103 protein-coding genes and 2 pseudogenes (1 of these 105 cut by a window edge) are annotated in these 113,128 nt (G+C 72.7%); 55 read left to right on the forward strand and 50 right to left on the reverse strand.

The genetic code is table 11. The annotated features are described in order from the left end of the window. Both HNR57_RS32250 and HNR57_RS32255 read left to right on the forward strand, forming a co-directional pair. Positions 1 to 684 (forward strand): cytochrome c oxidase subunit I (locus HNR57_RS32250; protein ID WP_184565689.1); only part of this gene is annotated, 684 nt, incomplete at its 5' end. Beyond that, positions 681 to 1,031 carry a hypothetical protein gene (locus HNR57_RS32255; protein ID WP_184565691.1) on the forward strand — a complete coding sequence of 117 codons (351 nt, stop codon included), beginning with the start codon at positions 681 to 683 and terminating at the stop codon, positions 1,029 to 1,031. The genes HNR57_RS32250 and HNR57_RS32255, both read left to right, overlap by 4 nt. Positions 1,032 to 1,123: 92 nt before the next feature. Here HNR57_RS32255 and HNR57_RS32260 read toward each other — a convergent pair whose 3' ends face one another. Continuing rightward, positions 1,124 to 1,732 carry a DUF2867 domain-containing protein gene (locus HNR57_RS32260; RefSeq protein ID WP_184565693.1) on the reverse strand — a complete coding sequence of 203 codons (609 nt, stop codon included), beginning with the start codon at positions 1,730 to 1,732 and terminating at the stop codon, positions 1,124 to 1,126. 96 nt (positions 1,733 to 1,828) lie between these two features. On the opposite strand from HNR57_RS32260, the gene HNR57_RS32265 reads away from it, so the two are divergent. Further along, the gene (locus tag HNR57_RS32265; RefSeq protein ID WP_184565695.1) at positions 1,829 to 2,389 is read left to right on the forward strand and encodes a TetR/AcrR family transcriptional regulator; all 561 of its coding nucleotides are present in this window, start codon (positions 1,829 to 1,831) and stop codon (positions 2,387 to 2,389) included. Between the two features lie 204 nt (positions 2,390 to 2,593). Here HNR57_RS32265 and HNR57_RS32270 read toward each other — a convergent pair whose 3' ends face one another. After that, on the reverse strand, positions 2,594 to 3,253 hold the full coding sequence (locus HNR57_RS32270) for a TetR/AcrR family transcriptional regulator (protein ID WP_184565697.1): 660 nt from the start codon (positions 3,251 to 3,253) through the stop codon (positions 2,594 to 2,596). A 195-nt stretch (positions 3,254 to 3,448) separates the two neighbouring features. Between HNR57_RS32270 and HNR57_RS32275 the strand changes: the two genes are divergently transcribed. Continuing rightward, entirely contained in the window at positions 3,449 to 4,705 is a 1,257-nt protein-coding gene (locus HNR57_RS32275; RefSeq protein WP_184565699.1) for a YncE family protein, read from the forward strand. Here the strand turns inward: HNR57_RS32275 and HNR57_RS32280 are convergent. Next, the gene (locus HNR57_RS32280; RefSeq protein WP_184565701.1) at positions 4,698 to 6,557 is read right to left on the reverse strand and encodes a cellulase family glycosylhydrolase; all 1,860 of its coding nucleotides are present in this window, start codon (positions 6,555 to 6,557) and stop codon (positions 4,698 to 4,700) included. The two genes, HNR57_RS32275 and HNR57_RS32280, sit on opposite strands and share 8 nt — an antisense overlap. 82 nt (positions 6,558 to 6,639) lie before the next feature. Further along, positions 6,640 to 8,616: an elongation factor G gene (locus HNR57_RS32285; RefSeq protein WP_184565703.1), complete on the reverse strand. Its 1,977-nt coding sequence runs from the start codon at positions 8,614 to 8,616 to the stop codon at positions 6,640 to 6,642. 193 nt (positions 8,617 to 8,809) lie between these two features. Here HNR57_RS32285 and HNR57_RS32290 point away from each other — a divergent pair, with 193 nt between their 5' ends. From HNR57_RS32290 to HNR57_RS32315, 6 genes are all read left to right on the forward strand, one after another. Continuing rightward, the gene (locus HNR57_RS32290; protein ID WP_184565705.1) at positions 8,810 to 9,916 is read left to right on the forward strand and encodes an XdhC family protein; all 1,107 of its coding nucleotides are present in this window, start codon (positions 8,810 to 8,812) and stop codon (positions 9,914 to 9,916) included. Positions 9,917 to 10,003: 87 nt separating this feature from the next. Further along, entirely contained in the window at positions 10,004 to 10,336 is a 333-nt protein-coding gene (locus HNR57_RS32295) for a putative quinol monooxygenase (RefSeq protein ID WP_184565708.1), read from the forward strand. A gap of 132 nt (positions 10,337 to 10,468) precedes the next feature. Further along, positions 10,469 to 11,476 carry an NADP-dependent oxidoreductase gene (locus HNR57_RS32300; protein WP_184565710.1) on the forward strand — a complete coding sequence of 336 codons (1,008 nt, stop codon included), beginning with the start codon at positions 10,469 to 10,471 and terminating at the stop codon, positions 11,474 to 11,476. A 26-nt stretch (positions 11,477 to 11,502) separates the two neighbouring features. Then, the gene (locus HNR57_RS32305; RefSeq protein ID WP_184565711.1) at positions 11,503 to 12,555 is read left to right on the forward strand and encodes an alcohol dehydrogenase catalytic domain-containing protein; all 1,053 of its coding nucleotides are present in this window, start codon (positions 11,503 to 11,505) and stop codon (positions 12,553 to 12,555) included. A gap of 75 nt (positions 12,556 to 12,630) precedes the next feature. Next, a complete protein-coding gene (locus tag HNR57_RS32310; protein ID WP_184565713.1) occupies positions 12,631 to 13,221 on the forward strand; it encodes a carboxymuconolactone decarboxylase family protein in 591 nt (196 codons plus the stop codon). A 405-nt stretch (positions 13,222 to 13,626) separates the two neighbouring features. Beyond that, complete coding sequence (locus HNR57_RS32315) at positions 13,627 to 14,865, forward strand: right-handed parallel beta-helix repeat-containing protein (RefSeq protein ID WP_246555157.1); 1,239 nt, start codon at positions 13,627 to 13,629, stop codon at positions 14,863 to 14,865. 30 nt (positions 14,866 to 14,895) lie between these two features. Here HNR57_RS32315 and HNR57_RS32320 read toward each other — a convergent pair whose 3' ends face one another. From HNR57_RS32320 to HNR57_RS32330, 3 genes and pseudogenes are all read right to left on the reverse strand, one after another. Continuing rightward, the gene (locus tag HNR57_RS32320; protein WP_184565718.1) at positions 14,896 to 15,561 is read right to left on the reverse strand and encodes a TetR/AcrR family transcriptional regulator; all 666 of its coding nucleotides are present in this window, start codon (positions 15,559 to 15,561) and stop codon (positions 14,896 to 14,898) included. Between the two features lie 31 nt (positions 15,562 to 15,592). Then, positions 15,593 to 15,814, reverse strand: a pseudogene (locus tag HNR57_RS32325) (methyltransferase domain-containing protein); the annotation flags it as partial. Between the two features lie 57 nt (positions 15,815 to 15,871). Next, positions 15,872 to 16,381 (reverse strand): metallophosphoesterase family protein, encoded by a 510-nt coding sequence (locus HNR57_RS32330; protein ID WP_184565719.1) that lies wholly within the window; start codon positions 16,379 to 16,381, stop codon positions 15,872 to 15,874. 287 nt (positions 16,382 to 16,668) lie between these two features. Here HNR57_RS32330 and HNR57_RS32335 point away from each other — a divergent pair, with 287 nt between their 5' ends. Together HNR57_RS32335 and rfbC are read left to right on the forward strand one after the other, a co-directional pair. After that, a complete protein-coding gene (locus tag HNR57_RS32335) occupies positions 16,669 to 18,612 on the forward strand; it encodes a glycosyltransferase family 2 protein (RefSeq protein WP_184565721.1) in 1,944 nt (647 codons plus the stop codon). Positions 18,613 to 18,616: 4 nt separating this feature from the next. Continuing rightward, positions 18,617 to 19,222, forward strand: a complete 606-nt coding sequence (gene rfbC / locus HNR57_RS32340) for a dTDP-4-dehydrorhamnose 3,5-epimerase (RefSeq protein WP_184565723.1) — start codon at positions 18,617 to 18,619, stop codon at positions 19,220 to 19,222. A 118-nt stretch (positions 19,223 to 19,340) separates the two neighbouring features. On the opposite strand, the gene HNR57_RS32345 is transcribed toward rfbC, so the two are convergent. The 7 genes from HNR57_RS32345 to HNR57_RS32375 form a co-directional block, all read right to left on the reverse strand. After that, positions 19,341 to 20,144 carry a class I SAM-dependent methyltransferase gene (locus HNR57_RS32345; RefSeq protein WP_184565725.1) on the reverse strand — a complete coding sequence of 268 codons (804 nt, stop codon included), beginning with the start codon at positions 20,142 to 20,144 and terminating at the stop codon, positions 19,341 to 19,343. Continuing rightward, positions 20,131 to 21,018: a dTDP-4-dehydrorhamnose reductase gene (gene rfbD, locus HNR57_RS32350; protein ID WP_184565727.1), complete on the reverse strand. Its 888-nt coding sequence runs from the start codon at positions 21,016 to 21,018 to the stop codon at positions 20,131 to 20,133. Before rfbD ends, HNR57_RS32345 begins: the two co-directional genes overlap by 14 nt. Beyond that, the gene (gene rfbB, locus HNR57_RS32355) at positions 21,015 to 21,995 is read right to left on the reverse strand and encodes a dTDP-glucose 4,6-dehydratase (protein ID WP_184565729.1); all 981 of its coding nucleotides are present in this window, start codon (positions 21,993 to 21,995) and stop codon (positions 21,015 to 21,017) included. Before rfbB ends, rfbD begins: the two co-directional genes overlap by 4 nt. After that, entirely contained in the window at positions 21,992 to 23,059 is a 1,068-nt protein-coding gene (locus HNR57_RS32360; protein WP_184565731.1) for a glucose-1-phosphate thymidylyltransferase, read from the reverse strand. Before HNR57_RS32360 ends, rfbB begins: the two co-directional genes overlap by 4 nt. A gap of 104 nt (positions 23,060 to 23,163) precedes the next feature. Beyond that, a complete protein-coding gene (locus tag HNR57_RS32365; RefSeq protein WP_184566024.1) occupies positions 23,164 to 23,346 on the reverse strand; it encodes a hypothetical protein in 183 nt (60 codons plus the stop codon). Positions 23,347 to 23,535: 189 nt separating this feature from the next. After that, entirely contained in the window at positions 23,536 to 23,955 is a 420-nt protein-coding gene (locus HNR57_RS32370; RefSeq protein WP_184565733.1) for a CBS domain-containing protein, read from the reverse strand. 74 nt (positions 23,956 to 24,029) lie between these two features. Further along, positions 24,030 to 24,962, reverse strand: a complete 933-nt coding sequence (locus HNR57_RS32375) for a LysR family transcriptional regulator (RefSeq protein ID WP_184565735.1) — start codon at positions 24,960 to 24,962, stop codon at positions 24,030 to 24,032. Between the two features lie 155 nt (positions 24,963 to 25,117). Between HNR57_RS32375 and HNR57_RS32380 the strand changes: the two genes are divergently transcribed. Further along, a complete protein-coding gene (locus HNR57_RS32380) occupies positions 25,118 to 25,813 on the forward strand; it encodes a type 1 glutamine amidotransferase domain-containing protein (RefSeq protein ID WP_184565737.1) in 696 nt (231 codons plus the stop codon). Positions 25,814 to 25,856: 43 nt separating this feature from the next. On the opposite strand, the gene HNR57_RS32385 is transcribed toward HNR57_RS32380, so the two are convergent. Next, positions 25,857 to 28,304, reverse strand: a complete 2,448-nt coding sequence (locus tag HNR57_RS32385; protein WP_184565739.1) for a SpoIIE family protein phosphatase — start codon at positions 28,302 to 28,304, stop codon at positions 25,857 to 25,859. Positions 28,305 to 28,490: 186 nt separating this feature from the next. Between HNR57_RS32385 and lanKC the strand changes: the two genes are divergently transcribed. The 4 genes and pseudogenes from lanKC to HNR57_RS39875 form a co-directional block, all read left to right on the forward strand. Then, positions 28,491 to 31,085: a class III lanthionine synthetase LanKC gene (lanKC, locus tag HNR57_RS32390; RefSeq protein WP_184565741.1), complete on the forward strand. Its 2,595-nt coding sequence runs from the start codon at positions 28,491 to 28,493 to the stop codon at positions 31,083 to 31,085. Positions 31,086 to 31,169: 84 nt separating this feature from the next. After that, positions 31,170 to 31,286: a SapB/AmfS family lanthipeptide gene (locus tag HNR57_RS32395; RefSeq protein ID WP_031113019.1), complete on the forward strand. Its 117-nt coding sequence runs from the start codon at positions 31,170 to 31,172 to the stop codon at positions 31,284 to 31,286. Between the two features lie 82 nt (positions 31,287 to 31,368). Further along, positions 31,369 to 33,210 carry an ABC transporter ATP-binding protein gene (locus HNR57_RS32400; protein WP_246555159.1) on the forward strand — a complete coding sequence of 614 codons (1,842 nt, stop codon included), beginning with the start codon at positions 31,369 to 31,371 and terminating at the stop codon, positions 33,208 to 33,210. A 497-nt stretch (positions 33,211 to 33,707) separates the two neighbouring features. Next, positions 33,708 to 34,859 (forward strand): annotated as a pseudogene (locus HNR57_RS39875) (ATP-binding cassette domain-containing protein); the annotation flags it as partial. 243 nt (positions 34,860 to 35,102) lie between these two features. Here HNR57_RS39875 and HNR57_RS32410 read toward each other — a convergent pair. Then, on the reverse strand, positions 35,103 to 35,711 hold the full coding sequence (locus tag HNR57_RS32410) for a response regulator transcription factor (RefSeq protein ID WP_184565743.1): 609 nt from the start codon (positions 35,709 to 35,711) through the stop codon (positions 35,103 to 35,105). Between the two features lie 320 nt (positions 35,712 to 36,031). On the opposite strand from HNR57_RS32410, the gene HNR57_RS32415 reads away from it, so the two are divergent. Continuing rightward, complete coding sequence (locus HNR57_RS32415) at positions 36,032 to 38,188, forward strand: SpoIIE family protein phosphatase (RefSeq protein WP_184565999.1); 2,157 nt, start codon at positions 36,032 to 36,034, stop codon at positions 38,186 to 38,188. Between the two features lie 107 nt (positions 38,189 to 38,295). On the opposite strand, the gene HNR57_RS32420 is transcribed toward HNR57_RS32415, so the two are convergent. Continuing rightward, entirely contained in the window at positions 38,296 to 39,687 is a 1,392-nt protein-coding gene (locus HNR57_RS32420; protein WP_184565745.1) for a S1 family peptidase, read from the reverse strand. A 747-nt stretch (positions 39,688 to 40,434) separates the two neighbouring features. On the opposite strand from HNR57_RS32420, the gene HNR57_RS32425 reads away from it, so the two are divergent. The 10 genes from HNR57_RS32425 to HNR57_RS32470 all read left to right on the forward strand — a co-directional run bounded on the left by HNR57_RS32425 (position 40,435) and on the right by HNR57_RS32470 (position 50,191). Further along, positions 40,435 to 40,650 carry a hypothetical protein gene (locus HNR57_RS32425; protein ID WP_003994898.1) on the forward strand — a complete coding sequence of 72 codons (216 nt, stop codon included), beginning with the start codon at positions 40,435 to 40,437 and terminating at the stop codon, positions 40,648 to 40,650. Between the two features lie 116 nt (positions 40,651 to 40,766). Beyond that, positions 40,767 to 41,573, forward strand: coding sequence for a biotin/lipoyl-containing protein (locus HNR57_RS32430; protein WP_184565747.1), 807 nt, complete (start codon positions 40,767 to 40,769; stop codon positions 41,571 to 41,573). Next, the gene (locus HNR57_RS32435) at positions 41,570 to 43,795 is read left to right on the forward strand and encodes an NHLP family bacteriocin export ABC transporter peptidase/permease/ATPase subunit (protein ID WP_184565749.1); all 2,226 of its coding nucleotides are present in this window, start codon (positions 41,570 to 41,572) and stop codon (positions 43,793 to 43,795) included. Before HNR57_RS32430 ends, HNR57_RS32435 begins: the two co-directional genes overlap by 4 nt. A gap of 1 nt (position 43,796) precedes the next feature. Beyond that, on the forward strand, positions 43,797 to 46,622 hold the full coding sequence (locus HNR57_RS32440) for an NHLP bacteriocin export ABC transporter permease/ATPase subunit (RefSeq protein WP_184565751.1): 2,826 nt from the start codon (positions 43,797 to 43,799) through the stop codon (positions 46,620 to 46,622). 33 nt (positions 46,623 to 46,655) lie between these two features. Next, on the forward strand, positions 46,656 to 46,817 hold the full coding sequence (locus HNR57_RS32445) for a hypothetical protein (RefSeq protein WP_184566026.1): 162 nt from the start codon (positions 46,656 to 46,658) through the stop codon (positions 46,815 to 46,817). Between the two features lie 129 nt (positions 46,818 to 46,946). After that, positions 46,947 to 47,954 (forward strand): Ppx/GppA family phosphatase, encoded by a 1,008-nt coding sequence (locus tag HNR57_RS32450; RefSeq protein WP_184565753.1) that lies wholly within the window; start codon positions 46,947 to 46,949, stop codon positions 47,952 to 47,954. A 35-nt stretch (positions 47,955 to 47,989) separates the two neighbouring features. Further along, positions 47,990 to 48,190, forward strand: a complete 201-nt coding sequence (locus tag HNR57_RS32455) for a hypothetical protein (RefSeq protein WP_184565755.1) — start codon at positions 47,990 to 47,992, stop codon at positions 48,188 to 48,190. Positions 48,191 to 48,318: 128 nt separating this feature from the next. After that, complete coding sequence (locus HNR57_RS32460; protein WP_184565757.1) at positions 48,319 to 49,326, forward strand: iron-containing redox enzyme family protein; 1,008 nt, start codon at positions 48,319 to 48,321, stop codon at positions 49,324 to 49,326. 21 nt (positions 49,327 to 49,347) lie between these two features. Beyond that, positions 49,348 to 50,004, forward strand: coding sequence for a HemK2/MTQ2 family protein methyltransferase (locus tag HNR57_RS32465; RefSeq protein WP_313675378.1), 657 nt, complete (start codon positions 49,348 to 49,350; stop codon positions 50,002 to 50,004). Then, a complete protein-coding gene (locus HNR57_RS32470; protein WP_010040530.1) occupies positions 49,985 to 50,191 on the forward strand; it encodes a CDGSH iron-sulfur domain-containing protein in 207 nt (68 codons plus the stop codon). Before HNR57_RS32465 ends, HNR57_RS32470 begins: the two co-directional genes overlap by 20 nt. A 166-nt stretch (positions 50,192 to 50,357) precedes the next feature. On the opposite strand, the gene HNR57_RS32475 is transcribed toward HNR57_RS32470, so the two are convergent. Next, the gene (locus HNR57_RS32475) at positions 50,358 to 50,792 is read right to left on the reverse strand and encodes a protease inhibitor (protein WP_184565759.1); all 435 of its coding nucleotides are present in this window, start codon (positions 50,790 to 50,792) and stop codon (positions 50,358 to 50,360) included. 326 nt (positions 50,793 to 51,118) lie between these two features. Here HNR57_RS32475 and abmR point away from each other — a divergent pair, with 326 nt between their 5' ends. Both abmR and HNR57_RS32485 read left to right on the forward strand, forming a co-directional pair. Beyond that, positions 51,119 to 51,673 (forward strand): ATP-binding transcription factor AbmR, encoded by a 555-nt coding sequence (abmR, locus tag HNR57_RS32480; protein ID WP_184565761.1) that lies wholly within the window; start codon positions 51,119 to 51,121, stop codon positions 51,671 to 51,673. 108 nt (positions 51,674 to 51,781) lie between these two features. Then, positions 51,782 to 52,951, forward strand: coding sequence for a lactate 2-monooxygenase (locus HNR57_RS32485; protein WP_184565763.1), 1,170 nt, complete (start codon positions 51,782 to 51,784; stop codon positions 52,949 to 52,951). A 60-nt stretch (positions 52,952 to 53,011) separates the two neighbouring features. Here HNR57_RS32485 and HNR57_RS32490 read toward each other — a convergent pair whose 3' ends face one another. The 3 genes from HNR57_RS32490 to HNR57_RS32500 all read right to left on the reverse strand — a co-directional run bounded on the left by HNR57_RS32490 (position 53,012) and on the right by HNR57_RS32500 (position 55,591). Beyond that, positions 53,012 to 54,637 carry an RICIN domain-containing protein gene (locus HNR57_RS32490; RefSeq protein ID WP_184565765.1) on the reverse strand — a complete coding sequence of 542 codons (1,626 nt, stop codon included), beginning with the start codon at positions 54,635 to 54,637 and terminating at the stop codon, positions 53,012 to 53,014. Positions 54,638 to 54,964: 327 nt separating this feature from the next. Beyond that, positions 54,965 to 55,342: a hypothetical protein gene (locus tag HNR57_RS32495; protein WP_031110699.1), complete on the reverse strand. Its 378-nt coding sequence runs from the start codon at positions 55,340 to 55,342 to the stop codon at positions 54,965 to 54,967. 3 nt (positions 55,343 to 55,345) lie between these two features. Further along, entirely contained in the window at positions 55,346 to 55,591 is a 246-nt protein-coding gene (locus tag HNR57_RS32500; RefSeq protein WP_062930854.1) for a hypothetical protein, read from the reverse strand. Positions 55,592 to 55,765: 174 nt separating this feature from the next. Here HNR57_RS32500 and HNR57_RS32505 point away from each other — a divergent pair, with 174 nt between their 5' ends. Then, positions 55,766 to 56,695 carry a sigma-70 family RNA polymerase sigma factor gene (locus HNR57_RS32505; protein ID WP_184565767.1) on the forward strand — a complete coding sequence of 310 codons (930 nt, stop codon included), beginning with the start codon at positions 55,766 to 55,768 and terminating at the stop codon, positions 56,693 to 56,695. Further along, the gene (gene qcrB, locus HNR57_RS32510) at positions 56,692 to 58,176 is read left to right on the forward strand and encodes a cytochrome bc1 complex cytochrome b subunit (RefSeq protein ID WP_184565769.1); all 1,485 of its coding nucleotides are present in this window, start codon (positions 56,692 to 56,694) and stop codon (positions 58,174 to 58,176) included. Before HNR57_RS32505 ends, qcrB begins: the two co-directional genes overlap by 4 nt. Here the strand turns inward: qcrB and HNR57_RS32515 are convergent. The 3 genes from HNR57_RS32515 to HNR57_RS32525 form a co-directional block, all read right to left on the reverse strand. Continuing rightward, complete coding sequence (locus HNR57_RS32515) at positions 58,167 to 58,958, reverse strand: alpha/beta fold hydrolase (protein ID WP_184565771.1); 792 nt, start codon at positions 58,956 to 58,958, stop codon at positions 58,167 to 58,169. The genes qcrB and HNR57_RS32515 overlap by 10 nt on opposite strands. Positions 58,959 to 59,032: 74 nt before the next feature. Then, positions 59,033 to 61,276 (reverse strand): glycoside hydrolase family 9 protein, encoded by a 2,244-nt coding sequence (locus tag HNR57_RS32520; RefSeq protein ID WP_184565773.1) that lies wholly within the window; start codon positions 61,274 to 61,276, stop codon positions 59,033 to 59,035. Between the two features lie 146 nt (positions 61,277 to 61,422). Further along, on the reverse strand, positions 61,423 to 64,512 hold the full coding sequence (locus HNR57_RS32525) for a glycoside hydrolase family 2 TIM barrel-domain containing protein (RefSeq protein WP_184565775.1): 3,090 nt from the start codon (positions 64,510 to 64,512) through the stop codon (positions 61,423 to 61,425). 255 nt (positions 64,513 to 64,767) lie between these two features. Here HNR57_RS32525 and HNR57_RS32530 point away from each other — a divergent pair, with 255 nt between their 5' ends. Together HNR57_RS32530 and HNR57_RS32535 are read left to right on the forward strand one after the other, a co-directional pair. Continuing rightward, entirely contained in the window at positions 64,768 to 67,155 is a 2,388-nt protein-coding gene (locus HNR57_RS32530; protein ID WP_184565777.1) for a SpoIIE family protein phosphatase, read from the forward strand. A 119-nt stretch (positions 67,156 to 67,274) separates the two neighbouring features. After that, a complete protein-coding gene (locus tag HNR57_RS32535) occupies positions 67,275 to 68,534 on the forward strand; it encodes an arsenic transporter (protein WP_184566003.1) in 1,260 nt (419 codons plus the stop codon). Positions 68,535 to 68,546: 12 nt separating this feature from the next. Here the strand turns inward: HNR57_RS32535 and HNR57_RS32540 are convergent, their stop codons facing one another. After that, positions 68,547 to 70,841 carry a ricin-type beta-trefoil lectin domain protein gene (locus tag HNR57_RS32540; RefSeq protein WP_246555162.1) on the reverse strand — a complete coding sequence of 765 codons (2,295 nt, stop codon included), beginning with the start codon at positions 70,839 to 70,841 and terminating at the stop codon, positions 68,547 to 68,549. 374 nt (positions 70,842 to 71,215) lie between these two features. Next, positions 71,216 to 72,163, reverse strand: coding sequence for a helix-turn-helix domain-containing protein (locus HNR57_RS32545; protein WP_184565781.1), 948 nt, complete (start codon positions 72,161 to 72,163; stop codon positions 71,216 to 71,218). A 63-nt stretch (positions 72,164 to 72,226) separates the two neighbouring features. Between HNR57_RS32545 and HNR57_RS32550 the strand changes: the two genes are divergently transcribed. Further along, a complete protein-coding gene (locus HNR57_RS32550) occupies positions 72,227 to 73,072 on the forward strand; it encodes a phytanoyl-CoA dioxygenase family protein (protein ID WP_184565783.1) in 846 nt (281 codons plus the stop codon). Positions 73,073 to 73,088: 16 nt separating this feature from the next. Here the strand turns inward: HNR57_RS32550 and HNR57_RS32555 are convergent, their stop codons facing one another. The 3 genes from HNR57_RS32555 to HNR57_RS32565 all read right to left on the reverse strand — a co-directional run bounded on the left by HNR57_RS32555 (position 73,089) and on the right by HNR57_RS32565 (position 75,177). Beyond that, positions 73,089 to 74,057, reverse strand: a complete 969-nt coding sequence (locus HNR57_RS32555) for an aldo/keto reductase (RefSeq protein ID WP_184565785.1) — start codon at positions 74,055 to 74,057, stop codon at positions 73,089 to 73,091. Between the two features lie 98 nt (positions 74,058 to 74,155). Then, complete coding sequence (locus HNR57_RS32560; protein WP_184565787.1) at positions 74,156 to 74,692, reverse strand: flavoprotein; 537 nt, start codon at positions 74,690 to 74,692, stop codon at positions 74,156 to 74,158. 26 nt (positions 74,693 to 74,718) lie between these two features. Continuing rightward, a complete protein-coding gene (locus HNR57_RS32565; RefSeq protein ID WP_184565789.1) occupies positions 74,719 to 75,177 on the reverse strand; it encodes a nuclear transport factor 2 family protein in 459 nt (152 codons plus the stop codon). A 91-nt stretch (positions 75,178 to 75,268) separates the two neighbouring features. On the opposite strand from HNR57_RS32565, the gene HNR57_RS32570 reads away from it, so the two are divergent. Beyond that, entirely contained in the window at positions 75,269 to 75,820 is a 552-nt protein-coding gene (locus HNR57_RS32570; RefSeq protein WP_184565791.1) for a TetR/AcrR family transcriptional regulator, read from the forward strand. Positions 75,821 to 75,829: 9 nt separating this feature from the next. On the opposite strand, the gene HNR57_RS32575 is transcribed toward HNR57_RS32570, so the two are convergent. Continuing rightward, positions 75,830 to 76,027 (reverse strand): ferredoxin, encoded by a 198-nt coding sequence (locus tag HNR57_RS32575; RefSeq protein WP_184565793.1) that lies wholly within the window; start codon positions 76,025 to 76,027, stop codon positions 75,830 to 75,832. Between the two features lie 13 nt (positions 76,028 to 76,040). Further along, positions 76,041 to 77,237 (reverse strand): cytochrome P450, encoded by a 1,197-nt coding sequence (locus HNR57_RS32580; protein ID WP_184565795.1) that lies wholly within the window; start codon positions 77,235 to 77,237, stop codon positions 76,041 to 76,043. A 350-nt stretch (positions 77,238 to 77,587) separates the two neighbouring features. Here HNR57_RS32580 and HNR57_RS32585 point away from each other — a divergent pair, with 350 nt between their 5' ends. Both HNR57_RS32585 and HNR57_RS32590 read left to right on the forward strand, forming a co-directional pair. After that, positions 77,588 to 78,220 (forward strand): LysE family transporter, encoded by a 633-nt coding sequence (locus tag HNR57_RS32585; protein WP_184565797.1) that lies wholly within the window; start codon positions 77,588 to 77,590, stop codon positions 78,218 to 78,220. A 107-nt stretch (positions 78,221 to 78,327) separates the two neighbouring features. Further along, on the forward strand, positions 78,328 to 78,777 hold the full coding sequence (locus HNR57_RS32590; protein WP_184565799.1) for a nitroreductase family deazaflavin-dependent oxidoreductase: 450 nt from the start codon (positions 78,328 to 78,330) through the stop codon (positions 78,775 to 78,777). Positions 78,778 to 78,863: 86 nt separating this feature from the next. Here the strand turns inward: HNR57_RS32590 and HNR57_RS32595 are convergent, their stop codons facing one another. Next, positions 78,864 to 79,784, reverse strand: a complete 921-nt coding sequence (locus HNR57_RS32595) for a cation diffusion facilitator family transporter (RefSeq protein ID WP_184566005.1) — start codon at positions 79,782 to 79,784, stop codon at positions 78,864 to 78,866. Between the two features lie 139 nt (positions 79,785 to 79,923). Between HNR57_RS32595 and HNR57_RS32600 the strand changes: the two genes are divergently transcribed. The 3 genes from HNR57_RS32600 (at position 79,924) to HNR57_RS40410 (ending at position 81,488) form a co-directional block, all read left to right on the forward strand. After that, positions 79,924 to 80,949, forward strand: coding sequence for a glutathione S-transferase family protein (locus HNR57_RS32600; protein WP_184565801.1), 1,026 nt, complete (start codon positions 79,924 to 79,926; stop codon positions 80,947 to 80,949). A 35-nt stretch (positions 80,950 to 80,984) separates the two neighbouring features. Further along, positions 80,985 to 81,281, forward strand: coding sequence for a DUF4235 domain-containing protein (locus HNR57_RS32605; RefSeq protein WP_184565803.1), 297 nt, complete (start codon positions 80,985 to 80,987; stop codon positions 81,279 to 81,281). Between the two features lie 81 nt (positions 81,282 to 81,362). Next, entirely contained in the window at positions 81,363 to 81,488 is a 126-nt protein-coding gene (locus HNR57_RS40410) for a hypothetical protein (protein WP_281403929.1), read from the forward strand. 243 nt (positions 81,489 to 81,731) lie between these two features. On the opposite strand, the gene HNR57_RS32610 is transcribed toward HNR57_RS40410, so the two are convergent. The 8 genes from HNR57_RS32610 to HNR57_RS32645 all read right to left on the reverse strand — a co-directional run bounded on the left by HNR57_RS32610 (position 81,732) and on the right by HNR57_RS32645 (position 88,344). Next, positions 81,732 to 82,124: a VOC family protein gene (locus HNR57_RS32610; RefSeq protein ID WP_175436367.1), complete on the reverse strand. Its 393-nt coding sequence runs from the start codon at positions 82,122 to 82,124 to the stop codon at positions 81,732 to 81,734. Positions 82,125 to 82,203: 79 nt separating this feature from the next. Continuing rightward, positions 82,204 to 82,668: a pyridoxamine 5'-phosphate oxidase family protein gene (locus tag HNR57_RS32615; protein WP_184565805.1), complete on the reverse strand. Its 465-nt coding sequence runs from the start codon at positions 82,666 to 82,668 to the stop codon at positions 82,204 to 82,206. A gap of 119 nt (positions 82,669 to 82,787) precedes the next feature. Further along, entirely contained in the window at positions 82,788 to 84,038 is a 1,251-nt protein-coding gene (locus HNR57_RS32620; RefSeq protein ID WP_184565807.1) for a cytochrome P450, read from the reverse strand. Continuing rightward, positions 84,035 to 84,637, reverse strand: coding sequence for a GTP-binding protein (locus HNR57_RS32625; RefSeq protein ID WP_184565809.1), 603 nt, complete (start codon positions 84,635 to 84,637; stop codon positions 84,035 to 84,037). The genes HNR57_RS32620 and HNR57_RS32625 overlap by 4 nt, the downstream gene beginning before the upstream one ends. Next, positions 84,618 to 84,989: a DUF742 domain-containing protein gene (locus tag HNR57_RS32630; protein ID WP_033308582.1), complete on the reverse strand. Its 372-nt coding sequence runs from the start codon at positions 84,987 to 84,989 to the stop codon at positions 84,618 to 84,620. Before HNR57_RS32630 ends, HNR57_RS32625 begins: the two co-directional genes overlap by 20 nt. Then, entirely contained in the window at positions 84,986 to 85,396 is a 411-nt protein-coding gene (locus HNR57_RS32635; RefSeq protein ID WP_003994857.1) for a roadblock/LC7 domain-containing protein, read from the reverse strand. The genes HNR57_RS32630 and HNR57_RS32635 overlap by 4 nt, the downstream gene beginning before the upstream one ends. A 5-nt stretch (positions 85,397 to 85,401) precedes the next feature. After that, positions 85,402 to 87,135, reverse strand: coding sequence for a sensor histidine kinase (locus tag HNR57_RS32640; protein WP_184565811.1), 1,734 nt, complete (start codon positions 87,133 to 87,135; stop codon positions 85,402 to 85,404). Between the two features lie 264 nt (positions 87,136 to 87,399). Next, positions 87,400 to 88,344: a GlxA family transcriptional regulator gene (locus HNR57_RS32645; RefSeq protein ID WP_184565813.1), complete on the reverse strand. Its 945-nt coding sequence runs from the start codon at positions 88,342 to 88,344 to the stop codon at positions 87,400 to 87,402. A gap of 71 nt (positions 88,345 to 88,415) precedes the next feature. On the opposite strand from HNR57_RS32645, the gene HNR57_RS32650 reads away from it, so the two are divergent. After that, complete coding sequence (locus HNR57_RS32650) at positions 88,416 to 89,366, forward strand: NADP-dependent oxidoreductase (protein WP_184565815.1); 951 nt, start codon at positions 88,416 to 88,418, stop codon at positions 89,364 to 89,366. 536 nt (positions 89,367 to 89,902) lie between these two features. Here the strand turns inward: HNR57_RS32650 and HNR57_RS32655 are convergent. Then, positions 89,903 to 91,009 carry an NAD(P)-dependent alcohol dehydrogenase gene (locus HNR57_RS32655; protein ID WP_184565817.1) on the reverse strand — a complete coding sequence of 369 codons (1,107 nt, stop codon included), beginning with the start codon at positions 91,007 to 91,009 and terminating at the stop codon, positions 89,903 to 89,905. A gap of 22 nt (positions 91,010 to 91,031) precedes the next feature. Further along, entirely contained in the window at positions 91,032 to 92,486 is a 1,455-nt protein-coding gene (locus HNR57_RS32660) for an aldehyde dehydrogenase family protein (RefSeq protein WP_184565818.1), read from the reverse strand. Positions 92,487 to 92,589: 103 nt separating this feature from the next. Between HNR57_RS32660 and HNR57_RS32665 the strand changes: the two genes are divergently transcribed. The 4 genes from HNR57_RS32665 to HNR57_RS32680 all read left to right on the forward strand — a co-directional run bounded on the left by HNR57_RS32665 (position 92,590) and on the right by HNR57_RS32680 (position 95,124). Continuing rightward, positions 92,590 to 93,027 (forward strand): MarR family winged helix-turn-helix transcriptional regulator, encoded by a 438-nt coding sequence (locus HNR57_RS32665; protein ID WP_184565820.1) that lies wholly within the window; start codon positions 92,590 to 92,592, stop codon positions 93,025 to 93,027. Between the two features lie 163 nt (positions 93,028 to 93,190). Continuing rightward, positions 93,191 to 93,595 (forward strand): anti-sigma factor antagonist, encoded by a 405-nt coding sequence (locus HNR57_RS32670; RefSeq protein ID WP_184565822.1) that lies wholly within the window; start codon positions 93,191 to 93,193, stop codon positions 93,593 to 93,595. A gap of 105 nt (positions 93,596 to 93,700) precedes the next feature. Beyond that, positions 93,701 to 94,363, forward strand: coding sequence for a DUF4230 domain-containing protein (locus HNR57_RS32675; protein WP_184565824.1), 663 nt, complete (start codon positions 93,701 to 93,703; stop codon positions 94,361 to 94,363). 215 nt (positions 94,364 to 94,578) lie between these two features. Beyond that, entirely contained in the window at positions 94,579 to 95,124 is a 546-nt protein-coding gene (locus HNR57_RS32680) for a VanZ family protein (protein WP_184565826.1), read from the forward strand. 28 nt (positions 95,125 to 95,152) lie between these two features. Here HNR57_RS32680 and HNR57_RS32685 read toward each other — a convergent pair whose 3' ends face one another. Both HNR57_RS32685 and HNR57_RS32690 read right to left on the reverse strand, forming a co-directional pair. Beyond that, entirely contained in the window at positions 95,153 to 95,389 is a 237-nt protein-coding gene (locus HNR57_RS32685; protein ID WP_184565828.1) for a hypothetical protein, read from the reverse strand. A gap of 37 nt (positions 95,390 to 95,426) precedes the next feature. Further along, positions 95,427 to 96,236, reverse strand: a complete 810-nt coding sequence (locus HNR57_RS32690) for an SDR family oxidoreductase (RefSeq protein WP_184565830.1) — start codon at positions 96,234 to 96,236, stop codon at positions 95,427 to 95,429. A 123-nt stretch (positions 96,237 to 96,359) separates the two neighbouring features. Between HNR57_RS32690 and HNR57_RS32695 the strand changes: the two genes are divergently transcribed. From HNR57_RS32695 to HNR57_RS32710, 4 genes are all read left to right on the forward strand, one after another. After that, positions 96,360 to 97,400: a PHP domain-containing protein gene (locus HNR57_RS32695; protein ID WP_184565832.1), complete on the forward strand. Its 1,041-nt coding sequence runs from the start codon at positions 96,360 to 96,362 to the stop codon at positions 97,398 to 97,400. A gap of 39 nt (positions 97,401 to 97,439) precedes the next feature. Next, a complete protein-coding gene (locus tag HNR57_RS32700; RefSeq protein WP_184565834.1) occupies positions 97,440 to 98,105 on the forward strand; it encodes an HAD family hydrolase in 666 nt (221 codons plus the stop codon). 166 nt (positions 98,106 to 98,271) lie between these two features. Then, positions 98,272 to 99,453 carry an FUSC family protein gene (locus HNR57_RS32705; protein WP_376772313.1) on the forward strand — a complete coding sequence of 394 codons (1,182 nt, stop codon included), beginning with the start codon at positions 98,272 to 98,274 and terminating at the stop codon, positions 99,451 to 99,453. 94 nt (positions 99,454 to 99,547) lie between these two features. Then, on the forward strand, positions 99,548 to 100,576 hold the full coding sequence (locus HNR57_RS32710) for an SDR family oxidoreductase (protein WP_184565836.1): 1,029 nt from the start codon (positions 99,548 to 99,550) through the stop codon (positions 100,574 to 100,576). A gap of 100 nt (positions 100,577 to 100,676) precedes the next feature. On the opposite strand, the gene HNR57_RS32715 is transcribed toward HNR57_RS32710, so the two are convergent. The 4 genes from HNR57_RS32715 to HNR57_RS32730 form a co-directional block, all read right to left on the reverse strand. Further along, on the reverse strand, positions 100,677 to 100,952 hold the full coding sequence (locus tag HNR57_RS32715; RefSeq protein ID WP_184565838.1) for a hypothetical protein: 276 nt from the start codon (positions 100,950 to 100,952) through the stop codon (positions 100,677 to 100,679). A 61-nt stretch (positions 100,953 to 101,013) separates the two neighbouring features. After that, positions 101,014 to 102,303, reverse strand: coding sequence for an ROK family transcriptional regulator (locus tag HNR57_RS32720; protein WP_184565840.1), 1,290 nt, complete (start codon positions 102,301 to 102,303; stop codon positions 101,014 to 101,016). Positions 102,304 to 102,396: 93 nt separating this feature from the next. Beyond that, entirely contained in the window at positions 102,397 to 103,371 is a 975-nt protein-coding gene (locus HNR57_RS32725; protein ID WP_184565842.1) for a phosphotransferase family protein, read from the reverse strand. A 28-nt stretch (positions 103,372 to 103,399) separates the two neighbouring features. Beyond that, the gene (locus HNR57_RS32730; protein WP_184565851.1) at positions 103,400 to 106,585 is read right to left on the reverse strand and encodes a cytochrome P450; all 3,186 of its coding nucleotides are present in this window, start codon (positions 106,583 to 106,585) and stop codon (positions 103,400 to 103,402) included. A 152-nt stretch (positions 106,586 to 106,737) separates the two neighbouring features. On the opposite strand from HNR57_RS32730, the gene HNR57_RS32735 reads away from it, so the two are divergent. The 5 genes from HNR57_RS32735 (at position 106,738) to HNR57_RS32755 (ending at position 111,780) form a co-directional block, all read left to right on the forward strand. Then, complete coding sequence (locus HNR57_RS32735; RefSeq protein WP_184565853.1) at positions 106,738 to 107,385, forward strand: PAS domain S-box protein; 648 nt, start codon at positions 106,738 to 106,740, stop codon at positions 107,383 to 107,385. A gap of 102 nt (positions 107,386 to 107,487) precedes the next feature. Further along, positions 107,488 to 107,982 (forward strand): FBP domain-containing protein, encoded by a 495-nt coding sequence (locus HNR57_RS32740; RefSeq protein ID WP_184565855.1) that lies wholly within the window; start codon positions 107,488 to 107,490, stop codon positions 107,980 to 107,982. A gap of 111 nt (positions 107,983 to 108,093) precedes the next feature. After that, on the forward strand, positions 108,094 to 109,347 hold the full coding sequence (locus HNR57_RS32745) for an FUSC family protein (protein ID WP_184565858.1): 1,254 nt from the start codon (positions 108,094 to 108,096) through the stop codon (positions 109,345 to 109,347). A 45-nt stretch (positions 109,348 to 109,392) separates the two neighbouring features. Next, positions 109,393 to 110,499 carry a hypothetical protein gene (locus HNR57_RS32750; RefSeq protein WP_184565860.1) on the forward strand — a complete coding sequence of 369 codons (1,107 nt, stop codon included), beginning with the start codon at positions 109,393 to 109,395 and terminating at the stop codon, positions 110,497 to 110,499. A 90-nt stretch (positions 110,500 to 110,589) separates the two neighbouring features. After that, positions 110,590 to 111,780: a lactonase family protein gene (locus tag HNR57_RS32755; RefSeq protein ID WP_184565862.1), complete on the forward strand. Its 1,191-nt coding sequence runs from the start codon at positions 110,590 to 110,592 to the stop codon at positions 111,778 to 111,780. Here the strand turns inward: HNR57_RS32755 and HNR57_RS32760 are convergent. After that, a complete protein-coding gene (locus HNR57_RS32760) occupies positions 111,748 to 112,476 on the reverse strand; it encodes a DUF2470 domain-containing protein (protein ID WP_184565864.1) in 729 nt (242 codons plus the stop codon). The genes HNR57_RS32755 and HNR57_RS32760 overlap by 33 nt on opposite strands. A gap of 85 nt (positions 112,477 to 112,561) precedes the next feature. Further along, positions 112,562 to 113,128 carry the 3' portion of a TetR/AcrR family transcriptional regulator gene (locus tag HNR57_RS32765; RefSeq protein ID WP_184565866.1) on the reverse strand. It continues 42 nt past the right edge of the window, so 567 of the gene's 609 nt are visible here — the last part of the coding sequence; its start codon lies off the right edge, out of view; it ends in the stop codon at positions 112,562 to 112,564.

The raw sequence follows: 113,128 nt of genomic DNA on the forward strand, positions 1-113,128 counted from the left end.
GCGGTCCCCACCGGGGTGAAGTTCTTCAACTGGATCGGCACGATGTGGAAGGGCTCGCTGTCCTTCGAGACACCGATGCTCTGGGCCACGGGCTTTCTGATCACGTTCGTGTTCGGCGGACTGACGGGTGTGCTGCTGGCCTCGCCGCCGATCGACTTCCACGTCTCCGACTCGTACTTCGTGGTGGCCCACTTCCACTACGTCATCTTCGGGACGGTCGTGTTCGCGATGTTCGCCGGCTTCCACTTCTGGTGGCCCAAGTTCACCGGCAGGATGCTGGACGAGCGCCTCGGCAAGATCACCTTCTGGACACTGTTCATCGGCTTCCACGGCACCTTCCTGGTCCAGCACTGGCTCGGCGCCGGGGGCATGCAGCGGCGGATCCCGGACTATCTGGCGGTGGAGGGCCTGACCACGCTCAACACGGTGTCGAGCGTCTTCTCGTTCCTGCTCGGCATGTCGATGCTGCCGTTCTTCTACAACGTGTGGAAGACGGCGAAGTACGGCGAGAGAGTCACGGTCGACGACCCGTGGGGCTACGGCCGCTCCCTGGAGTGGGCGACCTCCTGCCCGCCGCCGCGGCACAACTTCATAGCCCTGCCGCGGATCCGCAGCGAGTCCCCGGCGTTCGACCTGCACCACGACGCCATCGCAGCGGCGGAGCGGGAGTTGACGCTCCGATGACCGCCATGGAAGGGCTCCCCGTGGACCTGCGGGCGTTCCACAACGAGGTCGAGGGCCATCTACTGGCCGCCGCCGCACGCGAGGAGTCCCAGAACGCCGCTGCTCGCTTCGCCGCCGGGCTCGACTGGCTGCCTGAGGCGCAACGGGCGGAGATGGAACGGCAGTTCGCGGCGGAGCATCTGGCCCTGGCCCGGGCGTCGTGGCAGCGCACGGTCCGGCGCGGGGAGGAACTGCGGAGCGAGTACGAGAAGGTGTACCGCGCGCTCCGCGCACGGCTGCTGGCCGGACTGCTGCTGACGGTCGCGCTGCTGGTGGCGGTGGACCTCGTGGTGCTGGTGTCGGTCTGAGCGGTTCCGGTGCCCCTCTTGCTTTCGCCCGAGCCCCCGCCGTTAGAGGAGCAGGGGCTCGGGTGGAGCCTGGGTCACAGGGAGGGTAGGCGTCAGCGTGCCGTTCGGCGCGCCGTGTTCTCCCCCCACTCCCGGCCGATCGACCGCATCAGGGCCGGGTACACCCCCAGGTACCGGAAAGGTCTGATGCCGAGCATGTACAGGGAGCCGAGGCGGCCGTTGGGCTTCACCAGGACGGCCATCTGGCCGCGGTAGCCGCCGTTCCCGTCCGAGACCCAGCCGATGTGCATCACCCCGTGCATGGTCTTGTTGGCGTACTCGGCGGCCCACTCGTCGTGTGTCTGGAAGACCGATGTGAAGGGCGCCGAGCTGAGGTCGGGCCCCTGCGGCCCTTCGCGCAGGTCGTCCGGCAGCCGTTCGCGCAGGCTCGCCACCCGGCCGCCGACTCCCGAGTCCGGCTTGTCCCAGCCGAGCAGCGCGCCGAGCTTCCAGCGCACCGCGAAGAGGAAGCGACCCACGCGGTTGCCGCCGTCCGGACCGCCCTCGCCACCCGCCATCTGCTGGACCAGGTGGTGCAGGTCGTCCGGGCCGCCCGGCGTGGGCAGCGCCCACAGATCCTCGAGCTGGAAGTCGCCGGCGATCTCGTGTATCCGCCAGGGGCGGGACGTGTGGTCGGTCGAGGGAAGGCGCAGATCGCTCATGGCGGATCCTTGTCTATACGGTGGCGTATAGATCGAGCATAGACCCATCTATACGGCTCCGTATACTTGGCCGGGACATGTGAGGGGAGACACAGCATGGGCGCGATCCGTACGCCACGGGACAAGTGGATCGAGGAGGGGCTGCGGGCGCTCGCCGCCGGCGGCCCCGAGGCTGTCCGGGTCGAGGTCCTCGCCCAGGCGCTCGGCGTCAGCAAAGGCGGTTTCTACGGCTACTTCCGCAACCGTGCCGGCCTGCTGGAGGAGATGCTCGACACCTGGGAGCGAGCGGTCACCGAGGAGGTCATCGAGCGGATCGAGCGCGACGGGGGCGACGCCCGCGAACGGCTCGGGCGGCTCTTCGACTTCGTGGGATCGAGCGAGACCCGCGTGACCAGCGCCGGGGTCGAGCTCGCCATCCGCGACTGGGCCCGGCGCGACGAAGAGGTCGCGCGTTGCCTCCGCCGGGCCGACAACCGGCGCATGGACTATCTGCGCGAGCTCTACGGGGCCTTCTGTCCCGACGAGGGCGATGTCGAGGCCCGCTGCCTGATCACCTTCTCGCTGCGCATCGGCGACCACCTCATCGCAGCGGACAACGGCCCGCGCAGCCGCACGGAAGTCCTCGCCGCGGTCAGGAAGCGCTTGTTGAGCCAATAGCCGGTCAGAACCTGGTCGAGAGGGGCACCTCGGTACCTGGCTCAGGCGCCGCCGTCCGGCCCCTGGTCCGCGGTGCCGGTCTCACGGCGGTGGCCGTGAGTTGCTCCGGGGAGCGCCGACGCAGGTCCCGCCCGGCAGGGACCGGGACCGGTCAGGGGCCGTGCGGCGTGCGGCAGGACGCTCCCCCGCACTTGGCGACTGCCGTCACCCTTCCGGCTTCCACCCCGGCGGCCACAAGATCCCCAGCAACTGCCGGACCAGTTCGTCGACGACCTCGTCGAGGGTCGCGTCGACCCAGCCGGCGCTCCAGTCGTGCAGCAGGCCGTTGACGCTGCCGATGAAACCCGTCGCGGCGAGGCGGTAGTCGCGGGGTGCGGCCTCTCCGCGTGCGGCGGCCGCGTCGGCCTCGGCGCAGATGAGGTCGACCCAGCCGGCCCGCCGGGCGAGCCGCTGCTCCTCCAGGCGGGGGCTGACGCCGATGATCTCGACGAAGGTGATGCGGATCCGGCGCGGGTCGGCGGCGACGTTCCTGGCGTAGGCGCGGAAGATGGCGGTGGCGCGTTCGACGAGCGGCAGGTCCGTGGCGCCCGCGGCCGCCTCCAGCACGGCCGCTTCGGCCCAGCCGTTGACCTGGAGGTGCAGCGCGGCGAGCACGTCCTCCAGGGTGCGGAACTCCTCGTAGAACTGGCGGGTGGAGAGCCCGGCCGTCTCGCTGAGGGCCGCGACCGTGGTGGAGCGGAAGCCGGGGGTGTCGCCGAACAGCTGGAGCGCGGCGTCGAGGAACCGCCGGCGCCGCTCGGCCTGGCGCTCCTGCGCGGTCTTGCCGCCGTAGCGGCCGGTCGGCGCTCTGAGTCTGCCCGGCACCGGCTCTCCCCTCGTCGGTCGAACACCGATTTTGTCGTGTACGCGGTCTTGTGGAGAAGGCCGCCTCTTCCTTACTTTGCAGTAAGTTGACTCTGAAAGCACGTGTGTTCAGATTCCAGCGCGCCCCACTTTGGCATGTCCCACTCACCGTGCTCACCCCCCAGCAGAGACCCCCCAGCAGAGAGGGGAGCAGCCATGCCCGTCTTCCGACGCCGGCACCTGTGCTCCGTAGCCGCAGCCCTCGCCCTGACCGTCACCGCCCCCGCGACCGCCGCCACCGCGGCCGCCCCGGGCTCCTCCGCCGCGCTGCGCGAGGTGCTGTTCGTGGGCAACAACTGGGACGGCACCGCCGACGTCATCCGGTCCACCGGTGACTTCGCGAAGATCGGCCGGATCAACGTCATCCCCGACAAGGACGAGCGGATGGCGGCGATCAACGCCGACCCGATCAAGTGGATCTACTTCATGGCGATCCGCAACAGCGTCGGCGAGGGCCACGACCAGTTCGTCGACGACATGTACTCGACGCCGGACGGAAAGTCGGTGGTCGTCTCCCGGCCGAGCTTCGCCGACGTCGTGTCGATCGACCTCGCCTCGGGGCGGATCAACTGGCGCTTCCCCGTGTCCGGTTACCGCTCCGACCACATGGCGGTCTCCCCCGACGGCAAGCGGGTGGCGGTGTCGGCGTCGACCTCGAACACCGTGCACGTCCTGGACATCGTCTCCGGCAAGGAACTGGGCAAGTTCGGCACCGGTGACAAGCCGCACGAGAACATCTTCACCCAGGACGGCAAGTACATCTACAACATGGCGATCGGCGACGTGAACACGCAGACCGACGCCCCGTGGCTGGACTGGACGAAGGGCGACCGGCGCGTCACGGTCGTCGACGCCACCACGTTCAAGCAGGTCAAGGTCATCGACATGCGCCCGCAGCTGGACGCGCTCGGCCTCAAGGACCACTCCGACGCGGTCCGCCCGGCCGTCTTCTCGCCGGACGAGTCGAAGCTGTACTTCCAGGTCTCCTTCTTCAACGGCTTCTTCGAGTACGACATCGCCGCCGACAAGATCACCCGTACCAAGACCCTGCCGAAGAACCCGGCCACGAGCGACGACCGCACGACCTTCGTCAACGACTCGCGCCACCACGGCATCTCGATGAGCCCGGACGGCAGGAAGCTGTGCGTCGCGGGCACGATGGACGACTACGCCACCGTCGTCGACCGCGCCACCCTCCAGGAGGGCCCGCTCGTCACCGCCTCCAAGCCCTACTGGGCCACGGTCAGCGGTGACGGCAAGTCCTGCGTGGTCTCCGAGAGCGGCACCGACCAGGTCACGGCCATCGACTTCGCCACCGGGAAGAAGTTCGTGTCCGTGCCGGTCGGTGACCACCCGCAGCGCGTCCGGCTCGGCCATGTGGCGGCCGACTGGACGAGCCCGTCCGCTAGTTGACCTCCTTCGCCGCCCAGGCCGCCAGTTCCGAGCGGGCCGCGGCGAGCAGGTCCGCCGAGGGAGCCGCCGCCCCGTTGGTCACCAGCGCGTAGTGCAGGACGCCCGAGTCCGGCGCGGTGAGCAGCAGGCGGCGGCTTCCCGTGCCGCCGGGCTCCGGGGCCACGCCGACCGGGGTCGAGGTGGTGTACGCCGGCGGGGCGTGGGCCGTGCCCAGGTCGGAGACGACCGTGGTGGACGCCGTCGGGAAGCTCGCCGGAAGGTGCAGTTCGGTGGGTGCCGGCCCGCCGTCCGAGCGCCACAGCAGCAGCCCGTACTGCCCTGACCCCACCAGCCGCTGCACGTTCGGCAGGGAGCCGGGCACCGGGTTCCAGGTCAGGGTCGTCGAGCCGTCCCGGGAGCGGTCCTCGTAGGTGAAGCCGACGGTCCGGCCGGCCGTGGCGCTCGGGTAGAGCCGGTCCAGCAGCCGCGCGTCCTGGCGCAGCACCGGCTTGCCCGCGTCGTCGAGGCGTACGGCGGAGAGGTCCTCGTCGTTCCAGGCGTCGCCGGTGGTGAGGACCTTGTCGGGGTTGCCGTTCATCAGCTCGCGGTGGCGGCCGTTGTAGATGTCCCACTGCCACTGGGAGCCGGAGAGCACGGGTCCCGAGGCCGCCGGGTCGGTCCACCAGTCGGCGCCCTTCAGGCGGGAGTCGAGGGCCTGGTACATCGCCTTGAGGACCGTCGGCGCCTTGTCGGAGACGTTGCCGGCCAAGGGGTGCCCGAACTCGCTGACCACGGCGGCCGTCCGCGCCGCGGCGGCCCGGTCGCGGACGGTGCGGAAGTCGCCCGCGTACTGGCCGTCGGCCGCCTTGCCCCACATGAAGACGCCGGAGATGGCCTTCTGGTCGTAGAAGTGGGTGTTGAAGACGTAACGCGGTCCGAGGGTGCCGGCGTCGAGCAGGCCACCCTCCTGCTTCTGGAAGTCGAGGTTGGCGTTCCAGAAGAGGTTCGGCTCCACGAAGGCGGGCTTGTCGCGCCAGCCGGCCGTGTCCATGCGCGTGCGGAACTTCTCGTAGAACGGCCAGAGCACGTCCTTCTCCCAGGCCCGGCTGGTCTGCCCGGAGTCGTGGACGCCCGCGTGCGGCTCGTTGTACGGGTCGAAGCCGGCGATGCCCTTGAACTGGTCCGCGCCCAGGTGCTGCCGCACGTACTCCATGGTCTTCTGGGCGGTGGCGAGGAAAGCGTCCTGCACGCCGTGCGCGTTGTGCCAGAAGTCGTACGTGGCGCGCTTCACGGCTTCGTTCTGGGTGATGTTCTGCCCCCAGAAGAGGCAGATCCCGCAGGACTCGTCCGGGTAGTTGCCGGCGTCCACCGCCCACTTGGGGGCGCCGTCGCCGGTGTACCAGCTGTCGGTGTCGAACAGGTGCCGGGAGTAGAGGTCCTGGTGGAAGTCGGGGTAGACGCGGATGCCGGCGTCGAGGAAGGCCTTCATCTGGTCGGTGGCGGCGGCCAGGTAGGCCGTGTCCACCTGGCCGCGCTCTGGCTCGGCGTAGGCCCAGGAGAGCAGGAAGCGGACGGTGTTGCCGCCGCCGAGGGCGCGCAGCGCGGTCGCCGACGTGCGGGCGTCGGCGACCGAGGCGAAGGGCAGGCCCTTGTTCTCCGCGAGCTTGGTCTCGCCGGAGACGTTGAAGCCGCGCAGCACGATCTCGCGGCCGTGGGCGTCGGTGAAGCGGCCGTCCCGCACGGTGACGGCCGGGTCGTCGAACCAGAGGGAGCCGGGAGGGGGCGCGGCGGCGGCCGGCGGGACGCCCGCCACCGACACCGAACCGAAGAGGACGATCAGGACGACCAGGAGACGCGCTCGGATAGTCGGCATGTCCACTACAGTCCGGCGATATCAGGACACCGTCAACACCCCTGACTCTGGAGTAAGTTCCCTCTCGGGCAACCCTCACACGTCAGCCACCGACCCTTCGTGTCACGTTCAACAAGTACTCCTTCCTGTTCAGCGGGTTGTGGTCGGTGCGCGGACGCTCGGGGATCGTGCCGTGCGTGACGGGCGCGTAGTGGGCGAAGGAGCTCTCCAGCTCGCCCTCGCCCCGGGTGAGCCCCGGCAGCCGCTGTCCGAGGGCGTGCACCCGGGCGGCCGGCACGGTGCCTTCGAGGACGCAGACGTCGTCCCGGTTCCGGGTCGTCTCGGGTACGGCCGCGAGCTGGGCGAGGACCGGCAGCAGGGCGCCGAGGGTGTCGGCGGGCGCCTCGACGCGGAAGCGGTGCATCGGCTCGTGGACCCGCGTCCCGGCCCGCCGCAACGCCTCGACCAGCACCAGCGGGGTCACGCCCCGGAAGTCGGCCCCGGTGCTCGACATGCTCTTGTCGAAGCCCTGGTGGGCATGGCTCTGGCGGGGCCAGTAGCCGCTGTGCGTCATGGTGATCACGCAGTCGGTGACCTGCCAGCCGTGCAGACCCTGGTCGAGGGTCTCGCGCACGGTGTCCTCCACGGCCTTGAAGAAGGCGTACGGCATCGCGCCGAGCTCCACCTCCAGCCGGAAGTCCACACCCGAGCCGACCGGCGCCGGATCGACGCGCAGACCGACCGTCGCGAGGAACGGGTTGGCGTCCTTCTTGATGAACTCCGCCGCCTGCCCCGAGCCGACGGGCCGCTCGACGCACAGCGGCGTCGTCTCGCGGAAGCCGACGTCGAGCCCGTACTCGTCGGCGAGGGTGGCCTGGATGACCTCCTTCTGGACCTCGCCGTAGAGGGAGACGGAGGTCTCCCGGCGGCGCTCGTCGTGGCGCAGGCCGATCAGCGGGTCCTGCTCGGCGAGCTGGGTGAGGGCGAGGTGGAGCGCCCCCCTGTGCACATCCGGGCCGGGGACGACGACCGTCTCCAGGGTCGGCGGGGCGAAGACGTGCTCGTACGCCTTGCGGGGTTCGCCGATCGCGTCGCCGATGCGGATGTCCGCCAGCCCGGTGAGGCGGGCGATCCGGCCGGCCGCGACGGAGTCCGCACGGGTGTCCGCGCCGTGCCCGAAGACGCTGATGCCGGTGACCCGGCCCTCGGCGCCGTCCCCTCCGAAGGGGACCCGATCGCGGGTGCGAAGGGTCCCGGAGAACATCCGGGCGTAGGCGACCTTCTCCCCCGCCGGGCCCCGGTCGACCTTGAACACGGTCGCGGAGACCGGCCCGTCCGCATCCCCGCCGGCCGTCGGCAGCAGCGTCTCGATGCCGGACAGGAGCGCCGCCACGCCCGCGCCCGTCGCGGCGGAACCGAAGTACACCGGGTGGACGAGCGCCTCCCGGGTCTGCGCGACGAGCGAGCCGTGCAGCAGGGTGTCCGTGACGGTGTTCTCGACGTACGCGGCCAGCAGGGCGTCGTCGTGCCCGGTCAGGACGTCGAGGGCGCCGGCCGCCGGTCCGGGAGAGGGGGTGAAGCGGGCCGCCCGGGTGCCGAGGCCGGCGGCGGTCCCCATCGGCACGATCGCGGGGGTCAGCCGGGCCGCGATCTCCCGCAGCACCGCCTCGTGGCGGGCCCCGCTCCGGTCGATCTTGTTGACGAAGAGCAGGGTCGGGATGCGCAGCCGCTGGAGCGTCCGCATCAGCACCCGTGTCTGCGCCTGCACCCCTTCGACGGCGGAGATCACGAGGACGACGCCGTCCAGCACGCCGAGGACCCGTTCCACCTCGGCGATGAAGTCCGGGTGACCGGGGGTGTCGATGAGGTTGACGGTCACGCCGTCGAGCGGGAACGAGACGACGGCGGACTTGATGGTGATGCCGCGCTGCCGCTCCAGGGCGAGGGTGTCGGTGCGGGTGTTCCCGTCGTCGACTCTGCCGATCTCGTCGATCACCCCGGCCGAATGGAGCAGCCGCTCGGTCAGGCTGGTCTTACCCGCGTCGACATGGGCGAGAATTCCAAGGTTGAGCATGTGCACGAAGCGTCATGTCCTTCGGAGAGAGGTCCGTTCCTGGCTGGGGGGACATGCACGCAGTGCGCATTCGGAACTCCTCCGGACTCGGTGACGCCGCTGACCTGTGCAGTGCACCAGACCGGCACGGGGCACCACAACGGAATTAACCGCTGCCGGGGGTACCCGGCGGGGGTGCGCGCAAGGAGAGGAGCGGCTCGTGCGTGACGTTCTCCCGGTGCTCGGCCGCTGGTACGCGGCCGGCGTCCCGTTCGGCCTCGCCACGGTCGTCGGGGTCAGCCGCAGCGCACCGCGCGACCCGGGCGCGGCGATGGCGGTGGGCCCGGACGAGCAGGTCGTGGGCAGCGTGTCCGGCGGGTGCGTCGAGGGCGCGGTGTTCGATCTGGCGCAGGAGGTCGCCGCGGGCGGCGAGGCCCGTCTGGAGACCTTCGGCTACAGCGACGAGGACGCCTTCGCGGTCGGCCTGACCTGCGGCGGCGAGATCACCGTCCTGGTGCGCGCGGTCACGCCCGAGCGGGATCCCGGCTTCGGCGCGGTCGCGGACGCGGTCGCCGCGGGCGAGCCCGTCACGGTGGCGACCGTGACCGACGGGCCGGCGCCGCGCGGGGCGGCCCTCGCCGTCTGGCCGGACCGGGCCCTCGGCACGCTCGGCGCGAGCGGCCTGGACGCGGCCGTGACCGCCGACGCCCGCGGCGAACTCGCACTCGGCGCCACCGGCCTGCGGCACTACGGGCCCGAGGGGCAGCGCCGCGAGGACTCCGTGAGCGTGTTCCTGCAGTCCTTCGCGCCGCCGCCCCGGATGCTGGTCTTCGGCGCGATCGACTACGCGGCGGCCGTGGCCCGCATCGGGGATTTCCTCGGCTACCGGGTCACCGTCTGCGACGCCCGCCCCGTCTTCGCCACTCCCCGGCGCTTCCCCGAGGGCGTCGAGGTGGTCGCGCAGTGGCCGCACCGCTACCTGCGCGAGACCGGCACGGACGAGCGCACGGTGATCTGCGTCCTGACGCACGACCCGAAGTTCGACGTGCCGCTGCTGACGGAGGCGCTGCGCCGCCCGGCCGCCTACATCGGGGCGATGGGCAGCCGCCGTACCCATGCCGAGCGGGCGGAACGGCTGGCCGAGGCCGGGCTGACGGAGTCCGAGCTGTCCCGGCTGCGCTCACCGGTCGGTCTCGACCTGGGGGCCCGTACGCCCGAGGAGGTGGCGGTGTCCGTCGCCGCCGAGATCGTGGCGCTGCGCTGGGGCGGCAGCGGCGCGCCGCTGTCCGCGACGGAGGGGGCGGTGCATCCGCACCGGTCCTCCTGATCATCAGCGCCGCTCCCGGTCACGCCGCCATCGATCCGGGTCCGTACGATCGTGTCGCCCCATCAGCACATCAGCGAAGGGAATCCCATGATCTTCATCACCGCCAAGTTCCGGGTCCGCCCCGAGCACGCCGACCGCTGGCCCGAGATCTCCGCCGACTTCACCCGGGCGACGCGCGCCGAGCCCGGCTGCCTGTGGTTCGACTGGTCGCGCAGCGTGGACGATCCGTCGGAGTACGTCCTGGTCGAGGCCTTCCGCGACGACGCGGCCGGAGCGGCGCACGTGCAGTCCGCGCATTTCAAGGCCGCGCAGCAGACGCTGCCCCCGCATCTGGCCGAGACACCGCGCATCGTGAACGCGAACGTCCCGCAGGACGACTGGTCGCTCCTCGGCGAGATGGCGGTGCCGGGACAGGAGTAGCCCTCGGCCCAGGGCCGCCCACCGGCATGAGCGGTAAGTCGTAGCCGACCAGCTCTTGCCTCGGACGGCGGGCACCCGTACGCTCACGGCCGTACCGACTGGACGGTATGCAGCCGAGGAGAGTCGCCGCATATGAGCACGATCAACCACCAGATACGCCTGGCCGCACGTCCCGTGGGAGAGCCGCGTCCCACCGACTGGCAGCACGCCGAGGAGCCGGCCGGGCAGCCGGGCGACGGGGAGTTCCTGGTCCAGGTGCTCTGCCTGTCGATCGACCCGGCGATGCGCGGATGGATGAACGCGGGCAGGTCCTACATCCGCCCGGTGGAGATCGGCGAGGTGATGCGCGCCGGCGCCGTGGGCAGGGTGGTCGCCTCCCGGCACTCCGGGTTCGCGGTCGGCGACCATGTGTCGGGCACGTTCGGCGTGCAGGAGTACTGCGTGTCGGACGGGCGCGGCGTGACCAAGGTCGACCCCGCGGCGGCCCCCTTGCCGACCTATCTCGGCACGCTCGGCATGTCGGGGCTGACGGCCTACTTCGGTCTGATCGAGGTCGGGCGTCCCGAGCCGGGGCAGACCGTCGTGGTCTCCGGAGCGGCCGGGGCCGTCGGCAGCGTCGTCGGGCAGATCGCCAAGATCCTCGGCTGCCGGGTCATCGGCATCGCCGGCGGCGAGGCCAAGTGCCGGATGGTGGTGGACGAGTTCGGGTTCGACGCCGCGATCGACTACCAGAACGAGGACGTCCGCAAGGCGCTGCGCGAGCACGCCCCCGACGGCGTCGACGTGTACTTCGACAACGTCGGCGGCGACGTTCTGGACGCCGTGCTGCTGCGGCTGGCGCGCGGCGCCCGCGTCGTCGTCTGCGGCGCGATCTCCCAGTACAACAGCACCAAGCCGCAAGGCCCCGCCAACTACCTGTCCCTGCTGGTGAACCGCGCCTCCATGACGGGCATCGTGGTGTTCGACTACGCCGACCGGTACGCGGAGGGCATCGCGCAGATGGCCACGTGGCGGGCCGAGGGCCGGCTGAAGTCCCTGGAGGACGTGGTGTCCGGCTCGGTCGCGGAGTTCCCCGAGACCCTGATGCGCCTGTTCCGCGGTGACAACCACGGCAAGCTGGTGCTGAAGATCGCGGACTGACGGGTCCGAGGAGAGGGAGAGATCCGATGAAGGCACTGACTTACCACGGCCGTCACGACATCCGCTACGGGGAGGTCCCCGACCCGGCCGTCACCGGCCCCGCCGACGCGGTGGTGCGGGTGACCGCGGCCGGGATCTGCGGCAGCGACCTGCACATCTACAGCGGCAACGGGTTCAGCCCGGAACTGGGCTACACACCGGGACACGAGTGCGTCGGCGTGGTCGTCGACACCGGGGGCCAGGTCACCCGGTTCAAGCCCGGCGACCGGGTCCTGGTGCCCGCCTCCGTCGGCTGCGCGCAGTGCGGACAGTGTGCGGCCGGGTTCACCGCCCGCTGCGAGCGCGCCAAGTCGAGCACGGAGCTCTGCTACGGAGTGAGCCCGAAGCTCCCGGGCAGCCAGGCGCAACTCCTGGCCGTGCCCTGCGCCGACGTCAATCTGGTGCACGTGCCCGAGGACATCTCCGACGACGCCGCAGTCGTCCTGACGGACAACGCTCCCACCGCCTGGTACGGCTGCCGCCGTGCCCGCATCCAGCCCGGTGAGACCGTCCTGGTCATCGGCCTCGGCCCGGTCGGCCTCATGGCCGCCCAGTCCGCCTTCGCGATGGGCGCGGCCCGGGTGCTGGGTGTGGATCTGGTCGCGGAGCGCCGCGCCTTCGCCGCGGGTCTGGGCGTCGAGCCGGTCGAGGGCGACGACGCGCGGGCGGCCATCCGGGACATGACCGCCGGCCGTGGGCCGGACGCCGTGGTGGAGGCCGTGGGCTCCGACGCCACCATCGAACTCGCCCTCAAGGCCGTCCGGCAGGCGGGCCGGGTCAGCGTCATCGGGGTCAGCCAGAACAAGGCCTTCCCTTTCCACATGTACCTGGCGCAGGTCAAGGAACTGGAGTTCGCCATCGGGCTGTGCTCGGTGCACTACGAACTCCCTCCTCTGATCGCCCTCACCCGTGCCGGCCGGCTCCAGCCCGAGGTCGTCGTCTCCCACCGCTTCGCCCTCTCCGAAGGCCCGGCCGCGTACGAACTGTTCGCGAGCCGCTCCGACGGCGTCCGCAAGATCCTTCTCGACCCGGCCGGCTGACCGCTCCCGGCCACTCGCCTGCCCGGCGTTCAGCCGGTCTCCTGGGGTGAGCACCCCCGGAGACAGGAGGCCGCCATGTCACAGCGCCACGAAGCCGCCCGACCGGCCCGTCCGCGGCTGACGCCGCTCCCCGAGGCACAGTGGGAGGCGCGGACCCGGGAACTGCTGACCATCGCTCCGCGCGACCCCGGGGGCGGGGTCCCGAACATCTTCACCACGCTCGTCCGCCATCCCGATCTCTACGAGCAGTTCCTGCCGTTCGGCGGCCAGTTGCTCGTCGGCGGCCGACTGCCGGGCGAGCTGCGCGAGTTACTGATCCTGCGCACGGCGTGGAACACCGGCGCACGGTACGAATGGGGCCGGCACCTTCCCCTGGCGAGGGCCGAGGGCGTCACGGACGCGGACATCGACCGCGTCGGCGAAGGACCGGAGGCACCCGGCTGGACGGGCCTGCAGAGGCACTTGATCCGGGCGGCGGACGAACTGAACCGCGATGCCACGGTGTCCGACACCACCTGGGAGGGTCTGGCCGAGCACTTCGGCGAAGCCGAACTGATCGAGATCGTCATGCTGGTGGGGCAGTACCACATGGTGGCCTTCTTCCTGAAGGCCACCGGCGTGGAACTGGAGCCCGGTTTCGACGCCACCGGCTTCGCGGAGTCGTAAAGAAACCACGGGCGAGGGACGCCCCGGAGCCACCGAACCTCACCTGACCGGCCGCGAGGTGCTCGTGGCCGGTGCGGGCACGGCATGGGAGGCCGCGGAGGCCGCCGCGTGCCCGCTCTCCGGCCGCGCCTGCGCCCCTACGTCCGCGAGTACCGCTTCGGGCCCGCTCGTCCGCGCGTGCCCCCGTGCCGGCGCCATCCCCATTCGGCCAACTCCTGGTTCGCCGATGGACACGGGCCGGTCTGAATGGAACGCTCCCTCCAGACCGCGGGCTGCGCCCGGAAGGCGCGCCCTCGGACGCGCCGACGCCGTTTCCCGTACGAGCCGCGCATCGCTCACCAGCACGAAGTCCTCGCAGAAGCCGAGTCCTGGTACGCCCGGATGCCTCGCCGAGAGGGGTTCCCCATGAAACGCACAGCCGTCACGGCCGCGATCGCCGCAGTCCTCCTCGCCACCGCCGCGCCTCCCGTCGCCCATGCCGCCGCGCCCGTGGACTCCGGTCCTGCGGAGTTCACCGTGGACACCACGTCCGACGCGGTCGACGCCGACGGCGCGGACGGCCGGTGCCGCACCGCCTCGGGTGGGTGCAGCCTGCGTGCCGCGGTGATGGCCGCCAACGCCCGGCCGGGCAGTACGATCACGGTGCCTCCCGGCCACTACCGGCTGACGATCCCGCCCGACCCGCGGCTGATCATCGGCGACAACCCCGACCCCACCACGGGCGACCTGAACGTCGCCGCCCCCACCACGATCAAGGGGGCGGGCGCACGGACCACCGTCATCGACGCCAACCGCCTGGACCGGGCCTTCCGCATGCAGGCGGACTCCCGGCTGTCCGATCTGACGATCACCGGCGGGGTGGCCAGGCAACGCGAACTGCCCATCACCGACACCGGTGGTGGCGCGATCGCCAACGGACACCACATGACGCTGCGCCGGGTCACCGTGAGCGGGAACTCCGCCGGTTACGGCGGCGGCATCTTCAATGTCCCGGACTCCCACCTCGACCTGATCGAGAGCACCGTCAGCGGGAACGCCGCGGGAGAGGCCGGCGGCATCAGGTTCGACGACACCGGCACCGTGACCAACTCGACGATCGCGGACAACCGGGTGACGAACCCCGGCGACCGCCCCGGGAGCCTCGCCGGTTACGGCGGAGGCATCGACATCCGCGGCACCGGGCTCGTGAAGATCCTCAACTCGACCATCACCGGCAACCGTTCCAGCGATGGCGGAGGCGGGATCAATATCGCCCCCGCCTATCTCGACAGTCTGCCCGCACCGATCCCCGACCTCGTCGATCTGCCCCTCGGGCGCATGACGCTGCGCAACTCCGTCATCGCGGACAACACCGTCGACGGGGCGCCCGCCGACTGCAAGAAGGCCTTCGCCACCATCACGTCGCAGGGCCACAACCTCGACGGCGACGGCAGCTGCCGGCTGACCGCCGCGGGCGATCTGCCCAGCCGCACCCCCGTGACCGGACCGCTGGCGAACAACGGCGGCCCCACCGACACGGTCGCGCTGCTGCCCGGCAGCCCCGGCCTGGACGCGGCCGACGACTGCCCGGCCACCGACCAGCGTGGCGTCACGCGTCCCCAGGGCGCCGGCTGCGACATCGGCTCCTACGAGGCCGTGTCATGACCCCGCGCCACGCGCGATCGGGGCAGGACCTCAGGACGCGGGCCTGGGCGTGATCCCGGCGGAGGTGCCGTCCCCGCGATGGGCGGCCCGCACGGTAACGCCGTGGTGGGCGGCCAGCGCCAGCAGGGCCACGCGCAGCGGTTCGGTCTCCAGGACGGCGTCCGGCTCGAACCAACGGGCCACCGCGGTTCCGCTCGTCATCCTCAGCGTGAAACGCGCCAGCTCGTCCGCCTGGTCGGGGCGGTCACGCAGGGCGAAGACGGAGCTGATGGAATCCCGGGACCAGGCCACCAGCGCGTCACGGTAGTGCCGCACCTCGGCCACGGCCGCCGCACTGGCGTCCTTCTGCACCATGCCCAGCCCCAACAGCAGCTTCACACCTCGCGGGTGATGCCGGAAGGCGCCCGCGAGGTTCGTGAGGAAGGTGTCCAGGCGCTGCGCGACATCGGCGCCCGGGACCTCGGCCGGGGGCAGGGCGGCCAGCAGTGCGGTTCTGGCGCGCTCCAGCACCGCGACGTAGATCCCGTCCTTGCTGCGGAAGTGCCAGTAGATCGAACTCACCGGCAGACCGCACGCGTTGGAGATCATCGAGATGGACGTGGCGGCGTAGCCGTGGCGCGACATCAACTCGCCGGCGGTGTCCAGTATCGCGTCACGGGACCGCGCGCCACGGTCCAGGGCCGGTGCCTGCGTCATGGGGCCGACTCTAAGGGAGAAGCCGCGAGCCGTCGCCGTCCTCGACCACCAGCCACACGCCGGGGCGCAGCGCCTGGACCATGGTGCGCAGCGCGGCATCACGCTCGGCCACGTACACCAGGAGGAGACGGGCGTGGACCAGGTCGAAGGGCCCGGCCGGGGGTGCGTCGCGGCCGACGTCGTGGCGGAGCACCTCGACTCCCCCGGCCAGCGCGTCGAAGCGCGTTCCGGCCTCGGCCTGCCGGTTGTCCAGGAGGTACCCCTCGTCCTGACCCGTGCGGCGATCCTGTCACGGGCCCGGCCGGCAGGTTCAGCGCGGTGCGCGGGGCGGCAGCCGGTGCAGTTCCACGTCCGTGAGCAGCCCCTCGGTGACCGTGGCGGTCATGTACGTGCAGTGCGGCTGGCGGCGGCGGTCCGTCGGGGAACCCGGGTTGAGCAGGCGCAGGCCGGTGGGAGCCGTGGTGTCCCAGGGGATGTGACTGTGACCGAAGACCAGCACGTCCAGATCGGGGAAGCGGGCGACGCACCGCTGTTCCCGGCCCTGCTTGGCGCCCGTCTCGTGGATCACGCCGAACCGCACCCCTTCCAGTTCGGCGTACGCCACCTCCGGCAGCCGGGCGCGCAGCTCCGGCCCGTCGTTGTTGCCGTACACCCCGACGAGCCGACGGCAGCGGGCCTCCAGCAGATCGAGGGTGTCCGCGTCGACCCAGTCCCCGGCGTGGAGGACGACGTCGGCGTGCGGGAGTTCGGCGAGCAGGGGTGCGGGCAGGCTCTTGGCACGCTTGGGCAGGTGGGTGTCGGACATCAGGAGCAGTCGCACATCATCACCCTAGAGGGTGCCGTTCCCTGTCCACTTACACGGATGAATCGCCGCGGCCCGCTGTGGCGCCTGCGTACCGTGGGGCAGGGATACGGAGTGGAGGTCTCCGGCCGAAGCCCACTTTGACCGTGAACAGACAGACACCGCAGCTCAATTGCCCCGCGGTCAGAGATGATCACGGCGAGGTCTCGAAAGGTGAGGCGGCCTCGCCGAGCGGGTTAGCATCGGGCAACACGCAGTACAACAGGACGTCTACGGCGAGCGACCCGAAGGGGCCCGGAAACCCGATGCCGGTCAAGGTCAGCGTCATCATCCCCGTGTACAACCCGGGGATCTACATCGAGGACTGCATCTCCTCGCTGCAGCGGCAGTCGCTGCCTCCCGACGAGTTCGAGGTGATCTTCGTCGACGACGGCTCGACCGACGAGACCCCGGCCCGGCTCGACGCGCTCGCCGCCGAGGATCCCCGGATGAAGGTCATCCACCAGGAGAACTCCGGCTGGTCGGGCAAGCCCCGCAACGTCGGCATCGAGGCCTCACAGGGCGAGTTCGTGATGTTCGTCGACAACGACGACTACCTGGGCGACGAGGCCCTGGAGCGGATGTACGACTACGGTGTGGCCAACGGTGCCGACGTCGTCGTGGGCAAGATGGCCGGCAAGAACCGCGGGGTGCCGGTGGAACTGTTCCGCCGCAACCGTCCGCGCGCCACCGTCGAGAACGCCCCGCTCATCGACAGCCTCACCCCGCACAAGATGATCCGCCGGGCCTTCCTGGACCGCATCGGCCTGCGCTTTCCCGAGGGCAGGCGGCGCCTGGAGGACCACGTCTTCATCGCCGAGGCGTATCTGCGCGCGGAGAACGTCTCCGTGCTCAGCGACTACGTCTGCTACTACCACCTCCGGCGGGACGACGGCTCCAACGCCGGTTTCGAACGCTTCGACCCCGTCGGCTACTTCAGGAATCTGCGCGAGGCCCTCGACGTCGTCGAGCGGTACACGGAGCCCGGTCCGGTGCGCGACCGGCTGTTCCGGCGCTGGCTGCGGGTGGAGATGGTGGAGCGGCTGCGGTCCCGGCGTCTGCTGAACCTGCCGGACGACTACCGCAGGGAGCTGTTCTCGGAGATCCACGAGGTCGTCGTCGAGCGCTTCGGGCCCGGTGTCGCCGCCGGTCTGCAGCCGACGCAGCAGGTCATCGCCGCGCTGACGGCGGCCGACCGGTACGACGACGTGGTGGCCTTCGCGGAGTGGGAGACCGGCGTCGCCCCCAAGGCCACCCCCGGGGACATCGCATGGCACGACGGCTCCCTCCGCATCGCCTTCACGGCCGAGTACCTGTCCGGCGGCGAGCCGATGCTGTTCCCGGCCGGTGCCGAGGCCACGCCGCTGACCGATGTGCCGAAGGACGTCACCGAGGCGGTGCGGTGGGTGGCCTCGGAGACCGCCGCGCGATTCGGGCAGGCCACGGCCGATCTGCTGCTGCGGGAGCGCTCCAGCGCCGCGCAGTACTTCCAGCCGGTGGAGTTCACGCGCGAGACCGTCCCGGTCGGGGACGGCGAGGAGGTCCGGCTGGTGCTGCGGGCGACCGCCACGGTCGACCCGGCCACCCTGCCCCGAGACGGCGCCTGGGACGCACTCGTCCGGGTGAAGTCCGGCGGCTGGACCAAGGAGTGCCGGCTGGGCCCGGCGCCGCGCGAGGACCGGGCGGCACCCGAGGTGGGCCTCGTCGGCGACCGACCGGTGCTGCCGTACTGGACCGAACCGCACGGCAACCTCTCCCTTGAGGTCCGCCCGCGCGGCAAGCGGCTCGGGCTCGGCCGGGTGCAGCTGGGGGACGTCACCGTCTCCGACGGGCGGTTCCGGGTCCTGCTCCCGGTACACGTCACGGGCGGCACCGACGTGCGGCTGAGGTTTGTCTCCTCCCGCCGGATCGTGGAGGTGCCGGGCACGCTCTCCCCCGAGGCGGACCGGCCGGGCTCGGTGCTGGCGGCCGACCTGCCCTCCGAGGAACTGTCGGACGACGTCTGGCGGGTGGCCGTGTGCCTCAACCCGGGCTCCGACCAGGCGCGTTTCACCGGCCTTCCGTTCGCCCTGCGGGCCGGGGGCGGGAGCGTCCTGGTGACGCCGGCGCCCGGGCCCGGTATGACGCTACGGCTGGCCCGGCGCGCGCGGCGCGTCCTGGGTGCCGCGCGCCGGAAGGTGAATTCCCGCATCAGGACCGGAGGGCGGTGACGGCATGCGACCGCTGGGTATAGAGGGCGCCTGGATTCTGGAGCCCAAGATCTTCCCGGACGACCGGGGCAGCTTCCACGAGTGGTACCGGGGTGCGGAGTTCCGCGAGGCGACGGGGTACGACCTGTCGCTGGCCCAGGCCAACTGCTCGGTCTCGCGACGGGGCGTGCTGCGGGGCGTGCACTTCGCCGACGTGCCGCCCGGCCAGGCCAAGTACATCACCTGTGTACGCGGTGCCGTCCTGGACGTGGTGGTCGACATCCGCGTGGGCTCCCCCGACTACGGGAAGTGGGAGGCCGTACGGCTCGACGACGACACGCGGCACGCCATGTTCCTCGCGGAGGGCCTCGGCCACGCCTTCATGGCCCTCACGGACGACGCGACGGTGGTCTACCTGTGCTCGGAGGGCTACGCCCCGGGCCGTGAACACGGCATTCACCCCCTCGACCCGGCCCTCGGCATCGAGTGGCCCGAGGGCATCACCCCGCTCCTCTCCCCCAAGGACGAGCAGGCCCCCACATTGGCGGAGGCGGAACGCCAGGGGCTGCTGCCGTCCTACGAGGCCTGCCTGGCCTACTACGCGGAACTGCGGGGCGAGCAGGGGACGTAGGCCTGGGCCGCCCATGGCACACAGCAGGCCCGGACGCGTGAAGCGTCCGGGCCTGTGTCGCGTCGGGCCGGGAAGGCGTCGGCGCCGGCCGCCCCCGGGCGGTGGCCGGCGCCGTCGTTCAGCGGCTCACACCGACCTGCTGCAGGGCCTTGCGCAGCGGCTCCCAGCCGACGGCGCGGGGCAGGCCGCGGTTGCGGGCCTGGGTGAGGGGACGCCAGAAGCCCGCTCCCAGGAGGGTCTCGGGGCGGACCGCGCCGGCCCGCTCCAGGATCGCCTCGGGGACCTTCTGCGGATCGGGGATCTTGTACTCGGCCATGATCTCGTCGTACTTGTCGTGCAGGACCCGGTTGTCCGGGTCGGCGCCGAAGACGACCAGCTGTCCGGTGGGGGCGGTGTCCACCTGCACCGTCACCAGGTCCGGGCGGTAGCGCGCCAGCACCTCGGTGATCTTGTAGACATCGCCGGTCCAGGCGTTGGTGTGCCGGTCCCGGGCCGCCTCGTCGATGCTGCGCGGCAGCATGTCGTCGAGGACGATCACACTGCCCCAGTCCGAGTACTTCTCGACGTTCATGAAGTCGCGCAGCGCGAACTCGAACAGGTGCATACCGTCGATGAACGACAGGTCCAGCGTCGTGCGGCGCCAGTAGCCGATCGGGCTGCGGCCGCGGCGCAGGTTGCGCAGCGGGTGACGGCCGCCCTTGAGGTGCTGGAGCGGATTGTCGCGCGCGAAGAAGTCGTCGCTGGTGGCCTTCACCAGGTGGACGTCGCACCTCAGCTCCGACACCACCTTGAAGGCCGGGTCGATCGCGATGCTGGGGACGCGGGACAGCGTCAGGCTGCGCCCGTCGTTGACGCCGATCTCCAGGTAGTTGCGATTGGCGCTGACCTTGTGCAGTTCCCGGAGGAACTCATGGCGTTTCACGAGGAGGACCTTCCTTGCGGATGCGGGGCAGTGCTTCATGCAGGGCGGAGCGCCAGTCGCGCGGCAGGGGCAGGCCGATCTCCTGCCACCGTCCGTGGGCGAGGGCGCTGTACGCCGGACGGGGCGCGGGCCGGGGGAAGGCCGCGCTGCTGGTGGGGCGCACCCGGTCCGGGTCGGCGCCGATGAGGGAGAACACCTCGCGGGCGAGGTCGTACCAGGTGGCCTCGCCGGAGCCGGTCGCGTGGAAGACGCCGTGCGCGCGGGGGCCGAGCAGGGGGCCGAGGTCGGCGATCCGCTCGGCGACGTCCGCGCTCCAGGTGGGCTGACCGCGCTGGTCGTCGACGACGTCGAGGGTGTCGCGGCGGGCTTCCAGTCCGATCATGGTCCGGACGAAGCTGGCGCCGTGGACGCCGTACAGCCACGCCGTGCGCACGATCGCGCTCGCGCCGGGGAGCTCTTCCAGTACCGCCCGTTCACCGGCCAGCTTGGTGCGACCGTAGGCGGTGCGCGGGCCCGTCGGGTGGTCCTCCGGGTAGGGGGTGGTGCGGGCCTCGCCGGAGAAGACGTAGTCGGTGGAGACGTGGATCATGCGGGCGTCGTGCGCGGCGCAGGCCCGGGCCAGCAGACGCGGGCCGTCGCCGTTGATCTCCAGGGCGCGGGCCTCGTCGGTCTCGGCGTCGTCGACGGCCGTGTAGGCGGCGCAGTTCACGACGAGGCCGGGGCGGTGCTCCCGGACAGCGGCATCGACGGCCTCGGGGCTGGTGATGTCCAGCGCGGCGCGGTCGAGGCCCACGACGCTCTCGCCGCGGCTCGTCAGTTCCCCGACGACGTCACGGCCGAGCATGCCGCCCGCGCCGGTGATCAGCCACTTCATGCCCGCTCCTGGGCGACGCGCTGCTTCAGGGGCTCCCACCAGGCCCGGTTGTCGCGGTACCAGGCGACGGTCTCGGCGAGTCCGGTGGTGAAGTCGTGGCGGGGGCGGTAGCCGAGTTCGTCGCGGGCCTTGGAGCAGTCGACGGAGTAGCGCAGGTCGTGGCCCTTGCGGTCCTCGACGTACTCCACCCGGTCCCAGTCCGCCCCGCAGGCGTCCAGGAGCAGGCCGGTGAGCTCCTTGTTGGTGAGCTCGGTGCCGCCGCCGATGTTGTAGATCTCGCCGGGCCGGCCCTTCGTGCGGGCGAGGTCGACGCCCTGGCAGTGGTCGTCGACGTGCAGCCAGTCGCGGATGTTGCGGCCCTCGCCGTACAGCGGCACCGTGTGGCCGTCGAGGAGGTTGGTGACGAACAGCGGGATGACCTTCTCGGGGAACTGGTGCGGGCCGTAGTTGTTGGAGCAGCGCGTGACGCGCACGTCCAGGCCGTGGGTGCGGTGGTAGGCCAGCGCGAGCAGGTCGGAGGAGGCCTTGGAGGCCGAATACGGCGAGTTGGGCTGGAGCGGGTGGTCCTCCGGCCAGGAGCCGGACTCGATGGACCCGTAGACCTCGTCGGTGGAGACGTGCACGAAGGGGCCCACGTCGTGGCGCAGGGCGGCGTCCAGCAGGGTCTGGGTGCCGAGGACGTTGGTGCGGACGAAGTCGGCGGCGCCGCTGATCGAGCGGTCCACGTGGGACTCGGCGGCGAAGTGCACGACCTGGTCCGCGCCGGCCATCAGTTTGTCGACCAGTTCGGCGTCGCAGATGTCGCCCTGCACGAACTCCAGCCGCGGGTGGGTCAGTTCGAGGTTGTCGAGGGTGCCGGCGTAGGTGAGCTTGTCCAGCACGGTGATGCGCGGCGCGTCGGGCGCGTCCGAGGCGAGCAGGGCGCGGACGTAGCGGGAGCCGATGAACCCGGCGGCGCCGGTGACGAGGAGGTTCATGAAGTGATCTGCACCTTGCTGTGATCTCCGAGGACGAGACGGTGGGCGCTGGGGACGCTGGGGGCGGGGGTCACCTCGACGTGCCGGCCGATCAGCGAGGCCTCGATGCGGCCGACGCCCTGGATCGAGGAGTCCCGCAGGACGATGGAGAACTCCAGCTCGCTGTCGGTGATCCGGCAGTTCTCGGCGACGGAGGTGAAGGGGCCGACGTAGGAGTTGCTGACGACGGTGCCCGAGCCGATGACGACGGGGCCGACGACACGGGAGTTGACGATCCGCGCGCCCTCCTCGAGCACGACGCGCCCGATGGTCTCCGACGCGTCGTCCACCTCGCCGTCGATGCGGCGCTCCATGGCTTCGAGGACCGTGCGGTTCACCTCGAGCATGTCGCCGACGTTGCCGGTGTCCTTCCAGTAGCCCTTGATGACGGTGGAGCGCACGTCGGCGCGGGTGTCGATCAGGTGCTGGATGGCGTGGGTGATCTCCAGTTCACCGCGCCAGGAGGGTTCGATGGCGCGGACCGCCTCGTGGATGAGGGGCGTGAACAGGTAGACGCCGACCAGCGCGAGATCGCTCTTGGGCTGGTCGGGCTTCTCCTCCAGGCCGATCACCTGGCCGGACTGGTCGAGTTCGGCGACGCCGAAGGCGCGGGGGTCGGCCACGCGCGTGAGCAGGATCTGGGCGTCGGGCCGGTTGCCGCGGAACTCGTCGACGAGGCCGGTGATGCCGCCGACGATGAAGTTGTCGCCGAGGTACATCACGAAGTCGTCGTCACCGAGAAAGTCCCGGGCGATCAGGACCGCGTGGGCCAGCCCGAGGGGCCGCTCCTGGGGGATGTAGGTGACCTTGAGGCCGAACGTCGACCCGTCCCCGACCGCTTCCTCGATCTCCTCGGCGGTGTCCCCGACGATCATGCCCACGTCGGTGATGCCGGCCTCGGCGATCGACTCCAACCCGTAGAACAGCACGGGCTTGTTGGCCACGGGCACCAGTTGTTTGGCCGACGTGTGCGTGATCGGCCTCAGTCTTGTTCCTGCGCCGCCGGACAGCACGAGAGCCTTCATTCGGTTCACCTTAGTCGTGATCCGGCGGATGTGAACATCACTTCTTTTAGTTGTCGACGCGCGGAGTTACCCGGGTCGTCGCCGCGCGGTCCCGCGCAGGGAGGTCAGTCCTCACCCCGGACGATGTTCCACTCCGCACCGGAGCGCACCGCTCCCGGGGTGCCCCGGTCCTCGACGGCGGGGAGGCAGGTCCGCAGCGCGGCCTTTCCGCGCAGGCGGCGTGCCTTCGACCAGCCGGTCTCGTGCTGACGGACGACGGGCTTCTCACTGGTGTCCATGGACTCCACGACTCATCATCTTCCTTCTGCTTCCACTGATGTTCGAGTCCCCAGCGGAAAACCGAACAAACCCGGGCCGGGACGCCTGTGCCGCGCCCTCGAACTCCCCCGCTCCCGCCCGGTGTTCCCGGACGGACGACGGTCCCGCGCACGGCGTGGTGCGCGGGACCGTCTCCTGGGTCCGCCGGTCGCGGCCGGTCAGGCGTTGGGGCGCGCGGCGCTGATGTCGCCGAGTGCCGACTCCGGGTCGCGCTCCATGGCCAGGTCGCCCAGGGAGACGATGCCCACGGGGTGCCCGTGGTCGACGACCGGGATGCGGCGTACGGAGTGCTCGCGCATCAGCCGCACCGCCTGGACCAGGTCGTCGTCGGGGCTGACGGTGACCACCTCGTCGCTGCACGCGCCGGCGACGGTGATCCGCTCCGGGTCGCCGCCCTTGCTGACCGACCGGACCACGAGGTCGCGGTCGGTGACCAGACCTCGCAGGTGGTCGCCGTCCGTCACCAGGACGACTCCGAGGTCCTCGTCGCGCATGATGCGCGCCACCTCGGCGACGGAGGTCTGCGGCTCGACGGTGACCGGGTCGCCGGTCATGATGTCGCGGACATGCTGAGCCATGACATTCCTCTTCCTTCGGCTCGTGGCGGTTGCTCCGTCCTACGCCGCGCCGGGTACCCGGTCACGGCGCGGTGTCACCAGGTGGGGCCGGCCTCCAGCAGACGGTCGCGGACGACGGCGACGTGCGGGTTGTCCGAGGTGCCCGGCCGCTGGACGAGGAAGCCGGTGTTGATCGGCGCGTCCTCGGGGGCGTCGAGGAGGACCAGGGCGCCGGACGCCAGTTCCCCGGCGCACAGGTAGCGCGGCAGCACGCTGAAGCCGGCCCCCGCCGTGACCAGCGCCAGGACGGCCCTCAGGTCCGGTACCGACACGGCGGCGCGGCAGTTCAGGCGCCGGCCGAAGACGTGCCGCCAGTAGCGGCGCACGATGGGCAGGTCCTCGGCGTAGGTGATCAGCGGGACGTCGTGCAGCGCGGCGGGCCGGTCGGCGGCCGGGCGCCGCGCGAGGCGGTCGGCCCAGGCGGGGGCGGCGACCAGGACGAACTCCTCGTCGGCCAGTGGCACCGCGGACAGGGTGCGGCCGCGGGGCCGGCTGGTGGCGATCACCAGGTCGTGGCGGCCGGCGCGCAGTTCGTCGAGCAGGGGCTCGGTCAGCCCGGTCGTGACGCGCAGCCGTACGCCTTCGGTGACGAGCGGGGCGAGGGCGGGCAGGGCCCGGATGGAGAGCAGTTCGGCGGGCCCGGCCAGATGGACCGGCTCGGCACGCGACTCCCGCGGGCCGTGACCGGTGGCCTCGGCGAGCGCGTCGAGGGGTCCCGCGACACGGGTCGCGAGTTCGTCGGCGACCGCCGTGGGGGCGACGCCGCGCGGCAGCCGCTCGAACAGCTCCCTGCGGGTCTGCCGCTCCAGCGAGCGGATCTGCGTGGTGACGGTCGGCTGGGACAGGCCCAGCAGCTGCGCGGCGGCCGTGAAGGAGCCGGCCCGGTACACGGCCAGGAAGGTGCGCAGCAGGTTCAGGTCCGGCTGGGCGGGCGCTCCGGTGGCGCCGAGGGGATCGAGAGGCCTCACACGATCCGACCCTACTGCTCTGCCCCATTGGAAATCCTATGTCCGGCATTGGTACCGCCATTGGAAAACCGGCGGTCCGGACGCCTACGGTCGTTCTCGTACGAGTCATCGCCGCGCTGCTGAGCCGCGGCCCGTCCCACGGAGATGCACCCACCATGTCGAAGATCCTCTTCGTCGTCACCGGCGCCGACACCTGGACCCTGGCCGACGGCACCGAGCACCCCACCGGCTTCTGGGCCGAGGAGGCCGTCGCCCCGTACGAGGCGTTCCGGGCGGCCGGCCACGAGGTCGTCGTGGCCACGCCCGGCGGTGTCGAGCCCACCGTCGACCGGGCCTCCCTGGCGCCCGAGGTGAACGGCGGCCAGGAGAACGCCGACCGGCTCGCGAAGGCGCTGGAGTCGTTCGCCGAGCTGCGGCACCCCGTCCGGCTGGAGGACGTCCGGCTGGACGACTACGCGGCCGTCTTCTACCCCGGCGGCCACGGCCCGATGGAGGACCTCGCCGTCAACGCCGATTCCGGCCGGCTGCTCGCCGCGGCCCTGGAGTCGGGCAGGCCGCTCGGTGTCGTGTGCCACGGTCCTGCCGCGCTGCTGGCCGCCGTCGGGGCCGACGGCGGGAACGTCTTCGCCGGTTACGAGGTCGCGGCGTTCACCAACGCCGAGGAGGTCCAGGGCGGTCTCGCCGACCGCGCGAAGTGGCTGCTCCAGGACCGCCTCACCGAGGCCGGCGTGACCGTGCGGGCCGGGGAGCCGTGGGCCCCGCACGTGGTCACCGACCGCAATCTGGTCACGGGCCAGAACCCCGCGTCGTCGGCCCCGCTCGCGGAGGAACTGCTGAAGCGGCTGGGCTGAGGGGTCGGCGCCCACCCGGGCCGCCCGGGCCCGGGCCGGGTGCTCAGCGTCCCAGCACCAGCTCCGCCCACACCTGCTTGCCGCCGCTGACCGGCAGGGTGCCCCAGGTCGCGGAAACGGCCTCGACGAGGAGGATGCCCCGGCCGCCGGTGGCCTCCCAGCCGATGCTGGTCGGTCTGACCGGCGAGCGGGGGGAGGCGTCGGCGATGGCGACACGCAGCCGGTTGTTCAGGAGGGTCAGGTCCATGCGAACCTTGCCGTCGGTGTGGACGAGGGCGTTGGTGACGAGTTCGGAGACGACGAGCAGGACGGCGTCGTACTCGGCGGTGACGCCCCAGGAGCGCAGGGTGCGCCGGGCGAAGCGGCGGGCGTGCCCGACGGCCTGCGGCACCCGCCAGACCGTCCAGCTCTCCCGCAGCGGGCGCAGCTCCATGCCGTCGTAGCGCAACAGGAGCAGGGCGACGTCGTCGCTGCGCGGGGCGTTGCCCAGCAGGGCGTCGGCGACGAGCCCGAGGTCGGTGGGGGCGGCGCCGGCGAGCTGCTCGGCGAGGTGGTCCATGCCTTCGTCGATGTCGGAGCCGGGGGTCTCGACGAGGCCGTCCGTGACGAGGGCGATCATGATGCCGGGCGGCAGCCGGAGCGGGCTCATGGGGAAGTCGGCCCGGGCGACCACCCCGAGCGGCGGCCCGCCCTCGGCCTCGGCGATCTCGGTCCGGCCGTCCGGGTGGCGCAGCACCGGCGGCAGGTGCCCGGCGCGCACGCACCAGGCGGAGCCCTCCTCCAGGTCGACGTCGACGTAGCAACAGGTCGCGAAGAGGTCGCTCTCCATGTCCATGAGGAGCCGGTTGGCGTGCGCGACCACCACGTCCGGCGGGTGCCCCTCGACGGCGTAGGCGCGCAGGGCGGTGCGCATCTGGCCCATGAGGGTGGCGGCGCCGGCGCTGTGGCCCTGGACGTCGCCGATGACCAGGGCGACGTGGTTGTCGGGCAGCGGGATGACGTCGTACCAGTCGCCGCCGAGTTCGAGCCCGGCCGTGCTCGGCAGGTAGCGGGCGACGGCCACCGCGCCCGGCAGCCGGGGCAGGCTGCGCGGCAGCAGCTGGCGCTGGAGCATGCCGACGAGTTCGTGCTCGGCGTCGAAGGCCCGGGCCCGTACCAGGGCCTGTCCGGCGAGGCCGGCGCAGGCGGTGAGCAGGGCGCGTTCGTCGGTGCCGAAGTCGTGCGGGGTGTCCCAGCCGATCAGGCAGGCACCGGCCATGCGGTTGCCGGCGGGCAGCGGCAGGACGGCGAGGCCGCCGGGGCCGACCTCGGCCAGGGCGCGTTCCAGGGGGCTGCCGGCGGGCCAGATGCGGGCCCGGCCCTCGCGCAGCGCGGCGGCGAGGGTGGGCATGGCGCGCACGGGTGCGTCGGGCCACTCGGTGCGCCACTCCGACCGCCACAGCTCGGGCCAGGCCTCGGGTTCGGGCGGGTCGAGGACGGTGACGACGAGCCGCTCGCTCTCCAGTTCGGCGAGGGCGATCCGGTCGGCCCTGAGCGGCCTGCGCAGCGCGGCGACCACGGCCTTGCCGACGTCGCGGACGGTGACGGCGGTGGCCAGTGCGGCGGCCAGGCGCTGGACGCGGGCCACGTCGGTGACGTCGGAGCGCAGCGTGGAGACGTCGACGACCGTGCCCACGAGCCGCGCCGGGCGGCCCTCGCCGCCGGGCAGCAGGCGCCCGCGCAGCCGGAGCCACTTCGGCGGCCCGGCGGGCTGGAGCACCCGGAACTCCAGCTCGCGGTCGCCGATGGACATGTGGTCCGCCTCCACGACGGACATCAGGGACGGCAGGTCCTCGGGGACGGTCAGGCTGAGCAGTGTCTCGACCCGGCCGTCGAACTCCACGGGGTCCAGGCCGAACAGGTCCAGCAGGTCGTCGCCGACCCGGACGCGGCCGCTGTCCATGGCGAGGCTGAAGGCGCTCGGCGGCAGGTCGCCGGCCTCGGCGGGCGCGGCCGGGGCGGTGAAGGCGACCGCGTCGGAGACGAGTTCCAGGCACCTGAGGCCGTCGGCGGTGAACCCCCCGGGGCGTTCGCTCACCGCCAGCAGGCAGCCGCCGTCGCCTCGCACGGGTAGGGCTGTCAGGAAGAAGTCCCCGGACGGAACGCGCCGCGCCTGGGCGTCCGCGGCCAGTTCCGCCGGGCCCAGCGACACCGGACGTCCGCCCCGGAGCGCCGCGGCGACCGGGGACCGCCCGGCGCGCGGGTAGCTGTCGCGCAGCCCGTACAGCGTCCTCGGGACCCCGGCCGACTCCATCAGGCACAGCAGCTCGCCGTCCTGGCCGGGCGCGTAGACGGCGGCGAAGGCCGCACCGGCGAAGACGAGTGCCTGTTCGAGGACGCGGCGCAGCCGTTCGGGTGACTCCTGATCGGCCGCGATCGCCTTGAGGGCACTTTCGGCACGCGTCGTTCGCGTTCCGCGCTCCTGGGCGCCCTGTCTGACCACGTTGGCCATTACAGCGCTTATGAGACACCTGCGCAGCCCCTGTGGGCGTTCCGTGGAGGCTCGGCGGCGAGCGCGCTCGAAAGGATCCGAACATGTCTTGACGCATGCGTTCCGCACGGTGTTCTCGTGACAGGCGTGACTGTGCGTGCCTGGCACGTGGCTGGAAAGCTCGGTGCTCGTCACGGAGGGGGACGCATGGACAAGCGGTACGAGGTGTACGCGCTGGCCGACCGGCATTTCTACGAGACGCCGGACCGGCTGGCGCGGGACGGGCTGGGGACAGCCGCCCACCTCTACGAGACGGCCCGCCGGCAGCTGCCGGAGGGCTGGGAGTCGGCCCGGATCGGCGACTGGCAGACGATGACACCGCTCGGCCCGGACGGCGAACCGTTGCAGGGCCCGGCCCAGGGGTGGAAGATCCACGCCTCGGCGACCCGGGCGAACGCGGAGAAGATCGCCGCGATCGTGTGGGACTACTGCGTCGAGCGGCGCGTCCCCTTCAAGTTCGTGCCGGGCCCGCACCTGCTCCACCTGCGCAACACCAAATACGCGCCGCGCGACGGCAGCGGCAAGTTCGTCACCGTCTACCCGGCCGACGAGGAGCAGCTGCAGCGGGTGCTGCGCGAGCTGGGCGCGCTGCTGGAGGGGTTCGAGGGGCCGTACATCCTCACCGACCTGCGCTGGGGCGAGGGCCCGCTGTACGTCCGCTACGGCGCCTTCGCACGGGCGTTCGTCGTGGACGAGCGGGGCTCGCTGGTGCCGGCGGTGCGGGACGGCGAGGGACGGCTGGTGCCGGACCGGCGGTCGCCCTCCTTCCAGGTGCCCGGGTGGGTGACGCTCCCGGCGTTCCTCCAGCCGCACCTCGACGCGCGGAACAACACGACGACCGGAGAGCTGCCCTACCGCATCGAGAAGGCACTGCACTTCTCCAACGGCGGCGGGGTGTACGCGGGCACCGACACCCGCGACGGGCGCAAGATCGTCCTCAAGGAGGGGCGGCCGCACGCGGGGCTCGCCTCGGACGGTGCCGACGCGATCGCCCGGCTGGAGCGCGAGAAGCGAGCGCTGGAGCAGGTCGCGGGCACGGGCGTGGTCCCGGAGGTGCGCGACTGGTTCGAACTCGGCGGGCACCGCTTCCTGGTGATGGACTTCCTCGAAGGCCGTCCGCTCAACTCCTTCTTCGCCGAGCGGCATCCGCTGCTCACCCAGGACCCCGACGCCGAGGCCGTCGCCTCCTACACGGCCTGGGCGCTGCGTATCCACCGCAAGGTGGAGGAGGCCGTGGCGGCGGTGCACGCCCGGGGCATCGTCTTCAACGACCTGCACGTCTTCAACATCATGGTCGCGCCGGACGAGGAGACGGTGTTCCTCCTCGACTTCGAGGCCGCGGCGCCCGTCGGGGAGAACAGCCGTCAGGTCGTCGCCCACCCCGGGTTCTTCGCGCCGCCGGACCGCCGGGGCGCCGACGTCGACCGCTATGCGCTGGCCTGTCTGCGGCTGGCCCTGTTCCTGCCCGTGACCACGCTCTTCGTGGTCGACCGGGGCAAGGCGGCGCACCTGGCGGAGGTGATCGCGGAGCAGTTCCCGGACGTGCCGCGGGAGTTCCTCGACGAGGCGGTCACGGAGATCACCCGCGAGGTGTCCGGCCGTACGGTGGCCGCTCCCTCCTCGCCGGTGGACCCGGGCGACTGGCCGTACAGCCGCGACTCGATGGTCAAGGCCATCCTCGCCTCGGCCACCCCGGAGCGCGACGACCGGCTCTTCCCCGGCGACGTGGCCCAGTTCTCGGACGGCGGCGGGCTCGGGCTCGCCCACGGCGCCGCGGGTGTGCTGTTCGCGCTGGACGCGGCCGGCGCCGAGCGGTACGAGGAGGGCGAGCGCTGGCTGCTGGACCGGACGGCACCGCCCCCGGTGGGCACTCCGCTCGGCCTGTACGACGGGCTCGCGGGCGTCGCCCTGGTCCTCGACCGGCTCGGGCACCGGCAGCGGGCACTGGACCTGGTCGAGGGCATCCTCGCCGAGCGGTGGCAGAAGCTCTCCTCCGACCTGCACGGCGGACTGGCCGGGCTGGGCCTCGTCCTCGGGCACCTGGCCCGTACGACCGGCGAGGCGGAGCTGGGCGAGCGGTCCCACGAGGCGGCGCTGATCCTCGTGCAGCGGCTCACCGAGCCGGTCCCGGCCTCGTCCCGGCCGCGCGCCGGACTGCTGCGCGGCGCGAGCGGTGCCGCCCTGCTCATGCTGCGGCAGTACGAGTGGACCGGCGAGGAGGCCTGGCTGGAGGCAGCCGCCGTGGCCCTGCGCCGGGACCTGGCGTCCTGCGTCACCCGCGAGAACGGGTCGCTGGAGGTCGACGAGGGCTGGCGGACCCTGCCCTACCTCGGCGACGGCAGCACGGGCCTCGGCATGGTCCTCGACGACCTCGTCGCCCACTCCCCCGGCCTCGCCGGGGAGTTCGAGACGGCCCGCTCCGGTGTGCTCACCTCGGCCACCTCACGCTTCTACGCGCAGCCCGGGCTCTTCCAGGGCCGCGCCGGAATGATCCTGCACCTCAGCCGCACGACCACGCCGGGCGCGACCGGGGACCGGCTGGCCGCGCAGATCGCCGGGCTCGGCTGGTTCGCGATGGCCTACCAGGGCCAACTGGCCTTCCCCGGACACCAGATGATGCGGCTCTCCATGGACCTCGCCACCGGAACGGCAGGGTGCCTGCTGGCGCTCGGCGCGGCCCTCGACCCGGCGGCCGACGCCCACCTGCCGTTCCTCCCGCCGCCCGGAAGGCGGCCCCACTGACGCGGTTCCGCGATCCCGCGGAGTCGTGACACCACCCCGTCCCCACGGATGACCACGGACGGACACCCAATGGAAGGACACACCATGGCACTTCTCGACCTGCAGACCATCGAGACCGAAGAGCGCACGGACGGCGGCGGCAACAGCACGGTGAGCCTGCTCTCCTGCATCAGCGCCGCGAGCGTTCTGCTCTGTCTCTGACCGACGGTCTGCTCGCTCCGGGCGGCTCCCTCCCTTCGGGGAGGGGCCGCCCGGGGTCCTTCCCGTCCCAGGAAAGGCCCGTATGACCTCGCGTGCCGACGACGACCCGGCGGCCGGACACGCTCGCACCCTGCTGCGCACGGCCACCCGGTACAGCGGGTCCCGCTGTGCGGCGCTGTGCCTGGTGAGCATCGCCGCGACGGGTGCCGGACTGCTGCTCCCGGCCGTGCTGGGCCGGGCCCTCGATCTTCTGCTGGCGCACGCTCCGGCGACCCGCTGGGTGCTCTGCTGCGCCGGCCTCGTGCTGCTGCTCGGTCTGCTCGACGCGGTCCAGACCGTCCTCACCGGCACCGTCGACGCCCGCACCACCGCGTGGCTGCGCCGCCGGCTGACCGGGCACGTGCTCGGCGTCGGCCCGCGCGCCGCCGACCGCTTCGGCTCCGGTGACCTCGTCGCGCGGCTGGTCGGCAACGCCGCCGAGGCCGGAACCACTCCGGCGGCCCGTGCGGCGCTGGTCGCCGCGCTCGCCGGACCCCTGGGCGGAGTGGTCGCGCTGGGCCTGATCGACTGGTGGCTCGCGGCCGTCTTCCTCGCCGGAGCCCCCGTACTCGCCCTGCTCCTGCGCGCCGTCTCCCGGGACACCTCCGAGAGCGCGGCGCGCTATCAGCGGGCCCAGGGCCGGATCGCGGCCGCGCTGGCGGAGGCCGTCGAAGGGGTCCGCACCGTCCGGGCGGCCGGCACGGAGGGCCGGGAGACGGCACGGGTGCTGCGGCCGCTGCCCGATCTGTGCCGGGCCGGGCACGGCATGTGGCGGGTGCAGGGGCGGGCCGCGGCCCGGGCGGTCGCCGTGGCACCGCTGCTCCAGCTCGCGGTCGTCGCCGTGGCCGGTGTGCTGCTCACCCGGGGCCGGCTCTCCGTGGGCGAGGTGCTCGCGGCCTCCCGGTACGCGGTGCTCGCCACGGGTGTCGGTGTGCTGGTCGGCCGGCTCGCGGGCCTGGCCAGAGCCCGGACCGCGGCCCGGCGCCTCGGCGAGGTCGAGGCCGAGCCCGCCACCGCGTTCGGCACCCGCCGGCTGCCCGACGGCCCCGGGCGGCTGGAGCTGCGCGGGGTGACGGCCCGGCGCGGCGGACGCACCGTGCTCGACGGAGTGGACCTCGACGTGCCGGGCGGTACGACCCTGGCCGTGGTCGGGCGGTCCGGCGCGGGCAAGTCGCTGCTGGCCGCGCTGGCCGGACGGCTGGCCGATCCGGACGCGGGCGAGGTGCTCCTCGACGGTGTGCCCCTGCGCGAGCTGCACCACGACGACCTGCGCGGCGCGGTCGGCTACGCCTTCGCCCGCCCCGCCCTCCTCGGCGGCACCATCGGGCAGGCGATCGGCCTCGGTCTGCCGTGCCCCTCCCCCGGCCGGATCCGCGAGGCGGCCCGCACGGCCCTCGCGGACGACTTCGTCCGCCGCCTCCCGGACGGCTACGACACGGCCGTCGCCGACGCCCCGCGCTCCGGCGGCGAGTCCCAACGGCTGGGTCTCGCCCGGGCGTTCGCGCACGGCGGGCGGCTGCTGGTCCTCGACGACGCACTCTCCAGCCTCGACACGGTGACCGAACGGCACATCACCGACGCCCTGTTCGGCGACGGCCCGGGCGCCACCCGGCTGCTGGTCGCCCACCGCGGCGCGACGGCCGCCTGCGCCGATGCGGTGGCCTGGCTGGACGGGGGGCGGGTGCGGGCGGTGGGGCGGCACGAGGAGCTGTGGCGGCTCGCGGAGTACCGGGCGGTGTTCGGGGAGGGGACGGCGCCCGCGGACACCGGCGACGGCGACGTGCCACCGGTCTCGGACACCCGGGGCGGACATGGAGAGGGGCGTGACGGCGTGAGCGGCCGGATGCGGCCCGCGGCGGCAGCCGGGGAAGGGACGGCTTCATGACGGCCCGGGCCCCCGCCGGCCTGCCCGCCCGCGGCCTGCGCTTCCTGCTGGCCCGCCGGCGGGTCCTGCTGCGGCTCACCGCCTGGTCCGTCCTGGAGACCGGGCAGACCTTCCTCCTCGGGTACGGGCCGGCCCGCGCGCTGGACGACGGATTCCTGGCCGGGCGGGCCGGTGTCGGGCTGGCCTGGCTGGCGGTGACCGGGATCGGTGTCCTGCTCGGCGCGTACGGGACCGCCCGGGTCTACGCCGCCGTCGCCGCGCTGGTCGAACCGTTCCGGGACCGGCTCGTGGAACGCGTGGTCGCGCGCGGGGTGCGGACCGGTGACGCGGGTTCCCTGTCCGGGCTCACCCAGCAGGTGGAGATCGCCCGGGACACCTTCGCCGGACTGGTCATGGTCTCCCGCTCCTTCGTGGTCACCGCCGTCGGTGCCCTGGCGGGCCTGTTCACCCTCGCCCCGCCGCTCCTGCTGGTCGTGGGGCCGCCCCTGGCCCTCGGCATGGCGCTGTTCGCCGCGACGCTGCGGCCGCTCGCCCGGCGGCAGGAGACGTTCCTGCTCGCCGACGAGGCCCTCGCCGGTGACCTCGGCACCGTCTGCCCGGGCTTGCGGGACGTCACGGCGACCGGCGCGGAGGCGCACATCGCCGCGGGGACCGGGGAACGGGTCGAGGCCGAACTGCGGGCGGCGCGCGCCCTGGCCCACTGGGGCGTGCTGCGCGTGGTCTCCCTGACGGTCGGCGGCCAGCTCCCGATCGTGCTGCTGCTCGCCGCCGCCCCCTGGCTCCTGTCCCACGGCGTCACCGCCGGCGCCCTGGTCGGCGCCCTCGCCTACGTCACCCAGTCCCTGCTCCCGGCCCTGCGCAACCTGATCCACGGCCTGGGCACGAGCGGCTCCCGGCTGACGGTGGTGCTGCGCAGACTGACCCGGACCGACACCGACACCGCCACCGCCACCGCCACCGCCACCGCCACCGCCACCGACGATGGCAACACGCCTCCCCCACTGGGGGCCGCCCGCCCCGCGAACACCACCGCCGGCACCGTCGGCCCGCCTCGCCCGGCCGACGGGACCACCCCCGCCGGCGCGTCACGCCCGGACGGGAGTCGCTCCCCCACCCAGGCCGGCCGCAGCCTGCCCCGCCCCGCACGGAGCCGACCCGGCGAGGAGGCGCCCCCCGCCCTCTCCCTCACCTCCGTCACCTTCGCCTACGGCTCCGCCAGCGCCCCCGTCGTCCAGGACCTCGATCTCGACCTGCCGCCCGGCGCGCACCTGGCCGTCGTGGGGCCCAGCGGCGCCGGCAAGTCCACGCTCACGGCGCTGGTGGCGGGGCTGCTCACACCCTCGCGCGGCGCCGTGCGGGTGGGCGGGCACCCCGTGCCGGGCCCGGACGCCGCGGCCGGGCGGGTGCTCATCCCGCAGGAGGCGTACGTGTTCGGCGGCACCCTGGCCGAGAATCTCGCCTACCTGCGCCCGTACCCGGTGCCGGAGGAGGAGATGCTGGCCGCGGCCGACGCGGTCGGCCTCACCCCGCTGGCCGGCCGGCTCGGCGGGCTCGGCGCCCGGGTCGATCCGGCGGCGCTGTCCGCCGGTGAGCGGCAGCTCGTCGCCCTGACCCGGGCCTGGCTGTCGCACGCCCCGCTCGCGCTGCTGGACGAGGCGACCTGCCACCTGGACCCCGGGACGGAGGAGCGCGCGGAGCGGGCGTTCGCCGCGCGGCCGGGCGGGACCCTCGTGGTCGTGGCCCACCGCATCAGCTCGGCCCGCCGCGCCGGCCGCGTCCTGGTGATGGACGGCCGGAGCACCGCGTACGGCGGCCATGAGGAGCTGATGCGGTCCTGCGCGCTGTACCGGGACCTCGTCGGGAGCTGGGCCCCCGCACCGGCCCTGCGGCGGTCAGAGCCAGCCCTGGCCCTGCGAGATGCGTATCGCGTCGATGCGGTTGCGGGCCCCGGTCTTGCGGGTGATGGCGGCCATGTAGTTGCGCACCGTCCCGTGGGACAGGTGCAGGCTCCCCGCGATCTCCGCGATGGAGGCCCCCTCGGCCGCGAGGGATAACACGCTCAGTTCCCTGCGGGTCAGCGGCATCTCGGCCGCCTTGAGGAATCCGAAGCCCAGCGAGTCGTTGACGAAACGTTCCCCCTCGGCGACGCGACGGATCCCGCGCAGCAGGTTCTGCGGGGATCCCTCCTTGTCGACGTAGCCGAGCGCCCCCGCCTCGGCCGCCCGCTTCAGCAGGCCCGGCCGGTTCGCGGTGGCGAGCACGAGTAATCGCGGGCGCACCCGGTCCGGCCCCGGCCGGCACAGCTCGCCCAGCGGTGGGATGCCATAGGAGTCCGCGCACTCCAGGTCCGCCGCGCACACGTCCGGCCGAACCGACCGCATCGTGCCCGGCGCGCCGCGCCACGACGTGTCGTGCACCGCCAGGTCGGACTCCTGCCGCAGCCACTCCGCCAGCACCGACCTCACCAGGCACTCGTCGTGGACCAGAAGCACCCGGATCACTGCCACCCCCTCCGCTCGCAGCCGTACGCCCCCTCGTCGTGTTGAGCGCGTGCCCCATTGTTCGCGATCGTGACCCTGCGTGGGCGCGGAGAACCGGCCATCAGGGTGCGCGGGGGCGCACGCCCAGCGCCCGTACGCCCGGCCGCGCTTCGACTACGGGGGCATGGGTCGGGGCGGCCGGGGTAGGCACGTGCCCCCGCCGGGGCCGGAGCACATGTGACCGACGGTAACCGGGGCGGCTCCGGAGCCGCTCGTCGTGCGGAACGGGCCGTCAGGGGGGAGATTTGTTCCTGGACCCGGTCGCGCGGCCGTGCGAGGAGGTGGTCGGCGTGTCCGACGGGCAGTCCTCCGCGCAGGCGCCGGCAGCCGCCAGGACGCCGGTCGGCCGGCCCCTGCTGTCCCTGGCGCTGGCTTCGATGATGGACGAGGTGCACGCCCACTCCGGCGCGGTGTACCTGATGGCACCGGATCAGCCGGTGCTGGAGATGGCGGTGATGGCCGGGCTGCCCCGGGCGTTCGCGGCCCCCTGGGAGCGGGTGGGGCTGAGCTCGCCGATCCCGGTCTCCGACGCGGCGCGCGAGCGGCGGCTGGTGTGGGTCGGGGGCGAGGAGCAGATGGCACGGCACTATCCGCGGATCGCCGTGGTGCTGCCGTATCCCTTCGCCCTGGCGGCGGTACCGATCGCCACCGAGTCCACCGTCTACGGCGCGGTCTTCGTGACCTGGCCGGGCTCGCATCCGGCGGAGATGTCCGACCACGAGCGCGAGCATCTGACCGCGGCCTGCGGCCGGCTGGCGGTCCGGCTGGAGCGGGCCGCCGAGCACAGCATCCCGCCGCACCCCGAGACCGACCTGCTCGCCGCGCCCCTGGTGGGAGGCATGGCCGGCACGCTCGGCACGGTCGAGGCGGCGCGGATGGTGAGCCGGCTGCCGTACGGGCTGGTCTCGCTGGACCTGCACGGACGCATCGGCTTCGTGAACGCGGCGGCGGCCGAGCTGCTGAACGTCCCGGTGAGCCGGCTGCTCGGCACCCAGCTGTGGGCGTCGGTGCCCTGGCTCAACGACCCGGTCTACGAGGACCGCTACCGGGCCGCGCTGCTCAGTCAGCAGGTCACGTCGTTCGTGGCGCTGCGCCCGCCGGGCGAGTGGCTGTCGTTCCGGCTGTACCCGAGCACGACGGGCCTGAGCGTGCGCATCACCAGGTCCAGGGCCGTGTCGCGGATGAACCGGACCGTACCGCCGCCCGACGGGGCACCCTCCCGGCTCGTCACCATCTCGCAGGTGCTGGACCTGGCCGGGGCACTCACCGAGGCGGTGGGCGTGCAGGACGTGGTGCAGCTGGTCGCGGACGAGATCGCCCCGGCCGTGGGCAGTCAGGCCCTGGTGGTCCTGGGCTCGCGGGCGAACCGGCTGCGGGTGCTCGGGCACCGCGGATACCTGGACCCGCACCTGGTGGAACGGTTCGACGGGATGCCCCTGACCGAGTCGACACCCGGCACCCAGGTGCTGCGCACGGGCGTGCCCGCCTTCTTCGAGTCGCAGGAGGAGCTGGAACGCCTGTACCCGGTGCGGCTCGCGACCCCCGACGGGTTCGCGGCCTGGGCCTATCTCCCGCTGATCGCCCAGGGCCGCCCGGTGGGGACGTGCGTGCTCTCCTACGCCGAACCGCACCCGTTCCCGACGGAGGAGCGGGCGGTGATGACCAGCATGGCCGGGCTGATCGCCCAGGCGCTGGAGCGGGCCCTGCTCTACGACGCCAAGTACCGGCTCGCGCACGGCCTGCAGGAGGCGCTGCTGCCGCACTCCCTGCCGTCGCTGCCCGGCATCGAGGCGGTGGGCCGCTATGTGCCGGCCACTCAGGGCATGGACATCGGCGGGGACTTCTACGACCTGGTCGGCACTCAGGGCACGGCGGCGGCGGTGATCGGCGACGTCCAGGGCCACAACGTGACGGCGGCCGGTCTGATGGGGCAGGTCCGCACCGCGGTGCGCGCGTACACGACCGTGGGACAGGCGCCCGAGGAGGTCATGCGGAGCACCAACCGGCTGCTGCTCGACCTGGGGTCCGACCTGTTCGCCAGCTGCCTGTACCTGCGGCTCGACCCGGAGCACGGGCGGGCCGTGATGTCCCGGGCGGGCCATCCCCCGCCGCTGCTGAAACGACCGGATGGCAAGGTGCGCGTCCTCGACCTGGCGGGCGGACCGCTGCTGGGCATCGACGCCTCGGCGGTGTATCCGACGACGGAGGTCGCCTTGCCCCCGGGCTCGCTGCTCGTCCTCTACACCGACGGGCTGGTCGAATCGCCCGGCACGGACTTCGAGGAGGCCCTCGCGGATCTGGGCCGGCGGCTGGCCGACGCCGGGGACCAGCCGCTGGACGAACTGGCGGACAGCCTCGTCCACCAGGAGCCGCGCCACGCGGTCGGGGAGGAACGGCTCGACGACATCGCCCTGTTGCTGATCAGGGCCCTCGGGTAGCGCCGGGGCTCCCCGGCCGGGAACGCCGGTGGCCGGCCCGGTTCCGCCAGGAAGGGGGCGGAACCGGGCCGGCGGCGTCGGACCGGCTGCCGACGGCTGTGAGGGGGTCAGCGGCTCTCGGTCAGACCGGAGTCGTCCTCGACACCCTGGCCCGCGTCCTGACCGGCTCCGGCACCCGCACCGGCCCCGGCCTCGTCGCCTCCGGCCTGCTCACCGGCACCAGCCTCTTCACCGGCTCCGGCTTCCTCGCCGGCACCGGCACCGGCCTCTTCACCGGCACCGGCCTCCTGACCGGCGCCCGCCTCTTCGCCCGCGCCGGCTTCCTGGCCCGCACCGGCCTCGTCACCGGCACCGGCACCGGCACCGCCGCCCGCGGCACCGCCCGTGCCGAGGGTCGCGCCGACCGCCTCCAGGGCGGTGGTCACCGGCTGGAAGAACGTCTCGCCGCCGACCGTGCAGTCACCGCTGCCGCCGGAGGTCAGGCCGATGGCCAGACCGTCCTGGGTGAACAGCGAGCCGCCGCTGTCGCCGGGCTCGGCGCAGACGTTGGTCTGGATGAGGCCGGTGACGGTGCCCTCCGGGTAGTTCACCGTGGCGTCCAGGCCGAGGACCTGGCCGTCGGCGAGCCCGGTGGTGCTGCCCATCCGGAAGACCTCCTGGCCGACGGTCGCCTCCGCGGCCTCGGTGATCTGGACGGTCTGGTTGCCGGTGTTGACCTCGCTGGGCGCCTCGGTCGCCGGGTCGTCGTACTTCACGAGTGCGAAGTCACCGTTGCCCGGGAACGTCGACTGGTCGACGGTGGCGATCGGCTGACCGCCCTGGCTGTCCGACCACTCGTTGCCGCCGAGGGTGCAGTGACCGGCCGTCAGGAAGGCGGGCGAGCCGTCGCCCGCGGTGACGTTGAAGCCGAGGGAGCAGCGCGAGCCGCCCGCGAAGATGGCGTCGCCTCCGGAGACGAACGGCTTGAAGGTGCCAGAGGACTTCTTGATGGTGGCCATGCCGGAGCCGAGCTCCTGCACGGTGGATTCCAGTCTGTCCCACTTGGCGCCGGTCACGGTGCTGTCCGCCGTCACCAGGAGCTTGTTGGTGCGCGGGTCGATCGACCAGGAGGTGCCGGCGATGGTCGCCTCGGACTTCAGCGTCGAGGCGCCGTCCTGCAGCTCCGACCAGCTGTTCTCGACCTCGCGGACCTTCGCGCCGGCCGCCTTCGCCTGCACGATCACGTTGTTGTTGTCGCCCGGTACGACGTTGACGACGAGCTGCTGGCTGTCTCCGTCGTAGTAGGAGCCGCCGAACGCCTCACCGAGAAGCCCGGAGAGCTGCGAGGCGAGATCCGAGGCGTCGCCCGCCTTCAGGGTCTTCGGCGCGGCCGCCGCGTCGTCGGACGAACCGTCCTGCGAGGCGTTGGCGTTGGGGAGCAGGATCGCGGCCGCGCCGAGCGCCACCACGCTGCCCGCCGCTATCGCGGCCTTGCGCTTCGGAATTCGCTTGTGACTCAAACTTCTCTCCTCCTGGGGAACGGAGTAGGTGCCGTCGTCCGGCAGCTTCTGGGGGGGCGCCTGGATGGCTGTTGGTACGCACGGGCCGCACGGGGCGTTCAATTCCGATTGCAAGTGATCCCTTCGCATCGCGGAATCAGCCAACTCCCGCCGCCGCACGGCGACCGCGCGGTCCCCCTGCCGCCCTGCTCGCACAAGGCCGGTCCAGGAGAGAGGGTCAGGCCGGACCGGGGAGATCCATGGCCGGATGACGGCCTTTCAGCGACGGGCGCCCCGCCGACGGGGCGGAAGGCAACACTCCGTATCCGTCCGGAGACGATCCGTCGACGTCACGGAGCCAAATCCCGGCTTCAGCGAATCTGCACATCGAATGCTCAACCCGGTCACCGAAATGAGGGTTATCCACACCCCGGCCGTGTCGGACACGCCTTTGGGGCGGGAGTGCCGGATTCGCCGTCCCGCCGGACAAGGGCCGGGATGCGGCGATGCGGTGCCGCATGTGAAGGACTCGCCGCCAAGCGGTGCACGAACCTGCACGGATCGGTGCCGCTGGGGCGCAAGTTGCCTGATGAGGAGGGTGGTTGATTGGAAGCGCGGAGCAGCGGCGTGCTTTGATCCATCGCACCGCGGGGGCCGCTCAGGGCACTCGGAGACGGATGCCCGGTGCTCGCGGTCGCGGCCGTCATCTGTCCCCCAGAGGGGGCCGCTCCCCCCTTGTGAGATATCCATATGAAGGGAAGTTCCATCATGAACTCCACCCCCCAGGTTGAGACCGTCGAGATCGCTGACGCCCAGCTCGACGCCATCTCCGGCGGCCTGTCCGTGAACGCCGTGAACACCGTCACCGACACCGTTGACGGCATTGCCCCGGTCTCCGGCCTGGTCGACACCGCCGTCGGCACCGTCGAGGGCGTCACCGGCCTCAACACGGCCCCGGTCACCGGCCTGGTCTCCGGCCTCTGATCGAGCCCTTGTGCCGTTGATTCCCGGAACCGCAGCCGGCGGTTCCGGGTTCTTCGGGTTCCGTACGAGCCCCTGCCGGGGCCGTCCGTATCTCTCCTACGGGTGAGGGAAGTTCCTTGCAGTTCCGCCAACAGGCCCTCGCCAAGCTCCAGTCACCGGAAGAACTCGACCTGCCGGTGCGCTTCGCCCGCCCGCAGGGCTGGCTCGTGCTCTCGGTGACGGTGGTCGCGATGGCCGCCGCCTCGGTGTGGGCCGTGACCGGCTCGGTGACCTCCACCGTCAGCGCACCCGCCATCATCACGCACGGGCAGGGCAGTTACGTGCTGCAGAGCCCCGTCGCGGGCCAGGTCACCGCGGTGCTCGCCAAGCAGGGACAGCAGGTGCCCGCCGGCTCCCCCGTGCTCAAGGTCCGTACGGGCAAAGGAGAAGCGGTCGTCCGTGCGCTCGACGCGGGCCGTGTCTCCGCGCTCGCCGCGACCGTCGGGCAGATCATCCAGACCGGCGCGAACGTCGCCGCCGTCGAGAAGGTCGCCCGTGCCGGGGACCCGCTCTACGCGACCGTGTACGTCCCCGCCGAGAACGCCGCCTCGATCCCCGACGACGCGGCCGTGGACCTGACCGTGCAGTCGGTGCCGACCCAGGAGTACGGCGTGCTGCGCGGCCATGTGAAGTCGGTGGACCGCTCGGCACAGTCCCCGCAGCAGATCGCCGCGTTCCTCGGGGACAGCCAGCTGGGCGAGCAGTTCACGAAGAAGGGCAGACCGGTGGCCGTGACGGTCCGGCTGGACAAGTCCTCCGCCACGAAGAGCGGCTACACGTGGTCCTCCGCGGACGGGCCCCCCTACAAGCTGACCTCGATGACGCTGGCCTCCGGTTCGATCCGGCTGTCCGACCAGCGCCCCGTCGACTGGCTGCTGCCATGAGCGCGACCGCACAGGAACCCCGGAGCAGGCGCCGGGCCGCCCCGCCCAAGCGCAAGGTGCCCAAGGCCCGGGCGAAGACCGTCCGCACGCCCACCGTGCTCCAGATGGAGGCCGTCGAGTGCGGCGCCGCCTCGCTGGCGATGGTGCTCGGGCACTACGGCAAGCACGTCCCGCTGGAGGAGCTGCGCATCGCCTGCGGTGTCTCCCGGGACGGCTCGCGCGCCAGCAACCTCCTGAAGGCGGCCCGCTCTTACGGCCTGACCGCCAAAGGCATGCAGATGGACCTGGCCGCCCTGGCCGAGGTGACGTCGCCGGCCATCCTGTTCTGGGAGTTCAACCACTACGTCGTCTACGACGGCATGGGCCGGCGCTTCGGCCGCCGGGGCGTCTACATCAACGACCCCGGCAAGGGCCGCCGGTTCATCCCCATGGAGGACTTCGACGGCAGCTTCACCGGTGTCGTGCTGGTGATGGAGCCCGGCGAGGACTTCGCCCGGGGTGGCCGCAAGCCCGGTGTCCTGGGCGCCATGCCGGCCAGGCTGCGCGGCACGGCGGGCACGATGCCCGCGGCGGTGCTGGCGAGTCTGCTGCTGGTGGCGGTCGGCGCCGCGGTGCCCGCGCTGAGCCGCACGTACATCGACGAGTTCCTCATCGGCAACCAGACCTCGCTGCTGGACGTGCTGTTCCCGTCGATGGCGGCGTGCGTGCTGCTCACGGTGGTGCTGACCTGGCTCCAGCAGGCCAATCTGCTGCGCGGCCGCATCATCTCCTCCACCCTGTCCAGCGCCCGCTTCCTGCGGCACCTGCTGCGGCTGCCGGTGACGTTCTTCTCCCAGCGCAGCCCGGCCGACCTGGTACAGCGCCTGCAGTCCAACGACGCGGTCTCCGAGACCCTGTCCCGCGACCTCGCGGCGGCGGGCGTGGACGCGGTCGTGGTCGTCCTGTACGCGGTGCTGCTGTACACCTACGACCCGCAGCTCACGTTCGTGGGCATCGGCGTGGCCCTGCTGAACATCGTCGCGATGCGGGTGGTGATCCGGCTGCGGGCCACGCGCACGGCGAAGCTGCGCGCGGACACGGCCCGGCTGACCAACACCGCCTACACCGGCCTCCAGCTGATCGAGACGATGAAGGCGACCGGCGGCGAGGACGGCTACTTCCGCAAGTGGGCCGGGCAGCACGCCACCACCCTGGAGGAGCAGCAGCGCCTCGGCGTGCCGAGCGCGTGGCTGGGCGTGGTCGCGCCGACGCTCGCCACCCTCAACAGCGGGCTGATCCTGTGGATCGGCGGCATGCGGGCGGTCGAGGGGCACATCTCGGTCGGTCTGCTGGTCGCCTTCCAGGCGCTGGTCGCCCGGTTCACGGCCCCGCTGACCCGGCTGAACGGTGTCGCGGGCCGTATCCAGGACTTCGCGGCGGACGTGGCCCGGCTGAAGGACGTCGAGAACTTCAAGGCGGACCCGCTCTACGGCCGGCCCGGCGCGAGCGAGTCCACGCGCCGCCTGCAGGGCCATGTCGAGCTGGAGAACATCATGTTCGGCTACAGCCCGCTCGACAAACCCCTGCTCAGCGGCTTCGACCTGACGGTCGGTCCCGGGCAGCAGGTCGCCCTGGTCGGCGGTTCGGGCAGCGGCAAGTCCACGGTGTCCCGGATGATCTCCGGGCTGTACGCGCCGTGGGAGGGCGTGATCCGTATCGACGGGCAGCGCATCGAGGACATCCCGCGCGGGGCGCTGGCCGCCTCGGTCTCCTTCGTCGACCAGGAGGTGTTCCTCTTCGAGGGCACGGTCCGGGACAACGTGGCGCTGTGGGACCCGTCGATCCCCGACGACGCGGTGGAGGACGCGCTGCGCGACGCCGCGCTGTACGACGTGATCACGCGCCGCCCGGGCGGCATCCACAGCAGGGTGGAGCAGGACGGCCGCAACTTCTCCGGCGGGCAGCGCCAGCGTCTGGAGATCGCGCGGGCGCTGGTGCGCCGCCCGAGCATCCTGGTGCTCGACGAGGTGACGAGCGCGCTGGACGCGGAGACCGAGCAGGTCGTGATGGACAACCTGCGCCGGCGCGGCTGCGCCTGCGTGGTGATCGCGCACCGGCTCAGCACGGTGCGCGACAGCGACGAGATCGTCGTCCTGCAGCACGGCACGGTCGTGGAGCGGGGACGGCACGAGGACCTGGTGGCGCGTGACGGCGCGTACGCGGCACTGGTCAGGGAGCGGTGAGATGACGGCCGTTCACGAAGGGTACGACGGCGACCTGGTGCTGGGCGCCTTCGGGCAGATGGGCTCGCGCATCGACTGCGCCGGGTTCAGCCGTCTCGACCTCGAAGGCCCGCAGGTGCTGTGGCTGGTCGCCTCCGGCGCCGTGGACCTGTTCGCCGTCGATGCCGGGCAGCAGGGCCACTGGCACCACCTGGGCCGCCTGGAGGCGGGGTCGCTGGTGCTCGGCCCGGTGCCGGGCCCGCAGCACACCCTGGTGGCCCGTCCGCTGCGCGACTGCGTGGTGCACCGCATCGGCCTGCGCGAGCTGTACCAGCCGGCGAACACCGCGACCTGGTCCTACGACGAGTACGGCAACCCGCAGTACGTGCCGCCGACGACGAGTCCGCTGGAGTACGCGCTCGCCCTCGGGGTCGGCCGCAGCCTGTCCATCCTCTTCCAGGCGCCGATGGCCACCGAGCGGGCCGCGGCCCCCACCGACGACGACGTGTTCTGGATGCAGGTGCCGCCGGGCAGTGTGCAGTACGGCTCGCTGTACGGCGCGGAGGCCGCGGCCGACCTGCTGATGGACCCCGCGCTGTGGCAGTCCATGGTCGACCAGCAGTACCGGCTGCTGACCACGCTCGACCGCTGGATCGAGCAGCTGGAACGCACCCACGAGACGCGCACGGCCGAGGGCATCAAGGCCGGTGAGGCGGTACGCGCCCAGGCCGACCAGACGCTGCTCGCCTCCATCGGCAAGCGCTCCTCGAAGCGCACCACCGCGGCCGATGCGGACGCCACGTACGCGGCCTGCAAGCTGGTCGGGCAGGCCGCCGGGATCCGGATCACCGAGCCGACCCAGAAGGGCACCGGCGGCGACCGCCTCGACCCGGTCGAGCAGGTCGCCCTCGCCTCCCGTGTCCGGACCCGGGCCGTACGGCTCGACGGCCGCTGGTGGCGGGACGACGTGGGGCCGCTGGTCGGCCAGCGGGCCCTGTCGGGCGCGCCGGTGGCGCTGCTGTGGCGGCGCGGCGGCTATGTCGCGGTGCATCCGTCGACCGGCCGGGAGACGCCGATCGAGAAGGCCAACGCCGACGAGTTCGAGCCGCGCGCGGTGATGTTCTACCGCCCGCTGCCGGAGCGGGGGCTCAGTCCGCTGAGGCTGCTGCGGTTCTGCATGCAGGGCATGCGCGGCGATCTGACGGGCCTGCTGCTCAGCGGTCTGGTCACGGTGGCGATCGGCGCGTTGGTGCCCGTCGCGACCGGCAAGGTGCTGGGCGAGTTCGTGCCGAAGGCGCAGACGGACCTGATCGTGCAGGTGTGCCTCGCGGTGATGCTGAGCAGCGTGGTGGCGGCGGCCTTCATGCTGTTGCAGAACCTGACCATCCTGCGGATCGAGGGCCGGATCGAGGCCACGCTCCAGCCGGCGGTGTGGGACCGGCTGCTGAGGCTCCCGACGAGGTTCTTCACCGAGCGCTCCACCGGCGAGCTGGCCAGCGCGGCCATGGGCATCAGCTCGATCCGCCGGCTGCTGGCGGGAGTCGGGCCGACGGTGGCCCAGTCGGTCACGGTCGGCGCGATGAACCTGGGGCTGCTGCTCTGGTACAGCGTGCCGATGGCGATGGCCGCGATCGGCATGCTCGTCGTCATCGCGGCGGTGTTCCTGGGGCTCGGGCTGTGGCAGGTGCGCTGGCAGCGGCGTCTGGTGGTGCTCTCCAACAAGCTGAACAACCAGGCGTTCCAGACGCTGCGGGGGCTGCCCAAGCTGCGGGTGGCCGCCGCCGAGAACTACGCGTACGCCGCGTGGGCGTCGGAGTTCGCGCGCAGCCGTGAGCTCCAGCAGAAGGTCGGCCGCATCAAGAACCTCACGGCGGTGCTGGGCGCGGTGTACCTGCCGCTGTGCACCCTGCTGATGTTCATGCTGCTGGCGGGTCCGGCCCGCGGCTCGATGTCGGCGGCGGCGTTCCTCACCTTCAACACCTCGGTGACGATGGTGCTGACCTCCGTCACCCAGCTGACCGGCGCGTTCGTCTCGGCGGTGGCCGCGCTGCCGCTGTTCGAGGAGATCAAGCCGGTGCTGGACGCGACGCCGGAGGTGCGCACGGCGAGCACCCGGCCCGGTCCGCTGACCGGGGCGATCGAGGCACGGCGGGTGTCCTTCCGCTACGCGGACGACGGTCCGCTGGTCCTGGACGACGTGTCGTTCGAGGTGCGGCCGGGCGAGTTCGTCGCGGTCGTCGGCCCGAGCGGCTGCGGGAAGTCGACCCTGCTGCGGCTGCTGATCGGTTTCGACCGGCCCGTGTCGGGCAGCGTGCTCTACGACGGGCAGGACCTGGCGGCCCTGGACCAGTCCGCGGTGCGCCGCCAGTGCGGTGTGGTGCTCCAGCACGCCCAGCCGTTCAGCGGCTCGATCCTGGACGTCATCTGCGGCACCGAGCCGTACACGCCGGAGGAGGCGATGGCCGCCGCCGAGATGGCCGGTCTCGCCGAGGACATCAAGCGGATGCCGATGGGGCTGCACACCATCGTGGCGGGCAGCGGAGCCGTCTCCGGGGGCCAGCGCCAGCGGTTGATGATCGCCCAGGCGCTGATCCGCCGGCCGCGCATCCTCTTCTTCGACGAGGCGACCAGCGCGCTCGACAACGAGACGCAGCGCACGGTCATCGAGAGCACCAAGGCTCTCAACGCCACCCGGGTCGTCATCGCGCACCGGCTGTCGACCGTGATGGACGCCGACCGGGTCGTGGTGATGGAGGACGGCAAGGTCATCCAGCAGGGCCCGCCCGCCCAGCTGCTCGCCGACACGAACGGCCGGCTGCACGAGCTCGTGCGGCGCCAGATGGCGTGACGTAGCGCACTTCCCCACAGTCCCAGCGAAACGTTGCCGTTTCGCTGGGACTGCCAGGCCACGCTGGAGAGCTACACCACCGCCTTCTGGTGGTCGGCCGGGTTCTTCGCCGCCGGTGCGCTGATCACCCTGGTCCTGCACCGGCGCGGGGTGCCGGAGCAGGACGCCGAGGCGGCCCCGGTCGTGCACATGTGACGGGGCGGTAGAGGCCGGGGCCGTCGTGCGCGGGGACACGGTGGCCCCTTGTCCCGCCCGGTGGCGCGTCCTCGCCGGTCCGCGGCGTGCGATCTGTTGGCCCGCCCCGTAAACGGGTACCCACCGCCCATGCGAATCAGCGTGGTGGATGTGGGATCGAACACGGTCAGACTGGTGGTCGCGGACGCGGCGGACGGGGTGCCCCTGCCCGTCCACACCGCCAAGTGGCGACTCAGGCTGTCCGAGCAGGTCCCACCGGGGGGAGCCGTCCCGGAGCGGGCCGTGAACCAACTCGTCGACGCGGTCGCCGAGGCGAGCAGAACCGCCACCCGGTGGGGTGCGGCGGGCCCGCTGGCCTTCGCGACCGCCGTGGTGCGCAACGCGCCGAACCGGCACGAGGTACTGCGCACCGTCCGCGCCCGTACGGGCGTCGACCTGTGCACCCTGCCGGGCGAGGTCGAGGCCGAACTGACGTTTCTCGGGGCCCGGCGCTGGATGGGCTGGCGGTCGGGGCCGCTCGCCCTGCTCGACATCGGCGGCGGCACCCTCGAAGTCGCCTTCGGACGCGGCCGGTTGCCCGATTTCGTGGCGTCCTTGCCGCTGGGCGCGCGGCGGCTGACGCACGAGTTCTTCGCGGACGAGGACCCTCCGTCGCCGGAGCGGGTGCGGGCGCTGCGCCGCAAGGTCCGCCACCAGCTGCGGGACGTCGCGGCGCGGATCCGCTGGGAGGGCCCGCGCACCGCGGTCGCCACCTCCCGCACCTTCCAGCAGCTGGGGCGGCTGTGCGGCGCGGCGCCCGGACGCCACGGCCCGTTCGTGGACCGGCAGATGCACCGCTCCGAACTGCGGGCGGCGATCACCCGGCTGGCCGCCCTGCCCGCCGCCGAACGCGCCCACCTGCCCGGCATCTCCGCACCGCGCGCCGCGCAGAGCCTGGCGGGAGCGGTGGTCGGGCACACCGCCCTGAAGCTGACCGGCATCAAGGCCGTCACGGTCTGCCCCTGGGCGATCCGCGAGGGGGTGCTGCTGCGCCACATCGAGGACGGTCCCTCGTGGTGGGCCGAGGTCGCCCGCCACAGCGCGGAGGCCGCCCCTCCCGACCCGGTGCCGCTGCGCATCGCCGCGGCCTCCGGCTGACCGTCCAGGACGTACCGAACAGGAAGGAGACCCCCGTGTCCCAGCACAAGGACCACGACCGGGACGAGAACCACCACGGCAAGCCGCCCGAGACGGCCCTGGAGGAGGTGCTGCGGGAGGTCGAGGACGCCGAGAACCGCACCCGGGACTCCGCCGGCCGGCCCCGCCACCGGGGCGAGGCGGGAGAGGCCGTCACCCCCAACACACGCGCCCAGGAGGAGTCCGAAGGGGACTGACGGGAGCCGGACGGGCCCGGGCTCCCGGGGCCCGCCCCACACCGAGCAGGTTCGCAGCCATGGCCGTCGCTCCCGGCGGGAGGTCACGCGGCGGGTGACCCCGGTCGCCGGGCGGGTACCCGGCGCGCATGGAGCACGAAGGACCACGACTGCCCGCCCCGCGCGGCCCGCTGAGCAGGGGCGTCGACGCCCATCTGCGCGGCGCGGGCCGCCTGCCCCGCCTGGAGGACGTCGCCCGCGCCGAGGTGTACGGCGAAGACCTCCAGCTCGCCCTGTACCTGTGCTACGAGCTGCACTACCGCGGCTTCGAGGGCGTCCCCGCCGAGCGTGAGTGGGACCCCGGCCTGCTGCGCGTCCGCGCGGCCATGGAGCAGCGCTTCCTGTCCGCGCTGCGCACCGACGCGCATGTCCACGACAGCGTGGACGAGGCACTGGCCGGGCTGCTGGTGGAGCCCGTCGAGGGCACCGGCGTCAGCCACTTCCTGCGTGACGAGGGCGAGCTGTGGCAGGTGCGCGAGTACGCGGCCCAGCGCTCCCTCTACCACCTCAAGGAGGCGGACCCGCACGCCTGGGTGCTGCCGCGGTTGTGGGGCCGGGCGAAGGCGGCGATGGCGGCGGTCGAGTTCGACGAATGGGGCGGCGGCCGCGCCGACCGCGTGCACGCCTCCCTGTTCGCCGACCTGATGACGGACCTGGGCCTGGACCCCACGTACGGCCGTTACCTCGACGCGGCGTCCGCCGAGGCCCTGGTCACCGTGAACATGATGTCCCTCTTCGGTCTGCACCGGGCGCTCAGAGGCGCCCTGGTCGGCCACTTCGCGACGGTCGAGATCACCTCCTCACCGGGGTCGCGGCGGCTCGCCGAGGCGATGCGCCGCACCGGCGCCGGGCCCGCGGCCGAGCACTTCTACGACGAGCACGTCGAGGCCGACGCGGTCCACGAACAGGTGGTGCGCCACGACGTCATCGGCGGACTGCTGGAGCGCGAGCCGCATCTCGCCCCGGACGTCGCCTTCGGCATCGACGCCACCGAGTTCGTCGAGGAACGCTTCGGCACCCGGCTGCTCGCCGACTGGCGCGCATCACGTTCGTCACTGCGTGCACCACTTGCCCCGGAAGCAGCTCATACCTCCTGATTGCCGGGGTACCCGGTGTCCGTGATTGCACTGGTACCCCCGGGCGTGTACGCCCCGCAGGAGGACACCGAGCTGCTGGCCGGTGCCCTGTCCGACGAGCCGCTGCCGCCGGGCGCGGAAGTCCTCGACGTGGGCACCGGCAGCGGCGCCCTGGCCCTGGAGGCCGCGCGCCGGGGCAGCCGTGTGACCGCCGTCGACGTGTCCTGGAGCGCCGTGTGGGCCGCGCGGCTGAACGCCCGTGTGGCGGGACTCCCGGTCCGCATCCTGCACGGGAACCTCTTCGAACCCGTGCGCGACGAGATGTTCGATGTGATCCTTGCCAATCCGCCGTACGTGCCGGCGCCGGACGGTCATCGCAGGCCGCCGCGGGGCGCGGCCCGGGCCTGGGACGCGGGCGGCGACGGACGGCTGGTCGTCGACCGGATCTGCCGGCAGGCGCCAGGTCTGCTGCGACCGGGAGGGGTGCTGCTGCTCGTGCAGTCGGCGCTCAGCGGCCCGGACCTGACCGTCGGGCAGTTGCGCGCGGCCGGACTGAAAGCAGCCGTGACCCGCCGGCGCCGGATCCCGCTCGGGCCGGTGCTGCGCGGCCGGGAACGCTGGCTCCGGGAGCGGGGCCTGCTGTCCGCCGCCGATGACAAGGAAGAGCTGGTGGTCGTCCGTGCCGAACTCCCCGTCTGACCGGTCCGCCGCGCCTCGCCGCGTCACCGTCCAGCGCAAGGGCCCGCTGCTGATGGAGGGGCCGGTGGAGGTGGAGCTGGAGGACGGCTCCGTCGTGACCTCCGACCGCTTCCGCGTGGCCTTGTGCACCTGCCGCCGCAGCCGTCGCTACCCGTGGTGCGACACGAGCCACCGCGACCGGGCGTGAGGCCCACCGGGCGCAGAAACGCCCAGGGGCCGGCGGGCGGCCCCACTCCGCCCGCCGGCCCCCTTGCACGAGATCGCGGCTTTCCGTGACAACGGCCCGGCTCCCCAGCCACGGCCCGCTGTGCTTCACGGATCCAGCGCGATCCCGGTCTGTGGGCCCAGCCCTCTCAGAAGGAGAAGACGCCCGTTCCATAGGCGTTCTTCATGCAGTCGTTGGAGAAGGTGCGCTCGTAGGAGACGCGCTTGCCCTGCCACACGCCGTCGACGGTGACCACCACCGGGTCGTACTGCTTGGTGCACATCACGCCGTCCCTGGCGGTCAGGGCGTCGAAGTCACCGCCGACGCCGCGCAGTTCCGCGCAGGCCGGTCCGGCCGCCGGGTGCGTGCCCGCGGGCGTCGGGGCACAGGTCAGGGTGACCGCGCGTTCCGGAGTCGCTGTGATCGCGCTCTCGCCGTGGCCCACCGTGAGGACGAGGGCCGACGGGGCGTAGAGCGCGGTGGGGGCCTGACCCGGTTCGGCGAGCGCGGCCCCGGAGAGGGGTCCGCAGACGGCGGTGGCCGTCAGTCCGAAGGTCATGGCCCAGCGCGCGGGGGTCCGCATTGTGTGCATCCTTCCGCATCGATTACAGGGTGTGCCGGCCCGTGCTCGATCGGTGCCCGGAGCGGCGAGCGCGAGTCTGCCGAGTCCGCAGCGGAAACACACATCGACCCCACGGGTTTCAGTAACATTGCGTGTTGAATCAGTGGCGCGAAGTTACGGAATCGGCGCGAGTGAAGCCCGTAACTGCGCGGTTCCGGGGGTTACGAAGCGGCCAGATGGCTGATTTCCATGCGTTCGTTAATAGGCCTGAAACATTCCGATTCCGCTCTCGGCCGACTGCTTCGTGACCCCTTGTGTTCATGGAATGGCTGAGTAATCGTCATTACATGATTACGACAGAGCAGAGAGACAAGCTTCGCGGCTGGTTCGCAGGCCGCCTGCCCGACGACCTGTTCGAGGAGCTGACCGAGGTCACGGTCGACCGCGAGGAGATCACCGTGATCGGCCGCATCCCCGCACCCCGGCTGGCCGAGGACGCCCCGGCCGCCGAACGGGAGGCGGCCCTGGAGAGCCGGGCGCAGGAGTTCCGGGAGCGCACCCGCGAGGACCGGATGGCAGTGGCTCGCGAGGCCGAGCACCGGTTCCGCCGGAAGGTGTCCTGGGGCGTGGAGTGCGGCGGGCGGCGGACGCTCTTCACGCACGTGGCCGCGCCGGTCATGACGCGGCTGCGCCAGCCGGAGCGCCAGGTCCTCGACACCCTGATCGCCGGCGGCGTGGCCCGCAGCCGCAGTGACGCGCTGGCCTGGTGCGTACGCCTGGTCCAGCGTCACACCGACGACTGGCTGGCAGAGTTGCGCGACTCCCTGGAACACGTGCAACGGGTCAGGTCCCAGGGCCCGGACACCGAGCCGGACCCCGAACCGCGGCCGGACGAGGAGTGACCCTTTGCCGGACCCCGTCCGCCCCCGCTCCACCGGAGCGCATACCGCTCGGTATCGTCGCCCGCACGGCACGGTCTCGACGAGGAGACGACGAGAGGCGGGCGTACGGTGGGCAAGCACTGGGCGGACTTCCAGTACGAGATCTATCTGAACGGGATGTCGGGCGCCGTACCGCGCCTGCCCACCGATCTGACCCGGCTGGAGGAGCTCACCGAGCAGCGGCTCGGGCCCGGCCCGGTCGGCTACGTGGCGGGCAGCGCGGGCGACGGCAGCACGGCCCGCGCCAACCGGGCGGCCCTGGAGCGCCGCCGGATCGTGCCGCGCATGCTGCGGGACGTGCACGAGCGGGACCTGTCGGTCGAGGTGCTGGGCCGTGCCCTTCCCGCCCCCCTCGCGCTGGCACCGGTCGGCGTGCTGTCGATCATGCACCCGGACGCCGAGCCCGCCGCGGGCCGGGCCGCCGCCTCGCAGGGCGTGCCGTACGTCCTGTCGTCCGCGTCCAGCACCCCCATGGAGCAGGTCGCCGAGGCCATGGGGGACGCCGAGCGCTGGTTCCAGCTGTACTGGCCGAAGGACCCGGAGGTGGCCCGCAGTTTCCTGAACCGGGCGAAGGCGGCCGGGTTCACCGCGCTGGTCGTCACCCTGGACACACCGCTGCTGTCGTGGCGGCCGCGCGATCTCGACCAGGCGTACCTGCCGTTCCTGCGCGGGGTCGGGACGGCCAACTACTTCTCGGACCCGGCTTTCCAGGCGGGTCTGGCCAAGCCGGTGCACGAGGATCCGAACGCGGCCGTGATGCACTTCGTCGGCATGTTCTCCGACCCGGCCAAGAGCTGGCCCGACCTCGCGTTCCTGCGGGAGAACTGGGACGGCCCGATCGTCCTCAAGGGCGTCCTGCACCCGGACGACGCGCGGCTGGCCGCCGACGCCGGCATGGACGGCGTGATCGTCTCCAACCACGGCGGCCGCCAGGTGGCCGGCTCCGTCGCCGCGGCCGACGCGCTTCCCCGTGTGGTGGAGGCCGCCGGTGACCGGCTCACCGTCCTGTTCGACAGCGGTGTCCGCACCGGTGACGACGTCTTCAAGGCCCTCGCCCTCGGCGCCCGCGCGGTCCTCGTCGGCCGCCCGTACGTCTACGGCCTCGGTCTCGACGGCCAGTCGGGCGTCGAGCACGTCATCCGCTGCCTGCTGGCCGAACTCGACCTCACCCTCGCCCTCTCGGGGCACGCGACGCCGGGCACGGTCGGTCCGGCCGACCTCGTCGAGGACCCGGTCTGACGGGGGTGGGCTGCGCCGCGTGCTCGCCGCGCAGCCCCGCTCGGGCCCCGGGGCCCGCCGTCAGGCGGTCCGGCCGTCGGTGAGGATCACCTGGCGGGCCGCCGGGTCGTCCTGCTCCTCGATCGACAGCGAGCCCTCCGCCGTCGGCAGGGGCTCCGGCCGCCAGCGCTGCGCGTCGGAGGAGCGGTCGCGCACCTTGACGACGAGGTCGGCGTCCGGGTCGTCGTCCGCCGGGGCGAGGGCGAGATGCTCGTCCCAGCGGGGCAGCAACTCCCCCTGCACGGTGCGGTCGTAGCGCACGTCGTCGCCCCGCTCGGCATCCTCGTCGGCGCAGCTGCCGAGGACGACGACACCGGCGTCCTTGTGGGAGTCCAGACACAGCCCTGGATCGGCGACGCTGCGCAGCAGCCCGTCGTCCTCGTACGTCCACTGCTGCGTCCACACCGTCGAGCACTCCGCCAGCTTCGCGCCCGAGCCCTCCTTCGGCAGGCCCCGGATGTCGAGGCACAGGTCGGCGCCGGCGTTGCGCAGCCGTGTCACACCCGGCGCCGAGGGAAGCCCGGCGGTACCGGGTGGCGTCGCCGACGTCGGGCCCTTGCCGCCGGCGGCGCTGTTCGACCCGGCCGGGTCGGCCTCCCCGCCGTCGTAGGACGACGCGCTGATGATGAGCACCGTCGCCAGCACCCCGGCCGAGACCGCGCCGACGCCCGAGAGCAGCGCTCGTGAGGAGCGCAGCGCCTCCGGAACCCGGCGGGCGGGCACGGGAAGCCGGGACAGCAGACCGTGCCGCCCGCCGCCCCGCCGTCCGCCACCGCGCCGGCCGGAGCGAGCGCCCCGGCTTCCGTGCGACGCGCGTCCCGGGCGCGAGTCGAGGTAGCGGCGGGCGCCCCAGCCGAGTACCGCCTCGGCGATCAACGGCCCCAGCGGGCCCTCGAAATGGCTCAGTTGTTCCGCCGCGCTCCGGCAGTAGCGGCACTCGTCGAGATGCTGCTGGACATCCGGCAGCAGCGCGCCGCCCCGGCGGATCGGGACGTCGAGGAGGCGGTTGTAGAAGCGGCAATCCTGGGTGGGCGCGAGTTCGCGATGGGCATGTACACAGCCTTCGCGGAATTTGTCCCGCGCCTGTTCGAGGGCCGCCGAGGCGATGTCGGCGTCCATGCCCAGCAGCCCGGCCGGGACGCTTAAGGGATCCGCCTCGACCTCGACATGCCACAGCAAACAGCGCGAGGCGGCGGGAAGCGCCTGGAATGCCCGCTCCGCGAGGATGCGATTTTCGGGCGTCATGGACGTCGCGGCGCGCAGCCCGCGCCCTCCGGCCGGTTTCTGCAGCGCGGGCAGAACGGCCGATATTCGATCGTCGCCGGCCCACTCGCGGATCGTGTCGCGCACGGTCACGAGAAGGGCCGGGCGCAGCGCGACGGCCGACTCGCCGAAGGCGAGGCGGTTGAGGGTCCGATGGAAGGCGGTTCCGGTCACCATCGCGGCGACCTGCGTCGACGAGGCCAGACAGATGACCGCGTAGTCGTGCACCGGCTGGTGGTGCCGCGCCATCAGCAGCGCGACGGAATGGGCGGCGACCTCGCCCTCCGGGCTGCCTCTCAGCGGAGCGGCGAGTGATTCATCGGATTCCCCCGGATCCCCGCCGGGCGGGGGATACGGAGGTCGAGGGGGGTGGGGGGTGGGCACTGAGATGGTTCCTTCCCACGCATGTGACACACAGAGGTCATGCCGCCGAAAAAGGAAGCCCGGTTGGTGCGTTCCTCTTTGGCGCGGCGCGGGAGGTGCGAATTCACCGACGGTGAATCGGACGCGGTCCACAAATCACGTGCGACACCCGGCCATTCCCCCCGCACGCGCGTTTCACTCTTCCACAACCCCCACACGGCCAACAAGGCGCCCGGACAACATCCCCGCCATTGACAGAAAGTCAGAAACGGGGAACGGATGTACGCGGCTCGCACCCGTATTCGACATTTCCCTGCGGCCCGCGTGAATCGGGCACCGCATCCGTCCTCAGATCTGCCAGGAACGCAGCCGGTCCGCCGCGCCGTACACGTCGGTGGTACCGGACAGCAGGTCGCGGGCGAGGTCGACGAGGGCGCCGTAGGGCGGGTCGATACCGACGCCGCTGACGAACATGTACGCCACGGCGGTCGCACAGGCGAAGCGGGCGTTGGCCGAGGGCAGCGGCCGGAGCACGGTGATCGTGTGCAGCAGCGCGGCGGCCCGCCAGGCGGGGTCGGAGTTCACCCCGAGGCGCGGCGGGTCGACGCGGTGCCGGGCGACGGCGGCGACCAGCGCGGAGAAGTCGTTGACGGTGGGCTGGTCCGGCAGGACCTCCTCATGGCGCTGAAGCAGCCAGGGCACGTCGATATGGATCACGGGCGCCATGAGTCAGGCGGCCCGCCCTTCGCCCTTGGCGGGCGGTTCGTCGTCGGGGAACGCGGCGGCGAACTCGTCGGCGTGGGTGGAGAAGAACCGGCGGAAGGCCTCCGCGCCTTCCTGCAGGGCCCGGTGGCGGGCTATGTCGGCCGCGGCCGCCTCTCGCACGAGCGCCTTCATGGACGTACCGCGCTCCTTGGCGATCTGCCTGAGGTCCTCAAGTTCGCGGTCGCTGAACTCCACGTTGAGAGCTGGCATGCCTTCACGGTACCGCTCGGGTACTGACTCGTAAATACCCCCAGGTCAGGGCATCCGCCTGAAGGTACCGAGGTGATGACCGGCGTGAGATGTGAGTCACATCGGGCCGTGCGATGTCACATTCCGGGGCCCTGTCCGGCTCGCAGTGGTGAGCGCGCCAGAGGAGGCCCCCGCATGACCGAGAGCTCCGTACCCGGCACCGACACCCCGCTCGACGCGGCGACCGGGGTGTTCGTCGACCATCGTGAGCTGCTGTTCGGCGTCGTCTACAACATGCTCGGCAGTGTCGCCGACACCGAGGACGTCCTGCAGGAGACCTGGCTCTCCTGGACGGCCCGCGGCGGCGGCGCTCCCCTGGCCGGTGTCGACAACCCGCGCGCCTATCTCGTCCGGGTGGCCGTCAACCACGCGCTGCGCCGCCGTGCCGTGATCAGCCGCCGCCGGGAGACGTACGTGGGCCCGTGGCTGCCCGAGCCGCTGGTCGCCGACGACACCGGAACCGCCGAGGACCCGGCCCTGCGTTCGGAGTCGGTGTCGCTGGCGATGCTGGTGGTCCTGGAGTCGCTGACACCGCTGGAAAGGGCGGTGTTCGTGCTGGGCGAGGTCTTCGGCTACCCGCATGCCGAGATCGCGGAGATCATCGACCGCTCCCCCGCCGCCGTACGGCAGTTGGCGCACCGGGCCCGGGAGCACGTGCACGCGCGGCGGCCGCGGTACGAGGCGCATCCGCGGGTGCGGCGGGAGGCGACCGAGCGGTTCGTACAGGCGGCGCTCGGCGGGGACATCGCCGAGCTGATGGAAGTCCTCGCACCGGACGTCACGGCGTGGACGGACGCCGGCGGCAAGCGCCGGCGGGCGAGCCTGCGCCCGGTGCACGGCCGGGACAAGGTGACCCGTCTGCTCACGTCCGGCCGCGGCGGCCCGGACCGTCCCGTGTGGCGCTACCGGCGCGTCAACGGCGACGACGCGGCGGTGCTGTTCGACGGCGACGCGCCGTTCGCCGTGCTGGTCCTGGACCTCACCCCGGAGGGCGACCGGGTGCGCGGCATCTATGTGGTGGCCAATCCGGACAAGCTCGCCCACCTGTCCGGGGCGGCGGCGTGAGCGCCGGTCGCGGCGAGCGCCTCGCCGACTGGTTCGACGGGCGGCTCGGCACCCGCACGCTGGGCAGGAAGTACCTGCGCAAGGTGTTCCCCGACCACTGGTCGTTCCTGCTGGGCGAGATCTGCCTGTACAGCTTCGTGGTGCTGGTCCTGACCGGCGTGTATCTGACGCTGTTCTTCCACCCGTCGATGAACGAGGTGACCTACCAGGGGAGTTACGTCCCGCTGAACGGGGTGCGGATGTCCGAGGCGTACGCGTCCACGCTGGACATCAGCTTCGACGTGCGCGGCGGGCTGCTGATCCGGCAGCTGCACCACTGGGCGGCGCTGGTCTTCGTCGCCGGGATGCTGACGCACATGATGCGGCACTTCTTCACCGGCTCGTTCCGCAAACCGCGCGAGGTCAACTGGCTGTTCGGCTGGCTGCTGCTCTTCCTCGGTCTCTTCGAGGGCCTGTTCGGCTACTCGCTGCCGGACGACCTGCTGTCGGGCACGGGCCTGAGGTTCGTGCACGGCGCGCTGCTGTCGGTGCCGATCGTGGGGACGTACCTGGCGATGTTCCTGTTCGGCGGCGAGTTCCCCGGCCATGACATCGTGGCCCGCTTCTACGCCCTGCACGTGCTGCTGATCCCCGGGGTCATGGCGGCGCTGATCGTGGTCCACCTGCTGCTGGTCGTGTACCACAAGCACACCCAGTTCGCCGGGCCCGGGCGCACCGAGCGCAATGTCGTGGGCTCACCGTTCATGCCGGTGTACCTGGCGAAGGCGGGCGGCTTCTTCTTCCTGGTGTTCGGGGTGCTCGCGCTGATGGCGGCGGTAACCACGATCAACCCGGTGTGGTCGTACGGGCCGTACCGCGCCGACCAGGTGTCCACGGGCGCCCAGCCCGACTGGTATCTCGGCTTCGCCGAGGGCCTGGTGCGGATCATGCCCGGCTGGGAGATCACGCTGTGGGGGCACACGCTGGTGCTGGGTGTGCTGATACCGATCGTGGTGTTCCCGCTGCTGCTGGTCTTCATCGGCGTGTACCCGTTCCTGGAGGCCCGGTTCACCGGCGACCGGCACGAGCACCATCTGCTGGACCGGCCGCGCAACCGTCCGGTCCGCACGGCGATCGGGGCGGCCTGGATCAGCCTCTACCTCGTGCTCCTGGCGGGCGGCGGCAACGACATCGTGGCGACCCGCCTGCACCTGTCGATCAACACGGTGACGTGGGCGGTGCGGATCGCCGTGTTCGTCGTCCCGGCGGCCGTCTTCACCGTCACCCGGCGCGTCTGCCTGGGGCTGCGGCTGAGCGACGAGGAGCTGGTGCGGCACGGCCGGGCGACCGGCGTGATCAAACGGCTGCCGCACGGCGAGTACGTCGAGGTGCACGAGCCGCTGGACCGGGCCCGGCTGCACACCCTGACCGCGCATGAACGGCCCGGGGAGCCCGTCGGGCACGATCCGCGCCGGGCCGTCGCCGGGCCGGGTCAGGAGTGAGCGCGGCAGAACTCCCGGACGGTCCGGTTGAACGGCTCCGGCGCCTCGATGTTGCTGAGGTGCCCGACGCCGGGGAGGACGATCAGCGTGGCCCGCGGGACCGCTTCGAGGAACTGGCGGGCGACGGTCTCCACGGGTGAGCGCGCGTCGAGCTCCCCCCACAGCAGCAGCGTCGGCACCTCGATCTTCGGCAGCAGATCGCGCTGGTCGGCCTCGGCCATCACGGTGAGCTGGGTCCGCACGCTCCGGGCCCGGGTGTCGGCCGACATCACCGACAGCAGGCGTACGGCTTCGGCGGACGGCTGCCCGGCGAAGAGGCCCGGCATGGTCGGGGCGAACACCTCGGCCGGGACCGCGAGCATCCGTTCCGCGCCCTCGACCCGGGCCCGCACGTCCGCCGCGGGCAGCGAGCCCTTCCAGCCGGCGTAGGTGTCGGCGAGGAGCAGCGTCCGCACGAGCTCGGCGTGGTGCCGGTAGAGCTCCAGCACGACGGTCCCGCCCCAGGACAGGCCGAGGACATGGGCCGGGCCGAGGTCCACGTCCTCGATGACGGCCGCCAGGCAGCGGGCGTAGTCGGCCAGGGTGAAGGAGAGCGGTACGTCGGAGGAGCGGCCGGCTCCCGGTTCGTCCCAGGCGACGACGGTGAACTCGTCGGCCAGATCCCCGGCCTGGTCACGGAAGAGCCGGGCGTCCGTCGTGGCGCCGTGCGCGAGCACGAGGGGCGGGCCCTGGCCCACCCGGTCGTACGCGACCTCGATGCCGTCGACCCGCACCGCTGGCATGACACCAGGCTACGCGCGCGTGCCGGGGGCGTCCTGTCGGCGGACGCCTCCGGCACGCGGCGCGCTCCCCCCTCCTATCCCTGGTCCGCCACGAAGGAGGCCATGCGGGTCAGGGCGGCGTTCCAGTTGATCGTGTGCTCGTTGGTCGACCAGGACTGGATGTCGTCGATGTAGCAGAACTGGCCGACGCAGCCCTGGAGTTTGCTCTGTGCGTAGGGGTCCTGGATGCTCGAGTTCGGCCCGCCCGCGAGAGTGCCCTTCGGCGGGCTGGGCTGGGCGGGATCGAGCTGGCGGGCGTACCAGCGGCTGTGCTGGTTCTGCGCGCTGACCTCGCCGTAGCCGGTGACGTAGGAGATGTTCAGCGCGTTGCGGCCCAGGATGTAGTCCATGCTCTGCAGCGCGCCGTCCCGGTACTTCGAGGCGCCGGTGATGTCGTACGCGGCGGCGAGGACGACCGCGTTGTTGAGCACCTGGTGGCTGGAGCCCCAGTCGTAGGTGTTGCCGTCCGGCGCGTACGGCATGCCGTACGGGTGCGCCCTGAGGGTGGCCAGGTAGCGGTCGGCGCCCTTGACGACGGACTGGCGTACGGCGTCCCGGCCGGGGAGCCTGCTCGGCACCGTGGCGAGGTCGAGCCGGCCCGCGGCCCCGGTGCGGGCCCAGTCGAAGCCGATGGGCTTGAAGAGGTCGGCCGTGTGCACCGGGGACTTCAGGACGTACTCCTCGAACCGCTTCTCCCCGGTCGAGAGGTACAGCTCGGCGGCCGCCCAGTAGAAGTCGTCGGTGACGTCGCTGTCGGCGTAGGCGCCGCCGCCGATGCCGTCGCTCTCGGAGGCGAGGCGGCCGGGGTGGGCCAGCGCCGCCGCCCAGGCCTTGCGTGCGGCAGCCAGTGCCTTGGCTGCGAAGGGCTTGTCGTAGGAGCGGTACATCCGGGCGGCCTGCGCCGCCGTGGCGGCCAGGTTGAGGGTGGCGGCGGTGGAGGGCGGGTGCAGTTCACGCTTCTGCGGATCGTCGTGGGGCATCAGCGGCAGGCCGGTCCACTGCTCGTCGTGCATCTTGTGGTGGGCCATGCCGGCCAGCGGTTTGCCGTCGGGCACCTGCATCTTCAGCAGGAACTCCAGCTCCCAGCGGGCCTCGTCGAGGATGTCCGGGACCTTGTTGCCGCTCTCCGGGATGGCGAGCGTGCCGTCCCCGAGCTTGTCCGCCCGCCCGGTGCGGGCGTGCCGGGCGCGTTCGTAGGTGCTCAGCAGCTCCCAGGTGGAGATGCCGCCGTTGACGACGTACTTGCCGTGATCGCCCGCGTCGTACCAGCCGCCGCTGGCGTCGAGGGTGTAGTCGCACACGCCGGGCTGGCAGGGCACCGAAGTGTCGCCCTTGTTGGGTGCCACGCCCACGTGACCGGCCGGGCGGCCGTAGCCGGGCCGCAGGTCGTCGCGTATCGCGAGGCCGCTGCGCTGCGTGTAGTAGTACTTCGCCGAGTCCAGCCGGAGCCGCTCGTAGGCCTTCGCGTCGATGTCGAAGGGGCGGCTGGTCTCGCCGTCGGCGACGAGTGTGAAGCCCGCGCCCTTGGTGCGGAACGTGCCGAAGTCGATCGAGTGGACGTTCTGCCCGGAGGAGGCGTCGAGGCCGCGCGGCAGGGTCGTTCCCCGGGCGACCACCGTCCCGGCGGAGTTCTTGAGCTGCCAGGGCAGCTTCGCCGTGGCGTCGGTGACCAGGGTGGCGTTCTTCGGGCCGGCCGGCAGGTAGCCGACCTGGTTCACGCGGACCCGGGGCCCGGTGTCGGGCTCGTACGGCTCGGGGGTCACCCCGCCCAGCAGGGAGACGTCGTCCATGCAGAAGCGCCAGGCGTCCGCGCTGCCGCCGAGCTGGAAGCCGACCTGCCCCTGAGCGGTGTCGACGGGCGAGGTGAAAGTGTAGGAGTAGGTGTCGCCGGAGACGCTGAGCTGCGGTGTCACCTCGTGGTAGGTGTCGTACGGCGACACCGACAGGCCCACGATCGCCCGCACCACGTGCCCGGCGGGTGTCCCGGTCGCGCTGAACGAGAAGCGGTACGACTCCCCCTTCACGAGGGTGATGTCGTTCTGCCCGACGGCGGCGTCCCAGCGGTTGGTGGTGCCGCCCGGGACGTCGGCGCAGAGCCGGCCGTCGGACAGGCCCGCGGTGACGTTGCTGGTCGTCCACCAGGGGTCGGTGGTGGTGTCGAAGGTGCCGTTCCTGACCTGCTCGACCTCCTCGGCCCCGGCCGGCGCCGAGGGCAGCGCGGTGAGGGCGGTCGCCAGCAGGGCGGTCAGGGACAGCAGTGCGGTTCTGCGTCGTTTCACGTCTGGGCTCCTCTGGGAGGTGCGGGTGGCGCTCGGCGTGGGAGCGCTCCCAGATGCGGACGCAGGCCATGGTTGTGGCTGATGTGACGCGCCGTCAACGGTCCGGACGGGACTGGCTGTTCACGGCCCGTCCGGACCGGTGCGGCCTAGTGGGTGTCCAGCCGGCTGACGCGCATCGCGCCGCGCGCCTCGCCGGGGTGGCGGCTCGTCAGGGTGAGCCGGATCCGGGAGCCGCGGACGGGCTTGAAGGTGATCGCGGTGGGAGCGTCGGAGGCGGTGGCCCAGCCGATCCCGGTGTCCCGCACGACCTGCCACCCGCGGCCGTCCCAGACCGCCACCTCGATGGCCGCGGGCAGGCTGTGCGCGGCGTCCACCGTGAAGAAGACGTCCACCCGGTCGAAGGCGCGGGTGCGCCCGTGGTCGACCGAGACCCAGTCCTCGACCCGCGCCCCGTCGAAGGCCGGCAGCAAGGGCGTGGCCTGCTTGAAGAAGCCGTTGGACCAGCCGGTGGCCGGATCGCCGTCGAGCATGGCGACGGGCAGGGTGTCCGGGCGGCCGGAGTAACTGGCGTCCGCGTGCGGGTAGTTCAGGGGAGCCGGATGCTCCGGCCGGAAGGCGGGCGGGGCCGTATCGGCCCGGTCCTCGGCCGGGGTGGCGCGTACGGTCACCGTGCCGGTGCGCAGCCCCTCGGCGCGGGCGGTCACCTTCACCGCGCCGGCCTTCGTGCCGGACCGGACGATGGCCAGGGCCTTGCCGTGGAAGGCGGTCCGGGTGCTCGCCTGGTAGCGCTCGGCGCTCTCCTGGCGGCCGTTGTCGAGCCCGGCGAGGGAGCCGCCCGCCACCTGGAAGGAGAGCAGGTGCTCCGCGTCGGGCACCACCACACCGCGCCGGTCGACGACCTCGGCCGTCACGAAGACCAGGGAACGGCCGTCCGCGGCGAGGGACGCGCGGTCCGCGGTGAGGCGTATCGCGTGCGGCGCTCCCGCGGTGCGCAGCACGTCGGTGGCCACCACCTTTCCGCCCTGCCGTGCCACGGCCTTCAGCTCGCCCGGCTCGAAGGGCACCCGCCAGGTGAGGTGGAGCTTGCCGGCGCTGCCGTTCGGGCTGGTGTAGCTGCCGGGGTAGGGGCCGTCGGTGAAGGTCTTGTCGTCGCCGGTCACCTCGGTCGTCTCCAGGTACGTGCGGCCGTCGACGGTCTTCTTGGTGTCGAACCGCCGTACCCCGAGGGACTTTCCGTTGAGGTACAGCTCGACGGTCTCGGCGTTCGCGTACGCCCAGACCTCGACCGTGTCGCCCTTGGCGTGGTTCCAGGTCATGGGCAGCAGGTGGACCATCGGCTCGCTGACCCACTGGCTCCGGAACAGGTGGTACATGTCCTTCGGGAAGCCCGCAGTGTCGACCGCGCCGAAGAAGGACGCCTTGACCGGGAAGACGTCGTAGGGCGTGGGTTCGCCGATGTAGTCGATGCCCGACCAGAGGAACTGCCCGGCGAACCACTTGCGGTCCCGGTCCTTCTTGTGGCCGTACTCGCCGCTCATCGTCCAGGAGGCGAGGTTGTTGTCGTAGGAGGAGGTCGCGCGCCGGCCCGGGGTGTGGTTCTCGCCGGTGTTGAGGCGCTCTGGTTCCTGGTAGGCGCCGCGGGTGGAGGTCTCCGAGGAGGACTCGGACTCGAAGAGGAACAGGTGCGGGTAGGCCGCGTGCAGCTGGTCCACCGACTTGGCGGTGTTGTAGTTGAGGCCCAGGCCGTCCAGCTTGGCCAGCATGAGGTCGGCCGCGGAGCCCTTGGCCGGCAGGCGGCGGTACTTGTCGGAGCCGATGACCAGCGGGCGGGTGTCGTCGGCGGCCCTGATCGCCCCGATGATCCGGTCGGCCATGGCCAGGCCTGCGGTGGAGGTGGAGTCGGGGACCTCGTTGCCGATGGACCAGCTCAGCACCGCGGGTGAGTTGCGGGCCGCCAGCACCATCTCGGTGACGTCCTTCTCGCACCACTCGTCGAAGAAGCGGCCGTAGTCGTACCGGTTCTTGCCGGTGCGCCAGCAGTCGAACGCCTCCACCAGCATGACGATGCCCAGCTCCTCGCAGACCTGGATCACCTCGGGCGCGGGCGGGTTGTGGGAGGTGCGCAGGGCGTTGACGCCCATGGACCGCATGATCTCCAGCTGCCGGCGGACGGCGTCGATGCTGACGGCGGCGCCGAGTGCGCCCAGGTCGTGATGGAGGTCGACGCCCTTGATCTTGTGGTGGATGCCGTTGAGGAAGAAGCCCTCGTCCGGGTCGAAGCGGAAGGTGCGCAGGCCGAAGACCGTGCGGTAGGTGTCGGTGGTTCTGCCGCCGACGCGCAGTTCGGTGTGCAGGGTGTAGCGGTGCGGGGTCGCGAAGTCCCACAGCTCGGGGTGCCGGACGGTGAGTTCCTGGGTCTCGGTCCGCTCACCGGTGACGGCCGCGGCGGAGGAGGTACGGGCGACCGTCCGGCCCCTGCGGTCGACGATCCGGGAGACGACCTCGACGTCCGCGTCCGCCCCCGAGGCGTTGACGACGGAGGTGGCGACCCGTACGACGGCTCGCTCGGCGGAGATGGCGGGCGTGGTGACGCGGGTGCCCCAGCGGGCGACGTGCACCGGCTCGGTGATCACCAGGCGGGCCTCGCGGTAGATGCCGCTGCCCGAGTACCAGCGGCTGCTGGGGAGCCGGTTCCGGACCTGGACGGCGATCACGTTCTCGGTGCTGCCGTCGGTGTGCACCAGGTCGGTGAGGTCGAGGGCGAAGCCGGTGTAGCCGTAGGGGTGGCGGCCGGCCTCCTTGCCGTTGCAGTAGACGGTGGAGTCCATGTAGACGCCGTCGAACTCCACCGAGACGCGCTGGCCGGCGAGGGCGGGCGGGAGGGTGAAGGCCAGGCGGTACCAGCCGAGGCCTCCGGGCAGGAAGCCGGTGCCGCTGGTGGTGCCGTGCTCGGTCGTGGGGGTCTGCTCGATGCTCCAGTCGTGCGGGACGGCGATCTCGCGCCATCCGGAGTCGTCGTGGCCGGGCAGGTGGGCGTCGGCGTAGGCGCCGGTCGGGTCGGTGATGCCGCCCGGGTTCACCAGGGCGAAGCGCCAGCCGTCGCGCAGTGCGACGGTCCGGCGGCCGGACGTGCCGCGCGCCTCCCCCGCGGCCCACGCCTCCGGGGCGCCGAGCAGCGCTCCGGCCGCGGGTGTGGCCGCGGAGGCGAGCAGGACCGATCTGCGCGTGACCGACATGGCGGCTCTCCCTCATGAAAACCCAGAAGCACTCACAACTGATCGCGAACAAACAGATTCTGTCGATGCGTCACACGTGGCCGTCAAGGGTGCGGAAGCGTCCTTCTGCCTCAGGGACCACTTCGGCCGGTTTGCGCCTCGCCTCCGGCCGGCGGGCGGCACGGGGGTTACGGGGCCACGCCGGGCACCAACGGACTACGCTGGAACTCAACCGACTTCCCTGATCACTGTGAGTGTCCGTTTGGAGTCGCGACGATGAGCCCGGACGAGGTGTTCGACGATGGCGTGGCCGCCCGTGCCGTCATCGCCGTCGACGGCACGCTCACCGAGTGGAGCGAGGGCGCCCGCCGGCTGCTGGGCCACACGGCCGCCGAGGTCGTGGGCCGCCCGGCCGCCGCTCTGCTGGCCGACGGCGCGGACCCGCCGTCCGTGCGGGACGACTCCCGCTGGAGCGGCACCCTCACCCTGCGCCACCGCGACGGCCACCCCGTGTCCGTCTGGGTGCTCGCCCATCGCAGACCGCCCGACGGACCGGAGCCGACCGAGTGGCTCGCGGTGTCCCCGCCGGCGGCCACCGGCTCCGGACTGCCGGACGACCCGCTGGTGCGTCTGGCTCTGACGCAGTCGCCCTGCGCCACGATGATCTTCGACGAGCGGCTGCGGCTGCGCGGCGTCAACGAGGCCATGGCGGACCTCCTGGGACTGCCCGCCGGGCGGATGCTGGGCCTGAAGCCCACCGACATCGGCAGCCGGCCGCAGAACTCCGAGCTGGAAGAGAACCTGCGCCGGGTGCTGGGCACCGGCCGGCGGCAGGACATGCAGACGTACATGAAGGCGACCGGCGAGAGCCGGGCAGCGCACGCCTGGCTGGCCAGGATGGCGCCGCTCACCGACGGGACCGGTCAGGTGCGCGGCGTGTGCGTGACCGCCCACGACTTCTCCGACCAGTACCGGTCACGGGAGCGGCTTCAGCTGGTCAACGAGGCGAGCGTGCGCATCGGCACCACCCTCGACGTCACGAATACGGCCCAGGAGCTGGCGGACGTGTGCGTCCCCGCGCTCGCCGACTTCGTCAGCGTCGACCTCCTGGAGGCGCGGGAGCAGGGCGGCGAGGCTCCCGGGCCGACGGCTCCGCCGGTGCACTTGCGCCGGGCCGCCCACCAGTCGGTCAACCGGGGCAGCCCCGAAGCCGTCGTCAAGCCCGGGCAGGTCGACGTCTACCCGGAGAACTCCCCGCAGTCCGCCTCGCTGGTCGCGGGGCACACGATCGTGGCCTCGCGCTCGTCCGGCGACCTGGAGCGGTGGCTCGCCTGGGACCCGGTGCGCTTCCAGCGGGTCCACGAGTACGGCATCCACACCACGATGTCCGTCCCGCTCCAGGCCAGGGGCACGACCCTCGGCGTGGCGGTCTTCACCCGCTTCCGGCGCCCCGAGCCGTTCAACGACGACGACGTGCTGCTGGCCGAGGAGGTCACGGCCCGGGCCGCCGTCTGCATCGACAACGCGAGCCGCTACTCCCGCGAGCGCGAGACCACCCTCACCCTGCAGCGCAGCCTGCTGCCCCGCACGCTGCCGCACACCGCCGCGGTGGAGGCGGCATCCCGCTATCTGCCGGCCACCCGCTCCGGCGTGGGCGGCGACTGGTTCGACGTGATCCCGCTGTCCGGGATGCGGGTCGCCATGGTCGTCGGCGACGTCGTCGGCCACGGCATCCAGGCCTCGGCCACCATGGGCCGGCTGCGCACCGCCGTGCGCACCCTCGCCGACATCGACCTGGCCCCCGACGAACTGCTCACCCACCTCGACGACCTGGTCGTCCGGCTGTCCCAGGAGTCCGGCGGGGACCACGGCACCGGAGAGGTGGGCGCGACCTGCCTCTACGCGGTGTACGACCCGGTGTCACGGCGCTGCAGCCTGGCCCGGGCGGGGCATCCGCTGCCCCTGCTGGTACCGCCGGACGGCCCGGCCCGGCAGCTCGACCTGCCCTCGGGTCCCCCGCTGGGTGTCGGAGGGCTGCCGTTCGAGTCGGCCGAGGTGGAACTGCGCGAGGGCAGCGTCCTGGCGTTCCACACGGACGGGCTGCTGGCGAGCCGCGAGCGGGACGTCGACGCGAGCGGCCGGATGCTCCGCGAGGCCCTGTCGGCGCCTTCCGACTCCCTGGACGAGACCTGCGACCGCGTGCTGCAGAGCCTGCTCCCACCGGGCGGCTCCAGTGACGACGTGGCCCTGCTCCTGGCCCGCACCCGTGGGCTGCCGTCCGCCCAGGTCGCCACCTGGGACATCCCCGCCGACCCGGCGCTGGTGGCCCCCATCCGCAAGCAGGTGGTCGACCAGCTCGAACGCTGGGGACTGGCCGAGGCCACGTTCACCGCCGAGCTGGTCGTGAGCGAACTGGTCACCAACGCCATCCGCTACGGCGCCCCTCCCATCCGGCTGCGGCTGATCCACGACGCGGCCACCCTGATCTGCGAGGTGTCGGACACCAACCACACGGCTCCGCACCTGCGCCGGGCCAAGACCTGGGACGAGGGCGGCCGCGGTCTGCTCCTGGTCGCCCAGCTCACCCAGCGCTGGGGCAGCAGGCACACCGCCGAGGGCAAGACGATCTGGTCGGAGCTGGCCCTGCTCGGCGACGAGATCTGAGCGCGCTGCCGAGCCGGTGACGGCCGCCCCGGCCGGGACGTCGGGGCCGCCGAGGCGTTCTTACCCGGGCCTGGTTTCATGTGCGGGCACGACCAGATCGCGTCCCGGAGGACCCCGCCCTGAACACCCCGCTCGCCGAAGTCCTGTCCGTGACGCTGCTGGCCGCCGTGCTGGTCTGGGCCGTCGCCCGGCCGAAGGGTCTGCCCGAGGCCGTGCTCGCGGTGCCGGCCGCGGGGCTCGCCATCGCCTTCGGCCTGATCTCGCCGGAGCACGCCTGGGAGGAGGTCCAGCGGCTGGGGCCGGTGGTCGGATTCCTCGCGGCCGTGCTGGTACTCGCCCACTTCTGTGACGTCGAAGGGCTGTTCACGGCGTGCGGGGCGTGGATGGCCCGCTGGGCCGCGGGCCGCCCCACCCGGCTGCTCACGGCGGTGTTCGCGCTGGCGTCCGTCGTCACGGCGGTGCTCAGCCTGGACGCCACCGTCGTCCTGCTGACTCCGGTGGTGCTCGCCACCGCCACCCGCATGGGCGTCCGGGCCCGGCCGCACCTGTACGCGTGCGCGCATCTGTCGAACACCGCCTCGCTGCTGCTGCCGGTCTCCAACCTGACCAATCTGCTGGCCTTCACCGCGAGCGGGCTGAGCTTCACCCGCTTCGCGGCGCTGATGGCACTGCCCTGGCTGGTCGCGATCGCCGCCGAGTACCTGGTGTTCCGGCGCTTCTTCGACGACGAACTCGCGGCGCCCCTCCCCTCCCCCGATCCCGCGCCGCGTCCCGAGCCGCTGCCGATGTTCGCCCTCGTCACGGTCGGCTGCACGCTCGCGGGGTTCGTGGTGGCCTCCGCCGTGGGGATCGAACCGGCCTGGGCCGCGACGGCCGGTGCGCTGGTGCTGGCGGTGCGGGCGCTGCTCCGGCGGCGGGCGACGCCGCTGACGGTGGTGCGGTCCGCGTCCCCGGCCTTCCTCGCGTTCGTGCTCGCGCTCGGTGTCGTGGTGCGCGCGGTCGTCGACCATGGGCTCGCCGACGCGCTGCGGCGTGTGCTGCCCGACGGAGCAGGCCTGCTCACGCTGCTGGGCGTGGCCGCGCTGGCCGCCGTCCTGGCCAACCTCATCAACAACCTGCCCGCGGTGCTGGTGCTGCTGCCCCTGACCGCCGGGGCCGGTCCGGGCGCCGTGCTGGCGGTGCTGCTCGGCGTGAACATCGGCCCCAACCTGACCTACGCCGGATCGCTGGCGACCCTGCTGTGGCGGCGGATCGTGCAGCAGCACGGGCACCGGCTGGGGCTCGGGGAGTTCACACGGCTCGGACTGCTCGCCGTGCCGGCCGCGCTGGTGCCGGCCGTGGTGGCCCTGTGGCTGTCCCTGACCGTGGTCGGGACCTGAGCGCACGCCCGGTCAGCGGCGGCCGTCTCCGCCGTAGCCGTAGCCGTAGCCGTATCCGTAGCCGCCGTAGCCAGGGCCGTATCCGTAGCCGGGGTAGCCGTAGCCCGGGTTGCCGTACCGGCCGTCCGCGTCGCAGTAGTAGCCGTAGCGGTCGCAGGGCGAGTCGGTGGCGGCCGGGCTGCTCGGCGCCGGCCGCGGGGCCGGGGAGGTCGCGGACGGCGTCGGTCCGGGCTCGGGCGTCTTCGACGGGGTGGGGGTCGGCGTGGGCGTGGGACGCGGGGCCGGAGCGGCCGCGTTCCAGTTGACGGCCTTCATCCGGAGGTCGGCCTTGGAGGTGTCGATCACCCAGCGCTGGGCCTCGTCGTCCGTCCGGGCCTTGAGGACCAGGGCTCCCGAGCCGTTGGTCGCGGCCGGGGCCAGCGCGAGGTCCTGGTCCGAGCGGGGCACCAGGGCGCCCTGCAGGGTGAAGTCGTAGCGGATGTGCTTCGGGTCCGGCCGGGACGGGCCCGCGCACGGGGCCAGCCGCACCGAGTAGCCCAGCCGCGAGTCCAGGCACAGGTCGGGGGCGGCACCGTTGCGCAGCAGTCCGTCGGTCTCGTAGGTCCACTGCTGGGCGGCGTCCGCGGAGCAGGCCGTGAGTTCCGCTTCGCCGCCCTCGACGGCCTTCTCGCCGTCGATGCCCACGCACAGGCCCGAGGCGACGTTGTGCAGCCGCCCGCGCAGGGTGCCCTTTCCGGCGTCGTCCGCCCCGGCCGAGGACGGGTCGGTGGTCGCCCCGCCGGCGTCGGGGTCGGGTGCTTCCCCGGCCGGCCGGTCGGCACCGGCCGGTGCGCCGTCACCGGAGTTGCCGGTGGACCACAGGACCAGCGGCAGGACGACGAGGCCGCTGACCGTCAGGATGCCCACGGTGAGGTTGCGCCGCCGGGCGGCACGGCGGGCCGTTCTGTCGGCGGATCTTCGCGCTGCGGTGCGGGGGCCTTCGGGGCGGGGGCCCGGAGGTGCGGTGACGGGCGGCGGTACGGACAGGCCCTCGTAGGCCGTGCCCGGAGGGTGGGCTCTGTCCGGGGGTGCGCCCGCTCCGTCCGCCGCGGGAGGGGGCGGCGCGGCCGCCGGGCCGCCCGGAGCGGTGAACGACTCCCCGACGGTGCCGGTGAGGGCGACCGGGTCCGGGAAGGTCCCGCGCTCCCCGCCGGCCGGCCCGGCAAGAGGCTCACGCACCGGCCGAACCGGATCCGGAAAGACGTCACGCTCCTCACGGACCGGCTCGTGGGAAGGCTCACGGGCCGCCCGGACCGGGTCCGGAATGATCTCGTACGCCATGCCGGCCGGGTCCGGGAAGACCTCGCGCGCCAGGGCGACCGGGTCCGGGAACAGTTCACGTGCCGCGGCGGCCGGGGTCGCGGCGGTGGCCGCACCGGCCGCTCCCCCGGGTCGCCCGCGCTCGGTGGGACGCCCGCCCCCGGTGCTCTCCCCCGCCTCGTTCGCCCGGCTCTCCGCGTACGCCCTCCCGCCCCAGCCCAGCACCGCCTCCGCGAGGGCGGCGCCGAGGCCGTGGTTGAACTGGTCGAGCTGGTCGGCGGCGGCGCTGCAGTGCCCGCAGCCCTCGATATGCGCGCGTAGATCCGGGTCGAGGGTGAGTCCTCCTCGCCGGTAGGTCACGTCGAGCAGGCGCAGGTAGCGCCGGCACTCCTCGTCGGGGGCGAGTTCGCGGTGCAGCTGGAGGCATTCCTCGCGCAGCCGGTCCCGGGCCCGGCCCAGTTCGACGCGCGCGCCCTCCTCGTCCAGGCCGAGCAACCCGGCCGGGGAGGTGAGGGGTTCGGCCTCGACCTCGACGTGCCACAGCAGGCAGCGGGCGGACTGGGGCAGCCGCTGGAAGGCCCCGGACAGCAGGCGCCGCCGCTGCGAGGGCAGCAGCCGGGAGGCGGGCCGCTCGCCCTCGCCGGTGCCGGTGAGCAGCTCCGGGTGGAGCATGTCGAGTCTGTGGTCACCGGCCCACTCGGCCGCGATGCGCCGAACGGTGACGAGCAGGTGGGACCGCCATGCGGAGGTCGGGCCGTTCTGGCGGAGGGTTTCGCCGAAGAGCCGGGTGAAGGCCGCGGTGGTGAGCATGCCCGCCGAGCGGGGGCCGTCGGTGCACAGCCGGGCGTAGCCGAAGGCCGCCTCCCAGTGCCGGTCCAGCAGTTCGCCGACGGGGTGGAGCGCGGGTGTCGCCCCGGTCCACTTCCTGAGCTCCGCGCTCAGTTGCTCGTCCGTCGCGCCGAACCCGCGGGCCGGGGCCGGGGAATTCGACGGGCCTGCGTCTTTCAATGCTGCATTCCTCTCAAGGACATGCGGGATAAAGTCCATACCAAGGGGTATGCCGGCACGTCGGCCTCGCGCATACGAAAGAAAGGCGTGATGTGGGCACGCCGACAGGGCACACCTTTGCACAGGTCAGCGACAGGGAACAAGGGATCTTCCGGTTTCGTGCATTGCGTGCGCCGCCAGGGCCTTTTGACAAGATGTCAATCAGCACAGTGAAAGGCATTTCCGTGGTGTCTGCCCCCTTTGGAGACGCGCATTTTACCGAGGCCCGAGGCCCCTCGGAAACCATTGAGCCACCGCCCGCACAGCAGCTCACACCGCCGGCCGCCTCCTGAGCGGGTGTCTCTCACAAGCTGTCCGGGAACCAATAGCGGTCCTCAGGCGGGCGGTTCACCGCGCCTCATGCGGTAGGCGCCGGGCGGGGACCCGTAGCGCTCACGGAAGGCGCGGTTGAAGTGGAACGGGCTGGCGAAGCCCGAGGCGGCGGCGACGCGTTCCACCGGCAGGTCGGTGCTCTCCAGCAGCCGGGCGGCGTGGCGCAGCCGCGCCTCGCGCAGGGCACGCATGGGCGACTGCCCGACCTGCCGGCTGAACAGATGGGCGAAGCGGGACGGTGACAGCGCGACGCCCCCGGCGAGCGAACGGACGGTGTGCGGGGCGCCCGGGTCGGCGTCGATCAGCTCCTGGGCGCGGCGGATCCGTGCGTCGAGACCGGGCCGGGGCTCCGCGGGCCGGGCACCGGCGGTGGTGAGGAGGACGATCTCCTCCAGTGCGCACAGGGCCAGTTCGCGGGCCGCGCTGCCGTGCGCCACGGCGACCTGCCCGTCATGAGGTGACGCGCCGGGCGGCGCCTCGGTGCCGGTCCAGCGGGCGTCGGCGTGCATCCGCCGGAACGCCGTCTCGACACGTCCGTGCACCCCGGCCGGGGCGGAGGTGACGACGTACATCCCGTCCCCGGCGGCGTACGGCCGCAGCCACGCGGTCCAGGACGGGCGGGCCTGGCAGTGCGCCCACCAGAACCGCCAGTGCCGGGCGCCGGACTCGACGGCGTAGCCGTGCGGGACGCCCGGGGCGAGCACGACCAGCCGGCCCGCGCCGGCGGAGGTCCGCGCGCCGCCCTGCCACAGCCGTCCCCGGCCTCCGGTGGTCCAGGTGAACAGCCAGCTCGCCGAGCCGTGCGGCCGGCTGACGGCGTAGCCGGGGCTCTGGTCGAAGTGGCCGAGCACCACCAGCCCGGGCGGCGGGGCGGGATCGCCGGTGTCCCCGGAGTCGCCGGTCCTCCCGTGCCCAGCAGCGGCGGGCAATTCGTCAGCACGCACGGGCATCCTCCTGGACGGCTACGAGGCCTAGCGTTTTGAACCGAGGACACCTGACCGAGGAGTGCGTTCATGACAGTCACGGACAACGGCGCCGCCGGGGCTTCCATCCTGGACCCTGCCGGGCTGCGGCGATACCGGGCGGGCTTCGAGGAGGACGGTTTCACGGTGGTGCGCGGGCTCTTCGGGGCCGGCGAGATCGACCGGCTGTGCGGCGAGTTCGCGGCACTGCGGGCGGCCGGTCCGGTTCCGGGCCATTTCGAGCCGCGCGCGGCGGCGGACGTGCCGGGCGCCGATCCCCTGCACGTCTGGCCCCGGGTGATGCACCCGCACGAGATCAACGGCCTCGCGCGTGAGGTCCTGCTGGACGCCCGGCTGCGGACGGTGCTGGAGGCGCTCCTCGGCGAGGAGGTGCTGGCCGCGCAGAGCATGTTCTACTTCAAGCCGCCTGGGGCCCGGGGGCAGGCGCTGCACCAGGACAACTTCTATCTCCGGGTGGAGCCGGGCACGTGTGTGGCGGCGTGGGTGGCCTGCGACGTGATCGACCGGGAGAACGGCGGGCTGGAGGTCGTGCCGGGCACGCATCGCATGGACCTGTTCTGCCCGGAGCCGGCCGACTCGGACGTGTCCTTCGCCCGGGAGTTCGTTCCGCCGCCGCCGGGGCTCGCGCCGGTGCCGGTGGACATGGCGCCGGGGGACGTCCTGTTCTTCAACGGGAGCCTGGTGCACGGGTCGCAGCCGAACCGGGCGGCGGAGCGGTTCCGGCGGTCGTTCATCGGGCACTACGTGGGGCGGTCGGCGGAGCGGATCGGGCGGTACTACCGGACGCTGGCGATGAGCGGGGCCAGGGTGGAGCTGGCGGAGAGCGAGGGGGCGGGGCCCTGCGGCACGGAGTTCGCGCCGCAGGGCCCCCACTGAACCGCGAGACGCACGCTCAGTGCCCGGCGATGGGATGGGGGCCGTAGGGGCGCTCCAGCTCCTCCAGCTCCTTGTCGCTCAGCCGGATCTCCACGGCGGCCGCCGCGTCCTGAAGATGGCCGGGCCTGGAGGCGCCGACGATCGGGGCGGTCACCGTGGGCTGGTGGAGGAGCCAGGCGAGGGCGACCTGCGCGCGGGGGACGCCCCGCTCACCGGCGATGCGGGTGACCGCCTCGACGATGGTGCGGTCGCCCTCCTGGTACAGGGTGCTGCCGAAGGTGTCGGTGGCGCTGCGCTCGGTCGTGGTGTCCCAGTCCCGGGTGAGGCGGCCGCGGGCGAGCGGGCTCCAGGGCAGGACACCCACGCCCTGGTCCGCGCACAGGGGCAGCATCTCGCGCTCCTCCTCGCGGTAGATCAGGTTGTAGTGGTTCTGCATGGAGACGAAGCGCGTCCAGCCGTTCAGCCGCGCGGTGTACTGCATCTTGGAGAACTGCCAGGCGTACATCGAACTCGCCCCGATGTAGCGGACCTTGCCCGCCTTGACGACGTCGTGCAGGGCCTCCATCGTCTCCTCGACGGGGGTGTGCGGGTCGAAGCGGTGGATCTGGTACAGGTCGACGTAGTCGGTGCCGAGGCGGGTGAGGCTCCGGTCGAGCTCGGTCATGATCGCCTTGCGGGACAGTCCGCCGCCGTTCGGTCCGGGGCGCATCCGGCCGTGCACCTTCGTCGCGAGGACGATCTCGTCGCGGCGGGCGAAGTCGCGCAGCGCCCGGCCGACGATCTCCTCGCTGGTGCCGTCGGAGTAGACGTTCGCCGTGTCGAAGAAGGTGACGCCCGCTTCGACGGCCTGCCGGATCAGCGGGCGCGATGCCTCCTCGTCGAGGGTCCACTCGTGCGTGCCGCGGTCGGGGACACCGTAGGTCATGCACCCCAGACAGATCCGCGAGACGTCCAGGCCCGTCGAACCGAGCTTCACGTACTGCATCGTTGCTGCTCCTGCCTTCGGGAGGGTTCCATGGGGAGCGTACGTGCTGGTGTGCGCTCGAAGGCACGGGAAGGCGGGGCGCCTGCTGCCGGTGACCGTCAGCCGTGCTCGACCAGGTCCAGGGCCCGTTCCCACGCGAACTCCGGCCGCCCGCCGCCCTCACCGGGCTCTCCGGCGTACGGATCGCCGAACCGGACGCCCATCCCGCGCAGCCGTTCGAGGCTGTCCCGGTAGGCGGGGTGGGCCGCCAGCGCGTCGGCCACACAGGGCAGGACGGCGATCGGCACGCCGAGTCCCGCGACCTCGCAGAGGGTGCCCAGGGCGAGGGTGTCGGCTATGCCGGCCGCCCACTTGTTGACGGTGTTGAAGGTGGCGGGCGCGACCACCACGGCATCGGGTGCCGGAAAGGGGCGCGGTTCGCCGGGGGTTCGCCAGGCGGACCGGATCGGGCGGCCGGTCCGGGCCTCGACGGCGGCGGTGTCGAAGAAGCCGTTCATGGCGACGGGCGTCGCGATGACGCCCACCTCCCAGTCCCGTTCCTGTGCGGCGGTGATCAGTTCGCCGACGTCGGCGGCGATGCCGGCGGCGCAGACGACGACGTAGAGGAAGCGGGTGCGGGCGGCCTGTTCGGTCATCCGGGAAACCCTAGCGCCGCCCGGACTCAGCGGACGGGGAACGTGTCTCCGCGCTCCGGCTCCGGCCGGGGGCCGTGGATGCGGCGCTCCTTCTCCTCGATCCGCACGTCGTTGATGCTGGCCTCGCGGCGGGTCATCAGGCCGTGCTCGTCGAACTCCCACAGTTCGTTTCCGTAGGAGCGCCACCACTGCCCGTCGGTGTCCCGGCACTCGTACTGGAAGCGGACGGCGATGCGGTTGCCGTCGAAGGCCCAGAGGTCCTTGCGCAGGGCGTACTCCCGCTCGCGCTCCCATTTGCGGGTCAGGAACCCGGCGATCTCGGCGCGGCCGGTGACGAAGGTGTCGCGGTTGCGCCAGACGGAGTGCTCCGAGTAGGCGAGCGCGACCCGGTGCGGGTCGCGGGTGTTCCAGGCGTCCTCGGCGGCCTGCACCTTCTGAGCGGCGGTCTCGCGGGTGTAGGGCGGCAGCGGCGGCCGGTCGGTCATGGATCCTCCCTGACGACGAGGGAGAACGGGCGTTCTCCACCGGGCTGCTACCGTAGGAGAACGCTCGTTCTCGCGTCAAGGAGGGTCGTGGATGGACAGCGCAGTGGCCCGGGAGCGGGCGCTGGACGCCGCCGAGGAACTGTTCTACGGACGGGGTGTGCAGTCCGTCGGCATGGACGACGTCCGCGGCACCTCCGGGGTCTCCCTCAAGCGGCTCTACCAGCTGTTCCCGGCGAAGGAGCAACTGGTGGAGGCCTATCTGGAGCGGCGGGACGCGCGCTGGCGGGGGCAGCTGGCCGCGTACGTCGAGGGCCGCGAGGAGCCGGAGGAGCGGATCCTCGCCGTGTTCGACTGGCTCGGCGCGTGGTTCGGCGAGCCGGGCTTCCGCGGCTGCGCGTGGCTCAACGCGTACGGCGAGCTGGGGGCCACCTCGGAGCGTGTGGCCGCCCAAGTACGCTCGCACAAGCGGGCGTTCCGGGAGTACCTGGCCTCGCTCGTGGCGGCGGCGGGGCTGCCCGGCGCGCTGGCCGGGCAGCTGTTCCTGCTGGCCGAGGGCGCCATGGTCACGGCGGGCGTGACCGGGAGCGCCGAGCCCGCGGCCGAGGCGCGCGAGGCGGCCCGGCGGCTCCTGGACACCGGGTGAGCTCCGGTGTCAGCTCACCGTCTCGGACACGGTGATGGCGCCGACCGGGCAGGCGCGGGCCGCCTCCCGCAGCAGCGGGCTGCCGCTGTCCTCCCCGCCGGGCAGGAGGGCGCTGTAGCCGTCGTCGTCCTGGGTGAACACGTCCGGGGCGGTCAGGGCGCACTGGCCGGCGCCGATGCAGACGTCCTGGTCGATGTCGATGTGCATGTGCGGGGGCCTCTTACCAGGTCACGGGGAGTTCCAGCATCCCCTGGATCGTGTCGCCCGGCTTGAAGGGGATCTCCTCGGCGGGAGCGGCCAGGCGCAGGGTGGGCAGCCGGTCGAAGAGGCTGTGCAGGGCGATCTCCAGCTCGGCCCGGGCGAGGTTCTGGCCGAGGCACTGGTGGATGCCGAAGCCGAACGCGACGTGGTGCCGGGCCGGGCGGCTCCAGTCGAGCGTGTCCGGCTCGGGGTAGACCGTCTCGTCACGGTTGATGACGGAGGTCGCGAAGACCACCCCGTCGCCCTGACGGATCGTCGTCCCCGCCACCTCGATGTCCTCGACGGCGAGACGCAGCATGCCGTCCGCGATCGACAGCATCCGCATCAGCTCCTCGACCGCGGCCGGCAGCAGTCCCGGGTCCGCACGCAGCTCCGCGAGCCGCTCGGGATGCTGGAGCAGGGTGAAGGTGCCGAGCGAGATCATGTTGGCGGTCGTCTCGTGGCCCGCGACCAGCAGGATGAGGGCCATGGCGATCAGGCCCTCACGGTCGAGGACGCCCTCGCGCAGCTGCCGGTGGACCAGGTCGTCGAGCAGGCCGGTGCCGGGGTCGCGCTGTTTGCGGTCGATCAGCTCGCCGAAGTACGTCTCCAGCCGGTCGCGGGCGTCGAGTACGTCGGCGGTCTCCGGGCCGCGCAGCAGCCGTCGCGACTGGGCCTCGAAGAAGTCGTGGTCGGCGTACGGGACGCCGAGCAGGGCGCAGATCACCATGGACGGCACGGGCAGCGCGAAGGCGCTCACCAGGTCCGCGACGGGTCCCTCGGCGATCATCGCGTCGAGCCGTTCGTCCACGATCTGCTGGATGCGCGGCCGGAGTTCGACGGCACGCTTGAGGGTGAAGTCCCCGACGACCATCCGCCGCTGGGCGCGGTGCTCGGGGTCGTCGACGCCCAGCAGGGCCGTTCTGCGGTTGCGGATGCCGGCGAAGCGCCGGCTGGGAGCGGGGAAACCGGGCCGGTCGCGGTTGGACGACAGACGCGGATCGGCCAGCAGCGCGCGGGCGGCGGCGTGCCCGCTGACCAGCCAGGCCTCGCGACCGTCGAAGAGGGTGATGCGGGTCAGGGGGCGTTCGGTGCGCAGCGCGTCGTAGGCGGCGGGCGGGTGGTAGGGGCAGGTCCTGCTCTGGGGGAAGGCGACGGGTGCGGTCGTGTCCGTCATGAAGACCTCGCAGACGAGTAGTGCGTCGTGCCGATCTTCATTAGATGCCCCAGGCACCTATGAGGCGACGCGAAGTTCGGCCATGTCATCGACGGCGCCAGGATGGCCGGGGAATGCCGTCTTCCTGTTCGAGTACCGGGGATCGGAGCCCCTGTCACGGGGCAGGCGTCCTGGCCCGGGCAGGGGTGCGGCGAGGCCCGATCCGAAAACCGGTTGCCGGTCCGGCGGGGCAGGCCCCAGGATCCGGCCATGCCTACGTTCACCGTTCTCCCGCCGCTGTCCGTCGCCGCCCCTGCCGGGCGCCGACAGCAGCAGTCCGGCCGCCGGGGAGGACCGACGCCGCCGCGGTCATGACCGCCGCGCTCGTCGCGGGGCTGCTCGCCGGGTACGGCATCGCCGTCCCCGTGGGCGCCGTCGGGACCTACCTCGTCTCCCTCACCGCCCGCACCTCCCTGCGCACCGGTGTGTGCGCCGCGCTCGGCGTCGCCACCGCCGACGGGCTCTACGCCCTCGCGGCCACGCTCGGAGGGACCGCCCTGGCGTCCGCGCTGCGGCCGGTGCTCGGGCCGCTGCGGTGGGTCTGCGTGCTGGTGCTGCTCGCGCTGGCGGCATGGGGCGCCGCCACCGCCGTGCGCGAGTACCGGGGCCACCGGCTCGCGACCCGCACCGCTCCCGCTCCCCCGAGTCCCACCCGGGCCTTCCTGAGCCTGCTGGGCATCACCCTGCTGAACCCCACCACCGTCGTCTACTTCGCGGCCCTCGTGCTCGGTTCCCAGGCCACCGGCCCGGCCGGCCCTCTGGAGCAGGGCGTCTTCGTGCTGGCCGCCTTCGCCGCCTCCGCGAGCTGGCAGGTACTGCTGGCCGGGAGCGGAGCACTGCTGGGCCGGGCGCTGACCGGCCATCAGGGACGGCTGGCGACGGCACTGGTCGCGAGCGGGGTGATGACGGCCCTGGCCGTGCGGATGGCGCTCGCCCCGGGGTGAGGTCCGGCGCTCCCGGCCGGATCCTGCGGGATGCGGATGATTCCCGGGGGCACGGGTGTTGAAGACGGGTGGCGATGAGCCGCGGACGCGACGATGGGACGGATGCCATGCCTCTGGAAGGCGAGTACGAACCCAGCCCGACGCAGTGGGTGCGCAAGCAGGTGGAACTGTACGAGAGCTCCGGCGGCACGGAGGGGACGACGCTGCAGGGCTCGAACATGCCGGTCGTCGTCCTGACCTCACGCGGCGCCAGGAGCGGCAAGCTGCGCAAGACGCCGGTCATGCGGGTCGAGCACGAGGGGCGTTACGCCGCGGTGGCCTCCCTCGGCGGGGCGCCCCAGCACCCCGTCTGGTACTTCAACATCCTGGCCGACCCGCACGTGGAGCTCCAGGACGGGCCGGTGAAGCAGGACATGACCGCCCGTGAGGTCACGGGCGAGGAGAAGGCCGCCTGGTGGGAACGGGCCGTCGCGGCGTACCCGGCGTACGCCGACTACCAGAAGAAGACGGACCGGGAGATACCGGTGTTCGTCCTGGAGCCGTCCGAGGGCGGCTGAGGCCTCCCCGGCTGCCCGCCACGGGCAGCCGGGGAAAAACTTTCCGCCCCGTGGGTGTGAACCGGCCGCGACGGGGCACGCGAGGTTCAGGCCCCGCCGCGCTCCCCCGTCGCGGCGGGGCTTTCCGCTGCCTCCCGGGCAAGGCGGTCGGTCACGTCGAGGAAGATCTGGTCGGCCTCGGGCACGGTCCGGGCTATGGATCGCTTGATGCGGACGGCGACCTCCTCCACCCGCTCGCTGTCCAGGCCGGGCACCAGGTCGACGCGGGCCGCCACCAGAGCCGTGTCCAGTCCGGTCTTCATCGTGAACAGCGCTTCCACACTGTCGATCTCGGGCTGTGCCCGCAGCAGCTCCCGGATCCGCCCGCTCGTCTCCGGGTCGGCCGCCTCGCCGATCAGTTGGTCCCGGGCTTCGCGGCCCAGCCGGAAGGCCACGTAGACCAGCAGCGCGCCGATCGCGAGCGAGGCCGAGGCCTCCCACACCACCTGGCCGGTGACCATGTGCAGCGCCATGCCCGCGATGGCCAGGGTGACGCCGAGCACCGCGGTGCCGTCCTCGGCGACGACCGTCCGCAGGGCCGGATCGCGCAGCCCGGCGCCCGTGCCGCCCTGCCGGCGCACCTGGTACAGCGCCCGCAACAGTGAACCGCCCTCCGCGAGGAGGGCGATTCCGAGCACGATCAGGCCGGCCACATAGCCGCCGAGTTCCTCCTCCGCACCGCTCGTCAGGGCCTCGAAGCCCTGGAAGAAGGAGAAGCAGCCGCCCATGACGAAGATCCCGACGGCCGCGAGGAGCGACCAGAAGAACCGCTCCTTGCCGTAGCCGAAGGGATGACGCCGGTCGGCGGGGCGGCGGCTGCGGCGCAGCGCCGCGAGCAGGAACACCTCGTTCAGGCTGTCGGCCACCGAATGGGCCGCCTCGGACAGCAGGGCGGGTGATCCCGCCGCCAGGCCGCCGATGGCCTTGGCCACCGCGATCACCAGATTGGCCGCGAGCGCCACCAGCACGGTGACGCGTGTCTTGTGATCACTTCCTTCATCAGTCACCCACGCCGATTGCCCCGGTCGGGGGTACTCACACCGTGCCGTCGGCGGAAAACGGGGAACGCGTTCACCAGGGCCCACGTACGGCAAGGAGGTCGTTCCCATGAGCCGCGACGACGGCGACGACGGCAACACCGGCTACGGAAGGAGGGCGTTCAAACGGTCCAAGGCGCATTTCGCGGACCGGGTCACCGCGGACGGCCGGGACGGCTGGCCCGTGGAGGCCGGCCGCTACCGCCTGGTCGTCAGCCGTGCCTGCCCCTGGGCGAGCAGGTCGCTGGTCTCCCGTCGGCTGCTCGGCCTGGAGGACTCGCTGTCCCTGGCCGTGGCCGACCCGATCCAGGACGACCGCAGCTGGCGCTTCACGCTGGACGAAGACGGCCGCGACCCGGTCCTCGGCATCCGCTTCCTGAGTGAGGCGTACGACCGCCGGGAGTCGGACTATCCGGGTGGTGTCAGTGTGCCGGCGCTCGTGGACGTGCCCAGCGGCCGGCTGGTGACCAACGACTACCAGCAGCTCACCCTCGACCTCGCGACCGAGTGGACGGCCCTGCACCGGGAGGGCGCGCCCGACCTGTATCCGGACGCGCTGCGCGACGAGATCGACGAGGTGATGGCGGACGTCTACGAGGACGTCAACAACGGCGTCTACCGGGCGGGGTTCGCCACCGGGCAGGAGGAGTACGAGGCCGCCTGCACGGGTGTGTTCCGCCGGCTGGAGCTGCTCGCGGAGCGGCTGGAACGGCAGCGCTACCTCGTCGGGGAAACGATCACCGAGGCGGACATCCGGCTGTTCACCACGCTGGTGCGTTTCGACGCCGTCTACCACGGCCACTTCAAGTGCAACCGCTGGAAGCTGACGGAGAACCAGGTGCTGTGGGCGTACGTCCGCGACCTGTACCAGACGCCCGGGTTCGGCGACACCGTCGACTTCGACCACATCAAGCGCCACTACTACCAGGTGCACACCGGCATCAACCCGACCCGCGTCGTCCCCCTGGGCCCGGACCTGTCCGGCTGGCTGACGCCGCACCACCGCGAGGAGCTGGGCGGCCGGCCGTTCGGTGACGGCACACCGCCCGGGCCGGTCCGTGCCGGGGAGCGGATACCGGCGGCGCACACCCCCTGACCACCTTCACCCACCTCAGACATCCAGGAGTTCCCGTGGCAAAGAAGAAGAAGTTGTCCCTCGCGTACAAGCCCCTGGGGTTCGTGCTCGGCTGGTCGGGCGGCTGGCTGTCCGGGCTCGCCTTCCGTAAGACGTGGATGGCGATCCGGCACGAGGAGGACGCGCCCGACGCTCTGGACAAGGACCGCGGCTGGGGCGAGGTCCTGCTGGCCGCCGCGATCCAGGGCGCGATCTTCGCCGTGGTGCGCAGCGCCGTGGACCGCGCGGGCGCCAAGGCCATCGAGCGCTCGACCGGCACCTGGCCGGTCGGCGAGAAGGGCGGCCGGGACTGACCGCCGCCCGGCCCCGCCCGGCGGCCGCCGGGCGGGGCCGGGCCGCGCTCCGCCGTTCGCCTTGATCGTCTACATGGTGAGGTGCGATTCGAGGCGCAGCACCGCCTGGTCTTCCCGCACCAGCTGCTCCTGGCCGCGTTCGCCTTGTTCACCGCCGGTCTGCTGGTACGGCGCCTGGCCGACGTGAAAAAGCCCGCTCATGCCTGAGTACGCCGGGGTCGCGGCCCTAGTCACCGCCGCCGTCACCTGGACCCTGAGCGACCTTCCCGTCACCCAGCCACGCGCGGCGGCCCCGCCGGCCGCCCTGGCCGTCACCGTCGGCCTGCACCTGTGGCGTCGCAAGGCGCTGCTGAGCATCCTCGCCGGCACGGCCGTCCACGTGACCCCGGCCAGCTCTTCACGGGCTGACGCGGGATCCGGCCGTTGCCGGCGACCGGCGGGACCTCTCGCTCAGCCCTGCTTGGGGGCCGTCGGCGCGGTGCGGCGCAAGGTGAAGGAGTGGCCGGCCGGATCGGCGTAGCCGCGCTCCTCCAGAGGGCCGGAGGGGTCCTTGGCCTCCAGGGGGCGGCCGCCGAGGCTGATGACGCGGCGTTCCACCGCGTCGAGGTCGTCCACCACGAACTCCAGATGGGCCTGCAGGGAGTTCTCGGGGCGCGGCCAGCTGGGCGGGGTCGCGTTGACGTCCCGGCGCAGTGCGATCCGGAAGCCGTCGGCGCTCTTGATCTCCACCCGGTTGGCGGTGGCGTCCGACTCCTCCCCCTCCAGCAGTTCCTTGTAGAACACGGCGAGCTTCTCGGGCTCGGCGCAGTCGAGCACGAGGACCCCCGCTTTCACCAGTGCCATGTCTCCTCCGCAGGATTCCGGCCGCGGGGCGGTCGTGCCCCGCGGATCCGTACCTTGCGGATATCCCGGTCCGGCGGATTCAGTCGGTCTTCAACCACCGTCCGTCGCGCATGAGTTCACGGCCGTCGAGTTCGTCGGCCTCCCGCCAGGCCTGCACCCGCCGCGGCACGACGCGGAAGTAGAGGTACGGCGTGGCGAGCCGGCGGGGGTCGAACCCGGTCTTGGCGGCGAAGAGTTCGGCGTCCTGCTCGGTCAGCTCGCCGGGCTGGACCGTTTCGACGGTGCCCTCGACGAGGACGACGTCCCGGGTCGGCCCGATGCCCACCCGGGCCCGGCCGGATGCGGCGAGGTTCCGTCCGGTGGGGCTGGAGGCGGGCGTGGCGAACAGCAGGTACGAGCCGTTCCAGAGGAAGGACAGCGGGACGAGGTACGGCGTCCCCGTCGCGCCGTCGGCCGTGGCGACCCACGCGTCCACGTCGTGGTCCAGGCGGTGCAGGGTGTCCTTCTTGCGCTGCTCGGCGCTGCGTACGGGTGCGGACGTCATCGCGGTGGGCCTCCTGACGGGTCGTCGAACGGACTCGGACCAGTGTGGCGCCCGGTACCTGGAACGTGTGACACGACGGTGCCCGGCCGGCTCCCGCGGCCGGGCACGGTGCGACAGCGCTACACGGCGAACTCGACCGGCAGGCTGTCCAGCCGGGATTCCCACGTGGAGGCGGTCGAGGAGAGCTCCTCCGGCGGCACGGCCAGGGTCAGGCCCGGCAGGCGGTGCAGCAGGACGTCCACCGCGATCTCGATGATGGACTGGCCGATGCCCTGCCCCGGGCACTCGTGCGGACCCGAACTGAACGCCAGGTGGGCCTGGTTGCCCTGGAGCGAGACACCCGTGTCCGGCCGGACGTCGGGGTCGGAGTTGCCCGCCGCGAGGCCCAGGACCAGCAGGTCGCCCTCCTGGATCTGGTGGCCGCCCAGCTCCAGGTCGCTCGCGGCGAACCGGCCCGGCAGCACGGCCAGCGGCGGGCTGTTCCACATGACCTCCTCCACCACGGCCGAGACGTTCAGCTGGCCGCTGATCAGTCCGGCGAGCCGGGCGGTGTCGGTGAGGATCAGCTGGAGCACCCGGGCCAGCAGGTTGCTGGTCGTGGTGTGCGCGGCGATCAGCACCAGACGCAGATGGCTGACCACCTCGTCCTCGTCGAGAGCGGCCGCGTGCCCCAGCAGGGCGGTGGTGAAGTCACCGCCGGGCTCGGAGCGCTTGCGCTCGGCCAGTGCGCCGAGGATCTCCATGATGCGCTCGTTGTGCGCGAGGGCACCCTCACCGCCCTTGAAGACCTGGGCGCAGGATTCGACCAGGTCGCGGCCCTCCGCCTCGGGGAGCCCGAGGATGCGGGAGAGCACCAGCATCGGCAGGTACTCGGCGTAGTCCGACACGAGGTCGGCGCTGCCGGAGTCGGCGAAGGCGTCGATCTGCTTGTTCGCGAAGTGGGTCGCGTGGCGCCGGATACCGCGGGCGGTGGCCGCCTGGAGCCCGTCGGTGACGGCGGCGCGCAGCCTGCGGTGCGGCTCGCCGTCCTGGGAGACGCAGTCCGGCCGCCAGCCGATCATCGGGATCAGCGGTGAGGTCTCGTCGACGCGCCCGTCGGCCCAGTCCCGCCAGATCCTCGCGTCCCGGCTGAACTGGCGGGGGTTGTCGAGCACCCGCCGGTTGTCGCGGTATCCGAGGACCAGCCAGGCGGCCACGTCGCCTTCGAGCAGCACCGGCGCGACCGAGCCGTGCTCCTTGCGCAGCCGCTCGTAGATGCCCATCGGGTCGGTCGCGGCGTCCGGGCCGTACAGCCTGGTCATCTCGGCGCCGTGGTGGGCGACGGGGCAGCCCCGCACGGCCGGGAGTCCGGATTCGGTCGAGTCGTTCATCGGGGCTCCAGGGCCACGGCCGAGCGTTCCTTCAGATGGTGGATCAGTGCGACCAGGACGTCCCGGCTGGAGGCACGGTCGCGGGCGTCGAAGGCCACGACCGGGGTGTGCTCGGGGATGTCCAGGGCGTCCCGGATCTCCTCGACCGGGTAGTTCCGCGAGTCGGGAAAGACGTTCAGCGCGACGACGAAGGGGACTTCCAGCCGCTCCATCTCCTCGATCGCCCGGAAACTGGACTCCAGGCGGCGCGTGTCCACCAGGACGACCGCGCCGAGGGCCCCTTTGAACAGCCCGTTCCACAGGAACCAGAACCGTTCCTGCCCGGGCGTGCCGAACAGGTACAGCACCAGGCTCTCGTTGATGCCGATCTTGCCGAAGTCCAGGCTGACGGTGGTCTGCGTCTTGTCGGCGACGCCGATGAGGTGGTCGACGTCGGCGCTGGCCTGGGTGAGGGTCTCCTCGGTGGTGAGCGGCTTGATGTCGCTGACCGACCGGACCATGGTGGTCTTCCCGGTGCCGAACCCGCCGGCGATCATCACCTTCACCGAACGGGTGTCCCCGGCCGAGCCTCCGGGTTGGTCAAAGCCTTTCAAGTCCACTGAGTACCTCCTCAAGGAGCGCGAGGTCGGGCCCGCGGCCGGCGTCGTGCGCCGGGATGGGGTTACGGGCTTCGACGCGACCTGCGTCCAGCAGGTCCGACAGCAGCACCGCGAGAATGTTGAAGGGGAGCCCCAGGTGAGCGCCGAGTTCGGCGACCGACAACGGGTCGCGGCAGCGGCGGAGGATCTCCTCGTGCTCGTGCTGCATACCCGGTAACGGGGCGGCGCGGGAGACGACCAGGGTCGCCACGTCGAGGCTCGACGCCGAACCGCCCGGTCCGCTGCGCCCCCCGGTGAGGACGTAGTAGCGCTCGAGACCGGACGGGTCCGACGGTCTGCGGGGAGCACTCATCCAGAGTGCTCCTCCAGGCGCGGAGTGGTGCCGAGGAGCTCACCCATCCTGCGGGCCAGGTCCCTCATCTGGTGTCCGAGCAGGCCCTGGTCGAGGCCTTCCCTGGCGAGGACACCGAGGTACGTCTCCACACCCGCGCGCACGACGAAGAGGTGCCCGCCGTCCACCTCGATCATCGCCAGGCGCAACTGCCCGGCGTACTTGGGGAACTGCTCGGCGACCGGCTGGGCCAGGGCCTGCAGGCCGGCCACCACGGCCGCGAAACGGTCGACGTCGTCGGGGTCTTCGGCGCCGTAGGAGGTGATGGCCTTGCCGTCACTGGAGGCCACGAGGGCGAAACGGATCTCCTGGATGCTCTCGACGAGGTCGCGGAGCGCCCAGCTCACGTCTGTTCCTTGTTGCGTCATGAGGACTAGTCGCTCTCTTCGGTGCGGTGCTCGGTGTTCTCGCGGCCGGCGAGGGTGTCACCGTCGTCGGCCGGCTCGACGGCCTGTGCCGCGTCGCGCCCGGCGGTGGCGAAGGCGGCGAGACCCGAGAAGGACGCGTCCGGCGGGACGGCGGCGACGGTGCCCCGATCGGCCCGCTCGGCCGGCCTGGGCGCCTCCGTCTCGTTCCGCTTGCTGCGGCGCCGGGGCAGTCCGCCGGGCGTGGTCTCCGCGGTCTCCGCCTGCACGGCCCGTGGTTCGGGCACGGTGGCCCTCTCGCGGGCCGGGGCCGCGGTGGCGCCGGCGGTGCGCACCTCCGGGGCGGGCGCGGCCGGGGCGGGCGCGGCCGTGGGCAGCGGGCTGAAGTACTTGTGCGGGACCACGACCACCACGGAGGTGCCGAGCCACGGCGAGTCCGCGAAGGTGACGCGGATGCCGTAGCGGCGGGCGAGGGCACCGACGACCCGCAGGCCGATGTTGGCGTCCTCGGTGATGCCGCCGAGGCCCGCGCCGGGCGCGGTGCCCGCGAGGGCGTGCTCGGCCTCGCGCTTCTTCTCCTCGCTCAGGCCCTTGCCGGAGTCCTGGATCTCGATGCCGACGCCGTTGGGCACCTCCTTGCCGGAGATGAGCACCGGCTCGGTGGGCGGCGAGTAGCGGGCCGCGTTGTCCAGGAGGTGGGCCAGGATCAGCGTGAGGTGGTCGACGAGACCGCCGTCGACGCCGAGTTCGGGCAGGTGGCGCACCTGGATCCGGTGGAAGTCCTTGATGCGGCCGATGCCGCCGCGCACCACGCTCAGCAGCCGCTGCGGCTCCTGCCACTGCCGGCCGGGGCGGTCGGAGCCGCCGAGCACGCCGATGCTCGCGGCAAGCGAGTCGGCGGGGCCGAGCTCCTGGTCGAGCTCCATCAGGCCCCGGGCGACGGCCGGCAGCCGGCCGTGCTCGCCCTGCATCTCGTGGAGACGGCCGCGGAGCTTGCTCGTCAGCACGTGGATGCGGTTGCCGATGCTGATCACGGCCTGTTCGGCGGAGGTGGAGCGGTCGAACTCCGCCTCCAGACCGATCAGGGAGGTGCGCAGCAGCTTGCGCAGTTCGGCCTGGAGCTCCGAACTGACCTTGGCGCACTGGTTGACGGTGGGCAGCAGGTCGTCGATGGCGTCGCCGGCGCGCAGCTTCGCCATTGCGTCGGGCAGCTGCTCGTCAGCGAGCCGGGCGACCGCGGCGAGCTGGTGGGAGAGCTGTTCCTGCCAGACCTCGGACTGGCCGGCGAGCTGGGCCTCGTAGGAGGCGGCCTGCTCGGTCAGCCGTTCCTCATAGGCCCGGGACCGGTCGGCGAGCTGCGTCTCGTACGTCGCGCTCTGGTCGGCCAGGCGCCGCTCGTACGCCGCGTTCTGCTCGTTGAGCTGGGATTCCAGGCTGGCGCGCTCGGCGGCGAACTTGCGTTCCAGGCCCGCCACATGCTGCTGCCACTGCTGGTTGTGCTCGGCCTGCGTGGTGCGGAAGGAGCCTTCCGCCCGGTGCAGTTGTGCCCGGGTGCGCAGCAGCAGCCGTACGCACACGGCACCGGCCGCAGTCGCCGCGACTCCGGCTACGGCCGCGATTATTCGATCCGAGCTCATGAACGTGGCGGCAACGGTCCCGCCGCCCAAGCCCAGCGGCATCAACCACCAGCTGTACCAGGCGACAGGGGTCCGCGCCGCCGGTGGCGGAGTGGCGAGTTCCATCTGCATCCTTCGAAGCAACACGATCGAACGGGGGGGTGTGGATCGCACTCATGAGTACGCACCGCGAGTTGACTGGACGCGATCGCGTCAACTCGCAGCGCCGTTGGGAACCATATCGGGTTTGGACCCCAAAGGATCAATCTCGACCCCCTCCGGGCGTGAGGGTTCCGTCACGCTCCGAGAGAAGGCAACAGGTCGACAAATGGCTTTGCTGTCAGTGGAATTGGTGCCGCGTCAGGTGGATCTGCGTGAGCGACGCCGAGGTCAGCGGGCGGTCTGGAACGTGCGGCGGTAGGCCTGCGGTGAGACACCGATCGCCGCGTTCAGGTGCTGGCGCAGGGAGGCGCCGGTCGCGAAGCCGACCCGGCCCGCGATCTGATCGACCGTCAGGTCACTGGACTCCAGCAGATGCCGGGCCCGCGCCACGCGCTGCTGGATCAGCCAGCGGCCGGGACTGAGACCCACCTCGTCGTGGAAGCGGCGGGCGAAGGTGCGCTGGCTCATCCGCGCGTGACCGGAGAGGTCGGCCAGGGTGAGCGGTTCACCGAGGCGCTCCAGAGCCCAGGCGCGGGTGGCGGCGGTGCTCGCGGCGCCCTGCTCGGGGACGGGCTGCTCGATGTACTGGGCCTGGCCGCCGTCCCGGAAGGGCGGGACGACGCAGCGGCGGGCCACGGTGTTGGCCAGGTGGCTGCCGTGGTCCTTGCGGACGAGGTGCAGGCAGATGTCCACGCCGGAGGCGGCCCCGGCGGAGGTGAGGAACGGGTGGTCGTCGACGAAGAGCACGTCCGGGTCGAGGTCGACCCGCGGGAACATCCGCCGGAAGTGGTCGGCGACCTGCCAGTGGGTGGTCGCCCGGCGTCCGTCGAGGAGCCCGGCGGCGGCGAGGACGAAGGCGCCGGTGCAGATGGAGACGATGCGGGTGCCCGGGCGGATGAGCGCGAGCGCGGCCAGGACGTCGCCGGGCACCTCGTCGGTGAGCCGGTCGGGCGCGACGGGCGCGATCACCACCGTGTCCGCCGTGGCCAGGGCCTCGGGGCCGTGCTCCACGGTGACGCCGAAGTCCGCGTTGGTGCGCACCGGACGGCCGTCGACCGAGCAGGTGAGGACCTCGTAACGGCCGTCGGCCGCGCCGAGGATCCGGCTGGGGATGCCCAGCTCGAAGGGGTACACCCCGTCCAGGGCCAGGACCACCACTCGCTCACGTCGCATGGCACGATCGTATCGAATGTTGGCAATCTTGCCATTGGCGCGGGGGCCGCGGACCGGCACGCTGGTTGACCATGAGCACACAGAACACGATGCGAGCCATCAGCCAGGACGTCCTCGGCGGCCCCGAGGTCCTCAAGGAAGTGGAGACCGAGCGCCCGGTGCCGAAGCCGAACCAGGTGCTGGTCCGGGTGCGGGCCGCCGGGGTCAACCCGACCGACTGGAAGCACCGGGCGACCGGCGGATTCCTGGGCGAGCCGCCCTTCGTCCTCGGCTGGGACGTCTCCGGGGTGGTGGAGGCGGTCGGCATCGGCGTGGCGGCCTTCGCGCCCGGCGACGAGGTCTTCGGCATGCTGCCCTATCCGTACGGGCACGGCTCGCACGCCGAGTACGTCATCGCCCCGGTCCGCGCCCTCGCCCGCAAGCCGGCCGGAGTCGACCACACCCAGGCGGGCGCCCTCCCGCTGGTCTCGCTCACCGCCTGGCAGGCCCTCACCGAGCACGCGGACCTCCGGCCCGGGCAGCGGGTGCTGATCCACGCCGCGGCGGGCGGGGTCGGGCACGTGGCGGTGCAGATCGCCAAGGCGCGCGGCGCGTACGTCATCGGCACCGCGAGCGCGGGCAAGCACGAGTTCCTGCGCGAGATCGGCGTGGACGAGGCGGTGGACTACCGGGAGACGGACTTCGCCGAGGCCGTCAAGGACGCCGACGTCGTCCTGGACACGATCGGCGGCGACAACGCCCTGCGCTCCCTGCGCGTGCTGCGCCCCGGCGGTGTCCTGGTGTCGATCCTCCCGGGTGGCTCGGACGACCTCTACGAGGAGGCCGAGAGGCTCGGTGTGCGGGCGCTGCGGATGCTGGTGGACGCCGACCGCAGCGGAATGGAGGCGATCGCGGAACTGGTCGGGGCGGGGAAGCTGCGCGCCACGATCGCCGGCACCTTCCCGCTGGCCGAAGCCGCCGAGGCACACGCCCTCGGCGACACGGGCCGTACGACGGGGAAGCTGGTGCTGCTGAACGACTGAGCGCGCCGACCCGGGCGCGGGGCCCGTCCCTGTGCCTTGCTTCTTGATGGCGGGCTTCTCGGGGGCGGCCTCAACCTCGCACCAGGGAGCGCGCAGGCCCCGGGGCCTGCGCTTCCGGCCGGTCCGCGGCACGGGCCACGGCTCCGCGCTCCCTGCGGGTCCACCACGGCGGCGCACCACGACACGCGTAACCGGCCACCGGCCGGCCGGGGCGTGCCGGGCTGCCCGCGGGCGCGAGTGGCCCGGCCGGCCGACGAGGGGTGAACCCGCCGGCCACGGCTCCGCCGCCGGGCCGGCGGGCGACGCCGGGCACGGCGTAGGCCTGGACGGCTCCGCCGGGTGACCGCGAGAGCGTCGGGACGGGCCCGGCCGGGCCCGTCCCGACGAGCGCACAGCGGCACCCACCGGTACCACCCGAGCCGCTCCGGGAGTCACGCCGCCGTCGGCGGGGGCTCACGCGCTCGTGCCCTGCCCGATCGCCGAGCGGTCGACGCACCGGCCTCGAAGGCCGGGCACCGCCGGATGCCGCGACCGCGTCAGAACGTCAGGACCGGCTTGATCGTCTTGCCCGATCTCATGTCCTGGACCGCCCGGTCGATGTCCCCGAAGGGGTAGGTGCTGATCAGGCGGTGCAGCGGGAGGCGGCCGTCCCTCACCAGGCGGACCAGGGCCGGGATCATGGTCTGGGTCTCGCTGTCGCCGAGGGTGAGGCCGACGATGCGCTTGCCGCCGAGGAGGCCGTTGACGTCCAGGGCGACCTCGGTGCCGAATGGCGGGGCGCCGACGACGACCAGGGTGCCGCGCGCGGCCAGCGCGTCGACGCCCTGGCGCAGGACGCCGACGTTGCCCGTGGTCTCGACGACCCCGTCCGCGCCCTGGCCGCCGGTGATCTCGGCGAGGGCCGGGGCGAGATCCGCCACGCTCGTGTCGACGGTGTGGGTCGCCCCCAGTTCCCCGGCCAGCGACAGGCGTTCGGCGACCCGGTCGACGGCGACGATCATGGTGGCCGGGGTGAGGGCCGCCGCCATCACGGCCGACAGGCCGACCGCCCCGGCGCCCAGGACGACGACCGTGCCCCCGGTCTCCGGCTTCAGGACGTTCCACACGGCACCCACACCGGTCTGCACGCCGCAGCCCAGCGGGGCGATCGACGCCAGCGGCACGTCCGGGTCGACCTTGACGAGGCTGCGCTCGTCGGCCAGGGCCAGTTCGGCGAAGGAGGACTGGCCGAAGAAGTGGCCGCCCAGGGCCTCGCCGTCCCGGCTGATGGTGCTCGTGCCGTCGGCGCGGCTGCCGCCGATCAGGTTCAGCGGCAGCCAGGTCGCGCAGTACGCGGGGTGCCCGCCGCGGCAGTTGCGGCAGTCGCCGCAGGAGGTGAAGGAGAGCAGGACGTGGTCGCCCGGCGCGACGCCGGTGACGGCGGAGCCGACGGCCTCGACGACGCCGGCCCCCTCGTGGCCCAGGACGCCGGGCAGCGGGAAGGGCAGTCCGCCGCTCGCCACGCCCAGGTCGGTGTGACACAGACCGGCGGCGGTCATGCGGACCAGCGCCTCGTGCGGGCCGGGTGCGTCGAGGACGACGTCGGAGAGGGTGAAGGGCGCGCCGCCGGACTCGACGACCGCGGCTCGGGTGGTGGTGGGCATCGCGATGACTCCTGGACGGTTCTCAGTCGAGCGAGACGACGACGGACTTGACCTTGGTGTAACCGGCGAGGGCCTCGGGCCCGTACTCGCGGCCGTAGCCGGAGTCCTTCACCCCGCCGAAGGGCACCGCCGGGTCGAGCATCGCCCAGTCGTTGACCCAGACGATGCCGGCCTGGAGCCGGCCGGCGACCCGGTGCGCGCGGGCGAGGTTGCTGGTCTGGACGCCCGAGGCCAGGCCGTAGGGCGTGGAGTTGGCGAGGGCGACGGCCTCGTCCTCGTCGTCGAAGGGCTGCACGGTGAGGACCGGGCCGAAGATCTCCTCCTGGACCACGCGGGAGTCGTTCGCCAGGTCGGCGATGACGGTGGGCTTGTAGTAGTAGCCGCCGTCGAGGTCGAGCCGTTCGCCGCCGCAGACGACGCGGGCGCCCTCCATGCGGGCCAGGGCGACGTACTCCTCGACCTTCTTCAGGTGCTTCTCGGCCGCCATCGGGCCGATGACCGTGGCCGGGTCGCGCGGGTCGCCGATGGGCACGCCGGGCACGGCCTCGGCGAGGATGCCGAGCAGGGTCGGGTACACCGAGCGGGCCACCAGCAGGCGCGGGCCGCCCATGCAGAACTGGCCGGTGTTGAAGACGAAGCCCTTGATGACCGCGCCGACCGCCTTCTCCAGGTCGGCGTCCTCGAACACGATGTGGGCCGCGTTGCCGCCGAGCTCCATGGTGACGGGCTTGAGGGCCTCCCCCGCGACGCTCGCCACGTGCCGGCCGATCACGGTGGAGCCGGTGAAGGCGACCTTGTCGACGCCGCGGTGGCGCAGCAGCGCCTCGCCGGCCACCGGGCCGGTGCCGGTCACGACGTTGACCACGCCGTCGGGGACACCCGCCTCCTGGAACAGCCGGGCCATGTAGAGGGCGCTGAGCGGCGTCTCGTCGGCGGGCTTGTGGACGACGGTGTTGCCGGCCGCGAGGGCGGGGGCGAGCTTGGAGCCGGCGAGGATCAGCGGGAAGTTGAACGGGGTGATCGCGGCGACCACGCCGAGGGGCTCGCGCCTGGTGTAGGCGAGGGCGTTCATGGGGGTCTCGCGCAGGGCGCCGTCCTGGCTCTGGGCGAGGTTCGCGAAGTACTCGTAGTCGTTGGCCGCGTTCGTCACGTCGACCGCGCCGCACAGCGTGATCGGCTTGCCGACGTCGAGGCTCTCCAGTGCGGCGAGCTCGTCGGCGTTCTCCCTGATCAGCCCGGCGACACGGTGCAGCACCCGGCCGCGCTCGCGGCCGCTCAGACCGGACCAGGCACCGTCGTCGAAGGCCTCGCGCGCGGCGCTCACGGCGGCGTCGACGTCGGCGGGACCCGCCTCGGCGACGGTGGTGACGGCCGTGCCCCGGGACGGGTCGACCACCTCGGTGCGCGCTCCGTCGGCGGCCTCGCGCCATCGGCCCCCGATGAACAGCTGCCCGGGTGTGCTCTCGAAGGTGGTCATCGCCACTCCTCAGCGTCGTCGCCAAGATTTCAACAAACAGGATTCCTGTCTGTGCGCAGTCTCTTTACGGACAGGTTTCCTGTCAATGGTCTAGCCTGCCCTCATGCTCGACACACAGGTGACCAAGGCACCCCCTTCCCTGCTCTACATGGTCAAGCAGGTGGAGCTCGTCGTGCGCTCCCACCTGGATGAGCTGGTCAGACCTTCCGGCATCACCGCTCTCCAGTACACCGCGCTGACCGTGCTGGAGCGGCATGACGGACTGTCCGCCGCCCAGCTGGCGCGCGACTCCTTCGTCACCGCCCAGTCCATCGCCGACCTGGTCCGCTCCCTGGAGGGCCGCGGGCTGGTGCGCCGGGAGCGCAACCCCCGCAACCGCCGGGAGCTGCTGATCCTGCTCACCGACTCCGGCCGCGAGCTGCTCGCCCGGCACGCCGGACCCGTCCGGGAACTGGAGGAGCGGATGGTACGCGACCTCACGGCGCACCAGACGGAGCAGTTCCGCCAGGCGCTCACCAGGGCCTGGCACGCCCTGCAGTAGCCGGAGCGCGCCCCTGCGGCGCCCCCCGCGTACGCCCCGGCGTGAACCTCGGCCAACTCGGCCGGAATTCAAAGACATATGTCAATCGAACATGCTCAAATTCACCCGTTGGAGGGTAACTTGCAGGGCGGGGAACGGCGTTGAGCCGTGGCCCCTCCCACGCATGGAGCAGGCTGGAGGCGATCTCGTCGTGCGGCAGGAACCTGCACCGCTCACCCGGCATCTGCGCGTCCGCCAGGAACGTGGGCACACGGTGCTGGAGTTCCGCGGCGAGATCGACCTCGCCGCGGCCGCGGAGATCGCACCGCACCTGGACCGGGAGACGGAGCGCCCCGCCGCCCGGGTCGTGATCGACCTCAGCGGGATCGACTTCTTCGACTGCTCCGGGCTGCGGCTGCTGTACCGGGCCCGCAGCCGGGTGCTCGACCGGCGGGGATACGTACTCCTGGTCTGCGCGCACCCGCTCACGCTGCGCGTCCTGCGGATCACCGGCCTGGCCCGGATCCTGCCGCCGCAGCCCACGCTGGACGCCGCGCTGGAGCAGCCGGAGGCCACCTCCCGCCCGTGACGGGCATGCGCCCCGCGTACTTCCGCCGGGCCCGTTCACTCTTCAACTCGCCGGTCTGGCGCGGGTTGTGGCGGGCATCCGGACAGTAGGAAGGAGGGCCGTCGCATGACGACTCCCGTCAAACGCCTCCCCAGGCGCATGCCCGGCTGGGCGAAAGTGGTGGCCGCGCTCGTGCTGGTGCTCGTGGTGTTCTTCGCCGGGGTCCGGCTGAGCGTGATCCCGGGTCTGAAGGACCTGTTCGGTACCGACACCCACGACCGGTCCGGCCCCGCGCTGCTGAAGTCCATCCAGGACATCAGCCGTTACGACGCCGCCTCCGGCAACTTCCAGGTCGTCGTCGACCTGGAGAAGGACGCCAAGCTGCTGCCCGACGCCATCCGCGGCACCCGCACCCTGTACGTCGGCGCGGGCACCGTCGACGCCTATGTCGACCTGGGCAAGATCGGCGAGAACGACGTGAAGGTCAACGGCGACCGCACGTCCGCCACGCTCCGGCTGCCCCACGCGCAGCTGGGCAAGCCCGCACTCGACCCCGACCGCTCCTACGCGGTCTCCAAGCAGCGCGGTCTCTTCGACCGCCTCGGCGACCTCTTCTCGGACAACCCCAACGGCGAACAGGCCGTGCAGAAGCTCGCGGTGCGGCACATCGGCGACGCGGCGAAGGAGAGCGAGCTGACCGCCCGCGCCGAGTCGAACACCACCGGCATGCTCGAAGGCCTGCTGCGCTCCCTGGGCTTCAAGGAGGTGCGCGTCTCCTACGGGACCTGACCGGCTTCCGTACGCGGCGGAACCCCGCCAGGAGTGCTCCGGCCGAACGCGGGAAACGGAGGGTGGGGGCGATCCCCGGCGCTGCGATCCCCGGCGCTCGGCCCCCGGCGAAGCCGCCGGGGGCCGTGGCCGGGAACGGACCCCCCCACGGCATCGTCGGCCCGCCCGGGGGTAACCGCCTTGTCACGCAGGGAAGTTGAAGACTGGAGGACCGAATGGTCAGTGCAGCCTCACGTCCCCGGACCACCGGGTCCGGGAGCGAGCGACGCCCGCTCCCGCTGCCCGTCCGGCTGCTGGCGATGCTGTGCGCGTTCACGTTCATGGTCGCCTTCGCCGTGGTGCTGGCCCGGCTGACCCTGCAGCCCTCGCCCGCCTCGGAGGCGCTGACCCACAGCAATCTGACGCCGGGCAGCTCCCTGAAGGCCTACCTCGACCAGCCCGAACTGCGCGACGCCGTCAAGCAGATCGGCGGCAACATCCTGCTGGGCATCCCCTTCGGCGTCCTCGTGCCCGTGGTCGCCCCCCGCACCCGCGGCATCCTGCGCGTGCTGCTCCTGACCGCGACCGTGATGCTCCTGGTGGAGTTCGCCCAGGGCGCGCTGGTCACCGGCCGCGCCTTCGACATCGACGACGTGATCCTCAACACGACGGGCGCGCTCATCGGTTACCTGCTCGTGGGGCGCCGCCTCAGCAGGGCCGTCCACGCACGCAGGCCCCGCCGGGGCCGGGCGGGAGAGAAGCCGCCGGCCGGCAAGGCGTAGGGAGCACCGGGCCTGGAGCGTTCACGCGTTAGTGCACGGTCCAGGTGAACTTGTCTCCCCCCACCCACCGGATCGCGTCCGGGTCGTCCATGTCGTGCACGGTGATGCCGAACGCGGCCGCGGCCGCCAGCACGTCGGTGACGGCCCGGGCCTCCCCGACCACCTGGCCGTCGATCTGCACGATCCGGAACGGCGGTGTGCCCGGTTGTACCCCGAGCACCAAGATCCGCGGGTGGGATATGTACGGGCTCGCGCTTTCGGTCATGCATCGAGCGTAGAACGCAAAAGGCGGCCGCGCGGGTTCAGGGACGGCGCCAGTCGTCACCGGTGAGGTGCGAACCGGCCTGCGGACCCATCCGGAGCATCCCGCCGTCGACGCTCCAGGACGCTCCGGTGACGTACGAGGCGTCCGGGCCGGCGAGGAAGGCGATGACGGCGGCGACCTCCCGGGCGTCACCGGGCCGGCCGAGCGGGATGCCCGGGCGGCTCTCGGTGTGCGGGTCGGTGTCCTCCTGCCCGGTCATGGGCGTGGCGATCTCGCCCGGGGCGACGGCGTTGACGGTGATGTGGTGCTCGGCCAGTTCGAGCGCCATGACCTGGGTGAGCAGCCCGAGACCGCCCTTGGCGGCGCAGTAGGGGGCGGCGCCCACCCGTGGCTGGTGCTCGTGCACGGACGTGACGTTGACGATCCGGCCCCCCTCGCCGTGCCCGATCATGTGCCGGGCCGCCTTCTGCCCGCACAGGAACGGCCCGACGAGATCGACGTCCAGGACCTCGCGCACGTCGGACAGCTCCAGGTCCAGGTAGGGGGTCATGGTGCCGGTCCCGGCGTTGTTGACCAGCACGTCGATGCGGCCGAGCCGCTCGCACAGGTCGTCGACGGTGTCGGCGGCGTCGGGCAGCCGGGTGAGGTCCATCCGGGCGACCTCGGCCCGCTGCCCGTGCGCACGCACCTCGTCGGCCGTCTCCTCGGCGCCCTTGCGGTCGCTGTGATAGGTGATGCCGACGTCCATCCCCGCCCGCGCCAGGTGTACGGCGGTGGCGCGGCCGATGCCGGAGTCGGCGCCGGTGATCACGGCGACCTTGCTGGGGGACGCGCTGGGGGCGGACATGACGAGCCTCCTCGTCGGCGGGGCCGGGACGAGGCATCGCAGTACCCAGGGGGGCACCGGGCAAACCGTCCGCCCGTCGTGCGGCCCGCGAGGCACTGGGGAACCCTTGAGGTGGAGGTGGCGATGGACCCCGTCGAGGCACTGGACCGGATCGCCTTCCTGCTGGAGCGGTCCCTGGCACCGACCTACCGTGTGCGCGCCTTCCGTACGGCGGCCCGCGTGCTGAAGGAGCTGGGCGGGGACGAGGTGCGCCGGAGGGCGGCGGACGGCTCGCTGGAGAAGCTCAAGGGGGTCGGCCCGAAGACTGCCCAGGTGGTGCGGGAGGCGCTGGCCGGCCAGGTGCCCGGCTACCTGTCGAAGCTGGAGGGCGAGGCGCACGAGCAGCCGGCCGTCCGGGGCGGGGAGAAGCTGCGGGCGCTGCTGCGCGGGGACTGTCATCTGCACTCCGACTGGTCGGACGGGGGCAGCCCGATCGAGGAGATGGGCCGGGCCGCGTCGGACCTGGGCCATGAGTGGGCGGCGCTGACCGACCACTCGCCGCGGCTGACGGTGGCCCGGGGACTGTCGCCCGAGCGGCTGCGGGAGCAGCTGGACGTGGTGGCGGAGCTGAACGAGACCTGGGCGCCGTTCCGGCTGCTGACCGGCATCGAGTGCGACATCAACGAGGACGGCTCACTCGACCAGGAGCCGGAGCTGCTGGACCGGCTCGACGTGGTGGTGGTGTCGGTGCACTCCAAGCTGCGCATGGACGCCCGGTCGATGACCCGGCGGATGGTGGCCGCCGTACGCGATCCGCACTCCGACGTGCTCGGGCACTGCACGGGGCGGCTGGTGACCGGGCGGGGGCGGCCGGAGTCGGAGTTCGACGCGGACGAGGTGTTCGCGGCGCTCGCCGAGACGGGCACGGCCCTGGAGATCAACAGCAGGCCGGAGCGGCTGGACCCGCCGCGACGGCTGCTGCGCCGGGCGGTGGACGCGGGGGTGCTGTTCGCCGTCGACACCGACGCGCACGCGCCGGGGCAGCTGGACTGGCAGATCAACGGCTGCGGGCGGGCGGAGGAGTGCGGGGTGCCGCCCGAGCGGGTGGTGACCACGTGGTCCCTCGACGAGCTGCTGGCCTGGACCCGTGAGCGGCGCGTGCCGTCCGGCGTGGCGGGCGGCTGACGTGGTACCCGCGCCGCCGGAGAGGAAGGAACCGCGCCTATGGGAAGCACGGGACGGGCGGCCGTTTTCGACGTCGACGGCACGCTGGTCGACACCAACCATCTGCATGTCGTGGCCTGGTGGGAGGCCTTCAGGCAGGCGGGCCACGAGGTGCCGATGCACGCCATCCACCGGGCCGTGGGCCTGCCGTCGACCGACCTGGTCGCCCATCTGCTGGGTGACGACCGGGACACGGACCAGGACGCCGGCATCAGCGCCGGTCACAAGGCGCTGTACGGACAGTACTTCGACCGGCTGCCCCCGCTGCCGGAGGCCGGGGCGCTGCTGCGGCGGCTGCACCGGGACGGCTGGACGGTGGTGCTGGCCACCTCGGCGAGCGGCGCGGAGCTGAGCGCGCTGCGCCGGGCCATCGACGCGGACGAGGCCATCGCCGCCACGGCCTCCGCCGACGACGTCGACGAGGGCAAGCCCGCCCCCGAACCGGTCGAGCACGCCCTGGAGCTGGCCGGGGTGCCGGCGGAGCGAGCGGTGTTCGTCGGCGACACCGTGTGGGACATGCGGGCGGGCAGCCGGGCCGGGGTGCGCTGCGTGGGCGTCCTGTGCGGCGGCATCCCGCGCGCCGATCTGGAGGAGTCCGGGGCGGACGCGGTCTACGCCGACCCGGCACACCTCCTGTCCGCCCTCGGTGACGGCGCACTGGCATGAGGCGGCGTGAGACCGCCGGTCACGGGGATACCCACAGCGCATGACGCGTGTGATGAATGCGGTACGGCGGACGGCGGGAGCCCTCCGCGGGCGGAAGGACGGGGACAGAGACACGGGGGCGGCCACGGGTGGGCGGCCCCGGGGAGCACCGACGGCCCAGGGCCGGATGCGCACCCTGGACCAGGGAGCGCGCACCGTGCGGCCGGTGGATGCCGTGCGGCGCGACACGCGGGGCGCGTGGAACGCCGTGCGCGCGGCGTGGCGGGGGCCCGGGCGGGAGCGGGATCTGGTCGTCCAGTCGCTGAAGGCGGCCGGGGCGGCGGTGCTGGCCTGGCTGGTGGGCGGCGTCTGGATGGGCGACCCGCTGGCACTGATGGCGCCCTGGGTGGCGCTGGTCCTGGTGCAGGCCACCGTGTTCAGCTCCCTGGTGCAGGGCGCGCGGCAGTTCGGGGCGATCTGCGTCGGCACCCTGCTGGCCTCGGGGGCGCAGGCGATCACCGACGACACGACCGGCGCGCTCGCCCTGTCCGTACCGGTGCTGATGCTGCTGGCGAACTGGCCCCGCTTCGGCGACCAGGGCATCTACGCGGCGACCACGGCCCTGTTCACCATCTCCTCGGGCATGGTGAGCCTGTCCGCCGTCGGGCACCGGGTGGGGCAGGCCGCGATCGGCGCGGTCATCGGCGTCGCCGTCAACGCGCTCGTCCTGCCGCCGATCCATCTGCGGGACGTACGGGAGAACCTGGCGGCGCTCGCCCGGGAGGCGGGAGAGGTGCTGCACACCGTCGCCGGCGATCTGCACGAGGGTGAGTGGGACGGGCAGACCGCCGCCGACTGGGTCAGTGCCTCGAACCGGCTGGACCACCGCCTGAAGGCGCTGCGCTCGGCGCGCCGGTGGAGTCAGGAGAGTCTGCGCCTGACCTACGCCCCGCTGCGAGCACTGCACCGTGTGCCGCACGACGGTGTCCTGCCGGCGGTGGACGAGGACGAACGGCTCAGCCGGGTCACCGGGCACGTCGCCGCGCTGACCCGGGCGCTCGCGGTGTCCGTGGACGACAAGCGGACACCCGCCCCGCCCGAGGGTCCTGCCCTGCGCTCGTACGCGCGCCTGCTGGAGCTGATCGGAGACGCCCTGTGCGCCGAGGCCGACAGTCTGCTCGACGGCAGCGTGACCGCCCGGCCGGACGACGAGACCGAGAAGGCAATGCGGGAGCTGCACCAGGAGTTGCAGGAGAACCTGCGCCGGCACGCCGGGGAGGGGGCCGCCCACACGGCCGTCCTGGGCACGCTGCTGCTCCAGGCGGAGAACCTCTGGGCGGAAACCGTCCCCGGCGACCAGGAGAAGTGACACAGCTCCCCCGCCGTAGTGCTTTCCGCGTCCCCCGGGTACTCGGTGGGTACTCGGTCACCTCCCGGGGGGCCGCGGCCGAGAGGAGCACGAGGTGAGCAGCGCAACGGGCATGAGGATCGTCGTCACGGGTGCCACCGGCAACGTGGGCACCAGTGTGGTGCGTCTGCTGTCGGAGGACCCGGAGGTCGCCTCCGTGCTGGGCCTGGCCCGGCGGATCCCCGACTGGTCGCCACCGAAGACGGACTGGGCCGCCGTCGATCTGGCGTCCGAGCGGACCGATCTGGTGGAGCGGTTCACGGACGCGGACGCGGTGGTCCATCTGGCGTGGGCCTTCCAGCCGACGCACGACCCGGCCGTGACCTGGCGCACCAATGTGCTCGGCAGCATGCGGGTCTTCGAGGCGGTGGCCGCGGCGGGCGTGCCGGCGATGGTGCACGCCTCGTCGGTCGGCGCGTACTCCCCCGGCCCGAAGGACGAGGCGGTGGACGAGTCGTGGCCGACGCACGGCTGGCCGGACGCCGCGTACTGCCGGGAGAAGGCATATCTGGAGCGGGCGCTGGACACGTTCGAGCGGGACCACCCAGAGACGCGGGTCGTGCGCATGCGGCCCGCCTTCCTGTTCCAGCGGGAATCGGCGAGCGAGCAGCGCCGCATCTTCGGCGGCCGGTTCCTGCCCGGCCCGCTGGCCCGCCCGGAGCTGCTGCCCTTCCTGCCGGACATCCCGGGGCTGCGAGTGCAGGCGCTGCACACGGACGACGCGGCGAACGCGTACCGGCTGGCGCTGCGCTCCGATGTCCGGGGCGCGTTCAACCTGGCCGCCGAGCCGCCGGTCGACGCGCGGCTGCTGGGCGAGATGTTCGACGCGCGTCCGGTGCGGCTGCCGCGCGGCGCGGCCCGGTCGGCGATCGCCGCCGCCTGGGGCCTGCATCTGCTGCCCGCCTCCCCGCACCTGTTCGACGCGGTGCTGCGACTGCCGCTGATGGACTGCACGCGTGCGCGAGCGGAGCTCGGGTGGCGGCCGGAGCGTACGGCGCCCGAGGTGCTGGAGGAGTTCCTGCTGGGCCTCCAGGAGGGTGCGGGGGCACCGACGGAGCCGCTGCGGGGACGCAAGGTGGGCTGAGTGGGCTGATCGTCCGGTCCGCGCGGCGAGTGAGCCGGACATGCGCGAGGGCCGCAGCCGACCCCCACAGTCGGCTGCGGCCCTCGCTGGGATGCCCTCCTCAGGCGGAGGGCTCGTCCGGCACCGGGTGCTCGGGGTGAACCGTTCCCGAGTGCGGTGCTCCCTGCCGGCCCGTCCCCGCTTCGTCCGTGTCGGGGACGTCACCGGCGGGCTCGTCGGTCTCGTCGTCGCTCTTCTGCTTGTCGTCCTTGCCGGTGCCCGTGAAGCGCGGGGCGACCTCCCACGGGTCCTCGCCGTCGTCGGCCTGCTGGTCCGGCATGTCCCGCGGGATGGGGTCACCGTTCTCGCCGGGTCCTTCGAGGCGGTGGTCGGTCACGGCGTGCTCCCTTCTGTGGTCCGGGCGCCACGCGAGTACCTCCACGGTGATCGGCGAAACCTCAGCGTGGGGTCCGTTCCTCGAGCGCCGCGCGCCAGGCCGGGAGCGGGTGGTCCGGCGCCGGGTCGGCGCGCCGCCCGCCGCGGGCGAAGAAGTCGGCGAGCGGCAGGATGGCGGCACCGACCGTGACCGCGTCGGGCCCGAGCCGCCCCAGGTCGACGGTCACCTTCCCGGCCGGGTGGCGCAGCGCGTACGACATGGCGTGGCGGCGGACGGCGGGCAGGAAGCGCGAGCCGAGCGCCAGGCCGGCCCAGCCGCCGATGAGAATGCGCTCGGGCTGGAAGAGGTTGATGAGGTCGGACAGGCCCGCGCCCAGGTACTCGGCGGTCTCCTCCAGGACGGCCAGCGCGACGGGGTCGGCCGCGGCGCCCGCGGGCGGGTGGGCCGCGGCGAGCATGGTGGTGAGGGCGGTCTCCTCGTCGGTGCCGTCCGGGACCCGGCCGCCCTCCTCCCGCCAGCGGGCGAGCAGCGACTCGGCGCCCGCGTACGCCTCCAGGCAGCCGAGCGCCCCGCACCGGCAGCGCCGGCCCCGCACCCGGACGGTCAGATGCCCCCATTCCACCGCGCGCCCCTGCTCCGCGTCCGGGGTGACGAGGCTCGCGCCGACGCCGGAACCGAACAGGACGACGACGGCGTTGCGGGCGCCGCGTCCGGCGCCGAACCACATCTCGGCCTGGCCCAGGGTCTTGGCGCCGTTGTCGATGAAGTACGGGACGGTGTCCGGCAGCGGGGAACCGGCGCGGAGCAGTGCCTCCAGCGGGACGGCGTCCCAGCCGATGGTCTGCCCGTGCACGAGCGCGCCCCGGTCGGGGGTGCGCTCGACGATGCCGGGGACGCCGATGCCGACGCCGAGGAGCCGCTCGGGCGCGAGGCCCGCGGTGTCCAGCACCTCGGCGATGCCCTGGCGGATGTGGTCGACGATGACCTCGACCTCGTACCGCTGCGGCGTGAGCGGGTGCTCGGCGCGGGCGAGTTCGGTGAGGGTGAGGTCGAAGAGCTCGACGCGGACCCGGGTCTCGCCGACATCGACGCCGATCATGTGGCCGCTGCCGGGCGCGGCGCGCAGCAGGATGCGGGGGCGGCCGCCGTCGGAGTCGACGCTGCCGGCCTCCTCGACCAGTCCGTCGGCGACCAGGTCGGCGACGACGTTGCTGACGGAGCCGGAGCTCAGGCCGGTCGCCGGGCCGAGTTCGAAACGGCTGAGCGGGCCGTCGAAGTAGAGCCGTTGCAGGACGGCCGTGCGGTTGGCCCGCCTGAGATCGCGTACCGTGCGCCCGTTCCCCGCCGCCATGAGGCTCCCTTCGCATCCCCTGTCCGACCTGCAAGATACCGTCGGATGCGGGCCTGGCGCGACTTTCCTCCACCCCTTATTTCATGGTGTGAGCTAACCGGCGGACCCGGCGGCCTCGGCGATCTCGTCCAGGGCCGCGACGAGTTCGGGGGCGACCCTCTCCTGCACCCAGCGCTCCTGCTCCTCGCCGGCCCGGCGGGGAACCGTCTCGGTGAGCATGATCAGGTACAGGTAGGCGCGGTACAGGGCCAGGCGCAGACGGGCCGGGGTGTCGAAGGCCGCCAGGCCGCCGGCCTCCCGGTAGCCGGCCAGGAACTCCTCGTCCCTCCTGATGTCGCCCAGCAGCGCCAGGGAGACGAAGTCGGCCAGGGGGTCGCCCCAGAACATGCGCTCCCCGTCGATGAGGCCCCCGATGCGGGCCTCCCCGTCCGGGCGGTCGACGAGGATGTTGCCCCGCCACAGGTCGAAGTGGACCAGGCACGGGACGGTGACCTCGTCGAGGACGTCATACGCGGACGCGGCGGTCCGGGCCACCGCGTCGACGGGCCGGGGCAGCCGGGCGCCGTAGCGCCGGGCGTCGTCGAGGACGGCGTCGATCATCCCGGTGAACGCCGTCCGCCAGTCGGGGGCGAGCGGGCCGAGGGCGCCGGAGGGGTAGCCGAAGCCGGGGCCCGTCACGCGGTGCAGCCGGGCCACCTGGCGTCCGAGCTCCGTCCGCAGGGATGCGTGTTCCGCGCCGGTGAGCGTGCCGTCCCACGGGTCGCCCGGGCAGGCCGTCATCAGCAGGAAGCCCTCGTCCATGGACACCAGCTCCGGTGCGGTGACCTCGACGCGGGCGGCCGAGCGGTAGAACGCGGCCTCCGAGACCAGCAGCCCGCGCTCGTGCCGCAGGCCGGGGGCGGCCGCGGGGGGCGGGACCTTCAGCACGTAGCGGCTGCCGTCGGTGAGGCGCAGTTCCTCGACGGTGTTGTACGTGCCGCCGGCCATCGGGGCGAGGTGGGCCAGGCGGCCCGGGTCCAGGTCCGCCTCCTGAAGGACGTGCCGGGCCCGTTCCCAGGAGTCCACCACCGTGTGCCCACCCCTCCCCTGTGCGCGGTCAGCCGGCGGCGTACACGTCCTCGGTGTAGCGCCCGTCCGCGATCAGCCCGTCGAGCCACTGCTCGGCGGCCGTCTCGTCGGCGTCCGGTGTGTGCTTCCGGAACAGCGTACGGAACGCCTCCCGCACCCCGGGCGCCATCCGCGAACCGTCTCCGCAGACGTACACCCGCGCCCCGGCGGCCAGCAGGGCCCAGACCTCCTCGGCCTCGGCGGCGATCCGGTGCTGCACGAACCGCACCTCGCCCTCGGGTGTCTCGCTGAAGGCGGGGCGCAGGGATACGGCTCCGGCGGTCTCGGCGGCGCGCAGTTCGGCGGCGTGCAGGAAGTCCGCGTCGGGGGCGTCGCAGCCGAAGTAGCACAGGGCCGGGGCGGGTTCGGCGCCCGCCGCGACGGCTGCCGTACGGTCGGCGATGACGCCGCGGAACGGGGCGAGGCCGGTGCCCGCCGCGACCATGACGACCGGTGCCGGATCGCCGGTGACGTCGATGCGGAAGGCCTCCCGGCACGGCTGCACCCGCGCGTACAGCGTGTCACCGGGTTCCACGGAGGTCAGGTGCCCGGAGCCGGTGCCGCGGTAGAGGCCCTTGCCGGAGCGGGCGGGTGCCTCCAGCAGCGAGACCATCAGATCCACGTGGCCGGGGTCGACGGCCGGCGAGGAGGAGATGGAGTAGTGGCGCGGGCGCAGCGGGGTGAGGAGGTCGAGGAGCAGCGGCCAGTCCAGGGCGCCGCGCAGCGCCGGGTGGTCTTCCAGGATCTCCACGAGGGTGCGCGGGTCGTCGGTGAGGGCGGCCAGGGCCGCGCGCTCCGGCGGGCAGGGGTTGGCGGCGGCGAGCGCGGCCAGCTGCCCGGCGTTCGGGCGCTCCTGCAGCTCCACGTGGTGGGTGAGGAGCTGCCGTACCGTCACGGGGCGGTCCACGGCGATGCCGTCGCGGCGCGGGCGGGTGGCGCGGATGTCGAGGACGGTGTCGAGGTCGGCGCCGAGCGCGGCGGCGGCGCGGGTGACGAGGTCCGGGGCGTTGGCGGGCAGCACGGTGAGGTGGTCGGCCGTGCGGTAGGTGACGCCGTCGGGCAGGGCGACGCGGAGGAACCGCTTGCGCCGGGCGTAACCGGGGGCCGTGAGGTCGCGGGCCTCGGTGACGCGCACGGGGACGAGACCGTGCCGCTCGGCGAGGGCGTCCAGCGGCCCGCCGGTCAGGGTGCGGACCTCGTAGGAGGAGGTCGTGGGCTCAGGGTCCGGCGTTGTGGCGTCCGGGTCGCCGTAGCGCTCCAGCAGGGCGGTGCGCAGGGCGGCCGTGAAGGTGCGGACGGTGCCGGAGAGGTCGCCGGAGGCGTCGGCGGCGGCGCGTTCCAGCAGCCGGGCGGCGCCGGATGCGGCGAGCCGCTCGTCGATGCGGGTGGGGACGTGCTGGTAGGTGGCGGCCCAGTTGCGGTCGCCGACGCCGAGGACGGCGTACGTCACGCCGGACAGGTCGTGGGCCCCCTCCAGCCGGGCGGTGAAGGCGGTGGCGTCGTCGGTGGGGCGGCCGTTGTAGGAGGCGGCGGTGATGACGACGGGCCGGTCGGTGGGCAGTCCGCCCGCGTAGGCGTCGAGTGGGGCCACCTCGGTGGCGCAGCCGACGGCGGCGGCCTCGTCGGCGAGTTGTGCGGCGAAGTCGCGGCAGGTGCCGTAGTTGCTGCCGTGCAGGAAGAGGGCGGCGGTGCCGGGGCGGACGCGGGCGGGCAGGCCCTGCGGCTCGGCCGAGGCGGTGTCCTGGGCGGGGGCGGCCCCGGGCAGCGGCGTGTGGACGCGGTCGGCGCGGGTGCGCGGCGCGAGTGCGAGGGTGAAGCCCTCGGGCTTGAGGGTGAGGGTCTCCTTGACCGTGAGCCGGTAGTCGGCGTGGTCGCGCAGCCGGTAGCGGTGGACGAGCATGGCCAGCAGCATGGTCGCCTCGTGCAGCGCGAACTGGCGCCCGATGCAGGCGCGCTCGCCGGTGCCGAACGGCTTGAAGGCGTGTACCGGCCGCTCTGCCTCCGCCTCGGGGGTGAAGCGGGAGGGGTCGAACAGCTCGGGGTTGTCGCCCCACACGGGCTGCCGGTGCAGCATCGGCGTGAGGACCAGGGCGGACTGTCCGGCGCGCAGTGGGATGCGCCCGCCGACCAGGGTGTCCTCGCGGGCCTGCCGGGAGAACACGGCGGCCGTGGGCCAGAGCCGCAGGGCCTCGTTGAGCACCTGGCGGGTGTAGGTGAGCCTGCCGACCTCGTCGTACGTGGGCTCGGGGTCGGCCTGGCCGCCCCACAGCTCGTCGGCCTCGCGCTGCACCAGCTGGAGGGCGGTGGGGTGCTTGGCGAGGTAGTACAGCGCGAAGGACATGGCGCCGGAGGTGGTCTCGTGCCCGGCGATCAGGAAGGTGATGACCTGGTTGCGGATGTTGGCGGTGTCGAGTGGGGTGCCGTCGGCCGGGTGCTCGGCGGTGAGCATCAGGCCGAGGAGGTCCTCGGCGTCGCTCTGGTCGGTGCCGGTGCGGGCGGCGATGACGTCGTCGACGACCCGGGCGAGGTAGCCGGAGTCGTCGCGGAAGGCCGCGTCCCGCGCCGAGTAGTCCTTCCCGGGGACGCGCGCCAGGCGGGTCATGCTCCACTCCAGGCAGCGGACCATCGACTCGACGAAGGGGTGCGGCTCGGCCCGCTCGAAGGAGCCGAAGTCGTAGCCGAACCCGGCGAGTCCGATGGTGTCGAGCGTCATGCGGGTCATGTCGTCGGGGACGTTCACCGGCCGTCCGGCGCGGGCGTCGCGGTCCCAGGAGGCGATGAGCCGGCGGGCCACCTTCAGCATCACGGGGTGGTAGGTGCGCATCGAGCCCAGCGCGAAGGCGGGCATCAGGATGTCGTGCGCCTTCGCCCAGTTGGGCTCGTCGTTGTACGCCGTGAACAGGCCGTCGGCGGCGAACTCCCGGACGTTCTCCAGGCCCGGCCCGATGTGCTTGGCGAACCGCTGCTCGTCCGCGAGGTCGGCCACGAGGTCCAGGTCGCCCACGAACAGGGTGTCCCGCCCGTACAGCCGCCGCACGAACACGGGCCCGTGCTCGCGCATCAGGTCCATGGCCTGCTGGACGGGCGCGCCGCCGGGTCCGGTGGCGGAGATGTCGGCGACGGGGACGCCGGGGAGGGTGTCGGCGGTCAGGGGGGTCTGTCCGGTGGGGGGCATGACGCGGCAACTGCCTTTCGCGGTACGGAAGTACTGCGCTCCAGCGTGATCCACCGGGCCCGGGGGGCCGCGCCGTGGCACTGCATGATTGTGTAGTGCGAGCAGACGTGCCGCTCTTGCGCGGGGGCGGCCCGGTATGGCAGGAGAGGCTCGTGGACCTGGCCCGGCAGGAGGCCGTGACGTGGCGCAACCGCGCCCTGCTCCTGTTCGACCGGGTCGCGATGCCGGTCGCGGTGTGCGACGTGTACGGGGCGGTGCTGCTGGCCAATCCGGCCATGGCCGCGGAGTGCGGTACGACGCCGGGGCGGTTGCGCGGCCGTGACGTGCTGGAGCTGTTCAGCCCGCGGGAGGCCACGCAGGTGGAGCGCATCGCGCAGGCCCTGCGCCTGCGGCACCGTTCGCGCTATCAGGTGTCGGTGCGCTGGCGGGCCCCGGGCGGCGTGGAGCGTTACGGCGAGCTGACGGCGGATCCGGTCAGCGACACGGTGGAGGACACCCCGGCCCTGCTGGTGATGCTCCGGGTGGACACCGAACACGCCCCCTCCCCCGCCGCGCCCGCCTCGGGGGCCCCGGTCACCCCGACGGAGGCCCGCATCCTGGCGCTTCTGGCCGCCGGCGCCACCACGGCCCGGGCAGCCCGGGAGACGGGCCTGACCACGGACGGGGTGACCTACCATCTGCGCCGCCTGTCGTCCCGCTGGGGCGCGTCCAACCGCACGGAACTGGTGGCCCGGGCGTACGCCCTGGGGGTGCTGACCCCCGGGGTGTGGCCCCCGGGCGTCCCGGACGACGAGGCCTGACGGAAATCCGGTCGCCCTCGGCACCGACGCTGTCTAATCTGACCTGACCCACAAAACCTAGGACCTCTAGGTTTTACGACGACCACTTACCGGGAGCCTCCCGTGCAGCCGCTCACCGAGCAGGACATCCGCGCCTCCTTCATCAACTGCTCGAAGGGCGAGGCCAGGCGTCTGGCCGTGCCCCGGGACCTCGACACGCGCCCCTGGGACGATCTCGACTTCCTCGGGTGGCGTGATCCGGGGGCGCCCGACCGGAGCTATCTGGTGACCGAGCGGGCGGGGCGGCTCGTCGGCGTGTCGATGCGGTTCCAGGCCGCGCAGCGCGGGTTCCTGCACCGCAGCATGTGTTCGCTGTGCCTGACGACCCACCCGCGGGGCGGGGTCTCGCTGATGACCGCCCGCAAGGCGGGGGCGGCCGGGCGTGAGGGCAACTCCGTCGGGGCGTACATGTGCACCGACCTCGCCTGTTCCCTGTACGTGCGCGGGAAGAAGGCGCTGGAGACCGGGTCCCGGTTCGAGGAGAGCCTCAGCGTGGAGGAGCAGATCGAGCGCACCACGGGCCATCTGGCCGCCTTCCTCGACAAGGTGCACGCCTGAGCCCCTCGGTCGCCCGTGGTCTGCCCCGGCACTAACGTCCTTCGTGAGCGTCCTTCACGGACGTGTTCGACGGATGCGTTCGATGCGCCGGAGAAGGGGAACAGCCCGAGGATGCGAGAGGTACGTGAGTGGACGGCGCAGGCCGGGCGGATCGTCAGGAAGCGTCGTGATCCCGTGGTCGTCCAGACGCTGCGGTCCGCGACCGCGGCGACGATCGCCTACGTCATCGCGCTGCGCCTGAGCCCCGAGGCGGCGCCCCTCACCGCTCCCCTGACGGCGCTCCTGGTCGTCCAGGTGACGCTGTACGCCACGCTCACCAACGGCTTCCGGCGGGTGAACGCCGTGGTGACCGGCGTTCTCCTCGCCATCGGGTTCAGCCTGCTGGTGGGCCTGACCTGGTGGAGCCTGGCGCTGCTCCTGGTGGCCTCGCTGGCCGTGGGCCGGCTGGTCAGGGTGGAGGAGTACGTACCCGAGGTCGCGATCAGCGCGATGCTCGTCCTCGGCGTCACCACCGTCGGGGACACCGCCTGGGCCCGGGTGGTGGAGACGCTGATCGGGGCGGTCGTCGGGCTCGCCTGCAATCTGCTGCTGGCTCCGCCGGTGTGGGTGGAGGAGGCGGGCGAGTCGATCGGGGACCTGGCCCGGCGGCTGCGGCAGCTGATGCTGCGCATGGGCGAGGAGGCCGCCGGCGGCACGCCCGTGGACCGCGCGGAGAAGCAGCTGCACGAGGCGCGCCGCCTGGACCACGACATCGTCGAGGTGGACGCGGCCCTCCGGCAGGCCGAGGACAGCCTGCGGCTCAATCCGCGCGTGCAGGACAGCGTGCTGCACCGGGTCGTGCTGCGCACCGGCCTCGACACGCTGGAGATCTGCACGGTCGTCCTGCGGGTCCTCGCCCGCTCCCTCACCGACCTCGCGAAGGAGCGCGAACCGGAACCGCTGTTCGAGGCCGAGACGGGCGCCGCCCTGGAGCAGCTGCTGTCCGAGATCGCCGACGCGGTGGTGAGCTTCGCGGTGCTGGTGACCACCCACCTCAGCACGAGCGCCGAGTCGGCGGAGGAGCGTCTCGCCGCGGAACTGCGCACCGCGGCGGGCACCCGCGACAAGCTGGCCCTGCTGCTGCGCGAGGAGGCGGAGCGGGCGCCCGGGCACTGGCAGCTCCCGGGGGCCGTCCTGGCGGAGGTCAACCGCATCCTGGACGAGCTCGACACCGAGCACCGCACCCGGCGCCTGTTCGAGGAACTGGACCGCGTGTCGCGCGAGCAGCGCGCCCGGATGCCCCGTCTGACCCGGCTGCGGGAGCGGGTGGGCGTCACGGAGCAGATGTGGCGGAACCGCGCGGGGTTCGGCGGGCGTTCTCGCTGAGGGGAACGCCGGCAAGGGCCGGCACTTGACGCGAGGAGCGGGCCGATGGCCGACACGACCGTGCGGATCGACGGGAACACACTGCGGCTGCCGGGCGGGGTCGCCGTACGGTTCATCCGCACGCTGCGCCTGCCGGAGACCGGGACCCATCCGCTGCCGCCGGGGCTCGGCGAGTTCCCGGTGCGGCGGGTCGCGGACTACGGGGACAGGGTTCCGGAGGCGTGGCGGGCGCGCGGCGGTGTGATGCTGCCGGTGTATCTGCGCGAGGCGATGTGGCTGAGTTTCGCGGGCACCTCGGAGCCGGCCGCGCTGCAGGTCGGGGTCGGCAAGGTGTGCGCGGTCTCGGGTCGCCCCTGGAGCGACCGCCTGGCCCGGGGTCCGCAGAACTACGTGGTGCTCCCCCGCCAGCCCTGGCTGGACGGCATCAACTCCGGCACGGGTACGGTCCGGCAGTTCGTGGCCGTCCCGCTCGGCCTGGGCGCCACCGTGGAGGGGCAGGTCACGGGCGAGGAGGTGTGGGGCGGGGTCCAGCTGCAGAACTTCGCGCTGAACGACCGGGAGCTGGCGCGGTGGCGTGCCGAGGAGCGGCAGCGGGCGGAGCGGCAGCGGTCGATGCCCGCGCCGAGTGGGTACGGAGCCGCGATGCCCATGGCGGCCCCGCCCGTGTCCGCCGGCTTCGGCGCCCCGATGCCCATGGCGGCACCGCCCGCGCCCGGGTCGGTTCCGGCGCCGGCCGCGAGTGCCGCTCCGGCGGGCCCGCCCCGTGCGGCCGCCGCGATGGGTCTGGGCGTCGGCGGTTCCATGCGGCAGGAGGTCTACCAGGACGACCGGCCCCTCACGGACTGGTCGGAGCAGCCCGCGGGCCGGGTCTTCGTCCACCTGGTCACTCCCCCGGAGTGGCGCCGCATCACCGGCGAGGCCGCTCCGCCGTCGCCGGTCGACCGGGCCGCGTACACCCGGGCGGGCCTGCCCTGGTTCGACTACTACGACGAGGACGCGCAGGACCTGGCCCCCACCGGCACGCTCCAGTCCGTGAAGCCGGTCGGCGACTGGCTCGGCGACGACCACGAGCCCTGGCAGCCGCCCGCGCCGGGGCAGACCCACCAGCTCAAGGACGCCCCGGGCGAACCGGTCGAGGACGGGGACTGGTAGGCGGCCGGGGCCCACCGTTGTTGCACCCGGCGGCGCGGAAACGTCAAGGTGGCTGTCACGACGGGGACCAGTGACGACTTGAGGGGCGACATGGACAGTGGAGGCTGGAGCAGGCGCCGGTTCGTCGGCGCACTGGCGGGCGGGGTCGCCGCGGCGGCACTGCCGGCCTGCGACAACTCTCCCGCGCCGGCGGCGACTCCGGCCCCGGAGCCCGAGGCGAGCACGAGCCCGTCGCGGGCCCGGCGCCCCTCCGGGCCCCGCCCGCTGTACCTCGGCACCTACACGTCCGCCGAGGGCGGCGGCAAGGGCATCGGCCTGGCCACGTACGACGCGGCGACGGGCCGGATCACCGGCGCCGGCACGATCGGCGGCGTCGGTGACCCGTCGTATCTGGCGATCCACCCGGACCGCCGCACGCTGTACGCGGTGGACGAGCGTGACGACGGTGCCGTGACCGCCGTGCGGCTGTCCGACCGGAAGGTGCTGGGCAGCCGCAGCACCGGCGGGGCGGCCCCCTGCCATCTGTCGGTGCATCCGGGCGGGCGCTGGCTGCTCAGCGCGAACTACGGCTCGGGCAGCGTGGCCGTGCATCCCATCGACGCCTCGGGCGCCCTGGGCGAGCGCTCCGACCTCGTCCGGCACACCAGTCCGCCGCCCGGCCCGGGCCAGGAGGGCCCGCACGCCCACCAGTTCGTCACGAGTCCGGACGGGGGCCATGTCCTCGCCGTCGATCTGGGGACGGACACCGTCTACACGTACCGGCTGGACGACAAGGCCGGCACGCTGAGCGAGGTCGCGCAGGCGCACACCCGGCCGGGGGCGGGGCCGCGCCACCTCACGTTCCACCCGGGCGGGCGATACGCGTACCTCGCCAACGAGGTCGACAACACGGTGGCGGTCTGCTCGTACGACGCCGCCTCCGGCCGTGTGGAGGTCGGCGAGGCGCAGTCCACGGGCACGGGTTCGGGCACCAGCTACCCGGCGCAGATCCTGGTGACCGCCGACGGCCGCTACGCCTATCTCGCCAACCGCGGCCACAACAGCCTCACCCGTTACGCCGTCGAGGCGGACGGCGCCCGGCTCAGGCTGCTCGGCACGGTGCCGGTGGGCGGGGACTTCCCGCGGCAGATCGCCTTCTCGCCGGAGGGCACGCTGCTGTTCGCGGCGAATCAGAAGTCCTCCACCGTCACCGTCTTCAGCGTGGACGGGGCGAACGGTGAACTGCGGCGCGCTGGCGAATCGTTCCCCTCACCCGTCGCCGTCTGTGCGCTGCCGCTGTAGGGCCCGCGGGCACGACGCGGCACTGGCCTGCCCGAGCAGGATGTGCATGCGTTCGGTGAGCTGCGCGACGTCGTCGGCGGGCGCGTGGAAGGCGAGGCGTACGTCGCCGTGGGCGCGGGCGCGTTCGACGCGCAGCGTCAGCCCGTGCCGGTCGACCGCGAGGGGCTGGACGCGGACCGCGCCGTGCAGGCTGTCGGAGTCGACGAGCCGGGTGAGCCGCTCGACGGCGTCGGCGTGGCAGTCGGCGAGGTGGGTCAGCAGCCGGGCCTCGGCCGTGGTGAGCGGGTCGGCCGCGGCGGCGGCGAACTCGTCGAGGTCCACGACCACGGAGCCGGACGGCTGCCGCAGCACCACGCGTGTGGGCGTGAAGGCGAGCCGCTCGCCCTCGACGGCGAACCAGCCCGCGAGCCACAGCCGGGCGCGGATCCGGTTGCGGAGCGGGACGGGCGCGACGTCGGCGAACTCCAGCACCGCGGACGGCTCGCCGCGGGGCGCGCAGATCGCGGCCGCGAGCAGGGCGCTGTCCTCGGGCACGTCCACGTACACGCGGCCGTCCTCGCCCACGGTGTGCGCGCCGACCAGCTCCTCCTTCGTGCCCTCCGCGGTCACGGAGCAGGACCACGCGGCGGCGAGCACCGAGCGCGCCCGTTCCGCGGCGGCGGGAGCCGCTGTCCAGCTGTGGCTGTCGTCACCCATCCCAGACCTCCTTAGGTAAGCCTCACCTAACCTATCGAAGATCGGGGTGCGCGCCAACCACGTCACGCGGTCTTTGCGAGACCTTTCAGCCAGTGAGGACGCCCAGCAGCGCGCGTGCACACAGCTCGCGCACCTGCTCCCGGCCCAACTCCGCGTCTCGCAGCCACTCCAGACAGACGGCCGTGGTGAACGCCAGCCAGCCGCGCACGGCCAGCCGGATCTCCGGCCGCTCCTCGAAGGCCGGGCCGAACTCCGGGTCCGCGGCCAGCGCGGCGAGGATCTGCCGCTCCTGCGCGGCCAGGGCCCGCTGGTAGACCCGCCGCACCGCCTGATCCCCGGCCGCGTCGGCACGATGGAAGGCCCGATAGCCGTGCGCGTGCGCCTGGACGTACTCCAGGAACGTCTCCAGACCGGCCGCGAGCTGCTCGCGGACCGGCACGCCGGGCACCGCCGCCGTCATGCGCAGCATCCGCTCGCTCTCGCGCTCGACGACCGCCGCGAAGAAGTCCCGTTTGGTCGGGAAGTAGTGGTACAGCAGCCCGCGCGACACCCCGGCGATCTCGGCGACCTGCTCGATCCACACGTCGTCGTAGGGGCTCTCCGAGAACAGCCGCGCCCCGACCGACAGGAGCTGCTCCCGGCGCTCCTCGGT

The sequence above is a fragment of the Streptomyces paradoxus genome (genome assembly GCF_014202475.1).
GTDB lineage: Bacteria > Actinomycetota > Actinomycetes > Streptomycetales > Streptomycetaceae > Streptomyces > Streptomyces paradoxus.

Coding starts and splice junctions, on each gene's coding strand:
- HNR57_RS32645 (WP_184565813.1), bottom strand. CDS start 88,344: ATGCGACGTGAGCGAGTGGTGGTCCTGGCCCTGGACGGGGTGTACCCC.
- HNR57_RS32585 (WP_184565797.1), top strand. CDS start 77,588: ATGACCGCCGCGCTCGTCGCGGGGCTGCTCGCCGGGTACGGCATCGCC.
- HNR57_RS32280 (WP_184565701.1), bottom strand. CDS start 6,557: ATGCCGACTATCCGAGCGCGTCTCCTGGTCGTCCTGATCGTCCTCTTC.
- rfbC (WP_184565723.1), top strand. CDS start 18,617: ATGCGACCGCTGGGTATAGAGGGCGCCTGGATTCTGGAGCCCAAGATC.
- HNR57_RS32495 (WP_031110699.1), bottom strand. CDS start 55,342: ATGGCGCCCGTGATCCATATCGACGTGCCCTGGCTGCTTCAGCGCCAT.
- HNR57_RS32560 (WP_184565787.1), bottom strand. CDS start 74,692: ATGACCGAACAGGCCGCCCGCACCCGCTTCCTCTACGTCGTCGTCTGC.
- HNR57_RS32755 (WP_184565862.1), top strand. CDS start 110,590: ATGGACAGTGGAGGCTGGAGCAGGCGCCGGTTCGTCGGCGCACTGGCG.
- HNR57_RS32690 (WP_184565830.1), bottom strand. CDS start 96,236: ATGTCCGCCCCCAGCGCGTCCCCCAGCAAGGTCGCCGTGATCACCGGC.
- rfbD (WP_184565727.1), bottom strand. CDS start 21,018: ATGAAGTGGCTGATCACCGGCGCGGGCGGCATGCTCGGCCGTGACGTC.
- abmR (WP_184565761.1), top strand. CDS start 51,119: ATGATTACGACAGAGCAGAGAGACAAGCTTCGCGGCTGGTTCGCAGGC.
- HNR57_RS32530 (WP_184565777.1), top strand. CDS start 64,768: ATGAGCCCGGACGAGGTGTTCGACGATGGCGTGGCCGCCCGTGCCGTC.
- HNR57_RS32295 (WP_184565708.1), top strand. CDS start 10,004: ATGATCTTCATCACCGCCAAGTTCCGGGTCCGCCCCGAGCACGCCGAC.
- rfbB (WP_184565729.1), bottom strand. CDS start 21,995: ATGAACCTCCTCGTCACCGGCGCCGCCGGGTTCATCGGCTCCCGCTAC.
- HNR57_RS32660 (WP_184565818.1), bottom strand. CDS start 92,486: ATGACCACCTTCGAGAGCACACCCGGGCAGCTGTTCATCGGGGGCCGA.
- HNR57_RS32695 (WP_184565832.1), top strand. CDS start 96,360: ATGGACCCCGTCGAGGCACTGGACCGGATCGCCTTCCTGCTGGAGCGG.
- lanKC (WP_184565741.1), top strand. CDS start 28,491: ATGGACAAGCGGTACGAGGTGTACGCGCTGGCCGACCGGCATTTCTAC.
- HNR57_RS32475 (WP_184565759.1), bottom strand. CDS start 50,792: ATGCGGACCCCCGCGCGCTGGGCCATGACCTTCGGACTGACGGCCACC.
- HNR57_RS32315 (WP_246555157.1), top strand. CDS start 13,627: ATGAAACGCACAGCCGTCACGGCCGCGATCGCCGCAGTCCTCCTCGCC.
- HNR57_RS32655 (WP_184565817.1), bottom strand. CDS start 91,009: ATGCCCACCACCACCCGAGCCGCGGTCGTCGAGTCCGGCGGCGCGCCC.
- HNR57_RS32385 (WP_184565739.1), bottom strand. CDS start 28,304: ATGGCCAACGTGGTCAGACAGGGCGCCCAGGAGCGCGGAACGCGAACG.
- HNR57_RS32635 (WP_003994857.1), bottom strand. CDS start 85,396: ATGACGCAACAAGGAACAGACGTGAGCTGGGCGCTCCGCGACCTCGTC.
- HNR57_RS32370 (WP_184565733.1), bottom strand. CDS start 23,955: ATGGCTCAGCATGTCCGCGACATCATGACCGGCGACCCGGTCACCGTC.
- HNR57_RS32705 (WP_376772313.1), top strand. CDS start 98,272: ATGCGCACCCTGGACCAGGGAGCGCGCACCGTGCGGCCGGTGGATGCC.
- HNR57_RS32305 (WP_184565711.1), top strand. CDS start 11,503: ATGAAGGCACTGACTTACCACGGCCGTCACGACATCCGCTACGGGGAG.
- HNR57_RS32680 (WP_184565826.1), top strand. CDS start 94,579: ATGGTCAGTGCAGCCTCACGTCCCCGGACCACCGGGTCCGGGAGCGAG.
- HNR57_RS32500 (WP_062930854.1), bottom strand. CDS start 55,591: ATGCCAGCTCTCAACGTGGAGTTCAGCGACCGCGAACTTGAGGACCTC.
- HNR57_RS32675 (WP_184565824.1), top strand. CDS start 93,701: ATGACGACTCCCGTCAAACGCCTCCCCAGGCGCATGCCCGGCTGGGCG.
- HNR57_RS32435 (WP_184565749.1), top strand. CDS start 41,570: ATGAGCGCGACCGCACAGGAACCCCGGAGCAGGCGCCGGGCCGCCCCG.
- HNR57_RS32615 (WP_184565805.1), bottom strand. CDS start 82,668: ATGACGTCCGCACCCGTACGCAGCGCCGAGCAGCGCAAGAAGGACACC.
- HNR57_RS32320 (WP_184565718.1), bottom strand. CDS start 15,561: ATGACGCAGGCACCGGCCCTGGACCGTGGCGCGCGGTCCCGTGACGCG.
- HNR57_RS32425 (WP_003994898.1), top strand. CDS start 40,435: ATGAACTCCACCCCCCAGGTTGAGACCGTCGAGATCGCTGACGCCCAG.
- HNR57_RS32545 (WP_184565781.1), bottom strand. CDS start 72,163: ATGCCCGTGCGTGCTGACGAATTGCCCGCCGCTGCTGGGCACGGGAGG.
- HNR57_RS32555 (WP_184565785.1), bottom strand. CDS start 74,057: ATGCAGTACGTGAAGCTCGGTTCGACGGGCCTGGACGTCTCGCGGATC.
- HNR57_RS32750 (WP_184565860.1), top strand. CDS start 109,393: ATGGCCGACACGACCGTGCGGATCGACGGGAACACACTGCGGCTGCCG.
- HNR57_RS32600 (WP_184565801.1), top strand. CDS start 79,924: ATGAGCCGCGACGACGGCGACGACGGCAACACCGGCTACGGAAGGAGG.
- HNR57_RS32650 (WP_184565815.1), top strand. CDS start 88,416: ATGAGCACACAGAACACGATGCGAGCCATCAGCCAGGACGTCCTCGGC.
- HNR57_RS32730 (WP_184565851.1), bottom strand. CDS start 106,585: ATGCCCCCCACCGGACAGACCCCCCTGACCGCCGACACCCTCCCCGGC.
- HNR57_RS32360 (WP_184565731.1), bottom strand. CDS start 23,059: ATGAAGGCTCTCGTGCTGTCCGGCGGCGCAGGAACAAGACTGAGGCCG.
- HNR57_RS32440 (WP_184565751.1), top strand. CDS start 43,797: ATGACGGCCGTTCACGAAGGGTACGACGGCGACCTGGTGCTGGGCGCC.
- HNR57_RS32460 (WP_184565757.1), top strand. CDS start 48,319: ATGGAGCACGAAGGACCACGACTGCCCGCCCCGCGCGGCCCGCTGAGC.
- HNR57_RS32300 (WP_184565710.1), top strand. CDS start 10,469: ATGAGCACGATCAACCACCAGATACGCCTGGCCGCACGTCCCGTGGGA.
- HNR57_RS32565 (WP_184565789.1), bottom strand. CDS start 75,177: ATGACCGACCGGCCGCCGCTGCCGCCCTACACCCGCGAGACCGCCGCT.
- HNR57_RS32590 (WP_184565799.1), top strand. CDS start 78,328: ATGCCTCTGGAAGGCGAGTACGAACCCAGCCCGACGCAGTGGGTGCGC.
- HNR57_RS32610 (WP_175436367.1), bottom strand. CDS start 82,124: ATGGCACTGGTGAAAGCGGGGGTCCTCGTGCTCGACTGCGCCGAGCCC.
- HNR57_RS32505 (WP_184565767.1), top strand. CDS start 55,766: ATGACCGAGAGCTCCGTACCCGGCACCGACACCCCGCTCGACGCGGCG.
- HNR57_RS32255 (WP_184565691.1), top strand. CDS start 681: ATGACCGCCATGGAAGGGCTCCCCGTGGACCTGCGGGCGTTCCACAAC.
- HNR57_RS32450 (WP_184565753.1), top strand. CDS start 46,947: ATGCGAATCAGCGTGGTGGATGTGGGATCGAACACGGTCAGACTGGTG.
- HNR57_RS32745 (WP_184565858.1), top strand. CDS start 108,094: ATGCGAGAGGTACGTGAGTGGACGGCGCAGGCCGGGCGGATCGTCAGG.
- HNR57_RS32335 (WP_184565721.1), top strand. CDS start 16,669: ATGCCGGTCAAGGTCAGCGTCATCATCCCCGTGTACAACCCGGGGATC.
- HNR57_RS32640 (WP_184565811.1), bottom strand. CDS start 87,135: ATGGAACTCGCCACTCCGCCACCGGCGGCGCGGACCCCTGTCGCCTGG.
- HNR57_RS32580 (WP_184565795.1), bottom strand. CDS start 77,237: ATGACGGACACGACCGCACCCGTCGCCTTCCCCCAGAGCAGGACCTGC.
- HNR57_RS32310 (WP_184565713.1), top strand. CDS start 12,631: ATGTCACAGCGCCACGAAGCCGCCCGACCGGCCCGTCCGCGGCTGACG.
- HNR57_RS32550 (WP_184565783.1), top strand. CDS start 72,227: ATGACAGTCACGGACAACGGCGCCGCCGGGGCTTCCATCCTGGACCCT.
- HNR57_RS32260 (WP_184565693.1), bottom strand. CDS start 1,732: ATGAGCGATCTGCGCCTTCCCTCGACCGACCACACGTCCCGCCCCTGG.
- HNR57_RS32575 (WP_184565793.1), bottom strand. CDS start 76,027: ATGCACATCGACATCGACCAGGACGTCTGCATCGGCGCCGGCCAGTGC.
- HNR57_RS32525 (WP_184565775.1), bottom strand. CDS start 64,512: ATGTCGGTCACGCGCAGATCGGTCCTGCTCGCCTCCGCGGCCACACCC.
- HNR57_RS32760 (WP_184565864.1), bottom strand. CDS start 112,476: ATGGGTGACGACAGCCACAGCTGGACAGCGGCTCCCGCCGCCGCGGAA.
- HNR57_RS32665 (WP_184565820.1), top strand. CDS start 92,590: ATGCTCGACACACAGGTGACCAAGGCACCCCCTTCCCTGCTCTACATG.
- HNR57_RS32275 (WP_184565699.1), top strand. CDS start 3,449: ATGCCCGTCTTCCGACGCCGGCACCTGTGCTCCGTAGCCGCAGCCCTC.
- HNR57_RS32630 (WP_033308582.1), bottom strand. CDS start 84,989: ATGAGTGCTCCCCGCAGACCGTCGGACCCGTCCGGTCTCGAGCGCTAC.
- HNR57_RS32685 (WP_184565828.1), bottom strand. CDS start 95,389: ATGACCGAAAGCGCGAGCCCGTACATATCCCACCCGCGGATCTTGGTG.
- HNR57_RS32570 (WP_184565791.1), top strand. CDS start 75,269: ATGGACAGCGCAGTGGCCCGGGAGCGGGCGCTGGACGCCGCCGAGGAA.
- HNR57_RS32380 (WP_184565737.1), top strand. CDS start 25,118: ATGTCGAAGATCCTCTTCGTCGTCACCGGCGCCGACACCTGGACCCTG.
- HNR57_RS32720 (WP_184565840.1), bottom strand. CDS start 102,303: ATGGCGGCGGGGAACGGGCGCACGGTACGCGATCTCAGGCGGGCCAAC.
- HNR57_RS32670 (WP_184565822.1), top strand. CDS start 93,191: ATGGAGCAGGCTGGAGGCGATCTCGTCGTGCGGCAGGAACCTGCACCG.
- HNR57_RS32265 (WP_184565695.1), top strand. CDS start 1,829: ATGGGCGCGATCCGTACGCCACGGGACAAGTGGATCGAGGAGGGGCTG.
- HNR57_RS32400 (WP_246555159.1), top strand. CDS start 31,369: ATGACCTCGCGTGCCGACGACGACCCGGCGGCCGGACACGCTCGCACC.
- HNR57_RS32515 (WP_184565771.1), bottom strand. CDS start 58,958: ATGCCAGCGGTGCGGGTCGACGGCATCGAGGTCGCGTACGACCGGGTG.
- HNR57_RS32395 (WP_031113019.1), top strand. CDS start 31,170: ATGGCACTTCTCGACCTGCAGACCATCGAGACCGAAGAGCGCACGGAC.
- HNR57_RS32620 (WP_184565807.1), bottom strand. CDS start 84,038: ATGAACGACTCGACCGAATCCGGACTCCCGGCCGTGCGGGGCTGCCCC.
- HNR57_RS32700 (WP_184565834.1), top strand. CDS start 97,440: ATGGGAAGCACGGGACGGGCGGCCGTTTTCGACGTCGACGGCACGCTG.